This is a genomic window from Haloparvum alkalitolerans (genome assembly GCF_055381565.1).
This window is the reverse complement of sequence record NZ_AP043937.1, coordinates 167,659-280,181: the sequence shown is the minus strand read 5'-3', so window position 1 is coordinate 280,181 and position 112,523 is coordinate 167,659. Positions and strand designations below refer to the sequence as shown.

Here is a 112,523-nt window from a genome sequence, read left to right as displayed (position 1 = left end):
TATGGTCCGCCGCCCTCCTCCACACGACGGCCCTCGAACGCTTCCGGCTCGGACGACTGACGGTCGCGGGACCTCGACGACATAAGGATGCCCGGGACGCCCGATCCGGTGCTCGGGAGCGACGCGGCGACGCTCGTTGCGAGCGTGCTGCTCGCCGTCGCTACGACGGCCGCGGCCGCGTGGCGCGCGTCGGGCACGCAACGCGCGTCGCGACCGCTCCGCACGGCGACCCTGCTCGGCGTCGCCCACGGCGCGGTCCTCGTCGGCGGCTGGGCGCTCGTGCGGACCGTCGCCGGCCGGTTCTGGACCGCGCCGACCGCGGCTCCCGGCGAGTTCCTGCTGGTCGTCGTCGGTGGACTGCTCGTGGTGACGCTGCAGGCGGCGGTGTCGCTCGGCTGGCTCGCGGCTCGGGGCGTCGTGAGCCCCACGGTCGGCCTCGCGGCCGCGACGGCGCTGGTCTGGTTCCTCATCCTGCGCGTCGGCGGCGAGAGTGATCCGCTCGGCCTGTACGCGCTGGCGTTTGGTCCGGTCGTCGTCGCCGCGCTCCTCGGACTGGGAGCCGCGGAGTGGGCGGTTCGGCGAGCACTCGACAGCGTCGAGAACGCCGGCGAAACCTGACGTCTGCCGCTACCCGAACCGCTCGAACGGCTCCTCGCAGTTCTCACAGAAATGCATCGAGCGACAGAGCCCCGGCCCCTTCGGGTGCTCCCTGTGCGTCTCGTCGGACCCGCAGTAGGGACAGACCGCCGGCTCTTCGTCCGCGTCGCCCGCGTCGCCGGCCGTCACGCTGGGGTCGCGGTCGCGCACGGTCACACGCTCAGACCGAACTCGCGGAGGTCCTCGCGACCGTCCGGAGTCACCATGTTCACGTTCCACTCCGGCGTGTAGCGGATCCGGACCTCGGCCTCGTGGACGCCGGGCGCGGTCTCGGCGGCACAGCGCACGTCGTTCGTGAGCATGTCCTTGGCCGGACAGCCGGTGTAGGTCAGCGTCATCTCGACCGTACAGCGGTCGCCCTCGACCGTCACCTCGTAGATCAGGCCCAGGTCCACGACGCTGACGGGCATCTCGGGGTCCTCGACCTCGCGGAGCGCGTCCCACACGTCGGCCGCGACGCCCTCGGCGCCCTCGCCGGTCTTGGGGTAGGAGTCGGGCGCCTCGCCGTCCTCGTAGCTGGTGTAGGCGCACGCCTCGCCGTCGGCCTCGCGCGCGGCGCTCGCCGCGTCCTCGCCGGGGTCCGCGCCGCCGCCGAGCGGGGCGTTCGCGGGCATCAGCTCACTTCCTCCGCACGGAGCCGAGCGGGGCGGTCGAAGTCGATCTCGTCGTGGGTCGCGGTGAACGCCTCGTAGAGCTCCGTCCACGCGTCGGTGTGGCTGCCGTCGCGGCCGCGGGCCGCCGGCCGCGGGGCCGCGTCCGGTTCGGGAACGGTCAGCCCGAGGGACTCGAGGTACGGGACCACGGTGTCGAGCCACTCCGCGCGCATGTCAGCGAGCGTCTCTCGGCGCACGCCGGCGTCGAGGATCGCCTCCTCGTTGGGTCCGGGCGCGAACAGCGAGAGCGCGTGCGGGAACAGCTCGTCGACCGCGGCGTCGAGCCGCTCGCGGGCGGTCTCGTCCTCCGCCAGCCGGTCGAGCCAGTTGGCGGCGTGCTCGCGGTGGTACTCCTCCTCGGAGAGCGCCTTGCCGACGCGGTCCGCGAGCGGCGCGTAGCTCGTCTCCACTAGGGCCTCCAGCCGGATGCGCTCGGCCACGTCGTAGAGGTAGCCGCGGACGACCGCGTTCCCCCACCCGTCGTCGTCGAACGGCCGCTCGGCGAGCGTGCTGTGGGTCCACTCGTCGGCCGGCTTCTCCCAGATGCACTCCGCCTCGGTGTAGCCCAGTTCCTGCAACAGGTCGTACCAGAGGCGGGCGTGGCCGAACTCGTCCTGCGCGACGTTCGCGAGCGCCAGGTCCGACTCCAGCGTCGGCGCGAATATCTGCCACTCGGTGAGCCGCTCGGCGTGGACGAACTCGTCGTCCGCGAGCCGGAACAGCTGCTCCTCGACCGCGATCTGCTGTTCGGCGCTGAGCGTGTCGCGGTCGAGGCTGCCGGCGGCGGGCGTCTCCTCCGGGATCTCGTAGCCGCCGGCCGCGTCGTCCGTGGCACCGCGTGCGTTCTCAGTCATCGGCTTCCTCCATCGCCTCGCGGCGCTTGCGGGCGGCCTCGCGCTGTTCGGCCTCGCTGTCGGCGACCTCCTCCGCGAAGGAGGCGTCGATGTCGTTGTACGTCATCGCCCAGCGGTACGACTTGTCGGTGGTGCCGCCGAAGGCGGCGTCCTCGGCGTCCACTTCACCGATCTCCGGCTGCGGGACGACCCACAGGGAGTTCGTCTGCATCCGGCGAGCGTGCTGGATCTGCGCGAACTGCTTGGCCATCTCGCGGTCCGGCGCGTGGACGTTGCCGACGTGTCTGTGGTAGTCGCCGGGCTCCTCCTGTCTGAACACTTCCCAGATCATGGTCAGTCGGCCGCCTCCCCGGTCGCGACGCCGGTCGCCTCGGACTCCCAGGAGTCGAGCGCGTCACGCACCCACTCGACCGCCTCCTGTCGGCGGCGCCGGGAGCCGATCTGCTCTTTGCTGCCCGGGTACTCGTTCTTGGAGATGGTCCAGAACTCGTCCCAGTCGAGCTCGTCGTAGGCGAGTTCGTAGCGGCCGGACTCCTCGTCGTACTCGATCCGGGGCGTGTCCGGGATCTCCAGGCCGTACTTCTCGGCCTTCGGGATGTACATGTTGAGGAACGACTGGCGGAGCTCGTCGTTCGTCGCGGTCTTGAGCCCCACGTCCTGCGCGAAGTCGTTGTGGTGGCTCTCGTCGTTCGGCGGGCCGAAGAACTGGATGATGCGGGGCCACCACACCTCGAACGTCTCCTGGGTGCGCTCCTGGGTCGCTTTCGAGCCGGACATTAGCTCGCGGAGGATCGACTCGCCGTGTTTGACGTGGAACCCCTCCTCGAAGCAGACCTTGTCCATCGCGTGGGCGTAGGGGGTCCAGGAGGTGGACTTCAGCGTCGCCTGCCGGCGCATCGCGCCGCCGTCGACGAAGAAGTCGATCATCGGCGCCTCGTACCAGGTGTCGACCGGGTAGTGGAAGCAGTTGAGGAACTTCCCCTCCCCGTTCGCCAGTTCGTCGAGCATCTCGTCGCGCGTCTTCACGCCGAGCGTCTCCGCGGCGCGGTAGAGCAGCTGCGCGTGGCCGATCTCGTCTTGCACCTTCGCGGTGTTGGCGAGCTTCCGGTCCAGCGACGGCGCCTTCCGCGTGAACTCCTTGTCGAGGTAGCCGCCCATGACCTCGGAGTTGGCGTGGAACTGGATCATCCGGGTCGCCGCTTTCCGATACTCCTCGGGCATGTCGTCGCCCGGACCGAACTGCCGCGGTCCGGCGCGGTCCTTCACTGTCTCGAGGTCCATAATCATTCTTCGGTACGGAGCCACACCACTTTTCGATTCGGCAGTCCATGAGCGGCTTTTATATACTCGCGGCCGAACGTGTGCCCGTGATCGACGAGTGCCTGATCGCGGAGTTCCGCGTGGAGGGCGACGACTGTCCGCTCGCGCGCGCCTCCGCGACCGCGGACGCCGCGGTGTCCGCGGAGCCGCCACAGCTCCGCTCGGACGGGAACGTCCTCCTGCAGTTCACCGCGCCCGCGGACGCCGGTATCGCCCCCGTCCTCGACGCGGACGACGACATCAGGTACCTCCACGTCGCGAACGCGGGCGACCGCGACAACTTCCGATGTCTGTCGAAACACCCCTGCGTCGTCCACGACCTCGTCGACGAGGGGTTCCTCGTCGAGTCGATGCGCTACGACCGCGGCGCGGCGACGATGACCGGCGCGGTCGTCGGCCACGACGTGTTACAGGGCGTGATGGAGCGCGCCGCGGAGACGGTGGGCGTGACGCTCCGCAAGCTCCAGCCGCTCGCGACCGAGGAGGCCGACGCTATCGGCCGCGGCTACGGGTTGACGCCCGCACAGGAGGCGGCGATCCGGACCGCCCACGAAATGGGCTACTTCGCGATTCCGAAGGCCTGCTCGGCCGCGGACGTGGCCGACGAACTGGGGATCAGCAAGTCCGCGTTTCTGGAGCGTCTGCGGCGCGGACAGGACGCGCTGTTCGAGGCGTTGCTGGCGCGGTGAGGGAGTTCGAGCGCGCCAAGTGTGTCACCACACTAGGCTTATGTCGCTCCGACGCGAAGTGAGGATATGGGCAGCGACAGCGTGGACGCCGAAAGCAAGGTGTCCGGCAACCAGGCGAACATTCCCGCCGCGATCCGGCGGGAGCTGGACATCGACGACGGCGATCACCTCCGCTGGAGCCTCTCGGACGACGGCGCCGTCCGCGTGGAGATCGTCCGCCAGCGGTCGGGAACGTTCGCCGAGTTCGACGGGTACTCGGGCGAATCGGAGACCGACGTCGTCGCAGAGCACGACGCGTGGGGCGTCGAGTGAATGCCGCGAGCGCTCGTCGACACCTCCGTACTGTACGCTGCCGCGTATCGGCGTGACCGACATCACGAGCGTGCGCTGCCGATCCTCCGCGGCATCGACAGCGGAGACCTCCCGGAGGCCGTGATCCTCGACTACGTGCTCGCGGAAACGCTGAACGGATTGACGACGAACGCCGGACACGACGCCGCGGTCGACTTTCTGGACCGACTGGAGGAGAACCGGCGGTTCCACGTCGAGTCCCTCTCGACCGAGGGATTTGCACGGGCGAAGTCGCTGTTCCGCGAGCGTCGGAAGCTCTCGTTGGTGGACGCGAGCCTCGCGGCGTACGCGGACGAACGAAAGACGACGTACCTCTACGCGTTCGACGACGACTTCGACTCCGTCGATCGGTTGTCGCGTCTGGACACGCCGACGAACCCGTACTCGCCCGACTGACTCGCCCTCCTCGGGAGCGAAACGGCGTGCGCATTCCGACGCCGATCAGGTCGACAGCGGCGGCAGCGCCGCCTCGATCTCCTCGCGGCGGTCCTCCAGCCACTCGGGCAGGACGAGTTCCTCGCCGAGCGCGTCGAGGGGTTCGTCGACCGCGTAGCCCGGGGACTTCGTGGCGAACTCGAAGAGGACGCCGCCCTGGGTCCGCGCGTACACCGACCTGAACCACTTGCGGTCGATGATCTCCGTGGGCCGAAGGCCCTGCCCCTGCAGGACCTCGCGCCATTCCGCCTGCTCGTCGTCGTCGACCTGGAACGCGACGTGATGGACCGTCCCCGCGCCGGGGCGACCCTGCGGCGCGTTCGGGTCCGTTTCGAGGTCGACGACGTAGCCGCGGTCGCCGTCCGCCTCGAAGCGCGTGCGGTGCTGGTCGGGGTCCTCGGCGGCCCGCTCGAAGCCCATCTCCTCCAGCAGGGCCGCGGTCGGGTCGACGCTCCCCAGCGCCAGCGTCACGCCGAAGAAGCCGCGGATCGCGTGCTCCTCCGGCACCGGGCTCTCGGGCAGGTTCGGCTCGGGGGCGTCCGCGCGGCCGACGAGTTCCAGCGGGAGGCCGTCGGGGTCCTCAAACGCGACGACGGGGTCGCCGAACCGCTCGAAGGTGGAGACGGCGTCGACCTCGTCGGCCGCCTCGAGCCGGTCGACCCAGAAGTCGACCGCGTCAGCCGGGATCAGGAACGCGACGGTCCGGGCCTGGCCGCTCCCGACGCGGCCGGGACGGGCGTCCTCGTAGGGGAAGAACGTCATGCTCGTGCCGGGGCTCCCCTCGTGGTCGGCGTAGAAGAGGTGATAGACGCCGACGTCGTCCTGGTTGACGCTGCGCTTGACCATGCGGAGCCCGAGCGTCTCGGTGTAGAACGCGTGGTTCCGACCGGGATCGCTCCCGATGGCGGTGACGTGGTGGATGCCGGGTGTCGGGTCGACCATATCGGGGGGACGCCCGCGGGGCGGTTAATCGTGGCGGCGGCCACCGCTCATCCAGATCGATCCGCCGGCGGGGCGGGCGGGACGGCGCCGCCTCAACACTCCCGCTCGACCACCTCGACGGCCGTCGGTTCCCCGCGCGGTTCGCCGAGAGCGACGTCGACGTAGACGAACGAGACAGTGACGCGCTCGACCGGCTCGTCGCCGGCGGCGGCCGCGCGCTCACAGAGGTACGCGCCCAGGCGCGCGTCGCGGTCGTCCGCGGGATCGGCGGGCATCGCGGCGAGGTACTTCCGCCAGCGCGCGCTCGGATACGCGCGGGCGTCGCTCGGCGTCCGGTTCCTCGCCACGGGGTCGCCGTGCAGCGCGTCGCGGGCGCCGCCGTCGGCGGTCTCCGCCGTCGCGAGCACGAGCGAGGCGGTGTTCGGCGGGTTCGGCGCGAACATGTCCCAGCGGTTCTCCGTCGGGTCCGCGGCGTCGGCCACCGGGGCCGGTGCGGCGACGAGCCCGAGCGCCATCGCGTTCCACGCCAGCAGCGACACCAGCAGGACCGCGGCGATCCCCTCCGGAAGCCGGCGGCGCACGCGTCCGGGCCCCGACCGGTCGCGGAGCGGTCCCGGAACCGCCGGGAGGCCGGCCGCGACCGCGGCGCTCCCGGCGGCGGCCGCCCCGCGGAGTCGCTCCGCCGGGCCTTCGAGGGAATGCCCGATCGCATCCCAGACGCGCGGGGGGAAGAACGGCAGCAGGGCGGCGACCGACACCAGCGGGAACACGCCGATCGCGAGCGTGAGCGCCATCGACAGGTGCGCGGCGACGAACGCGCCCGCCAGCGCCGTGCGGGCCCGGCCCGCGAACAGGAGGAGCAGCGGCGACGTCAGCACCAGGCCGAGCCACGCGTAGGTCCCGACGGTCAGGAGTCCGTCGGCCCCGGCGAGTGCGCCGCCCAGCGGCCCGTACAGGTGCTCGAGCCGGAACACCTGCGGGACAGCGGTCCCGCCCGGCCAGGCGTCGCCGCGGAGTTTGACGAGCCCGTTCGAGAGGTACAGGACGACGACGAACGTCAACAGAAGCGCCGGCGCGAACCCCGTGACGCGGTCGACCTCGGATGCGCCCCCGTCTCGGTCCCCGCTCCGCCGTCCGTCTCGCCGGGTCCGGCGGACCGCGTCGACGGACCAGCGCCGGCCGAGGGGGAGCAGGCACGCGAGCGCGAGCAGTTGCCACAGCAGCGTGTCGCCGGCGTTGAGAACGAGGGGGTTCCGCGCCTGTAGCGACGCCACGAGCACGAGCGAGAGCAGGGCGGCGGCCCGCGTGCGGTACCCGACCGCGAGCGACGCGGCGACCGCGGCCGCGAGGAGGAACAGGAGCGCGACGGCCCATCCCTCCCCGGACACCGCGTGGAGCGAGTAACGGGAGAAGACGGGGTACAGCTCCGCGAGCGTCGACCGCGGGAGCACGCCCTCGTCGGTGTAGAAGGCCGTCAGTCCCCGACTTCGCAGCGCCAGGTCGACGATCAGGACCGTCCCCAACGCGATCCGAAACGCCGCGAGTCCGCGCGCGTCCGCTCCGAGGCGCGCGCCCAGGTGCTCGCGGACGGTCATTGCTGTTACAGGGTCTCCCGCTGGCGCGGATAGGTTTTGTGGAGCGGCGGCCGGCCTTTCCTATCGGGGGTCGACGCTCGGATCAGCGGGACGCTCCGACGCCTTCGACGGACCTTTGACCGCGAGTCTCCACCCGTGGCACATGCTCGACGCACTCGCTGGATCGCTTTTGCACGTCGGTACCGAACACCCGGACGCGCTGTGGATCGCCGCCGTTGGGGTCGCGACCTTCGCCGCCGGCCTCGGGGCGGGGCTGCTCGCGCGCGGACGCCGCGACGACGCGACCACGGACGCCAAGGCTGAGAGCTAACCGGGGACGCGATTTTCCGGACGGCCCCGACTCCGGACGAAGCCCCTCATCTTTTGACGGCGTCCGTCGAAGGCGGAAACGTCATGGCGCCCTCGAACGCGGCCGACCGCCGGATCGACAGCAACCTGTTCGTCACGGTGTCGGGGCCGCCGGGTTGCGGCGCGACGACGCTCTCGGAGGCGCTCGCGGACGCAATGGACTGCGGCTGCGTCTCCGGCGGCGACATCTTCCGTGAGATCGCCGCCGACCGCGACATGAGCCTCTCCCAACTCGTCGCGAAGGCGGGCGAGACCGACGAGATCGACCGCGCGCTCGACCGACGACTCCAGACCATCGCCGAGAAATGGGGGGCCGCGAACCGGGCGTTCGTGCTCGAGTCCCGGCTGGCGGGGTGGCTGGCGGGCAACCGCGCCGACCTCCGGATCCGACTGGACGCGCCCGAGGAGGTCCGACTCCAGCGAACCGAGGACCGCGAGGAGTGGGCCGCCGAGATGCAGGTGCGCGAGGTGATCGAGAAGCAGCGCTACGAGTCCTACTACGGCATCGACCTCGACGACCAGTCCTTCTACGACCTGACGATAAACACCGGGCGCTGGACGCCGGAGTCGACCGTGGAGGTCGTCCTGACGGCCATCGAGCAGTACGAACCGGAGCTCGACGAGGGCGCCTTTCCGACCCCGGACCTGGACGTCTGAGCCGGCCGCCGGGGATCTCTCGCGGCCCCGCTCTCAATCCCCCGACGCGCCGCGTATCTCTCGCAGTCGCTCGGTCGGGTCGACGCCGGCCCGGAGGACGACCGCGTAGACCGCCTCGGCATCGGGGTCCGGCGCGTCACCGCTCAGGATGGCGTCGGAGCCGGTCTCCTCCGCGAGCCAGCGGCGCCCCTCCGCGATGGCCTCGCGGTTGAGCCACGCGGGCGGCCCGCCGATCAGGAGCAGCGTCCGGTCGGCGCCGCCCTCGACGGTGCCGAGCGTCCCCTTTCCGCGAGCCGCCTTTCTGATCACGGTCTCGATCGCGCTGACCGCCTCGCTGGTGTCGACGTCCGCGGGTTCGGACGCGGAGAACAGTCCGAGCCCGAACCGCGAGCCGCCGTCCGGCGTCTCGACCTCCTGTTCGGCGTAGCCGATGTCCGCAACGTCGGAGCGGTCGCCGAGCGCCCGGTTTACGTCGCTGGCGTCGACCACCTGCTGCGGGACCGACCCGCCCTCACCGCCCGCCGCGTCGCCGGCGCCGAAGACGGCCGCGATCCGGTCGGCGGCCGCGGCGTTGAGCCGCCCGCGCGCCTCGGCGAGCGTCTCGTCGCGGCGGAGCCACGCGTCGTTGTCGAACCCGATGATCGCGTTCGCGAGGCCGTCAAGCCCGTCGAGCGTGCGGGCGGCGTTCGCGACCGCGAGCGGGCGGTCGGCGGTCCGCTCGCCGTCCGCGTCCGCCCGGCGGCCCCCGGCCTGCTCCGCGAACGACTCCGCCTCGGGGTCCGCCGGCAGAACTCCGAAGACGTAGACGGGGACGTCGTGAAGTCGTCGGAGGTTGCGGACCAGCTCCGGCGCGGCGCCGGCTCCGGTGCCGCCACCGAGCCCGACCACGACCAGAAACGCCTCCGCGCGGGAGGGCGTCGCGGCGTCGAGCGCGCGGCTCAGCTCGTCGACGTGCTCCGCGCCCAGGTCGAGCCCGCGCCGGAGGTCGCCGTCGAGCCCCTCGCCGCCGGTCCGGTCGCCGAACCGATGTCGGTGCTCGTCGGGCACCGCGTCGAGCGCGTCGAGCGCGCCGGCGTCGGTGTCGAACGCGACGGTCGCGTCCAGGAACGGCTCGTCGCCGTGGTCGGCCGCGAGCCGGTCGACGATCCGACCGCCGGCGCCGCCGAGGCCGAGTGCGTGCAGGCGCATGGTCGCCGTGTCGCGGACCGGAGGCATATCCCTTCCGCCGTCCGCGCGCGGTCCCCGTCGGGCTGAAACACTTATCAGTGTGACCACCCTCGGGACGGTATGAGCTACGATACCGTCGTGTTCGACAACGACGGTGTCCTTGTCGGCCGCACGAGCTTCGACGTCCTGCAGGAGGGCGTCCGGGAGACCTTCTCCCGGCTCGGCGTGGACGATCCGGACCCCGAACATGTCGAACGACTGACTGTTGGCGCCACGCCCGACGTGGTTGTGAGCCTCTGTAACCTGTACGACCTCGAACCGGACACCTTCTGGGAGACGCGCGACACGACGCTCGCGGAGGCCCAGCAGGAGGAGGCCCGCGCCGGTCGCAAGACCCCCTACTGGGACATCGACACGCTGGCGGATCTGGACGTGGAGATGGGCATCGTCAGCTCGAACCAGCAGGAGACCGTCGACTTCCTCGTCGACCACTTCTCCGTGTTCGAGCCGTTCGGCGCGGCCTACGGCCGCGAGGCGACCATCGAGAGCCTGAACCTGCGCAAGCCGAACCCCCACTACCTCAAGCGCGCGCTGGAGGACCTCAACGGGGAGAACGCGCTGTTCGTCGGCGACAACGAGTCGGACATCCGCGCCGCCGAGCGCGCGGGCGTCGACTCCGCGTTCATCCGGCGTCCCCACCGCACGGACTGGGAGCTGAACGTCTGGCCCACCTGGGAGATCGACACGCTGGAGGACCTCCACGACATCTGCAGGGCCTGATCGGTCCGGATTCGGGACGCCTGTTCGCTCCCCGCGACCTGCAAGCCGGCGCGCCACCGATCAGTCGAGGAACGACCGGAGCATCGTCGACACGGCGTTGGTGCTGAGCCGCCACGGCGTCGTCTCGGCGCGCACGCCGAACGTCGAGAGCCACGCGTCCACGGCCGGCTCCTCGCCGACCTGCCGCCGCAGCGCCCAGACGTACGTCGCGAGCTGGAGCTGGTAGCGCGGCTCGGCGGCGTCGTCCTCGGACAGCGCCACCTTCACGTCCTCGACGACCCAGCGCCCGTCGGGCATCTCCAACAGGAAATCCGCCGTCCCCGGTACCTCGACCTCGACGCCGTCGACGCGGATCACTCCTTCCAGCGGCTCCTCCGCGTAGACGGTCTCCGCGCGGCGGAGCCGGTCCGCGAGCGCGGACGCCGCGAACTGGGGGAGCACCGTCTCCGCCACGAACGACCGGATCGCCGCCCGCTCGTCGGGGTCGGCGGCCCCCGCACCGCGGCGCACGCGCTCGCGGACGATCGACGCGACGTCCTCGCTCGCGGGATCGACCGCACCGTCGGCGGCTCCCCCGCCGTCGGAACCACCTGCAGCACCCTCATCGCCCGCGAGCGCGTTCTCCGCGACGGCCGCGACCACCGAGTGTGCGATCCGGCCGACGGCGTCCGGACCGACGGCGTCGAACGGCAGGTCCAGCGCCGGCGACACCTCGTCGGTGTCCGTGTGCAGCGCACGACCCATGAGGTGGTCGACGACGTGCGCCGCCGGGTTCTCCTTCAGCGGGTAGAAGGTGCTCGGACGGACGAACCGCGGGATCCACGGGAGGTACTCCGGTGACGCTGGCGGTGCGGCGGGCGGCACGCGGTCCGGGCGAGTCGTCCGGATACGGTCGACCATTCGGACGTCGTTGACCGCCACCGAGAACTCGCCGACCCGTCCGTCCGGGTACGTGAACGACGCGCTGTGTGTCGTCCGTGGCGCCCCGCGGCCCATCTCCATCGCCTCGTGAAGCGCCGCGACCCAGGAGTTCGGGGACCCTTCGTAGTCGGCCTTCGGCAGCGGCAGGACCAGGTGCTCCTGCGCGCGAGTGAGCGCGACGAACAGCAGACGCCACGACTCCGCGCGGCGCTCGGCGGCCGCCGCACGCAGGGGTTCGTGGCCCACGAGCTCCGTGACGTCCCCGCCGATCGGTGCGTGGAGCTCGACCGTCCACCGCAGCCCGGCGTCGCGGTCCGTCCGTTCCGGGGCCGGATCGTAGAGCCCGCCGTCGAACCCCGGGACCGGCGGGAGCGAGGGGGACTCATCGCCGCCGTCTCCGCCGTCTCCGCTGTCTCCGCCGTCTTCGACCGCAGCCGACTCCTCGACCTCGAGCGCGTTCACCGGCGGTGCCAGTCCGACGCCCTCGCCGTCGGTGACGAACCGGTCGGCGTCGGACGGGCGCCCGCCGACCGAGCCGACGGGGTCCGCCAGCACGACCACCTCGTCCTGGTCGCCTTTCATCCCGTGGATGGTCTTCAACACCACGTCCACGTCGTCGTCGACGAGGGAGCGGTCCGGCCCCAGCGACGGGTCGGCGAGGAACGGGTCGAGCAGCTCCGCCAACTCCGCGAGACCGTACGCGTCCTCGCCCTCCCACTCCTTGACCGCGGCGACGAGGGCGTCGAGGTTGGCCAGCCGCTGCCGGCGCGAGGGGTCCGGGTCGATCCCCAGCGGGTCCGTCTCGAAGCCGACGGCCTCCACCGTCTCCCTGAGGACCGCCGTCGCGGGGCGCGAGCGGAGCCGCGCCTCGTCGGCGGCGAGGTCGGCGAGTGCCCGGACTACGCGCCGCCGCCCGGCCGCGAACCGGTCCGCCTCGGTCTCGGCGACCGCCGGGAGCGACCAGTCGTGGCTCCGGAACGTGGCCGCGACCGCGTCGAGGCCGTAGGTCCCGTCCGCGAGCGGCGACTCGGTCACCAGCCGGCGCGTGCGCTCCGGGTCGGTCGGGTCCGCGAGCCACCGCAGCACCGCCACGGTCGCCCGGACGGACTCGGTGGCGAACAGGGGGACCCGGGCGTTCCCGACCGTGAACCCGCGGGCCTCCAACGCCTCCCGGTACGGCTCCATGTTCGCCTTCGACCGGAACAGCGCCGTCACGCTCGGCAGGTCGTTCTCCCCTCGCTCGTCCCCGCCATCGCCTCCAGCAGCGCCGTCGACGAAACACCCGTCCGCGACGCCACCGGCGAGGAGGTTCGCCACCGCGTCGGCGGCACCCGGAGCGCGGCCGGTCCCGGCGACCCAGCCCGCGGACCCCGGCGTCCCGCCGTTCGGGACCGTGGCGACGTGAACGGGTGCGCGCTCGGTCGGCGGACGTGTCGCCTCCAGCGGCGGGTAGGACACCTCGAGCGTCCCGGCGTCGCCCCGCGTCGGGTCGGGGAGCGTCGACGTCGCGACGGCGTTGATCGCGTGGACCAGACCGGGGCGGGAGCGGTAGTTCCGCGTCGCCGTGCCGGTGACCGGGTCGGGCCAGTCGATCCCGAAGTACCGCCCCTCCCGGACGGCGCGCTCGAACAGGGCCGGCCGCGCGTCCCGCCAGACGTAGACGCACTGCTTGAGGTCGCCCACCAGCAGGACGCGCATCTCGTCGGTGACGAGCGCCGACAGCGCCGCGTGCTGGACCGTCGACACGTCCTGCGCCTCGTCCACGATGACGCTCCCGACCTCCTCGTGGAACCGGTCCCGGATCCGCTCACGGCGGGCTGCACGGGCGTCTCCCTCGTCGGACGTGGCCCCGTCGCTCCCCCCGCCGCCGACCTCCCCGGCGAAGTACGCCGCGACCAGGTGCGCGCAGTCGATGTGCGCGATCACGCCGCGCTCTCGCGTCAGCTCGTCGTACCGGTCGCGGTAGGCCGCCAACAGGGTACAGAAATCGTCCACGGCCGCGCGCCACGCGTCGTGGAGTCGCCGGTCGGCCGCCAGCAGGGCCGCCCGGTCGTCGGGATCGAGCCCGTCGACGCGCTCGGCCGTTTCGCGGCCGCGACACCGGGCGATTCCCTCGCGGAGGCAGTCGGCCGTTCCCGGGTCGCCGCCGTCGTACACGTCCGCGACGGTCGCGCGGAGCTCCCGGTGGAACGCTCCCACCGAGAGCCGGCGCTGGCGGCACGTTCGGAGCGCGTTCCGCAGCAGCGTCCGCAGTCCGTCAACGTGCGCGCCGCCCTCCGGATAGGCGGCCTCCAGCCGCGCGACGCGGTCGGCGTGGTCGGAGGTCGAAGCGAGCGTCGCGTAGCAGTCCTCGTGGAGCCGCGCGAGCAGCGCCTCGTTGCCGACGGCGGGCATCTCCGCGAATCCGATCTCGGTGGCGAACGCCTCGAGGACGGACCGGAGCACGCTGTCGACGGTCCCGACCGTCGCGACGCCCCGGAGCCGCCGCTCGAGTTCGCGGACGTCCGCGGCCGTCACGTCCCCGTCGCCCGGGACCTCGTCCCGGTCGTACAGCTCCCACAGCCAGTCGACGACGTCGGGGACGATGTCCGCCGCGTCCTCCCTCGAGAAGGAGGTGACGAGCAGCCGCCGCTCCGGGACCGGATCGCCCGCGAGCAGCCGCTCGTACAGACACAGCGCCGCCGCCTTCCCCGTGGCCGTCGACTTGCCCGCGCCGGGATGGCTGTCCATCGTGAACAGCCCGGCGTCGGCGTCGCGAAACGCCTCGACGACGGCGCGCTGCGTCTCGTCGAGTTCCGGGAGGGACCGATCAGGCATCCGAACCGCCCTCCTCGGGGGCTGCCGTCCGATCGACCATCGCCACGATGGGTTCGGGGAGCTCCCGGTCGGGACCGACCAGTCGGTCGAGGGCGTCACGGCCGACCGGCGTCCCGTCGACTGCCTGGACGTACGGCGACGGTCGGACGTCGATCCCGTCCGCGTCGGCGGCGAAGCGCGTGCAGACGAGACCCTCGCTCGCCGCCGCGACCGTGTCGGCGAACTGGTCGAGTTCGCCGGCCTCGGTCCAGCCCGCCCGCGGCCGAAGCGCGGCGCCGGGTCCGTCGGTCGTCCCCAGCAGCCGCCGAAGCGCGGCGGGGAACGCGCTCTCCGGGGGTCGCGGCCACTCCCCGTCGACGAGCCCCGCAGCGACGACGTACGGGAGGTCCAGCCCCCACACGTCGTTCGCCTCCATCACGTCCACCGACCGGGCGGTCGCGTACTCGCGCCGGCCGGGGACCGTCGTCGCGATGGCGTCGAGCAGGTCCGCGACCGTCGCCCACGACCGCGGGGCGTAGCCGTCCGCGATCCAGTCCCCGTACTTGTCCGCGAGTTCGCCGGTCAGCTCGCCCATCCGGTCGAGCGCTCGCGCGGTCCGCGCCGTACCGGTCAGCGTGGCGTCGTCGGCGTCGCGGCGCGCCGGCATGACCCGGGTCCGGTAGGCCTCGAAGACGGGCGAGAGGAGCGCGTCGAGGTCGTGCGGGCCGGGAGTCGCGGACGCCGGTTCGACCCACGCCGCGTAGCGCTCGAGCGCGTCCGCGAGCCCCGCGAGCTCCTGGGGGGACGACCCGGGGGCGTCAGCCTCCGGCGTCCCATCCGCGTCAGGCCCACTCGCGTCCGTCCCGTCGGCGATCCGTCGGACTTCGTCGGACCAGCCGGCGACCGGGTGCTTCGCCTCGCCGGTTCGCCGCGCGAGCGCGCCGAGCGCGGCGGAGTCGACGGGGAACGGGTCGGACAGCCCCGAGTTCGCCTCGTCGGCCGGCGGGACCCACTCGAACCGGAGCGGGGCCAGCAGCGCATCGGCCCCGACCGCGCCGCCGGTTCGCTCCCGCTCGGCCAGCAGCGAGACGACCGCCCGGGTCAGCCGGTAGGGGATCGTGCGCTTCAGTCGGAGCTGTGTCCAGACGGAGAGCGTCACCTCGTAGCGTCGCGCCGCCCGCCGGAGCGGCGCCTCGTAGGCGTCCACGTCCCGGACGACGACGGTCACGTCGGACGGCGAGACGCCGGCCGAGACCAGCCCGTCGACGCAGGCGACGACCGCGCGCGCCTCGGCCGCTCGCGTCCGCGCGACGAGCGTCGCGACCGGCGCGTCGGCGAGCGCGTCGAGGCCGTCCTCGCCTCCCGCCGGGGACGTACCGGGACCGGTCACTCTCGGACCCCCTCGGGATCGAACCGCTCCCCTGCGGCGGCCAGCTGGTCCCCGATCTGCGGGCCCGTCCCGTGTCTGAGATAGAGGTGCACGTCGATCGACGTCTCGCCGCCGAGGACGAACAGGAAGTCCTCCAGCGACGCCGTGAGCGTGCTGACGCCGGCGACCGAGAGCGTGTCGGCGTCGGGATACGCGGCCTCGATCGCCTCCGGGGCCGCGGCGGCCGTCGCGGTCGCGACGCGAAGCAGCGCCGCGTCAGAGACGGCCACCGGGCTCCTGTCGTCGAGCTCCCGCTGGAGCGCGAGGAGCCCGCCCACGAGGTCCCGCGCGTCGGCCCGCGCGGTGCCGTCGAGGGCGTCGATCGCCGCCTCCAGGGCGTCGAGTCGGCCGGGGTGGAACGCCGTCACCATCTCCAGGCCGACCCGGGCGCGCTCGATCCGCTCCGCGTGGTCCTCGACCGGCGTCCCCACCGTGCGACCGAGCGGCCCCGCCACGCCGGAGGAGCCGCCGCGCAGCACGCGCCGCGTCAGCGCGAGCCGGTCGAGCCGGTCGAGCGACTCCGTCTCCGGGCGCTCGTCCGGCCCCGCCTCGATCGCCGTCGCCGCCTCGTTCACGCGCCGGGCCACGTCGACCAGTCGCAGGAACTCGAACCCGCTTCGCGGCTCCCCGTCCTCGCGGAGCCGTCGCTGGACGTTGCGGCGGTGGAGCCGAACCGGCGTGACGACGAGGTGCCGGGGGCTCCGCGCGCGGTCGGCCTCGCGACGGATGGCGTCCGCCTCGCCCACGTGGACGGTGAACGGGAGGGCCGTGTCCGCCGCGTCGTCGCGAGCGGCCGGTGTTGTGTGTCTGTCTGTCACGGTGTCGGTCCATGACGGACGGCCGTCGTCCGTCGGTTCGTGACGCCGTTGGGCGGCATCAGGTAAAAGGGCTCGCGGAGCGCGGCGAAGGTGGTCGGCGCCCGGGGAGGCCGGCGATCCGCGCCTCGTCCGCGACCCGCCCTCACTCGCCGCTTCGGCGGTCCAGGGGATCCTCCAACTGGCCCATGACGGTCTCGAGCGCGTCGGTCGCGGTGAGGAGGCCGACGACCGCATCGTCCCGAGTCACGAGCGCCAGCTCCTGGTCAGCCGCCTGAAACCGGTCGAAGGCGTCGCTCACGTTCGTCTCCGCCGCGATCGTCATCGGCGGCGCCGCGATCTCGGAGAAGGAGAGCCGCCCGTCCCGCAGCGCCTCGAAGTGGTCGATGATCGACGGCGCGTAGACGATCCCGTGGAAATCGGTGAGCTCCGCCCCCACGAGCGGGAATCGGGTGTGTGGCGTGTCCCGGATCCGCTCGAGGTTCTGCGCCACCGAGGCGGTCGTCGTGAGGGCGACGATCTCGTCCGCCGGAACCATGACCTCCTCGACCGCGAGCGTGTCGACGTCGAGCGCGCTGAGTACCTCGTCGCGGCGCTCCTCGGGGATTTCGCCCTCCTCCAACAGCGAGTGGACCCGGTTCCGGAGCTGTGCACGCGACTCGAGGACGTCCTCCTCCGTCTCGAGCCACGCGCCCGTCATCTCGACGCCGAACAGGTTGAGCGTCCCCTTCGCGACCCAGTCGCCGAGCGTGATCAGCGGCGAGATCAGCCAGTTGAACCAGTAGAGCGGGCGGGCCCCGTACCGACACACCTGCCGCGATCGCTCGACCCCGAGGTAGGTCGGGGTCTGCTCGCCGTGCGTGAGGTGGAGGAGGTTGATGATGCCGAACGCGATCAGCGCCCCTGCACCGACGGACGCGAGCGGGGTATCCGCGAAGTAGGGCTCGAACAGCGCGGCCAGCGCCGGCTCGGCGACGATCCCCACCGCGATGCTGGAGGCCGTGATCCCGACCTGACACGTCGTCAGGTAGATCTCGAGATCGTTCGTCATCTCCCACGCCCGTTCGAGCGCCCGGCTGTCGTCCACGAACTCCGACTCCGTGAACTGCCGGGCGCGGGTCAGCGCGAACTCGATCGCGACGAAGAACCCGTTCGTCAGGATCAACAGGAGTCCCGCGACCAGTCGGACCGTCAACTCGATCGGGGTCATCACGCCACGCTATCGCGCCGCAGGTGAAGAAGCTGCGGGCCGGTTCCCGGCGGGCCACCGGCCGCGGGTCGTGGACCAACGTATTTACGCCCGCCCGCAGAAGCCGACCCCATGAGTTGGTCCGCGCTCGACGCCCTCTCCGATTCGGTCGACGCATCGAAGCGCCTGCTGTTGCCCTTCGACCTCCGCCGGTGGCTCACGCTCGCGGTCATCGTTTTCTTCGTCTCCGGCGTCTCGGGGCCGTCGGGACTCAACCTCAACGCCGGCGGCAGCACCTCCGATCCCGGCGGCGGAGGAACCGGAATCCCCGGAACGGGGCAGATCCCCACGGACGCCGCTCCGGGAGCGTTCGATCCCGGACTCGGGCTGGTCCTGCTCGTCGTCGGCCTCGTGCTGGCGGTCGGGATCGCGTTCGCGTTCGTCGGCGCCGTGATGCAGTTCGTCTTCGTCGAGGCGGCCCGGACCGAGGAGCCGCGCGTGCGGGGCGTCTTCGGTGACTACCTCCGGGAAGGCCTCCAGTTGTTCCTCCTCCGGCTGGCGGTGTGGCTCCTCGCGGTCGGTTCGCTGGTCGCCGCGGTCGCGCTGGTTGCGGTCTCGTTCGGCGCGTTCCTGTTGGTCCTGCTGCTGGCGTCCCCCGTGCTGTTGCTGCTGGCGCTTCTCACGTGGCTGTTCCTGCTGTTCACGACTGACTTCGTCGTCCCGATCATGGTCGCGGACGACGTCGGGATCCTCGCCGGCTGGCGGCGGTTCTGGGGCGAGCTCCGGGCCGAGTGGCGCGAGTACGCGGTGTACGCGCTCGCTCGCGTCGTGGTGTCGATCGGCGCGGGGATCGTCGCCGGGATGGGCGCCGCGCTCGTGGGCATCGTACTCGCGATCCCGTTCGTCATCGTCGGGATCGTCGGGTATCTGGCGTTCCAGGTCGTCGGACTGACCCTCGTCGGACTGGCGGTCGCCGCGGTCGTGGCCGCGGGCTTCGTCGCGGCGTTCCTCGTCGCGTCGACGACGCTCGTGCAGGTGCCCGTCGCGACCTACCTGCGGTACTACAGCCTGCTCGTGCTCGGCGACGTGTCGCCGCAGTTCGACCTGATCCCCGAGATCCGCGCGGACGTCGTCGATGCCGACGAGGGCGAGGCGGCCGCCGAAAACGGGAACGGCGGCAACGACGCCGAGAGCGAGAACGACCGCGCCGACGAGAACGAAAACGACCGCGCCGACGAGAACGAAAACGACCGCGCCGAGAAGAGTGAGAACGACCGCGCCGACGAGGGTGAGTTCGGTAGCAACGCCGGGAGTGAAACCGGTGGCGACGACGGGGAAGAGAACGACCGCGACGACGGCCGCCCCTGATCAGTCCTCGACGACGATCCGAACGCGGATCCCGTCGGGGTCCGTGACTGCGAGCGCCCCGTCCGCGGGACCGTCCTCGATGTCGATGCCCGCGGTGTCTGCGAGGCGCTCGGCGACCGCCTCCAGCGCCACCGCGTCCGGGACCGCTATCTCGTACGCCACGAGGCCGCGGCCGTCCTCGCGCTTGGGCTCGCGGCGCCCCTGCCACGTGTTGAGTCCGAGGTGGTGGTGGTAGTCGCCGGCCGCGAGAAACGCCGCCTCGTCGCCGTGCTCGTGCGTCACGCCGAACCCGATCCCGTCCCGGTAGAACCCGACGGCGGCGTCGAGGTCGGTCACCTCGAGGTGGACGTGACCGAGTTTCGTCTCCGGTGGGACGGACTCCTCGGAGGCCGCCGCGTTCCGGTCGGTGTGCGCCGCTCGGACCGCGTCGAGGTCCAGCGGGAGCGTGTCGATGCCGACCCGGCCGTCGGAGCGCGGCCACGTCTCCGGCGGCGTGTCGCGGTATATCTCGACGCCGTTCCCTTCCGGGTCGCGGAGGTACAGCGCCTCGCTCACCACGTGGTCGGACGCGCCCGAGAGCTCCCAGGTCCCCTCGATCCGCTCCAGCGCCGCGCCGAGTGCGGCCCGCGAGGGGAGGAGGAACGCGAGGTGGAACAGCCCCGCCTCCCCGCGGCCGCGTGCCGGCGCGTCGGGCGCCGCTCGGAGGTCGAGCAGGCGTCGCTCCGGGGTCCCGAGCGTCGCGTCCGTCTCCGTGCGGTCGCGGACGGTCAACCCCACGACGTCGCGGTAGAAGTCGACGGTCGCGCCGAGGTCGGAAACGCGGAGTTCGGCTCGAGCGACCCCGGTCTCGGACGGTAGCGACGACTCGGTCGGATCGGCGTTCATGGGTCATCTTCGCGGTCGGGCGTGAAAACCGCCGCGGCGCCGGCAGTCGTCGCGGGGTGGGCGGAACGCGGTCCGGGAGGCTTACCTCCGGGCGGCCCCTCGCTCGACCATGACCGAGTTCGCGGATCTGGACGTGCGCGACGTCGACGCGGTCGCGGCCGACCGCGACGCGCTCGTCGACCACGTGCGCGAGCACGCCGGCCGGGTCGCCTACGAGCTGGCGAAACTGGAGGGCGGCGACTACGGGCGGCGGACGTTCGACACCGACGCCGGCGCGTGGACGGTGAAGTACGAGGCCGGCGAGCTGGAGTTCCTGCTGTTCGAGCCGAAGCGCGGCAGCGACACCTACGTCGTCTCGACGAAACAGCCGCCCGAGCCCGACGACCTGGCGACCGCGCTCGCGGACTACCCGGCGTTCGTCGCGGCGTTCAACGACCACGTCGACTCGCTCGACGGCGTCCTCGACGACGTCTCCGCCGACTTTCCGGCGCCGGCGTCGACCGACGACGTGGTCGCCCAGCGCGACCGCGTGCTCGACGCCGTCGCGGACGCCTGCGACCGGATGGCCGGCGAGCTCCACCGCTACGAGGGGACCGACTGGGGCACCTTCACCGAACGCGTCGAGGGCGTGCGCTGGGAGCTGAAGTGGGAGCGCGACGGCGCCTCCTACCTCCGCGCCGGCGGCGAGAACGGTGTCTACCTCCTGTCGCAGTACGAACCACCCTCCGCCGCGGACGTCCGCGAGTACGCGCCCGCGTTCCGCGCGTTCGTCGAGGCGTACAACGACCACGTTCGCGATCTGGAACTGGATCTGCGCGAGATCGAACTATAGACGGCGCGCGATGGATGTGGTGAATCGGGGTTGATTGAGATCGATCCTGAGTAGAGTACGGTAGTTGTTCTGTTTTTCTGTCAGATTATGCTTCCGTAACTGCTGTTGAGCCTGCTGCTCTAGACAGCAACGTCTAGAAAGCCCCAGCCGGCTCGACCGGCCGCGTCTCGCTGCGCTCCTCGCTCTCAGCACCGCCCGCTGCGGTGCTTATCTGGCAAGACGGTCCGGGCTGCCTGCAGTAGCGGGCTGCCGGGCTGCGACTTGCTGACTCTCGCTCGGCAGGCTCGCGAGAGCGTCGTCGGGGCCGGATCGAGCCGACTGCCCCTTTCAGTCCCACCCACCGCAACCGCACCGCAGGCCTCGTACCTCCCCAGCCTCGGCGGCGGCGCGGCCGCGGAACCGCACCGCACAGCAGGCGGCCGCGCCGCCGCCTCCCTCGCGCGGTCGCGGCGACACAGGGTCGCCGCGGCGCGCGCCGACCGCACAGCACCGCACCGCCGCGAGTTTCAGAAATGTGGGAATTCTAGTTCGGCCTGTAACACGCAGTATCGATTCCTCTCAGCATTCAGAAAACGCCCGCTGTATTGCGAGTTTCAGAGCAGCCCGGTGATGAAGCCGACGCCCATCGCCACCAGCACGACCGCGGAGAAGACCGGGAGGTAGGGGGCGTAGCGCTCCACGTCCTCCTCGAAGCGCTCGTAGCCCGCGATCAGCAGGAGCGTGAGCGTCACGATGCCGACGATCACCGTCAGCGCGTAGGCGCTCATCAGTTCGAGGCAGTGGTTAGACCCGGCACACAGCGCGATGATCTCGAACTCCTCCTCGTGCGCGAACCCGAGGACGAACGCGAACCACGCGATGCCGAGCAGGCCGCGATCGGCCGCGCCGTCGAACGAGCCGCGGTCGTGAGAGTGACCGGCGTGGTCGTGGGGGTGATCCGCGTGATCGTGCGTCTGGTCTCCGTGCTCACCGTGCTGGTGGTCGTCGTCGCCCTCGTGCCGGTGGTCGTGACCGTCGCCCTCGTGCTCGTGGCTGTGCCCGTGTCGGTACTCCCGGACGCCGAGACCGATCAGGAGGACGCCCGCGACGAGGCTCACCGGCCCGCCGACCTCGACGCCCGGCGCGAGCGCGATCGGCTCGTTCACCTGCGTCAGGTCGAAGTACGCGGTCGCGTAGAAGAAGACCGCGACCATCGCGATGCTGCTGATCAGATGGCCGACGCCGATGATCAGGCTCGCTGCCAGTCCGTAGATCCACTTGTTCGAGCGGTCGAGCGCGTACGTCGCCGCGACCGGCCAGCCGTGTCCCGGTTCGATCCCGTGGACCGCGCCGAGCGCGACCGCGCCGACGAGGAGTCCGAGCGCTTCGCCGTGGAGCATCGTGTCGTCTACTCCACCCGCGGGCCGTATAGCGGTTGTTAGGACCGATCCGGCCGGTCCGTCATACGCGGTCGGCCGCGGTCGGCCGGGTCCTACTCGCGACCCGTTTTTGTGACCCGCCCTCCAACCGGTCTGCATGCGAACGAGTCTGCGCGTTCCGGACGAGGTCGTCGCGGAGTTCGACCGCGTCTGGCGCGACGAGGGGTTGGAGAGCCGGTCGCGGGCGGTCCGCGAGGCGATGCAGGAGTACGTCGAGGCGCACGCTCGACTGGAGGAGGAGGATGGCGAAGTCGTCGCGCTGGTGGGGTTCGACTATCGCCACCACGAGGTGATCGCGGACCTCCACGCCGTCCAGCACGACCACCAGGACGTGATCCAGAACACCAGCCACACCCACCAGGGCGAGTGGTGCCTGGAGGCGCTGTTCTGCCGCGGCCCGGCCGACCGCCTCCGGGAACTCGTCTACCGCCTCCGCGACTTCGACGGGGTCCGGCGCGTGAAGGTGCTGGGGATCCGGTCGCGGGACTGAGACAGAGGGCTTCCCCGCGGTCGAGGACACGCCACTCGGGGTCGTCTCAGGGGTTCCGTCGTTCGACGCCGGGCGTCGGTGGCGCCGCGCGTTTGTGGGCGGAGCCGCGCCACATGTCCGCGAACTCCCGGACCGTCGCCTCGTCGATGTCGGTTCGCTCCGCGGTCTCGGGGACTGACAGCCCGCGGTCGACGATCGCGCGGAGGATCCGGTCGATGGTCTCGTAGCTCTCGCCGAGCTCCCCCTCGTCGGTCTGGCCTTCCCACAGCTCCGCGGTCGGGGTCTTGCCAACGATCCGTTCGTCGACGCCGACCGCGCGGGCGAACGCGTACACCTCGGTCTTGTAGCAGTCGCCGAGCGCGGCCACGTCGACGCCGCCGTCGCCGTATTTCGTGAAGTAGCCGAGCAGGCGCTCGGAGCGGTTGTTCGCCCCGAGCACCAGCAGGTTCCGGCGGTTCGCCTCGCGGTACGACAGCAGCATCCGTTCGCGAGCGCGAACGTTCCCGACGGTGACTCGGTCGCGGTCCTCCGCGGGCACGTCCGCGAGCGTCGCTTCCACGATGGGTTCGATGTCGACCTCCACCCGGTCGATCCCGAGCGCGTCGCAGACCTCGCGCGCGTCCCGCATGTGCCGCTCCGCGGAAGGCGCGCCGGGCATCACCAGCCCGAGCACGCGGTCCGGCCCCAGCGCGCCCGCCGCGAGGTGGGCCGCGAGCGCCGAGTCGAGCCCGCCCGAGACGCCGAGGACGTAGCCGTCGGCGTCCGCCTCCGCCAGCGTCTCGCGCAGGAACGACCCGATGGTCCCCCGAGCGTCGTCGAAATCGATCGCGTGCGCCGTGTCGCGTGTCACGGTCGCCGTTCGACGCCCGGCCCCCTCAATCTGGCCCCGGACGGCGGATGGCGCCCGGTGTTCGCGCCGTCCGCACCGTCCGCACCGTTCACACCAGCTACAAATTGTAGAAATTGTGCACTGCCCGTCCCGTTCGCGGTTCCCCCGGTGACACGCGCGTCACCCGATTGCGGCGGCGTCGCTACCGGATTCATGGTCGTGGGAGGCGAAGTAGTGATCATGAGCAACGAGGACTCCGCGACCGACGCGTCCGAGGAAGCCGCAGCGCTGAGCGACCCGCCGATCACCGCCGAGAAACCGGACGCCGCGGTCGGGGTGACGGGCGTCGACCACGTGACCCTGATCGGGAGCAACGTCGAGGACACCGTCGAGTTCTACCGCGACGTGCTCGGACTGTCGCTGGTGCTCCGTCAGCCGAACCTCGACGCGCCCCACGTCACCCACCTGTTCTTCGACCCCGGCGACGGCCGCATCATCACGTTCTTCGTCGAGGAGGGCCGCGACTCCAACCCCGGCCCCCAGCGCACCCAGTTAGGCGGCGTCCACCACATCTCCTTCAGCTTCGACCCCGACCGCATCGCGGAGGTGAAGCAGGGACTGGAGGCGCACGGCTATCAGTACAGCGAGTTCAACCGCGGCATCTTCTACTCGCTGTACACCCGCGACCACAACGGGTTCACCGTGGAACTCTCGACCGACAAGTACGAGATCCCCGACGACCGCCGCGGCGAGGTACTCGCGCTCGCCCAGCAGAAGCGCGTCGCCGACGGCTCCGACTACGCGAAAGGCGAACACCTGAAGGCCGCACTGGAAGAACTCGACCTCCCGGTCGAACCCGTCGACATCCCCGACGCCGCCTCCGGCGCCGGTGGACTCTGATCGATAGCGATACTGAGTAGAGTACGGTAGTTGTGCTGTTTTTCTGTCAGATTATGCTTCCATAACTGCTGTTGAGCCTGCTGCTCTAGACAGCAACGTCTAGAAAGCCCCAGCCGGCTCGACCGCGCCGGGCCTCGCTGCGCTCCTCGCTCTCCGCACCGCCCGCTGCGGTGCTTGCGTCGTCCGGGCGGGTTCGAGCCGACTGCCCCTTTCAACCCCACCCCGCCCCACGACCGCACCGCAGGCCTCGCACCTCCCCAGCCTCGGCGGCGGCGCGGCCGCGGAACCGCACCGCAATGCGGCCGCGCCGCCGCCTCCCTCGCGCGGTCGCGGCGACGCAGGGTCGCCGCGGCGCGCGCCGACAACACAGCACCGCAACCGCACCGCTCCGCGACCGCACAGCACCGCCGCGAGTTTCAGAAAAACAAAACTTCTGAATCGGTCTGTAACACTCAGTATCGCAATCCGTCAACACCGAACCGACGGAGATCGCAAAAAGTCGGAACCACGCCGATCGAGCGCTACTCGAGGTCGAAGCGGTCGTTCTGCATGACCTTGTGCCAGACATCCACGAAGTCGTGGACGAACTCTTCCTCGGCGTCGTCGGCGCCGTAGGCCTCCGCGAGCGCGCGGAGGCGGGCGTTGGAGCCGAAGATGAGGTCGAAGCGGGTCGCCTCCCACTGCTGCTCGCCGGTGTCGCGGTCGTAGCCCTCGAACACGGTCTCGGTTTCGGAGACGGGCTCCCACTCCGTGCCCATGTCGAGCAGGTTGACGAAGAAGTCGTTCGTCAGCGTGCCCGGGCTATCGGTGAGGACGCCGCGGTCGGTGTCGCGGTAGGTCGCGCCGAGCGCGCGCATGCCGCCGACGAGCGCCGTCATCTCGGGCGGCGTCAGGTTCAGCAGTTCCGCCTTGTCGACGAGCACCTCCTCGGCGGCCTCGTCGTAGCCGTCGCCGAGGTAGTTGCGGAAGCCGTCGGCCTTCGGCTTGAGCGCCTCGAACGACTCCACGTCGGTCTGCTCCTGCGAGGCGTCCGTACGCCCCGGCTCGAACGGGACCGTCACGTCGTAGCCGGCGTCGGCCGCGGCCTGCTCGATCGCTGCGTTGCCGCCGAGCACGATGAGGTCGGCCAGCGAGACGCGCGTGTCGTCCGCCTGCGCCTCGTTGAACGACGCCTGCACGTCCTCGTAGGTCTCCAGCGCGTCCGCGAGCCGCTCCGGCTCGTTGACCTCCCAGCTGCGCTGGGGGTCGAGCCGGAGGCGGGCGCCGTTCGCGCCGCCGCGCTTGTCGCTGTCGCGGTAGGTGAACGCCGCCGCCCACGCGGTCTTGACCAGCTGTGAACGGGACAGCTCCGAGTCGAGGAGCTCCTCCTTCAGCGCGGCCGCGTCCGCGTCGTCGATGAGGTCGTAGTCCGCGTCCGGGAGCGGGTCCTGCCACAGCATCTCCTCGTCGGGAACCTCGGGACCGAGGAACCGCTCCGGCGGGCCCATGTCGCGGTGGATGAGCTTGTACCACGCCTTCGCGAACGCCTCCTGGAACTCGTCGGGGTTCTCCTGGAACCGCTCTAAGACCTCGCGGAAGTCGGGGTCACGCTTCAGCGCGACGTCCGTCGTCAGCATCATCACGTCCTCGCGGTCCGACGGATCGTCGACGCCGGGCGCGGCGTCGTCGAGTTCGCCGCTCTGGGTGGTCCACTGCCAGGCGCCGCCGGGACCCTTCTCGGGCCACCACTTGTGGTCCAGCAGGTTGTCGATGTAGGAGGTGTCCCACATCGTGGGCGTGGTGTTCCACGGGCCCTCGATGCCGCTGGTGATGGTGTCGGGACCCTTGCCCTCGCCGAAGTCGTTCTCCCAGCCGAGCCCCTGCAGGTCGATGGGGGCCGCCTCGGGCTCGGGGCCGATGTGCTCCTCGGGGTCGTCCGCGCCGTGGACCTTCCCGAAGGTGTGGCCGCCGGCGATGAGCGCGACCGTCTCCTCGTCGTTCATCGCCATGCGGCTGAACGCCTGGCGGATGTTCTTCGCGGAGGCCTCCGTGTCCGGCTCGCCGTCGGGGCCCTCCGGGTTCACGTAGATGAGGCCCATCACGGTGTTGCCGAGCGGCTCCTTGAGGTCGCCCTCCTCGTCGAAGCGCTCGGCGGACATCTCCTCCATCTGGTCTTCGGGACCCCAGTCGACGCTCTCGTCCGGCTCCCAGTCGTCCTCGCGACCGCCGGCGAAGCCGAACGTCTCGAAGCCCATCGACTCCAGCGCGACGTTGCCCGCGAGGACGATCAGGTCCGCCCACGAGAGCTTGCGGCCGTACTTCTGCTTGACGGGCCACAGCAGGCGGCGGGCCTTGTCGAGGTTGACGTTGTCGGGCCAGCTACTCAGCGGCGGGAAGCGCTGGTGGCCGCCGGCCGCGCCGCCGCGGCCGTCGACGGTGCGGTACGTGCCGGCGCTGTGCCACGCCATCCGGATGAACAGCGGACCGTAGGTGCCGTAGTCGGCCGGCCACCAGTCCTTGGAGTCGGTCAGGACCGCCTCGACGTCGGCTTTCACCTCGTCGAAGTCGAGCGTCTCGAACTCCTCGGCGTAGTCGAACTCCTCGTCGTAGGGGCCCGCGTCGCGGGCGTTCCGGTCGAGGCCGTCGAGATCCAGCAGCTCCGGCCACCAGTCCTCGTTCTTCTGCATTATCGATCCGCCTCCGCACGATAGCCGCCCTCGATCGCGGGACAGTTCGCCGCTCCAGTGGTGTCGAATTTATCCGGGGACATCGATGATCTTCTCGTGTCCGGAACGAAGAGTCGTACTTACAAAAAACTAGTTATCGGTTCCCGCGAACTCGTTCCCGTCCCGGCAATCCGGGCCGGATCCGACGGCGGCTTATCGCTCTTCGAAGCGCCCTCAGAGCGCCCTCGGAGTGCCCGCGAACGCACGTCACTCGTGTCAGAAAATTCCTGTTCGGGGTCGGCGCCGAGAGCCTACTCGTCGGCCACGTCGCCGAAGACGCGCTCGGCGTCGGCGGGCACGTCGAAGTCGTGGTAGTGCTCGCCCTTCTCCTTGGAGAGCACGTTCAGCGCGGCCGAGGCGCCGTCGCCCGCGGAGATGACCGCCTGCCACTCCTCCGCACGTACCATCGCGCCGGTCGCGTACGCGTCCGCGACGCTCGTCTCCATCGTCACGTCCACGTCGACGACGTCCTCGTCGGTGAACGCACAGCCCAGTTCCTCCGCGAGGTCGCGGTTCGCGCCGGTCGCGAGGATCAGGTAGTCGGCCTCGTACTCGCCCGCATCGGTCTCGACCGCGAACCCGCCGTCGGCCGTCGCGACGCCCGTGACCTCCTCGCCCTGCTTGCGGTCGACGCCGAAGTCGTCGGCCTGCTGGCGGGCGGTCGCGAGGAACTCCGAGCCGCCGACCGAGCCGATCCCGAGGTAGTTGAACAGGTGCGCCTTGTGCATCCACGTGCCGTCGGTGTCGAACAGCGTCACGTCGAGTCCGTTCTTGGCCGCGAACAGTCCCGCGCTCAGTCCGGCCGGGCCGCCGCCGACGACGAGTACGTTCGTCATGCCCGATCGTTCCGGCGGCCGACCCTTAGGCATGCCGGCCACGGATGGGGTGGCCGGTTCGCGGGCCGCGGTCGGACCGGAGGAAGGAGGGGAGGGGAGTCGGGGCCGGTCCGGTGGCCGAGGTCACTCGGAGCGACGCTTCGACCGCGCCTCGCGGACCTCCGCGCCGTCTCGTAGCCGGTCCGGACAGTTCGGGCAGACGCGCGGCTCGTCGACCTCGTCGGGCGTGAACACCCGCACGTACTGCGTCGTGACGAAGGATCCGCAATTCTGACACTCGGGCATATCTCACACACACGGATGCCAATATAAATCAGTACTGTTTGTTCCCACCTCGCACGACCCTGTTCGATCCCGCCCGGGTCCGGCCGGCGCTCGGCCCACGTCCAGGCCAGGCCGGAGCTCGGCCCAGCCCCGAATCCGACAGGCTTCAGGGCGTCGAGGGGGCCTCGGCCGCCGACAGCACCCGGCAGACGTCCGTTGACGCGAACGACTCGCGACACGTCGGACACAGCGTCACCGCCACGTCGGCGTCCGAGTCGACGAACGCGACGGTCGCCCGCTCACCATCCCCGCCGTTGCAGACGGTACACACCATGGGTGTGCGAGACACACATCACCCTATTAACAGGTTCGGTTCCGGGCGCGGGGCGAGGTCCGAATGCGGCCGACGCGGCCCGGCCGCCGCCCGGCCGCGGCCTCACCAGCCATCGGGCGCGAGGCCGAGCAGCCGGGCCACGGGGCGATACGTGAACACGACGGCGGTGATGATCGCCAGCTCGACCCACAGCGAGAGGTCGCCGGCGACGTACTCCGCGGCGCCGACCGCGAGGAACACGGCGAGCAGCATCACGGCGTAGTGCGGGATCACGTCGACGAGCGAAGGGCCCCGCACGGTCACTCCCCGTCGAGCAGGCCCAGGTCCGCGGCCGCCATGTCGGCGATGCGGTCGGCGAGCGCGGGGTCGACGGCCGCGACCTCCTCGCCGTCGTGGCGCGTCTCGTTGTGCCGCGCGACCGCGTCCGCCACGTCCGAGAGGGGGATCCGGGACCGCGTCCCGCAGTCGTCACAGACGATCGGCACCAGTGGGTCGTCCGAGTCGTCGGTCATTGCCCTATCGCGGCCGCGGTCGGGCAAAAACCCACCGGACCCGCGGACGCTGCCGGAATCTGTGGACGCTCACGGACCCCATGGGCGTCCGTCGGACAGTCGGAGGGCGGGAACGACCGGCAGGTCCCGGTTCACCCGCCGTAGCCCGCCTCGCTCTCCTCGACGGGCCCCGAGAAGACCGTGTACAGGACGACGAAGTAGCCGAGCACGACGAACAGGAACGGCCCCGCCACGAGCGTGAGCAGGTTGAGCGTGACCGGTGCCGCGACCGCGTCCCGAACGGTCAGCCCGGTCGCGGGGTACGCGTGCGGATACAGCAGGGTCCCGACCAGCAGAACCAGCGACCCGGCACCGAGCCCGACGCTCCACAGCCACGCCCGAACTCGGTTCCGCGCGGCCAGCGCCAGTCCGACGACCGGAAGCGCGACCGTCGCCGCGGCCGCGGCGAGCGGGGCGGGAGCGAACAGGCGTCCGCCCGCGCCGAGGGGGTCCAGCGCGACCAGCGTCGCGACGAGCGCGAGGAGCGTCCCGAGGTACGCCGCCGTCGCGGGCCGACCGAGCGCGAGCGCGTCCGCCCGAAGGTCGCCGCGCGTCTTCAGCGCCGCGTAGGCGGTGCCGGCGACGAACGAGAGGCCAACGAGCGCGAGCCCCGTCACCAGACTCGGGAGCCCGGCAATCCCTGAGCCGAAGACCCACCCGCCGGCGATCAGCCCGAGACAGAAGGGCGCGGCGACGCTGCCGACGACGAACAGGCGGTCGCAGATCCGACGCCACTCGGGGTCGTCGTTCAGCTCCCGGAACTCGCCGGCGACGCCCCGGGCCAGGAGCGCGAACAGGAGCCCGAAGACGGCGAGGTAGTGGCCGCTCAACAGCGCGGCGTACACCGCGGGGAACGCGGCGACGAGCAGCGTTCCGAACGCGACCAGCCACACCTCGTTGGCGTCCCAGACGGGACCGAACGCCGCCAGCAGCTGTTCGCGCTCCGCCTCGTCGTCCCGGGTCGCGTACACCATTCCCAGCCCGAAGTCGAAGCCGTCGAGGAAGACGTACATCGCGAACGCGAACAGCAGCGTCCCGAACCACACCTCCGGCAGCGCGGGGACGAGGTAGCCGTCGATCGGGATCACGGGCCGTCACCTCCCGAGTCGGGAACGGGCTCGGTCGGGTCCGGTGTCACGTCGGGCTCCGAGACGGCCCCGGCGGTCGCCTCGTCGATGCGCTCGAGCTCCTCGTCGACGAGCCACTTGCAGCCCGCGAGGAAGCCGGCGAGCAACAGCAGGTACAGCGTGATGAATCCGCCGAGCGACAGCGCGGCTTCGATCCCCGTCACGCTCGGCGAGACGGCCGCGTCGGTCTTGAGGAGGTCCTGAATCGTCCACGGCTGGCGTCCCACTTCGGTCACGTACCAGCCGACGACGATGGCGACGAACCCGAGCGGCGTCGACAGCCACAGGAGCTGGAGGTGACGGCTCCGGGTCGCGAGCCGCCCCTTCCGCAGGCGATAGACGCCCCACACCCCGAGCAGGATGAACCAGAAGCCGAGCGTCACCATCGTGCGGAACGACCAGAAGACGACCGCGACCGGCGGGCTCTCCACGTCGAACTCCTCCAGCCCGTAGACGACCGCGTTCGGGTCGCCCATCGACGCCAGCATCGACGCCATGTAGGGGATGGAGACGGAGACGAGGTTCTCGGCACGAGGGTCGAGGATGTCACCGAGGTTCCGCGGGAACGCGATCAGGTGCAGCGGCGCGCCCTGTTTGGTCTGGTAGGCGGCCTCCATCGCCGCGAACTTCATCGGCTGCGTCTGGACGACGTGGCGGGTGTAGGCGTCGCCGTGGATCACCTGAAAGACGCCCGCGACCGCGAGCACGGCGACCGAGACTCGGAGCGCGTGCGCCCACGGCTCGCTCTCCTCGTTGGCCCAGACGAAGTACGCCGCCACGCCCGCGATCAGAAGCGAGACGGAGACGACCGCGGCGTTGGTCATGTGGACGTACAGCCACGGGAGCCGGGGCGTCGTGAACGCCGCGACCGGGTCCGTCAGTCGGACGAGCGTCTCGCCGCCGCGCTCGACGAGTTCGTACCCGCGCGGGGTCTGCATCCACGCGTTGACGACGAGGATCCAGAAGGCGGAGGCCCACGCGCCGGCCATCACCAGCACCGAGGAGCCGACGTAGAGCCGGTCGCTCACGCGGTCGCGGCCGAACAGCAGGATGCCGAGGAACACCGCCTCCAGGAAGAACGCCATGAACGTCTCGAACGCCAGCGGGCCGCCGATCACCTCGCCTGCGAACGTCGAGAACGCCGCGAAGTTCGTCCCGAACTGGAAGCTCAGGGGGATCCCCGTCACCGTCCCGAGTACGAACCCGAGCGCGAACACCTTCGTCCAGAAGCCGCGGAGGCGCGCGAACCGCTCCTCGCCCGTGCGGACCTCCTTGTACGTGAAGTAGACGATGTAGGGCGCGAGCCCGACCGACAGCGCCGCGAACACGATGTGGACGGAGATCGACCACGCGAACTGCACCCGGCTGGCGAGGGCCGGGTCGACGACCGCCGCGACGCTTCCGAGGACCGGGGCGAGCGCGGAGGCGACGGCGCTCACGCCCGCCTCCGCACCCGATCCGGGCCGGGTCTCGGCCGTGCGGCGATTCGTGTGCGTACGCTCATGCTTATGAGGGGGTTACTCGTCGTGGACCGTAGTGATTGGGGCGGTTCTCGGCGCGTGGGATCGGGGGGAATGGTTGGCCGTGAGGCCGGAAGCATATCCTTGAAGCCCCGGGAGGAAGAACCCGCGACCATGAGCGATTCCTGTGCACACTGCGGTGACCCCCTCCCGGACGGCGCGACCGCGTGCCCGGCGTGTGGCAACGACCCACGGCGGCGTGCGCGGATCGTCGGAGTCGCCGCGCTGCTCGTGGGGATTCCGGTCTTCTTCGTGATGCCGCCGGTCGCGGTCATCCTCTGGGTCGTCGGTCCGTTCGCGCTCGTCGGGTCGTGGTTCCTCTCCGCGGCGACTCACGACTTCTGACCGCTGTCCGGCCGCGCCGGGACGGTGCTGGACGGTTCTGTATGGAGCGGGACGGTGCTGGACGGAGCGGGACGGTGCTGGAGTCGAGGGTGGAGAAAGTATATATATTTGACTGAAAAAGCGGAAGCCGAATGGGTGTGATCGCGTCGGCAGTCCCGGACGCAGGGAAGCGGCGGACGGGCGGCAACTGATGACCCGGAGCGACGCGGCGGTCGGTCCCGACCCGACGCCGGTCGGCGAGCCGACGGACGAGCGGTTCGGCGAACTCCCGGTGCTAGCCGACGTGGGCCACGACCGGGTTCCCGACGTGGGGCCGGACGAGTACTACCACCGCGACGCGGCCGGCGGTCGGACCGACGTGGAGGTGGTCACGCGGGCGCTGGCGCTGGGCATGAACGTCCTGTTGAAGGGGCCGCCGGGCGTCGGCAAGAGCTACCTCGCGAAGTACGTCTGCTCGCGGACAAACCGGCCGCTGTACCGGGTGACGCTCTCGGAGACGACGTTCCGCGAGGACCTCCTCGGCAACCTCCAGCTCGTGAGTGCCGACGGCGGCGAGACGGTGACCCGCTGGGTCGACGGGCCCCTGACGCGGGCGGCCCGCGAGGGGGGCGTGCTCCTCCTCGACGAGATAAACGCCGCGGACGCGAACACCGTCGCGGCGCTGAACGCGGTGATGGAGGCGCCCGAGACCCGCACGCTGACCGTCCCGCAGACCGGCGAGACCGTCGCGCCCCACGAGCAGTTCCGCGTGGTCGCGACCGCCAACCCGGGCTATCAGGGGACCTACGAGCTGAACCAGGCGTTCGAGGACCGGTTCAGACACGTCAAGCTCGAGTACCTGCCGACCGCGGTCGAGGTGGATCTGGTGTTCCAGCGCACCGACCTCGACCGGTCACGCGAGGACGCGGTCGAGCGCCTCGTCTCGTTCGCCGGCCGGCTCCGCGAGGCGTACGTCGACGGCGAGCTGTCGACGCCGATCACGACGCGGGAGGTCGTCCGGATCGCCCGCTTCATGGAGGACGACTTCATGTCCCTCCGGGACGCCGCCCGAAGCGAACTGGTCGCCCGCGTCGACGAGTACGACGAGACGCTCGTCCGCACGCTGGTCGACAAGCGGCTCTGATCCGGCGATGCGCCTCACGCCCGAGACGCCGTCGTCCGACCTGGCCGCGCTCGCGACGGCCGAGCGCACGTCCGACCGCCGGCGCCGCGAGCTCGAACGGCTCGCGGGGATCTGCTCGCCCCGACGCGTCGACGTGTCCGTCCGGCTCGACCCGCAGGTCGCCGCCGCTCGCCCGGGTGACGAGGCGGGGAGCTACGAGATCGACATCCCGACGACGCGGTACGAACAGGTCGGCGACGCGCTTCCGGCCCCCGTCTGGGACCGCCGGATGCAGATCGCGCTCCTGTTCCACGAGCTCGGCCACGTCCACTATTCGGACTTCGAGCGCTTCGGCGACCGACTGGACGAGGTCGACGAGCGCTGGCGGGAGCTGTTCCGGGCCGTCTACAACGCCGCGGAGGACGCCGTCGTCGAGACGCAGATGGCGGCCGAGTTCAACGTCCGCGCGGACCTGCTGGCGCTGAACGCGGCGCTCGCCGCTCGGGCCGACGATAGACACGCCCGGTTCGTGCGGCTGTTCGCGGACGGCGAGACGAGCGACTCGCACGATCCGGTCCGGTCGTACACCCTCTTCGAGGCGGTGACCGTCGGGCTGCTCGACCGCGGGTTCGGTGACAGTGGGCGATACGCCGCGCTCCGGGACCCGGACGACCCCTCGCGCGTCGTCCGTAACGGGCGCGACGACGTGTTGGCGACGCTCGCCCCGGTTCTCGACGATTACTGCGCGGACATGCTCTCGGAGCCGAACGCCACTCGCCGCGTCGACAGGGCCTCCGAGTGCTTCCGCGAGGTGCGTGACGCCCTCGCCCCGCTGCCGCCGCTCCAGCGGACCCGGATCCAGACCGCACCCGTGCGCCCGCGGGACGCACGGGCAGCGGCGCGGTGGCCCGCCCGCAACGCGGACCGCCTGCCGGACGGGGAGACCGCCGCGCGCCGCGTCGCGAGAACGAGCGAGACGGGGGCAGAACCCGGCGTGAGCGGTGCCGCTTCGGAGCCCGTCCCCGGCGAGGTGACGACCGGCGCGATAGAGCGGCTGGTGCGCCGGCGGTCCGCGACGTCCGGCCGGGGGGCCCGGCGGTCGGGATCCCCCCTGCGGCGGGAGGCGGAGCGGCTGCTGTCGGTGGTCCGCGACCCGGACGCGTCGGTCGACGAGGTGGTCGTCGTCGACCCGGCGGTGAACGGCGGCGACCGCGAGCGCTGGGCGGCCGCGACGGCCGGGGCACGCGGGCTCGCCGCGGACCTGCGCACGCAGCTCCGCCGCGAGCGTCGCCCGCGGACCGATGCGGGTCACCGGGTCGGTCGACTCGATACGGGGCGGCTCGTCGACGCCTACCGAGGGCAGTCGCGCGTGTTCTCGAAGCGGCTCCCCGGTCGGGAGAAGGACTACTCCTGTCTGTTGCTGCTCGACCGGTCGGGGTCGATGCGGGGGGAACCGGGCCGGGAGCGAGCGAGGCGGGAGGGGCCGATGCGGACCGCGGAGAACGCGGTCGCACAGCTCGCCGCGGCGCTGTACGACGTCGGCGTGGACGTCTCGGTGCTCTCCGTCTGGCGCGGGAAGCCGTGTCTGGAACTGCCGTTCGGGGGTGATCCCGGCGACCACGTCGACCGCCTGCTGACCGGTCGCGCCGACGGCGGCACGCCGCTCGCGGCGCTCCTGACGCTCGCCCGTCACCGCATCGCGCACGGCGCGGGGGCGGTCCCGTTCGTGGTCGTGGTCACCGACGGGCACCCGGACGACGAGGACGCGTACGCCGACGCCCTCGAGCGGTGTTCGTTCCCGGTGTACGGCGTCTATCTCTCCGGGGGGCGGGACGGCGACCCCGCGTTCTTCGACCGGCTGGTCCACGCGTCGCCCGACGACCTCGGCCGGACGCTCCGCCGGCTCGCCCGGTCGTTCTTCGCTCGCGGGGGCGGGTGAGCCGTGGCGTTCGCGGCCCTTCGGCGGCTTCACGACGACCTCGCGGCGGGGCGGGTCGACCCGAACGACGCCGTGGCCGCCGCCAGCGAGTACGTGTCCTCGCCGGTGCGGACCGTGCGTGAAGCGGCGATCGAGCTCCTCGCGGTGGCGGCCGAGCGCGACCCGGCGTGCGGGGACGCGGTCGCCGACGCTATCGCGGACCGGTTGCGAACGGGACGGGGCGTCTCGTCGGCGGAGCTCTGCGGGGTATGGGCGGCTGGCCGTGCGGCGCCGGCGTCGATGGAGCCGGTCGTCCTCGCGCTCGGGCGCCGGCTGGCGAACGTCGACCGACTCCGGGCCGAGACGCGACACGTCCGACCGAACGACGACGGGAGCGACGGGTTTCGAGACACGGGCGGCCGGGCCCTCGCGGCGTCCGTCGTCGGCGCCGTCGGCGGGCAGGCGCCCGGCGCCGCGAAAGCCGCGGTTCCGGCGCTCGTCGCCGGCTGTGACGCGGCTGCCGAGAACGCGGTCGCGATCGAGTCGATGTGGGCGCTCGTCGCGACGGCGACGGCGGAGCCGGCCGCGCTCAGACCGTTCGTCGCGGGGCGGACCTGGGCGCTCGACGAGGCGAACCCCCGACTCGTCGCGACGGCCCTCGACGACCTCGGCCACGTCGGCGCCGCTCTCCCCGACCACGTGCCTGCGGTCGACCGCATCCGGGCGCAGCTCGACCACGACGCCCCGCGCGTTCGGGAAGCGGCCGTGCGCGCCCTCGGCAGGCTCGGCGGCGTCCCTCGCTACCACGGGGAGCCGCTCGGCAGACCGCTCGCCGCCGGGACCGACGCGCTGGTCGACCCGGTCACCCGTCGGCTTCGCGACGGGCACTCCGAAGTGCGGTCCGCGGCCGCCGGTGCGACGGAGTGTCTCGCTCGCGCCACGCCGGAGGCGGTGGCTGACCATCACCGGCGACTCGACGCGGTCACGAACGCGGACGACTGGCTCACGCGGACCAACGCCGCACGGGCGACGGCGACGGTCGTCGAGCGGACCGGTCGGGTCGACGACGCCGCAGTCGACCGGTTGCGCGTGCTCCTCGCGGACGCCGATCCCGACGTGCGGCGCGCGGCGCGCCGAGGGGTCTGTGCCGCGCTCGGTGCCTCCCGAAATGCGGGGAACGCGGGCGCCGAGGACCGACGTCTCGCCGAGCTACTGGTCGTCGAGCGGTTCTACGACGCGGGATACGCGTCGGAGCGCTCGACCGACGACCCGCCGGACGCGACCGCGCACGCGGTCGACGTGCTCGGGACCGACTGGGTCGCGCCCCTCGCGGACGCCTGTCGCGCACACGACGACTGGTCCGTCCGACTGCGGGCGGTCGAGATCGCCGTTTCGGCCGCGGCGCGCGAATCCGACGACCCCGCGTCCCTCGCGAGGACGCTCGAATCGTTCCTCGCGGACGGGGACGGCGACGTGCGCGAGCGGGCTCTGGAGGGCCTTGCCGCGGTCGCGGACGGAGCACCTGACCTCGTCCCGCGGATCGCCCGGTCGATCGCCGCCCACGCGACCGAGGGACCGGGCGACCTCGACGCGAGTCTCCCGGCGCTCGCGGGGCTGGCTGACGGGGCGCCGACGGTCGTCGAAGCGGCCCTCTCGAGCGTCTGCCGTCGACGCCCGGACGCGGCGGAGACGGACGCGGAGAGCACGGCCGGCGACGAGAGCTCCTCGAGCGACGACGACGGCATGCAGGACATCGTTCGCGACGCCCTCGACGAGCACGAAAGCGACGGCGTCGACGGCGCGCTCGCGACGGTCGCGGACGAGTCCCCCGAAGCCCTGACAGCGATCACCGCCGATCTGGTCGAGAGAACGGGGCGGGAGAGATCCGCCGGGACCGCGAGAGCGCTGTTCGCCGCGGTCGCCGAGCGGACCGAGTCGCCGCCGGACTCCGCGAACGGCGACGTGCTCGACCGCGTCCACGTGGCATCCCTCCTGGACCTCCTGGAAGACCCGGCGACGCCGACAACCGTGCAGGCGTGGACGGCGGGGACCGTCGCGGTCGCCGGCGCGGTAGGGAGCGCGGACGAGCGCACGACGGCGTTCGCCCGCGAACGTCTCCACTCGCTGATCGAACGGGACGACTCGACCGCCGCGACCGCGGCCGTCGCGCGGATCGCCGCGAGTTCCCCCGCCGCGGTGGCCCCGTTCGTACCGGCGCTTCTCGCCGCTCCCGACCCCGCCGACGTCCCCGAGTACGCCCGGCTGATCGCGGCCAGCGACGAGTTCGTCCTCCCGGTGACGAGAGCGCTGACTCGGCTTCCGCGGGAACTCGACGAGGTGCCGTCCTCGGAGCTGTTCGAGCCGCTTTCGGCGACCGACTGGTGGCCGCGAGTCGCCCCCGTCCTGCGCGCCTCGTTCCCGCTCGCGACCGGCGTCGCCGCGTCCGTCGCCGAGCCGGCGCCTCACGACAGCCGCACCGGTCACGAGCCGGTGACGCCGTGGGACCTCCATCCGGTTCCGGGCGTGCGGGCGGTCGAAAGCGACCGAACCGACGGGGCGGCGGACGAGCCCGCCGCCGACGACAAGCCCGCGGCGGATGGCGAGCCGGACGTCGCGGCGCTCGTCGCGGTCGGGTTGGCCGCCGCCCGGACAGCGGCCGAACCGGACACGGGGAGCGTCCGCGGCAACCGCGGTGACCGCGCCACCGCGTGGCGCCGCGTCGTCCGATCCGGGCTCGCGTCGGACGACCCGGCGGTGCGACGGACCGCCGTTCGCGCCGCCGACCGCGTGTTCGCGGCGGCCGCGCCCGACGCGGAAACCGGCGCGTCGCTGGTCGAGGCAGTCGGCGACGCCGACCCGACCGTCCGATCGGCGGCGGTCCGGGTCGCCTGTCGGTGGTGCGGGTCCGGTCGCGTCGACGGTGACGCGCTGACGGGGCGCGTCTCGTCGCTGCTCGCGGGAGGCCGACTCGAGCGATGCGCCGCCTGCGACGGGGCGGCCGACCTCTTGGGACGCGGCAGCGCGTCCGCGGAGCAACTCCTCACCGACGTGTGCGGTCAGCTGACCGCGGCGGAACGCGGCGTTCGTCGAGGGGCGGCCGCGGCGGTCGGCCGCGCGGCCGCAGCGGGGAAGCTTCCCGAGTCGGCGAAGCCGGTGGTCCTCGACCGCCTCGGTGATGGCGCCGCCCGGCAGACGCTCGCGGTCGGGGTCGACGCCGGCGGCGGCCGGGACGACAGCAGACCGGCACACGCGGCGGGCGGACTCGCCGAGACGCTCGTCGAGACGGATCGGGACCGGCTCGCACACGCCGTCGGGAGGCGCCTCCACCGTCTCGCCGCGACCGCGCCGGCGACGGCTCGGACCGGCGCGGCTGAGGCGCTTCGGACGGCGATCGACAGGACGGAGCGCGGCGACGAGGGGACGCTGACGCTGGGATCGGAGGCGGCCGCGTTCTGGCTCTGCCGCACCGCCGAGCGGCTGGCCGCGTCGGACCGGTCGGCGATCGGGGCCTTCGCGACCGTCGTGGAGGGGACGCTGGACCGGACCGCCGAGACCGGACCGGACCCGCCCGGGGCGGGAGAACTCGGTCGGGCGCCGGCCGTCGACGGGACCGCGCTTCGCCGGGCGGCGCTTTCCGCCGCCGGCTACGGGGCGCTCGAGGCGTTCTCCGACGCGATGGCGTCCGCGCTGGCCGACCCGGGCGACGGGGAGTCCCCCCTCCCCGACTCCGCCGCGACCGCGGCGTTCCTCCGGCGCGCGGACTCGGAACCGCGGTCCGCGGTCGCCGACGCGCTCGCGGACGCGGACGACGACGCCCACCCGACGGCCGTGGTCCGGTCGCTCGCAGCGGACGCAGACGCCACCGACCGACGCGAAACGGGGCTGACCGCGCTCGCGGAGCTGGCGCCGTCCGTGACGGAGCCGGACGCGACCAGAGACGCCCTTGCGGCCGGGACGGACGCGCTCGCGGACGGTTCCCCGACGGTTCGGCGGCGCGGGGTCGCCCTCATCGCCGCGTTGGGAGAGCGCGACCGGATCCCGCCCGACGAGGCGGTCGCACACCTCCTCGCGGCCGTGCGCGATGCCGACGTGCGCGTCCGGCGCGACGCCGCGGACGCGGTCGCGGCGCTCGTCGGGGAGACGTACCTCGGGCGAGCGGCGGTCGGACGGATCGCCGACCGTCTCGCGGCCGACCTGACGACCGACGCCGTGAACGGCGGGACCCTTCTCGCGCACGCGCTCGCCGCGACCGGAGAGTGAAGCGACCCGACCGAGGACCCGCCCGACGGCGAACGCGAGGGGACACCGCTAAGGGTGTTTCTCGTTCCCACACGACGCGAGGGCTTTTGGTCCGAGAGACGAAGCGGGGACCATGCCGATCGGCCTGATCTCGGACGTGCACGCGAACCTGCCGGCGCTGGAAGCGGTCCTGGCGGACATGCCGCCGGTCGACGCCGTGGTCTGTGCCGGCGACGTGGTGGGGTACAACCCCTGGCCCGCCGAGTGCGTCGAGCGCGTCCGCGAGGTCTGCGACGCGGTGGTGCAGGGCAACCACGACAGGAACGTGGAGACGCCGCACCGCTACCGGGCCAACCGGATGGCCGAAGCGGGCCTGGAGCTGGCGAAGGCGGAGCTGTCCGCGGCACAGCGGGAGTGGCTCGCGGCCCTGCCGCGGACGGCGACGCTCGCCGAGGAGTACCTCCTCGTCCACGACCATCCCGAACACCAGGACAAGTACGTCCATCCGGGCGAGTTCCCGACCCTCAGGCGCTACCTCGACGACCGCGCGGGCGTCGTGATCGGACACACCCACGTCCAGCACGAGGCGACGGTCGACGACCGCCTGATCGTCAATCCGGGTAGCGTCGGGCAGCCCCGCGACGGCACCGCCGGCGCCGCCTACGCCGTCCTCCATCCCGAGGACCGGTCCGTGGACCTCCACCGCACCGGCTACGACGTGGACCGGGTCGTCGACCGCATCGAGGAGAGCGACCTCCCCGACGAGACCGGGTCCAGACTGCTCGACGGCCGGTGATCCGCTCATGACCAGATACGTCATCTCCGACCACCACTTCGGTCACGCGAACATCATTGAGTACTGCGACCGCCCGTTCACCAGCGTCGGCCAGATGGATGGGGAGCTGCTGAACCGGCACTACGAGACGGTCGAGGACGACGCCCTCCTCGTCCACCTCGGCGACGTGGCGATGGACATGCGGGACGGCGCCGAGACGGTCGACTACTTCGAACGACTGGGCGGCGACCTGCTCGTCCGCGGGAACCACGACATCGGCCTCGACGCCGAGGCGGCGCCGTTCCCGGTGTTAGAGTCGTGCACGCTGGAACAGGACGACTACCGGTTCCACTGCACGCACCGGCCCGCGGACGTACCGGACGACTGGGACGGCTGGGTGATCCACGGTCACATCCACAACAACGACACGGACGCCTACCCGTTCGTGTCCTATGACGACCGGCGCGTCAACGTCAGCAGCGACGTGCTCGAGTTCTGCCCGGTCTCGCTGGAGGCGCTCACGGACCTGCTCGACGCCTGCTCCCCCGGGACTCATCTGCGGACGATCGCCGACGCGCGCGAACTCCTCGAGGGGTGAGGCCGACCGCGTTCCGCCCGAGGCGCCGCTCGGCGCCGAACGCCGCGGCTATCCGCCGTCCGCGTCGAACGCCTCCGCGAGCGTCGCTCGCATGTGCTCGCGGCGCATCGCCAGCGCCTGCTCCTCGTCGATGTAGTTCTCCAGGACGACCTGTGCCGAGGAACTCCCCTGCTCGGCGCCGACGACGGACGCCTGTTCGAGCGCCGCCCGCGACGCCCGGAGGTAGGCGTTGTACCAGAACCGCCGGCAGGCGTGGGGCGTCGGACGCTCTCCATCGAGCGTCACGCCCGCGCGCTCCGCGAGCCGGTCGAAGCGGTTGTTCACGGTCCCGGGCGCGATGTGGCCGGACGCGGAACTCGTGGAGGGGAACAGGTAGCCGTTCCACTCCCGGTCGCCGCCCTCGCCCTCCTCGAGCGCCGCGACGCGGTCGGCGTACGCCTCGGTCCCGAACAGCACCTGCACGGTGCCCGGCCCGTTCTTGCGCTCCGCGAACGTCAGCCGGGGCGGGTCGGGCTCGGGATCCATCGCGGAGACGTGCAGCGACGCGACCTCGCTCCGCCGGAGCCCCCACGCGCCCAGTGCGACGACCATGAACCGCTCCGCGTCGGACTCCGCGGCGCGGTGGAGCCGCCGGACCTGCGCCGCCGAGAGGGCCGGCTTCGTCCCGGAGCGCTCCTCGCGCTCCGCGCGCCACCCCTTCGAGAACTCGTTGCGGACGTTGACCATTGGGTTGAACGCGGCGAGCGTCCGGTTCTGGAGCCAGAGGTACCAGTCGTTCACGTCGGTGAGGTGCGCGAACTTCGAGTCGGGGCTCTCCAGGTCGCGGGAGAGCGCGTCGAAGACCGCGATGGCACGGTCGATCTCCGCCGGCTGGTTCTCCATCGCCCCTGCGCGCTCGACCAACCGCGCGTCCCCGTGGAGGCGCTCGTACTCCCGGGCGTAGCGCGCGAGCCGCGACCGCCGCGACCGGATCGTCGCGTCCGCGAGGTTGTGCCGCCGCGACCGCGAGTCGAGGTACTGCTCGAGGCGGTCGACGGTCGCGTCGTCGCCGATCCCCCAGTCGTAGCCGTCCGACTCCGGGGGGTCGACGCCCACGCACTCCGTGAGGAACTCCGAGAGGGTGAGGTCGTGCTGCTCGCGGAGCGCGTACGCGATGCCCGAGTAGCCGCGGTCGGCGAGCCACTCGTAGGAGGGCCGGTCCGCGGTCGGGTCCAGCCCCTCGCTGACCATCGCGTCGCCGATCTCCCGCTCGTAGAACGCCACCAGCTCGTCGAGCGACTTCCGGCTCCACGCGTAGGCGTCAGCCACCGCGATCACCCCGGGGAAGCGCCCATGCGCCGCGGTCACCGCGATCTGAGTCGACCGAATTCACGGGTGCTGCGTCACGTACCAGATAAATAATCTTTCTGCTTGTTGCCTTGTCTTGCAGAGACAAACGAAATAAGTAGAATCGCGGACGGTCGGGAGCAAAAACGAATAAACTGCATATCGCGATACAGAATATCCGGCTCGGACCGTGCTCTCGCCCGGCGGCCGCACCGACCGCGGGAGCCGCCGGCAGCCATTTCCGTCGACCGCTCGAACCCACGGCATGGCCGACGACGGCGTCCGCGTCTGGTTAGTCGAGCGGACCTACTCCGACGACGAACAGAACCTCATCATCCTCACCTACGCCACGCCGGAGGGCGACCGCTACTACCGGAAGGAGCGCGCGCTCACCTCCTTCTCGGACGTGCGCGACACGACCGCAGCCGTGGAGGTGGGCGAGAGGGACCTCGGAGCGGTCGACGACCCCGACCTGCAGGAGCAGTACGCGGCCGAAGCGCGGCGAATGCGCGAGGTCCACGACCCGGACGACGTTATCTGAAGCGGCCACTGCGATCCGCCGTCGGGGGATGGATTTATCATCCTGTCGCCCGATAAGCGACATATGGGATCCAAGTTGGAACTCGCGCTCGGACGTGCTCGCCACGCAGCCATCGGCGCCGCGGTCGGCGCGTTCGTCGGCGGACTGATCAACAAAAACTTCGCGAGCAGCGGCGGCGCGGTCGGCGGCCTCATTGGCGCGGCCATCGGCGAGAAGCGCGTCTCGGCGGACTCGTTCATCAAGTCGGTGAAGGAGCGGAAGGCGGACGCGTCCGAGGAGTAGCGCCGCACCCCCGGGAGCGCGGCCGCCCGGACCACAGCCGCCGGGACCGCGACCACCCGAACCGCGACCGTACTTTTTTGATCGATGGGTCGCCAGATCTGACGTATGAAGCCCTCCACTCCCGTCGACCAGCGAAGCGTTCGCGCCAGCGTGCTCACCGCGTTCGTCGCCGCCCTGCTCGTGTGCGCGGCCGCGGCCGGGGCCGCGGCGGGCGCCGGCTCCGGAAACGGCGTCCTCTTCGACCAGGACGAGTACCGTCTCGCCGCCGGCGACGTGACCGAGGTCGCGGTCCAGACCCCCACCGACAGCGACCGCCGCAACGTGACGATCCACCCCGTTGTCGACGGCGACGCCGCCGAGGAACCGATCGCGACGCTTCACCTCCGCGCGGCGGCGGAGGGAGAGGACGCGCGGTTCCGGATCGACACCTACGAGAACGGCACGGACGCCTTCGCCGGCGTCGGCGCGACCGAGGCCGACGTGACTCTCCACGGGGACGCCTCGCTCGACGCCGGCGCCTACGAACTCCGGACTCCGGGGTCGTGGCCGGCGCGGCTGACGGTCGGCGAGCCGCGGGTCGAGGACGTCTCCGTCTACCGGGCGCCCGCCGAGTGGGCCGCGGGCCCGAGCGCCCTCGGTGACGGCGCGCTCGAGGAGTTCGCGACCGCACGGGAGAACGGAACCCTCGTGGCCCAGTCCGCGCCGGCCGAGGATCGCATCGCCGACGCCGAGGGGCCGTGGGTGGCCTACGACGAGGCGCTCGTGGTCGTCGTCGAGGCGGACGGGCTGGACGCGGCGGCCAGGTACGGCGACGGTGAGACGGTCCGCGAGCGTCTCGGCGCCCGCCTCGGCAGGGCCGGGAGCGGGGACGGCGACGGCGCCAACCGCTCCGCGGCGCTGCGGATCGACCAGGACCCCGTCTCGATCGGTCCCTCGCTCCCGGTGAACCACGTCACGCCGTTCGACGCGAACGCGACCGGCCGCGTGCTCGCGAGCCCGGCGAACGGGACCTACGTGATCGCCGTCGACCTCTCGGACCCGGCCGCGTTCGGCCAACACGAGGACGACCTCCTGCGCGACAGCGCGAGCCTCTACGACGTCCGACTCGGACTCGACTGCGAGGCGGCCGAACAGTGGGACGCCTGCGCGGGCGCGGGCAACGCCACGTTCCACGCCGGCCCGGGCACGGCGTCGAACGTGACCGTCGAGCGCGCCGCCGACGGCGAGGAGGTGTTCGTCCGCGGGGACACCACGCTCCCGCCGTGGGAGACGGTCACCGTCGCCGCGGGGGGCGCGACCGCCGAGGCCGACGTGGCGCTCCCGCCCTCGGGCGTCGCCGGCTTCTCAGTCTCGATCACGCCCGGCGCGGACGCGGAGGAGGTTGTCGTCAGCCACGACGGCGAGCGGCTGGCGAGCCAGCGCCTGGAGGCGGAAGGAGAGACGACGGCGGTGACGGACGGCGCTCCGAAGACGACCGCGTCGCCGACGGGGACGGAGCCGGGAACCTCCGGTGACGACGCCCCCGGGTTCGGTGTCGGCGTCGCGGTCGCGGCGCTCCTCGTCGCGGTCGGCGTCGCGGTCGCACGAAACAACTGAGGGAATCGGAACAGTCTGGGGGCTCGCTCGGCGACTCCCGTCACCTCACAGGTCGTACAGCGCCTCGAACTTCTCCTCCACGTAGTCGACGAAGTAGTCGGCCGTGAGCGGCTCGCCGGTCGCGCGCTCGATCAGCTCGTCGCTGGGGTAGCGGCGGCCGTGCCGGTGGACGTTCTCCGTCATCCACTCGCGCAGGGGCGCGAACTCGCCGCGGCGGATCTTCCCGTCGACGTCGTCGAGGTCCTCGCGCATCGCGGCGTCGAGTTGCGCGGCGAGCACGCTGCCGATCGTGTACCCCTGGAACGCCGCGAAGCGGCTCGACCAGTGGATGTCCTGCAGACAGCCGGCCGCGTCCGTCTCGGGGACGACGCCGAGGTACTCGTCCATCCGGTCGTTCCAGACCGCGGGGATCTCGTCGGCGTCGATCTCCCCGCGGACGAACTCGCGGCCGGTCTCGAACCGAAGGATGATGTGCATGTGATAGGTGAGTTCGTCCGCCTCGACGCGGATGGTGTTGTCCGGGTAGATGCGGTTGACGCCCTCGTAGGCCTCCTGCGGCGTGGCGTCGCCGAGGTGCGGGAAGACGTCCTGTACCTCCGGCAGGTAGCCCTCCCAGAACGCCTTCGTGCGGCCGACGTGGTTCTCCCAGAAGCGCGACTGCGACTCGTGGACGCCGGAGCCGAGCGCCATCCCGAGCGGCGAGCCGAACTCCTCCTGCGGGAGCCCGAGGTTGTACTGGCCGTGACCGTACTCGTGGAGCGTCGCCATGAACCCCTTGACGGGGTCGTCCTTGAACCGGGTCGTCACGCGGCAGTCGAACTGGTTCCCGGACGTGAACGGGTGCGGCGAGAGGTCGAGCCGGCCGCGGTCCTCGGGATAGCCCACCGCGTCGAGCACGCGCTCGGAGAGCTCCATCTGGTCGTCCTCGGGGTACTCCCCCTCGGCGAAGGGGTTCGCAAGCTCGCAGCCCTCGGCTTCGATACGCTCGATGAGGGGGACGAGCGCCTCGCGGAGATCAGCGAACACCGACTCGACGGTGTCGAGGTCGATGTACGGCAGCGCGTCCTCGTGCATCACCGTGTACGGCGCCGCGTCGGGGTCGACGTGCCCGGCCCGCTCGACGTGGAGTTCTCGAAGCTCCTCCAGCGTGGGCGCGAAGGCGTCGAAGTCGTCGTTCGCCTTCGCGTCCTGCCACGTCTCCTGTGCGTCGGACTGCGCGGTCGTCAGCCGCTCCACGAGGTCGCGGGGAACCTCGGCGGCGCGCTCGTACTCGCGGCGGATCTCGCGGACGACCGCGGCCTCCTCGTCCGAGAGGTCCTCCTCCGCGAGGTCGGCGAGGAGCGCCCCGACGCGCTCGTCCGTCAGTCGCTCGTGGTGCGCGGACGAGAGCGCGGAGAGCTGTTTCGATCGGGCGGGAGTCCCGCCGCTCGGCATCTTCGTCTGCTGGTCCCAGTAGAGCACGCCGCGGGCGCTCTCCAGTGCGGCCGCGCCGGCGTATCGATCCCGGAGTTCCTCGTAGGCGGTCGACGACATGCCCACATCCCGTTCCCCGGAGTGCTTCAATCCCCGGATGCCGGAAGATCGAACGGAAGCGGGCGTCTGACGGGCGTCAGACCCGTTGTAAGGTTTAACAAACTGGAAACGTCTGGGTACAGTGACGACCGATGTCCCGAGACAGTCAGACGCGGACCGACGCGCCGCCGACCCCCTCGAACGTGCTCCTCACCGCTCCCCGAGAGGGGGACCGAAAGTCCGCCGCCTGCAGCCGCCTGCTGGGGAACTCACGGGACCGGCCGCGGCACGTGCTCGGCGTGACGTACGGGACCGCACCCTCGCGCTGGCATGCGCAAGTCGTCGGCGAGACGGCCGGGAACGTGGCCGACAGCGCCGTCATAAGCGTCGGCGACCTCACGCGCGCCGCCGCGAGCGGCAGCGATCCCGACGCCGGCCCGCCCGGCGTCCCGTCCGTTCGAACGATCGGCGAACCGACCGACCTCGTCGGGCTCGGGCTGGAGCTGGAAGACCAGTTGACCGCCTGGGAGGGGTCCGACGCGGAGGCCGTCGTCTGTCTGGACTCCGTCACCGACCTGCTCGCGCACGTCGACGCGGAGTCGGCGCGCCGGTTCCTGAACCGGCTGACCGAGGTCGTGGCGGCGAGCGACGCGCGCGCGCACTACCACTTCGATCCCGCGAGTCACGACGACCGGACGGTTGCGGCCGTCCGGTCGGTGTTCGAGACGGAACTCGACCTGCGCGAGGACGGTGTGGGCGGTCCGGGCGGAGCCTGACCGTCGGCGCCGATCCGTCCGTTCTGACCGAGGCCGGCGGTGACGAGGCGTTTCCCGAGCCGTCCGCGTCAGAGCGCTCGAGGCCGGCGATCAGTCGGCCGACTGGTCCGTCGACACGAACTCGTCCAGCTGGCGCTGCGCCTCGTCGAGTCGCTCGATGGCCGGCTGCTCGCCGAGCAGTCGCAACAGCGCGGTCTGCGCGAACGTGATCGCGAGCACCAGCAGGATCGGCGCGAGGAACAGCCCGTAGAAGCCGAACACGACCGGACCGAGGATGTACGCCAACATCAGCAGGCCGACGTGTGTCGTCTCACCGCTGAGGTACGGGCGCAGGACCAGGTCGGGGATCGTGTCGACGACGACGACCGCGACAACGAGGAAGCCGACGACGTAGGCCAAAAGCTCCGTGTTGCCCTCGAGGAGAGCGGGCACGGCGGTCGCGGCTGCCAGCGGCACGTAGACAACCTTCATTCCGACGACGGGAATCAGGCTGGCGACGCCGGTCAACACGCCGGCGAGGACGGGATACGGAACCTGCACCGCCTCCGGCACCAGCGCGTTGTACCCCATGTAGGAGGCGACCGCGATGAGCGCGATGGCGATGACGTTGAGCAGGTTGCCGAACAGCACCGCCTCCAGTTCGTGGTCGGCAGCCTCGAGGTACTCCCGCACGACGGCGTCGTCGTCGAACTTCAGCAGCCACGACCGGATCCGCCCCCCGTCGACGAGCAGGTAGTAGGTGATGACGACGATCACGAGCAGGTTGAGGAAGAACCCCGTCACTAGCTCCGTCAACAGGGTCGCGTTCTCCGCGAGAAACTGGATCACCTGATCGAACCGCCCGGCCTGATACGCCTGCACGATCCCCTCGAACGTCGGTTCCGGCAGCTCACCCACGTTCTCGATCCACGCCACGCTCGCCCCGGAAGTCGCGATGAGCGAGTACTGGTCGATGAACCGCCGCAGCTCCAGGACCATCAGCACGACCGTATAGGTCAACACCAGAAGCAGCGGCACCGACACGAGCGACAGCGTCAACATCGCGCGCACTCGGATCGGCAGCCGAAGCCGGCGCAACCCGCGGTGGAACCGCCTCGTCGAGTAGTAAAGGAACGTGGCGACCGTCAGGGCGGCCACGAACCGGTAGGCCATGTAGCCGACGGCGAGGCCGACCGCCATGCCGAAGAGGGTGACCACGAATCGCTTCTCGTCCATAGTCGGTCGACCGCTCCGTGACTCATAAGTCTCGGGGTCGGGCGACCGGACGGACCCGGCTCAGTCCCCGAGCGCGTCGACGACGCTCGCGGTCGCGTCGGGCGTGGCCCGGGCGACCGCCTCGATCCGGACGTACTCGCCGAACGCCTCCGCGACGGCGCGCCGGTCCGGATCCGGACCGGACGCGAACGTCTCGTCGGGCGACGAGAACGCCGGCGTCAGGCGCCACGCCGTCCAGCGGTCGAGGGAAGCCTCGGACTCGACCAGCGCACGCACCGCGGACAGCGCCGCCTCGCGGGCGTCGGCGACCGCCGCGGCGTCCGCCGGGAACAGGTCGTCGCCGTCGTCGATCCGTGCGCGGATCGCGTCGAACGCGGACAGCGTCGCGAGCGACCGGTGGGTGGCCCGCAGCGTCCACGCCGGGTGCGGCGGGTCGAACGCCGGCCACGCGACCGGCGCGAACCGGGCGAAGTCGAAGAAGTCCCCGAAAGCGTCCACGAGCAGTCCGCGACCGGGATGGTCCCGAGGCACGTCCCGGGAGAGGTAGGCGTCGACGTCCGGGTACGACCTCGGGCGTTCGGTGTCCCCCTCGTGCATCGCCCGGAACCGGTCCTCGACGCGCGGCGCGAGCGCCGAGAGGGCCGCCCGCATCGGCTCCGCGACGGCCACGGGGTCCGACAGCGACGCGACGTAGCGCTCGCGGAGGTCGTCCCCGACGGCGGCCTGTGCTCGCGTCCGCTCCAGGTCGCAGGTCGCCCGTCCGGCACGTAGGGGATTCGCCGCCGCGGACGGAGCCCCAGGCGTCACGAGCCGACGCCGGCGCGTGACGCCGGCCCACCGCTCGGGCGGCGCGTAGGCGACGACGCCCGCCTGCGGGCCGCTCGCGGCGTCCGGGAGCGCGTTGCCGAGGTCGTCCATCCGCCCGAGCGCCGTCGACCGCGTCAGGGTCACCTCGTCGGGGTCCCTGTCCGCGTGGATCGCCGCCCAACAGCCCGCCGCCCGCGCCGCCTGCGCGCAGGCGTCGACGCCGGCCTCGACGACGGAGAGCGTCGGCGCGTCTCCCCGCAGATCCCCCATTCGGCGCCGCGCGTCGCGGGCCGCCTCCCGCGCGTCTACGATGGCCGCCCTGATCGTGCCGTTCGGGACGATCTCGGACGTGAGCGGGTCCGGGATCGGCGACAGCAGCGCCCCGACGCGGTCGGAGAGCGCCGCGACGCGCTCCTCGGGGAGCCGCATCGGCATCGGGTCCGGGCGGGTGGGGACGGCCGCGTCGGTGACGTCGGCGAGCCCCGCCGCGTCGAAGGAGGGCGGATCGTCCCAGTAGGACTGCCGGGTGCGACCACAGCCCGCCAGCGCGACCCCGAGCGTCGCTGCACCCCCGGTCCGCAGGGCCTCGCGTCTGGTGAGTCCGCGGTCGCTCACGGCACCTCCCCCTCCGGCGTCGTGGTAATGGTGTCATAGTCCGTGTCCACGGCCCGGCACGGCGTTCGCCCGCTGGCGCCGGAGCCGTTCAGCTCGTCCTCGAGCGCCGCGGGGATCCGGATCAGGACCAACAGCCGGTCGCGCTCCCCGTCCTCGCAGGCGGCCTCCGGCGGCCGGAGCTCGCGGCAGTAGGAGTACTCGGCGTGCCCTGGCTCCCACGAGACGGACCGGATCCGGAGCCGGTAACAGGAACGGATCCGGGAGGGAGCGGCGAACAGCGTCTCGGTCGAGAACTCCGTCGCGTCGACGAACGACCGCACGGCCGCGGCGTCCGCCTCCGGGACGCCGTCGGCGACGACGAGCGCCGCGGCGCGGTCGGGATCGGTGACGAGTTCGCGCCGGAGGGGTGACGGGGTTCCGGCCGCGTCGCCCGCGGCGTCGCCGCCCGTCGGGTCCAGAAGGACCGGCTCGTCCGGGGTCGGGTTGCGGGCCGTGACCACCTCTGGGTCCGAGACGGAACCGGAAGAGGCCCGGTCGGCGGGAGTCGTGTCGGCGCCGCCGCGACCGCCGCAGCCGGCGACCGCGGCCGCGAGCGAGGCGGCGCTACCGAGGAGGGCGCGTCTGGTCGGGGACATCGTCGCTCCCGGTCGTTTCTGGCACGCGGACAAATACCTTCTGTCGACTCCGGGGGTCGCCGTCGACCGTCGACGGCGGTGTGGAACCGGTGCGCGACCGCGACAGATACACCACCAATGCGTGTGAACGTCCACCATGGTCTCGGACCCGGCGGACCCGCGCGTCGCGGCGATCCGCGAGGCGACCTCGCTGGCCGAGTTGGCCGACGGACTCGGCGTCGCCACGCCCCACGAGGCGTACTTCGAGGCGAAGCCCGTATGGGCCGAGGCGGTGCGACGCCGGCAGGCGGCGCGGCCCGCGGACGACGGGCTGCCCGGCTGGCGCGTGACCGTCGACGGCCACGCCTTCCACGTCCACGGCGTCACGCACGCGGGAACCGACGCCGAGCGCGACGCTCTCCGCGGGCACGTGGAGCGCTTCCGCGACCGGGGCGCGACCGTCTACTGCGAGCAGGGGATCCGGCCGCTCTACTTCGAGGACTTCCCCGCGGTCTGCGAGATGGACGACTACCGGTGGGCGCTGCGGGAGTGTGCCGACCGCGACGTCGAGACGCACCTCGACGCGCTGTCGGAGACCGGCGTCGACGCGGTGCTGGAGGACCTCACCGCGGCCGCGGACCGGTTCCGGGAGGCGGTCTTCTCGCTGGTCGAGTCCGGGGGCGCGGTGTACGGCGACCGCTTCGAGCGCGCGCTCGGCGACGTGGCCGCCGGGTTCCTGACGGACCACGCCGCGGCCGCGACCGGCGAGAGCTACGAGGCCTTCCGACTGAGCAACGCGGCCGCCGAGGACCCCGAGCGACTCGGCGCGCTGATGCGCTACTACGAGCGTGCGTTTCTCCCCCAGCCGCTCGAGCGCGAGTGGCTCCGCGGCCACGACCCCGAGCTCGAACTCGTCTCGCACGCGCGCAACGAGCGCATGGCCGACTACGCCGTCTACCACAACGAGGCGGCGACCGAGGTGCACCTGATCGTCGGCGCCGCCCACGCGCCGGGGGTGCGCTACTACCTGCGGCGCCTCCGCGACGGCGCCGAGGTTCCGGACGACTTCGCGCCGCTTTGATCCGAGCGGTCACCGAGGTCCGACACAGAGGATTACGGCACCTCCGACGCCGGAATCGGCCGGGTCATTTTTTGGACTCGGCGGGCAATCGGCCGACGAGCCATGGCGGACGCACACGCCGTTCCGAAGGGTGTGGGCCTCGACGCGCTGCGGGAGATCCTCGCCGGGTGGTCCGAGGTGGGCGCGGCCGCGGAGCCTCGCTATACCGCCGACGTCGCGGACGCGACTGGCTACTCGGACGCCGCCGGGCGGCAGACGCGGTTCCTGGAGGACCTCGGAGTGCTCGACCCGACCGAATCGGGACAGAAACACCGCCTCACCGACGAGGGGGAGCAGTTGGCGGGCGCGCTGGCCATCGACGACGAGGGGTACGCGCGGGAGCACGCCGCCGACCTCCTCCGCGAGTGGCCCGTGACCGAGGAACTCCGGGCCATCGTTCGGGGCAACCCCACCGTCGAGGGGGACCTGGTGCCCCTGCTGGCGACGGTCGCGGGCGTCGACCCGGAGAAGCGCCGCGTCGAGACGGGGCTGTCCACCCTGCTGGACCTCTACGAGTGGGCCGGACTGCTCGACCGCGACGAGGAGGGGCGGTATCGGCTCCCGGGCGAGGCCGACGCGGAGGGATCCGAGACGAGCACGGAGGACGAAGAGCCCGAAACGGGCGGGGGATCTGTGGAACGGCCGGAACCGGCGGAACCGCCGACCTGCGAGCGGCGTTCGGCCGTGACGAGGCGGGATGAGGCGATGGGCGAGGCCGCCGCAGAGACCGCCCCGAGCGCCGCGGAGACGGCCTCGGTCATCGCGGAGGCGGAGGACGCCGTCCGCCGGGCGGAAGAAACAGTCGAGGAGGCGCGCGCGGCCCGCGACCTCGTCGAGCAGGCAGTCGAACGGGAGGGCGAGACCGACGAAGCCGGTGCCCCGACCGTCTCCGGTGCCGCGCGGGCCGAGGCCGGGCCGGAGACGGAGGTCGCGGATGAGCAGGAAGCGGAGGTCGCGGATGGGCCGGAGGAGGAGTCGGAGGCCGACGCCGACGCGGTCGCCGAAGCGGAGCGCGCGCTCGGGACGGCGCTGTTGTCGGCCGTCGAAGGCGCGGAGGAGTCGGAGTTGGAGGCAGCCGCCTCCGAGACGACCCGGTCGGTGATCGAGTCGGTCGCGGCGGAGACGGGAGCGGATCCGGAGGACCTCGCGGCAGCGGTCGAGGACTCCATCGCCGACGCGCTCGACGCCGCGGAGGCGCTCGCGGCCGCCGAGGGTGCGGGCGATGGAGCCGACAAGACTGGGAGCGAGGGATCCGACGAGGAGGGCGCGACCGGCGGGGGCGTCGCCGCGGAGGAGGCGACCGAGGACGAACCGGCCGAGGCGCTCGCAGAGACGGTCGAGGCGGCGACCGCGGCCGCAGAGGAGGCCGCGGAGGCCGCGCGGGAGGCGGCCGAGGCCGCTCGCGACGCCGCCGAGGCGGCGGAAGCCGGCGGCGGGGGCGGGAGCGACGCCACCACGCCCTCGGAGAACGAGGCCGAACCCGACGGCGAGAGCGGGGGCGGCGCGGAGACCGGGAGCGACGGCGAGGGCGGCGAGGCTGAGGGCGGCGAGGACGGCGAGGCTGAGGGCGGCGAGGACGGCGAGGATGGCGAGAGCGGCGAGGATGAGGGCGGCGAAGGCGGGACCGCCGACGTTGCGGCGACCGCCGCGGCCGAGGCGGGCGAGTCGAACGCCGCCGAGCCCGGCGTGGGCGAGCACGCGCTCTCGCTCGGGGTCGACCTCGACGCCGACCCGGAGGAGCTCGAGCCCATCGTGCGCGGCATCAGGAACGGGCTGCTGGTGGAGGACGCCGACGCGGTGGGAAGCGAGGAGGCGGCCGACGCGAACGGCGCGGACGACGAGTAAGGTCCCCGACCGTCGGAGCGCCGGCGACTGGGGCCGCGCTACACCCGTCCGCCGCCCGGGTCCGTGCCGGCCTCGGCGGCGTCCGCGGCGTCCGCGAGTTCCCCCGCGAGCGTGCGCGCCTCCGCGGGGGTGAGGCAAGCCTCGTCGACGTGCGCCGACAGGCCGTCGGTCGCGGCCAGGTCGGCGGCGTCGACCTCCAGTTGGAGCGCCACCTCGTCGGGCGATTCCCGGTGGCGGGTCACGTCGAGGACGGCGACCGCGTCGGTCTCCCGGGTCGCGGTCCGCAGCCGCGCGTCGAGGAAGTCGAACGTGGTCCGCGCCGTCACGTCCAGCAGGCGACGGTCCACGCTCAGCCGTCTCTCTCCGTCGGGGCCGAGTGCCCGCCGTTCCGCCCGGTGGCCGCACGAGGACCGCCCGCGAACAGTTCCGGCGCGGCGTCCATCGAGGCGTGCTCGACGGTCGGGTCCAGCCCGTCCCCGGTGGGGGGATTCGCCTCGCGTGCGGTCGGGTCAGTCATCGCTCACCGCCGTGGCGTCGGTCGCGGCGTCCGCGCCCTCCGCGTCGGAGAAGGGGTACCACGACTGCTTGGCGTCGTACAGACAGGGGTCCTCGTAGCTCGTCTCGTGCGGCTCCGCCAGCTCGATGATGGACTCGTGGCCGGTCGCCTCCACCCACTCGCGGAAGGTCTGGCCCTCCTCGCGCAGGGCCGCGAACGCGGCGACGAGGTCCGCGACGAGTCCCGGCACCTCGTCGGCCGGCACGCGCTGGTGGACCCACTCGATGAAGGCGGGCTCCGCGCCGACGCCGCCGCCGACGCCGACGTCCATCGCCTCGACCATCTCGCCGTCCTTCCGCGCGCGCATGCCCTGCATCCCGATGTCCGCGGTCATCGCCTGCCCGCAGTCCGCGGTACAGCCGGACATGTGGATCTTCAGTTGGTCCACGTCGTCCGGGAGGTCGACGTTCGCGTTGAGCCACCGGACCATCGCCGCCATCCGGGTCTTCGTCTCCGCGAGCGCGATGGAGCAGAACTCCGTGCCGGTACACGCCATCGCCCCCCGCGTGAACGTCTCCGGTTCGGGGCGGTGCGTCTCCAGCAGGGGCTCCTCGAGCAGGTCGTCGACCGCCTCGTCCGGCACGTCGACGATCAGGGGGTTCTGTCGGCGCGTGAGCCGGACCTCGCCGCTGCCGTACGCGTCCGCGAGGTCCGCCAGTTCGATGGCCTCCCCCGCGGTCAACCGACCGATGGGGACGGTCAGCCCGACGTAGCTGTGGTCGGGGTCCTGGTCGTGGACGCCGACGTGGTCGTGGTCGCCGCGCTCGCTCGGCCGACCGGCGTTGTACGTGTACTCGCCGCGGAGGTCCGTCCCGGCGTGGGCCGGAGAGAAGTCGAGGCGCTCGACGAGCATCTCCCGGACCGCCTCGGGCCCGTGCTCGTCCACGAAGAAGCGGGCCCGGTTCCTGTTGCGGTTCTCGCGGTTCCCCGCCTCCATGTACAGCTCGACGAACGCGCGGACCGTCTCGACCGCGCGGTCCGGCGTCACGAACACGTCCAGGGGGCGCGCGCGGCGCGGTTCGCGGCTGCCGAGCCCCCCGCCGGCGCGGACGTTGAACCCGCGGCGCTCCTCGCCGTCGACCAGCTTGCGGGCCGGCTCCAGCGCCACGTCGTTGATCGAGTCCTGCGCGCAGCCCTGCCGACAGCCCGTCATCGAGATGTTGAACTTCCGGGGGAGGTTCGCGAGCGCCTCGTCGTCGCGGATCTCCGCCTGGATCTCGTCGAGCAGCGGCCGGGTCTCGACGTATTCGTCGGCGTCCTTGCCGGCGACCGGACAGCCGGAGATGTTCCGCATCGTGTCGCCGCCCGCGGACCGCGAGGAGACGCCGACCGACTCCAGTTTCTCCCAGATCTCCGGCACGTCCTCCAGTTTCAGCCAGTGGATCTGGACCGACTGCCGCGTCGTGAGGTCGACGAAGCCGTTGCCGAAGACCGGGTTCGCGGCCGGCCCCTCCGCGTAGTCGCGCGCGACCTCGCCGATGGCCCGCAACTGCCCGGGCTCCAGCACGCCGCCGCAGTTCGTCAGCCGCATCATGAAGTATCCCTCCTGACCCGAGCGCTGATGGAACAGCCCCCAGAACTTGAACCGGGAGAACCACGCCTCGCGCTCGTCGTCCGGGATGGCGTCGTAGCCGGCCGCCGCGAACCGCTCGATGTGCTCGCGGACCTCGTCGCCGTAGCAGTCGGCCTTGACCGCCTCGGTGTCGCCCGCCACGGTCAGCCGTCCTCCGGATATTCCCGCCCGCTATCTGAACGATCATGTACTTCTATACTCGAAAGTTGTTCAATCTGCATCTGATTTCTGTCTAAAGGCTGCCGACGAGAACTGTTAAAGCTAAGCGTTGAGATATTCAAAATTCCTCGCGTCGAAGTGGGCGGCTGATCCGTTTATAATGACTTCCGCGGCGTATAAGGTCGTTATTCGGTCGATTTTCGACCGTGTTTTCTGATCGAACGGGCGAAGAAACTGTCGTCTTGGGGATCGTTTTCTCGGGCAGCGTCGCGGAGGAGCGTCGACACCGGTGTCGCCTGCGCGCGCGAGGAACGACGGAAGTCGAGGGCGGCGTATCGACAGAAGGCGGTGGATGACGTCCCGGCGGAAGGCGGGAGCTGACGTCTCAGCGGAAAGGGCGGATCGAGGTATCGGAGCGGGCCCGGAGTGAAACGCCGACCGCCGTTCGCGGCGCCGGCCGATGGGGATCCCGGGCCGCGGCTCCGACCGGTCGAGGGGTCAGCGACGGCCGCGAGCGGGCGCGTCGGCGGCGGACAGCGCCTCCAGGCGCCGGAGATCCGCGGGATCGTCGACGTCGGTGAAGGCCGTGGCCGGGGCCAGCGCGCGGACCTCGGTCTCCGGCACCTCGACCGGGTCGAGCTCCGCCAGCAGCGACGCGAGGCTCGCGCCGGCGTCGAGCATGCGCCGGGAGGTCGACCGGCCGACCCGAACGTGAACGACGAGCGGGAACGGCTGTCGCCGCCCGTCGAAGCGGGGGACCGCGCCCGACTCGCCGCGGACGGCCGACAGCAGGCGGGCCAGCAGAGCGGTCCCGACCGCGGGCCGGTCGCAGGGGAGCACCGCCGCGTACCGGGCCTCGGTGGCGGAAAGCGCCGCCGCGAGGCCGGCGACGGGGCCGGCGTCCTCGCGGTCGTCGACGGCGAACCTGGTCAGGAGGGGGTCGAGCGCGTCGGCGAGCGCCGCGCGCTGGTCCGCGCGGCAGTTGACGACGACCTCGTCGACCGCGGGCAGCAGCGCGTCGACGGCGTGGGCGACCAGCGGACGGCCGTCGAGCGTCGCCAGCGCCTTGTCGCCGGGCGGGAACCGCCTCGATCGCCCGCCAGCGAGCACGACACCGGCGATCCCGGTGTCGGGCTTTGGCGGCGAAGGGCGGGCCGCCACCCTCCTGTCGCCGTCCCGCTCAGTCATCGCTCGGGGTGCCCTCGGGCGTTCGGGTCGGGGACTCGGCGGCGTCCGAAGCGGGGGAGAGCCGGACCGCGCACTGCTTGAAGTTCGGCTCGGCGGAGACGGGATCGACCGCGGGCGTGGTCACCTCGTTCGTCGCCGGGTGGTGGATGGGGAGCCAGACCAGTCCGGCCGGCACCGCGGGGTCGGGCTCGACCGCGACCTCGACTCGGCCGCGCTCGGACGCGAGCACGGCGGTTCGGGGCGTTCCGGAAGCGTCCTCGTCCCGGTCCTCCTCAGCCTCGTCTGCGATCCCCACCTCCGCGAGCGTCTCGGGCGCGGTCCGAGCGGTCACGAGATCGTCGCCGTCGCCGCCCCGCGACCGCACGCCGGAGTTGTAGCCGTCCGCCTCGCGGCCGGTCGTGAGCGTGAGGGGGTACTCCTCGTCCGGCGGGTCGGGCAGGTCGGCCGCCGACCGCGTCGAGAAGGCTGCGCGCCCGGATGGTGTGGGGAACGACCACGTATCGGCATCCGTGCCGGGGTCGGCGTCGGTGTCGGGGACAGCCGCATCATCCTCCACGAGGTAGCGGTAGCCCCCCTCCGCGTCGGTGTCCGGAGCCGGCCAGCGCACGGCGCCCTCGGCGTCGAGCCGGGGATAGCCGATGCCGGAGCAGTCCGTCGTCGTCCCCGCGGTCAGCGCGGCGAACTCCTCGAAGAGCGCCTCGGGGTCGGCGCCGGTGTCGGCGAACAGGCCGGGCGCCAGCCGCTCCGCGAGCGCGACGATGATTTCGCAATCAGACCGGACGCCGGCGGGCGTCTCCGTCGCGGCGCGGACGCGGGAGATCCGACGCTCCATGTTCGTCGTCGTCCCCTCGCTTTCGCCCCACGTCGACGCCGGTAGCACCACGTCCGCGTGCTCGACGGTCTCCGTCCGGAAGGCGTCCTGTGCGACCACGAACGCGTCCTCGAGCGCGGCGCGGACCGCCGTCGCGTCGGGGAACCCGACCGCGGGGTTCGTCGCGACCGTCCACACCGCGTCCGGGCCGCCCTCGCGGCCGACCGCGTCGAGCATCTCGACCGGTCCGGGCCCGGTGTCGTCCGGGAACCGGGAGACGGGAACGTCCCAGTGTTCCGCGACGGTCCGGCGCTCGTCGGGGTCCGCGAACGGGCGGCGACCCGGCCACGACCCCTTCGAGGAGCAGATCCGCGTCCCCATCGAGTTCGCCTGGCCCGTGAGCGAGAAGGGGCCGCTCCCTCGGCCGAGGTTGCCGCTCGCCAGACAGAGGTCGATCAGCGCGCCTGCCGTGGCGGTGCCGCGGACGCTCTGGTTGATCCCCATCCCCCAGTAGATCAGGGTGTCGTGCGCCAGCGTCGCCGCGAGCGCGTCGACGGCCGCGAGGGGAACGCCGGCCTCCGCGGCGGCGGACGCCGCGTCGGGCAGGGCCGCGACGAGGTCGTCGAACCCCCTCGTGTGCGCCTCGACGAACGCGCGGTCGACGCCGTTGGCCTCGACGAGTCGCGCGAGCACCGCCCGCGCCAGCGCGTGGTCGCCGCCGGGGTCGGGCTGGACGTGCCTATCCGCGCGTCCCGCGGTCTTCGTCTCGACGGGGTCGACAACGACGAGTTCCCGTCCGTCCTCGTCGGCCGCGTCGGCGATCCACCGGAACATGACCGGGTGGGCGACCGCGGGGTTCGCGCCCCAGACGACGTGCCGGTCCGCCGCGGGGATGTCGTCGTAGGTCGGTGGCGGCGCGTCGCTCCCGAACGCGTCGACGTAGGCGGCGACCGCACTCGACATACACAGCGTCGTGTTGGCGTCGTAGTGGCGCGTGCCGACGCCGCCCCGGGCGAGTTTGCCGAGCGCGTAGGCGGCCTCGTTGGTCTGCTGTCCGCTCCCGAGCACGGCGAGGCCGTCGGGGTCGTCCGCGGTCGCCGCGCGGATCCCGGAGACGGCGGCGTCGAGCGCCACGTCCCACGTCGTCGGTACGAGCTCGCCGCCGCGGCGGACCAGCGGACGCGTGAGCCACTGTCCGTCCGGGTCGGCGGTCTCGCCGACGCCGCGGCCGCAGGCGAGGCCCTCGTTGACGGGATGGGTGGCGTCACCGCGGACCACGTCCAGCCCCATCCCCCGCTCGACCGCGCGCTGGACGTGTCCGCAGCCGACCGCACAGCGCATGCAGGTGGTCGGGACCAGATCGGTCACGTGCCGCTCCCGGTAGAACATGAACGTTCATCCACTTTTCTCCCGGCTTGACGGACGAAGCGAAGCATCGGTCTCGACTATGCCCATGGAACGACGGGCGATAAGTGTTTGTCCGACTGTTTGTCCAGAAATACGCTTGAGAGACGACGTTCGTCCGTTCCTAAATGGGCTATTAAGCCATTGATCGCGTTGAACGGAGGATTTTCCGGACGTTTGTGGACGCTCGTCAACCCCGATTTCGGATGGGATGTTCGCGGGGATGGGTTCGCGGGGCGCTGAGCGCGGCCGCGGAACTGCGGTCACTCGACGGTGCTCTCGGCCGCGAGGACCTCGAACGCGTCGCCGAAGACGTCGAGCGGGTCGGCGCCGTCGGCGACGCGCTGAACCGCTTCGTCCAGCGCGTCGCGGTCGCGAATCGTCTCCCGGAAGACGGAGCCGCCGACGGCGTCGTGGAGGTCGGCGGCGGCCGCCTCGCGGACCCGATCCCCGAGCGCCGGCCAGGTGGTCCAGTCGGCACCCAAGCCGACGGCGTGCTGGGCCCGCGGCTCCTCGACCGTGTCGCGGCGACGGGCGTATGCATCCGCGTAGTCGGCGAGCACGGTGAGGCGGTCGAGCGGAACCCCCGCGATGAACAGCGACAGCGACACCTCGTCCGGGCCGCCGATGTCGTGACGTTCCGCGCGGTAGTTGCGGGCTGAACAGCCCGTCCGGGCAGCGACCGCGTCCCGGACCTGGTCGTACTGTGTGCTGAATGAGCCGCTTCTTGGGTCGTACGCACGTGAGTGATACACGGCTCGGAACGACGGGTGATGCGGCGCCTGGGCCGGATCGATCGGGTCCACCGGCACGAGCCCGTCGTCGAACGCCCGGTCGAGTTCGGCCGCGAAGCTGTGGGCGAGGAGGTCCTCGTCCGACTCCACGAGGTCGGTCTCGGCGATGTCGGTGACGCCGACTATCTCGTCCGGCGAGGCGTCCAAGTGGGTGACGTACGGGTCGCCGTCGTCCGTCGGCGGGAAGGGGTCGCCGTCCGTGTCCACCGCGTACGGGTTCTCGGAGTCGAAGGGCGGCACGTCCGCCCAGCAGTCCCGGAGCGCGTCGAGACGGTCAGCGAGGCGCGACGCCCGGTCGCGACGTTCGGCGGCCGCCTCGCGAGCGTCCGCTATCGGGTCGAGGTAGGCGGCGACGAGCGCGGCCTCCGCGTCGCTCCGCGGCGGCTGGAAGTCGCCGGAGAGCCCCCAAACATCCCCTCGAGCGGGCGGTCGCCGGCGTCGCTCCGTCCGCGAGCGAGCGTGTCGAGGGCGGTGTCGAGGCGATCGAGAACGCCGTCGAGCGCCTCCTCGTCCGGGAGACGGACGTGTGCGTCGCCGAGTTCTCGGTCGAAGGCGAGCGGCTCGCGCCCGAGGAAGCGGTCGGCGAACGCCTCGACGACATCACCGACCGTCGCCGCCCGCAGGTCGTCGATCGCGTCGGCACGTTCCCTGAGGCGGGACGCCTCGAACGAACAGGAGAACGCCTCGGGATGGGGGGAAATCTCGAACCACTCGTCGGCCTGGCGGACGTGCGCCTCGTACCGCTCCGTCCAGTCGGGCCCAAGTATGCCACTGAGAAGCCCCCGTGACTCGAGAGCGTCCCGCTTCGCTCCCTTGACGTGGTCGAAGGCGTCGCGGATCGAGGCGATGTCGATCGGGTCGACCCCGATCTCGTTGAGCCCGGCGTTCACGGCATCGGCCTCCGGAAGCCGGAGGTCGATCTCCTCGACGGCTTCGACGGTCGTCGCCGCCTCGACCTCGCTGACGGCGCGCTCGACCGCGTCCACGAGGTCGTGGATGCCGTTCCGGACCGCCTCGGCGCGTTCACCGATCGCGGTCAGCCGCTCGACGGACCTGGACACGTCGTGCGCCCACGACTGGAGCTCCCCGCGGAGGTCCTCGCGAACCGCCTCGCGGAACGACTCGGCGTCCGCGAGGACGTCGTCGAGCTCATTCACAGTCTCGTGAGCCGCCATACTCCGCTTCTCGAGTTCGCTGATGTCGGTGGGGGGATAGCCGCGATCGAGATCGAGGAGGCGGCGGAGACTCCGACGCACGAGGGCGACGTCGTCGGCATCGAACCCCGTCTCCTCGACGTTGATCGCCTCGATCGCGGCAAGAAGGTCGCGACGCCGTTCGACGGTTCGGAACTCGGCCGCGATGGCATCGAAGAGGTCCTCCGCGAGCCCGCCGGCCTCCGCGACGTGGTCGGCGTAATGCTCGACGATCGACGCGAGCGTACCGGGAGCGGACGCAACGAAGTCGCGAACGGCGTCAGCGCCGTCGTCGCGGCCGCCGTCCTCGATGACTTCGGCGGCCTCGGTTCGGATCGCCTCGATCGAGGCGTCGAAGCCGAGTCGTTCGAAGACCGGGTCCTCGAGCGTCGTTCCGACCAGGTCGTCTACGAGACGGCTTCGGAGGGAGCGTGCGGCCGCCTCGTCGATCGGACCGCCGCGCGCGGCCGTGTCCGTGAGGACGCGTTCCGCTGTGTCCGGAAACCGCTCGCGGAGGGAAGACTCGACGACATCGTAGCGTTCGGCTTCCGCCTGGAGCGCGTCCCGCTTCCGGTCAACGAACTCGGCGACGGCCTCGCGCGTCTCCTCGTGCGCGGAGATCGGGTATTGAACGGTGCGCGTGGTCGCGACGGTGAACGGTGCATACGCCGTCGGGCCGCCCGAGAGGTCGAGAGAGAGCCCGGACCCGCCCCCGTTCCGCAGGGCGCCCTGATGGGCGAGGAACGCTCGGACGGCGTTCGCCTCGAACGCCGCCGGATCGGCGTCGGCCGGGAAGGGGAGCAGCGTCACCGTGTCGAAGGGGCTCTCCCCTGCGAGGAACGCGTGTTCGAGTTCCGAGAGCGCCGCGTGCGCGTTCGCGAGTGTCGCCGTAGACTCGGACGGATGCGGCAACACCGCGTAGAGGTCGGTCCGCCGGCCCTCGAGGTCCGCGGCGAGATCGAGGACGGTCCCGGATCCGGTGCCGCCGCCCAGCGACGCAACGAGCGCGACGTCGTCGTCGGCCGTCGTCGGCGGAGCGATCGAACCGCCGGAGAACGACGCCGCGTGATAGAGCGCCTTCGCGAGCGACCGGAACCGGTACGTTCCGCCGCCGATCCCCGCATCGTCGAGCGTCTGCAGCGGCTCGGTGCGGTCGTCGAGCCACCAGCTGTCGAGGCCCTCGGCCTCGCAGAGGTCGCGGACGAAGGGTTTGTTGGTCAACCGGGCCGGGACCTCGCCGCCGAGCGCTTCGGGGAGGAACACCGGACCGTGAAGGGAGAGACCGTCGGGCTGCCCGTCGACGCGCGAGCGGACGGCCTCGAAGCCCTCCCTGGTTCGCGCGGCCGCTTCGCGGTGCCAGTCACCGTCGGTTTCCGTGTCGATGATCGCGGCGGAGAGCCCGTCCGAGCCGTCGTCCGTGAGCACCTGCTCCAGAACGTCGTCCCGCCGCAGGAGCCGGTGGACGATCCGCGTACCGCCGCCGCCAACCCCGATCAACACGTCGGGCGTACAGATCCGCATGCCGACACGATGGGGGAGGCGGGTGTTAAACGTTCAGTGAGTGCCGGCGCCGCGCGGGCGCCTCCGCGGCCGCGTGTGCGTCACCTCACTCCCCGCCGCGGACGGCGACATCGGCGACCGTGGGGAGTCGCCAGCCGTACGCGACCGCGGCCAACCGGAGGCCGACCGTGACGGCCGCGCAGGCCGCAGCTGCGAGTCCGGCCGCGCCGACGGCGGCGGTCGCCCAGTAGGTGACGCCGCCGAGCACCGCGGGGGTCGCGTAGAAGTCCTCGAAGAGGATGAACGGCGGGCGATCCAGTAGCACGTCCGCGGTCGCGCCGCCCCCGACGGCGTTGATCGTCGCGATAGCGACCACGCCGAACGCGGAGACACCGGCGTCCGTGGCGACGATCGCCCCGGCAGTCGCGAACGCGGCGAGCCCGATCGCGTCCGCGAGCAGCGTCACCGGGTGCGAGTCGGGCGCGTCGAGCAGGAGCGGCAGCCCGATGGCGAGCGCGACGCCGACCAGCGCCAGTCCGATCTCGACCGGCGACTGGAGGACGAGCGGGACGCGGTTGACCAGCAGGTCGCGGGTCGTCCCGCCGGCGAACGCCATCGCCAGGCCGACGATCGCGATCCCGAGCAGGTCGTACTCCTCGCGGACGGCCTTCGAGGCGCCGACGAACGCGAACGCCACGAGCCCGACCGCGTTCATGACCGCGAAGGGGTCGCGAACGGCGGCGACGAACTGCTCCGTAAGCACGACGATAGCTACGAGGGGCGCGCTGTTGAGTCCATCGGCTTCGACAAGCGCGTCCCGAAGCCGCCACCGACCCGCGGAGCGGCGGACGCGACCGAATCGGGGCCGCGCGCCTCAGTCGGAGCGCGCCAGCGCCCGCTCGAGGTCACGTCTGGCCTCGTCGAGCCGGGAACCGAGCTCCCCGACGGCGGCGAGGACCGGGTATCGGTCGTCGAGCCCGGCGTAGAGGTACGCCGGAACGTTCGGGAACGAGGAGGGGAGGCGCATCCGCCGCCGCTGCTCCCGGAGGTCGGCCTGCCGCCGGGCGGCGAGCGCGTCGCACTTCCGACGCAGTACCGGCACCTGCGCGCGGCGAGCGTCGAGTGCGCCGAAGTCGCGGTCCGCGTGCCGGCCGTCGGTCAGGTCCGCGACCGCCTCGCGGAGGGCCGCGACCACGGACGCGCCGTGCTCGAGTGACTCCGCCTCCGCGTCGAGCGTGTCGAGGAACACCGATCGTTCCTCGATGGCCGTCTCCGTGCGGTCGATCAGAGTCCGCCTGGACCGGTCGTCGAAGGCGGACTGGCCGGTGAGGATCAGCGCGAGGTCGGCGCCGAACTCGGCCTCGACGCTCGCCTCGTACGTCTCGTCGTAGTCGGCGGCGAAGTGCGGGACGCTCATCACCGTCTCCTCGTAGGCGGCCTTCACGGCGCGGAGACCTCGTCCCGCGGGATCCACGCGGGAGCGGAGCGGCGGGCCGCGGGCGGGCACCGCCTCGGCGGCGATGCGTTCGAGCCGGTCCCGGAACGCCGCGAACGCCTCCCGTTCGTCGACGATCTTGCGGCGTTCGACGCGGAGCGCATCGCTCGCGGCCGCGATCCCGTCCCCGGTCCCGGACGCGTCGGTCGGCGCGTCGGCGGTCTCCGTCATGGGGCGCACAAGCACCGCGGCGGGCATAAGCCGTTATAAGAGGGGTCCGGACGGGTCGGGTGGGCTCCCGAGCGCTCAATAGTCCCGGACCGATCTCCGGGCCGGTCGAGAGAGCTCATAGCAGACCTCTTGTTCTGACGGCTCACAGAGGAGGCCATGACCACCGACGACGCGCCCGACGCGGTCCCGCTGCGAGCGGACCCGGCCCGCCCGGTCGTGCTCGCGTTCGTCTGCGTCCGCAACGCCGGTCGGAGCCAGATGGCGAGCGCCTTCGCGGAGCGCGAGCGCGCGGCGCGCGGCCTCGAGGAAAGCGTCGACGTCGTCACGGGCGGCACCGACCCCGCCGATCGCGTCCACCCGGTCGTGGTCGAGGCGATGCGGGAGGTCGGCGTCGACCTCTCCGACCGCGAGCCGCGCGCCGTCTCGGAGGCCGAACTCGCCGACGCGGACGTGGTCGTCACGATGGGCTGTTCGACGCTCGACCTCCCGGGCGTCGACGACCGGGACTGGGCGCTACCGGACCCCGGAGAGCGGCCCCTCGAGGAGGTCCGCGAGATCCGCGAGGAGGTCGCGGACCGGGTACACGCCCTGTTCGACGGGATCGAGGCCCCACCCGACCGCGCCGAGGACGGGGCCTCGGAGTAGTCGCCCTCACTCGACGTGGACGCGGGAGACGTGACCGCCGCAGCCGCACCGCTCCACGTACTCCCACTCCAGGTCCGCGACGTCGCCGTCCGCCGCCGCGAGCGCGTCGTAGAGGTACGTCTCGGGGTGGCCGTTGTCGCCGTGGGTGACGAGGTTGACGTGATTGCCGGGCGCCGTGTGCGCTATCGCGTCGAGCGCCTCCTCGACCACTCGGTCGGGGTCGCCGGCGTGTTCTGGCCCCTCGAGGTTCGCCGACCAGGAGTTGTCGTGCGTCTCGTCGGTCACCGCGGTCGCGTCGGCGGAGTGTTCCGTGGCAGTCATCTCACATATTCGTCGGTGCTCGCCCCCCGTGTCTCCGTTGCCGAATATGTTCGGCACCCGTTGGCGGTGCGTGAGAACTCGCGGGTGAACCCTAAGGGCGGGCGTTCGGAGATAGTCCCGTATGCGCCTGGAACGGAAGACGATCGCGAAGATCATCGCCGTGGTGTTCGTCCTCAATCTCGCGGTGATGGGCGGCGGCGCCTGGTTCGCGTACCAGGAAGCCCCCCCGATACCCGAGGAGGTCGTCGGACCCGACGGCGAGGTGATCGTGACGGGCGAGGAGATCAGGGACGGCAAGCGCACCTTCCAGCGGAATGGGCTGATGAACCACGGCTCCATCCTCGGCAACGGGGCCTACTACGGCGAGGACTACACCGCCGACGCGCTGGAGTTGAAGGTCCAGCATATGCGCGACTACTACGCGCAGGAGCGGCACGGGAGCGACTACGCCGCGCTGGACGACAGCGAGCAGGCGGCGATCGCCGAGGTGGTCAGAAACGACCTCGACGACCGGAGCGGGACGACCGCCGCGAGCGGCACCGCGGACGGCGGCGTCATCGCCTACTCCGCGGCCGAGCTGTACGCGCACCAGCAGGTCCGCGAGGAGTACGTCGAGCGCTACCACGAGGGCGCACACGACCGCGGCGTCCCCGCGGGGATGATCGACTCGGAGGCCGACGCCGAGCGGTTCGCTGACTTCGCGATGTGGACCGCGTGGTTCTCCCACGCCGACCGCCCGGGGAGCGACCACTCGTACACGAACGACTGGCCCTACGCCCCCGGCGCGGGCAACGACGCGACCGGCGCCGCGATGACGTGGAGCGTGATCGCGATGGTGTTGCTGGTCGCGGGCGCCGGCTTCGGGATCTGGCTCTACCGCTCCGTCCGCCTCCCCGAACCGGAGGTCGAGGGCATCTCCGTGCCCGCGCCGGGCGACGTGAGCGTGTTCCCCAGCCAGCGCGCCGCCCTGCGGTTCGTGCCGGTCGCCGCGGGGCTGTTCCTCGCGCAGGTGCTGTTGGGAGGGCTGCTGGCGCACTTCTACGTCGAGCGGGCCGGCTTCTTCGGGGTCGAGGAGGTGTTCGGCGTCCACATCCTCCAGATCCTCCCGTTCGCCATCGCGAAGACGTGGCACATCGACCTGGGGATCCTCTGGATCGCCGCGACGTGGCTCGGCGCGGGGCTGTTCCTCCCCGCGCTGTTGACCGGCCACGAGCCGAAGCGGCAGGCGACGTTCGTCAACGGGCTGCTCGCCGCGGTCGTCGTGGTGACGGTCGGCGGCCTCGGCGGCATCTGGCTCGGCGCGAACGGCTACTTCGGCGACCTCTGGTGGGTCCTCGGCAACGAGGGGCTGGAGTACCTCGAGGTCGGCAAGCTCTGGCAGGCCGGCCTGCTGGCCGGGTTCCTCACGTGGGCGGTGCTCGCGATCCGCGGCCTGAAGCCGCTGCTCGACCGCGAGCCGCCGTACGGGCTCGCGCACATGATCCTCTACGCCGGTAGCTCCATCGCGCTGCTGTTCACTGCCGGGTTCATGTTCACCCCCGAGACCAACATCGCCGTCACGGAGTTCTGGCGCTGGTGGGTGGTCCACATGTGGGTCGAGGGCGCCTTCGAGTTCTTCATCGTCGCCATCATCGGGCTGACGCTCGTCTCGATGAACCTGCTCTCCCGGCGCAGCGCCGAGAAGGCGGTGATGCTGCAGGCGCTCCTGGTGATGGGGACCGGCGTCATCGGCGTCTCCCACCACTACTGGTGGATCGGGATGCCCGACGCGTGGATCCCGATCGGGAGCGTCTTCTCGACGCTGGAGCTGATCCCGCTCGTCTTCATCCTCTACGAGGCGCTCGGGCAGTACGACGCGATGACGACGGACGGCGAGTTCCCCTACCGGCTCCCGTTCCTGTTCATCGTCGCCTCCGGCGTCTGGAACTTCGTCGGCGCCGGCGTGCTCGGGTTCTTCATCAACCTCCCCATCATCAACTACTACGAGCACGGCACCTACCTCACGGTCGGGCACGCCCACGCGGCGATGTTCGGCGCGTTCGGTTTCCTCGCGCTCGGGATGGTGACGTACATGCTGCAGATCGCCATCGATCCCGAGCGCTGGGACGGCACGTGGCTCCGCGCGGCCTTCTGGTGTTGGAACGCCGGGCTGGCGCTGATGGTGTTCGTCTCGGTGCTCCCGGTCGGCTTCATCCAGCTGGAGGCCGCCTTCACCGAGAGCTACGCGGTCGCCCGGAGCGTGGCGTTCTACTCGCGGCCGATGGTCCAGAACCTGTTCTGGGCGCGGCTCCCGGGCGACACGCTGCTCATCCTCGGGACCGCCATCTACGCCGCGGACCTGGTCCGCAAGCGGTTCGTCCTCCGGGAGTCCGCGGACGACCCCGACGTGGACGACATGGCGGTCGCGGAGGGGGTCCTGAGCGAGGACTGAGCGCCCGCCGGGGAACGGCCCCCCCGCTCCGTCCGCCGTCCCGTGGCTACCGTTAAGTACCCCGACCGCTTTGAGACGGGACGAATGTCCCACGACGTGCAGGCCAGACTGAGCGATCTCCGGCGCGCGTTCCACCGTCACCCCGAGCCCGGCTGGCGCGAGTTCCGGACGACCGCCCGCGTCGTCGAGGAGCTGGAGCGGATCGGCGTCGACGAGATCGCGGTCGGTCGCGAGGCGCTGGCGACCGACGATCGGATGGCCGTCCCCGACGAGGCCGACATCGAGCCGTGGCTCGACCGGGCGCGCCGGGCGGGCGTCCGCGAGGACATCCTCGACCGGACGGCCGGCGGCCACACCGGCGTCGTGGCGACGCTCTCGCGGGGCGAGGGCCCCTGCGTCGCGGTCCGCGTCGACCTCGACGGGATCTCGATGCACGAGTCGGACGCGGCGACCCACCGACCGACCGCGGAGGGGTTCCGCTCCGAGCACGAGGGGTACATGCACGCCTGCGGACACGATGCGCACATCGCGATGGCGCTCGGAGCGCTGGAGGCGATCGAGGCGAGCGCGTTCGAGGGAACGTTCAAGGTCCTCTTCCAGCCCGCCGAGGAGATCTCCGGTGGCGGGAAGGCGATGGCCGAGAGCGGGCACCTCGACGACGTGGACTACCTGCTGGCGCTCCACATCGGCCTGGACCACCCCACCGGCGAGGTGGTGGCGGGGATCGAGAAGCCGCTGGCGATGGCACACCTCACTGCGACGTTCGAGGGCGCGAGCGCCCACGCGGGCAAGGCGCCGAACGAGGGGGCGAACGCGATGCAGGCCGCCTCGGCGGCGATCCAGAACGCCTACGCGATCCCCCGCCACCGCGACGGGTCGACGCGCGTGAACGTCGGCCGCATCGAGGGGGGATCCGCGAGCAACGTCATCGCCGAGGAGGTGACGCTGGAGGCCGAGGTCCGCGGCGAGACGACGGCGCTGATGGAGTACACGCGGACCGAGTTGGAGCGGGTGCTCTACGCGGCCGCCGAGATGCACGACTGCGACGTGACGCCCCGGATGATCAGCGAGTCGCCGCGCGTCGACAGCCACCCCGCGCTCCGGGACCTCGTCGGGAACGTCGCGTGGGAGGTCGCGGGCGTCGACCGCGTGATCCCGACCGAGGAGTTCGGCGTCAGCGAGGACGGGACGTATCTGATGCAGCGCGTCCAGGACAACGGCGGCCTCGCCTCCTACATTCTCGTCGGGACCGACCACCCGACGAGCCATCACACGCCCACCTTCGACATCGACGAGGCGAGCCTGGACATCGGCGCGACGCTGCTGGCGGAGACCGCCGTCGAACTCTCGCGCAGACGCCCGTAGTCGGCCTCGCACGGACGCCCGCGGGCGCCGGAATCGGACGGCTGCGGCGCCCACCGACCCCGCGGACCAGTACTGTTAATCCGTTTGCACCCGGTAGTGCAGCCATGAGCAAGGACGACGTGCCGGAGTCGCTCGAGGCGGCGGCTGACGCGGACCGGCCGCGCGGGATCCTCACGCCCTCCGACCGCGACTTTCTGCTCGGACGGAAGACGGACTACACGGACCACTCGCGGAAACAGAAGCGCAACCGGATCCGGCGCCGAGTCCGGAACGCCATCCTCGATTTCAGCATCCTGTTCGAGTGCATGGAGGAGCGCGACCTGAACACCGTCTTCGACCCCGACGACGAGGACCGGGAGGCGTACACGCAGGGGATCACCGACATGCTCGCGTTCCTCCACCTCGGGACGATGGGCTACCACACGCCGTTCAAGGACATGCTCTCGGAGGGCGTCGGCAAGGCCGAACAGCGGCTCGCGGGGTCGAACTACCGGATGGTCAACGTGGAGTTCAACGTCGAGCCGGTCGGCCAGATCGACGTGGACGAGGTCGTCTCGAAACTGGAAGACGAGGAGTTCGCGGAGCTCACCGACGAGGAGCTCCGGGCGTTCGTCCGCCTGCTGACGATGTCCGACTCCTTCTCTCCGGAGGACGTCGGCGAGGAGATCAAAGAGCACGTCGACGAGTTCGCCGAACAGCTCACGGAGAGCGCCTCCTCCCACGAGGCAACGATCGAGGAACTCACGAACTGACGGCGAGTGCGGCGGGCGACGTCGATCATCGAAAATCGGTTACGCGTGCCGGCCGCAACGCCGGAGCCGCCGCCGCCAGTCCGCCAACGCGGCCGCGAGTAACCGATACTCGAACCGGGGCGTTCGGAAGCGAGTGGACGAGTCGTGTTCGTTTCCGCCATCTGATCAACGATCAGTCATTTTTACTCTCATAGAAGATCGAACGTGTTCCTATCAGCAGAAAATGACTATGTGCGTCGAATATACATAATCTGTATAGAAAAGCGCGGAGTGAGAAACACTTATTGTGTATAGTTTCGATCGAATCCCCATGCCATCTCGTAGCATGGTACGCGATAGGTGGAGACAGGGTGCTTCGACCGGCCGCGACCTCGCTCGCGGGGGTGAGACCGGATGAGCGACGCCGACTCCGGACTGTTCGACGAGTTCCGCGAGGAGATCGACCCCGTCGTGTTCGCGTTCGGCGCGCTGCTGACGCTCGGGGTTATCGGGGCGTTCTTCGTCAGCCCGAGCACGGTCGAGAACGGGATCACCTCGCTGAACAACCAGCTGCTCGGCGCGTTCAACTGGGCGATGCTGCTGATCGTCTTCCTGATCGTGCTGTTCCTGCTGTTCCTGATCGTGGGGCCGTGGGGCGGCATCAAGCTCGGCGACGAGTCGCCGGAGTACAGCTTCCTGTCGTTCTTCGCGATGCTGTACTCCGCGGGCTTCGCCGCGGGCGTCGTCTTCTGGGGGCCGACGGAGGCGCTGTTCTACTACAACAACCCCTCGCCGCTGTTCAGCGGCGTGGAGGGCGGATCGGCGGAGGCGATGACCGTCGCCGTCCAGCAGACGCTGTTCCACTGGGCGCTCCCGCAGCTGGCGGTGTTCACGATCATGGGCATCGCCATCGGCTACTTCGCGTACAACTACGAGAACGTCCCGCTTCGGGTCTCCTCCGCGCTCACGCCGCTGATCGGGGCGGAGAACCTCGACGGGCCGTTCGCGAAGGTCGTCGACATCCTCGCCGTCTTCGCGACCATCGGCGGCGTCGCCACCTCGCTCGGCTTCATCGGCAGCCAGTTCGTCACCGGCCTCGACTACCAGTGGGGGATCAGCATGGGGGACTGGGGGATCCTCCTCGTCGTCACCATGATGACGCTGCTGTTCACGACCTCGATGGTGCTGGGAGTCGACAAGGGGATCCGCCGGCTCTCGAACTTCAACATGGTCCTGTTCGTCGTGCTCATGTTCGCGACGTTCATCGTGGGACCGACGCTGTTCCTCGTGCTGCTGGGTACGCAGGCGTTCGGCGGCATGATCAGCGAGTTCGTCTCCATGAGCCTCTTCACCGGCGCCGGACCGATGGGCGGCGGTGACGCGAGCGCGACGGGGTGGATGAACGCCTGGACCGTCTTCTACTGGGCGTGGGCGCTCTCGTGGTCGCCGTTCGCGGGCCTGTTCATCGCCCGCATCTCGAAGGGCCGGACCGTCCGCGAGGTCGCGTTCACCGGGATCGTGGCGACCTCCGCCGCCACCATCCCGTGGTTCACGTTCGTCGGCGGCACCGCCGTGTGGGCGCAGCACAACGGCATCGCCGACTTCGGCGCGGTGCTGGCCGGCGAGGCCGGGCCCGAGGTCTCCGGCTTCATCCTCTTCGAGGCGCTGAACTTCACCCTGAGCCTCGGCGGCGCGTCGCTGACGGTCCCGATCGGGTCGGTGTTGATCTACCTGTTCATGATCCTCGTGACGACGTTCTTCGTCACGTCCGCCGACTCCTCGACGCTGGCCGTCTCGATGATGACGACCGGCGGGAAGGCCAAGCCGTCGAACGTCAACCGGATCTTCTGGGGCGTCGTGCTCGGCATGACCGCGGCCATCCTGATGATCCTCGGCGGCACCGGCAGCGCGAACACGCTCCAGCAAGCGGCGATCATCACCGGAACGCCGTTCGCGTTCGTCTGCTTCCTCGCCATGCTGGCGCTGATACGGGACTTCAGCAAGCACTACGACCAGGTGCTCCTGCAGGACGAGACCGTGCTGTTCGGGTCGGCCGAGAAGGTGGAGTCGCAGTCCGGCTCCGCCGGATCGCCCGAAGTCGACGACGACTGACACCGCACCACCGGTCGCGCGGCCGGCACCGGACGTGCTGGTCGCGGTCGGCACCGGGCGTCCCGGTCGCGGCCGCCACGGCAGTACGTCCCCGAGGAGGAGGTCACGGTCGCCAATCACACCACGCGTCCCGCCTCGCGGGCGTGCCATAACAAGTTTTAATGTAAGACATACACATAAACTGTGTATGGATAGGGACACGGCGGAGCCCGACGCGGACGCGCTTCCGGGGCCGAACGCGCAGCGCTGGGTCGACTTCCACCAGCAGCACGCCGCCCCCAGCGAGTACTCCCACGAGTTCGTCTGGGACGTGACCCGCGAGGCCGACGGCCCCTTCGTCACCGACGTCGACGGCAACGTCCTCCTCGATTTTACCTGCCACATCGGCGCCGCCCCGCTCGGCTACAACAACGAGAAGGTGCTCTCGAAGCTTCGGGCGTTCGACCTCGTCGAGCCGATGAAGATCGCGGGTCAGGACATGTACTTCGGCGCCGGAGCGACCCCCGAGGAGTCGGAGGTCCCCGGTTCCAGCCACCTCATGGAGCGGCTGGTCGAGGCGACGAGCCACTACGGGATGGACACGGTGTTCCTCTCGAACTCCGGCGCGGAGGCGATGGAGAACGCGATGAAGATCACCCACGACCACCGCGCGCCCGCGAAGTACGGCGTCGCGTTCGACGGGAGCTTCCACGGCCGCACGCTCGGGACCCTCTCGGTGACGAAGTCGAAGGACGTCTACACGCGCCACTACCCCGAGATCAGCGGCGTCGAGACCGTCCCCTTCTGTGCCGACCGCGGGTGCGACGCGGGGACCTGTGACTGCGGGTTCTTCGCCGGCGGCGGCTCCCGGCTCCGGAATATGCTCGCGCCCGAGGGCGGCCACGTCGACCCCGACGAGGTCGCGTTCCTCACGCTCGAACCGATCCAGGGCGTCGGCGGCTACCGGTTCCCGAGCGAGGCGTTCATGGACGAGGTCGCGGCCGTCACCGAGGAGTACGACATCCCGCTGGTCGTCGACGAGATCCAGTCCGGCGTCGGCCGGACCGGGGAGATCTGGGCCTCGGACCACTACGCCATCGAGCCGGACGTGATCGCGAGCGCGAAGGCGTTGCGCGTCGGCGCGACGATCTCGCGCTCGGACGTGTTCCCGAGCGAGAAGAACCGTCTCGGCTCGACCTTCGGGGGCGGCGACGTCCTCGGGTCGATGATGGGCGCGTTCACGCTGGAGGCGATCGAGGAGCACGACCTACTGGACAACGCCACCCGCCGCGGTCGGCAGGCGACGGAGCTCCTCCGCGACGACGCGCCCGACCACGTCGTGGACGTGCGCGGGAAGGGCCTGATGCTCGCGGTGGAGTTCGACACGCCCGAGCGGCGCTCGGCCGTCGTCGAGGCCGCGCTCGACCGCGGCCTGCTCACGCTCGGCTGCGGGAAGAAGACGGTCCGGCTGCTCCCCCCGCTGGACTCGACGGAGCGCGAGATCGAGTTGGGGATCGGGCTCTTCCTCGACGCGATCGACGCGGTGGGCGCGAGCACGGCCGTGGCCTGACCGCGTCCGTCGCGCCGACCGCGTCCGACCGAGTTGGACGGAGTCGTGCCGGGTCCGCTATCCGTTCTCCGCCGAGCGACGCACGACGCTGACCCCCTCGACCGCCTCGAGCGCCGCCAGTGCCTCGTCGAGGTGGGCCGGTCCGCTCCCGCCCAGCCCGACCCGCACGGGCGTCCGGTTCGGGTCGTCGACGGCGGTCGGGCTGGCGCGTTCGAGCGCGTCCACCTCGGCGCCGGCGTCCTCGGCGGCCGCGAGGACCGCGGAGAGCGCGGTCGGCCAGTCGTCGACCGCGAGCCGGACCGTCTCGTACCGGCCGAGTTCGTGGAGCCCCGTGCGCACGAGGTCAGCGTGGTCAGTGAGGTCCGCGTTCCCGCCCGAGACGACCACGGCGGCGTGGGCTCCGTCGAGACGGACCCGGTCCGCGAGCGCGGCCGCGAGCGGGGCGACCCCCGCCCCCTCGGCGACCACCTTCTCCCGCTCGGCCAGAAGCGTCACCGCGGCCGCGATCTCGCGATCCGAGACGGTCACCACCTCGTCGACGACCTCGCGGGCGACCCGGAACGTCGTCTCGAGCATGCGCGTGTCAGCGATCCCGTCCGCCACGGTGTCCACGTCGGCGCGCTCGCGGATCTCGCCCGCCTCCAGCGAGGGACCCGCGTGGGCGGCCCCCTCCGGCTGGACGCCGACCACGCGCACCTCGCGGTCGAGCGCCGCCATCGCCGTACCGATCCCGGAGATAAGCCCGCCGCCGCCGATCGCCACGAAGACGGTGTCCAACTCCGGGTACTGGTCGAGCAGTTCGAGCCCGATCGTTCCCTGTCCCGCGATGACGGCCGCGTCGTCGAAGGGGTGGACGAACGTCTCGCCGGTCTCGTCGGCGCGCTCCACGGCGAACTCGTAGGAGCGCTCGTAGATGTCCCCCTCCACGAGCACCGTCGCGCCGTACCCGCTCGTCGCCGCGACCTTCGCCGCCGGCGTCACCTCGGGGACGACGATCGTCGTGTCGACCCCGAGCAGGTCGCCCGCGAGCGCCACGCCCTGCGCGTGGTTGCCGGCGCTGGCGGCGACCACGCCGGCCTCGCGCTCGGCCGGGGAGAGCTGCGCCATCGCGTTGTAGGCGCCGCGGATCTTGAACGAGCCGGTGCGCTGGAACGGCTCCAGTTTGAGGCCGAGCGACGCCGCGCCGCTCATCTCGGCGAACGTCCGCGAGGTGTCGAGCGGCGTCCGGTGGACCACGTCGGAGAGGCGCCGCTCGGCGGCCCGCACGTCCGCGAGCGTGACCGGGAGACCGTCCCCGGGGTCGCTCTCGCCGCCCGCGTCGCCGCGGGCGTCGCCACCATCGCCCGCCTCGCCGCGGGCGTCCTCATCGTCGCCCGCGCGGTCGCGTCCCTCGGTCATGCGTGGTCGTCGGTCGCGTCGCCGACGTCGGCCGCGTCGTCGGTGTCGACCGGGTCGCGTGCGTGGATCCCGTCCTCGACGTGCGGGACCGGATGTCGCCGCTCGAGGTCCCTGATCGTCCCCACCAGCACGTCGACGCCGTGCCGGAGGCTCCGTTCGTCCACGTCGAACGTGGGCGTGTGGTGGCTCGTCGGGTGGTCCGTCCCCACGATCAGGTACGTCGCCAGCCCGCCCTCGTTCTGCACGCGCTCCATCAGGAACGTCGCGTCCTCGCTCGCGCCGAAGTCCGCCGCCGGGAGGACGGTGTCGATCCCGGCGACACGGTCGGCCACCTCGCTCACGAGCGCCTGGAGCTCGGGGTCGCTATCGGCGCGCGGCGACTCGCTCACCACGTCGACCGTGGCGCGGCAGCCGTGCATCGTCGCGGCGGAGCGCACGGTGCGCCGGAGGCGGCGCTTCACGTCCTCCATCACGGCGGTCGTCTCGCCGCGGGCCTCCATCTCCATGTGAGCGTGCTCGGCGATGACGTTGCTCGCGGTGCCGGACTCGGCTCGACCGACGTTCACGCGCGTCATCCCGTCGCTGTGGCGCGGGATACCGTAGGCGTTCACGATGGCGTTCCCCATCGCCTGCATCGCGTTGTCGCCCTCGTTGGGGGCCTTGCCGGCGTGCGCCGAGGTGCCCTCGATCGTCGCGTCGACGTGACACATCGCCAGCGGCTTCTCGATCCCCGCGACCACCTCGCCGGTCGGGTGGTCCAGGCCGACGTGGACCGCCAGCAGGTAGTCGAGGTCGTCCGCGAACCGGCTCTCCGCCATCGGGTGGCCCCCGCCGCCGGTCTCCTCGGCCGGCTGGAAGAAGACGACGAACCGGCCCGAGAAGTCGCTCTCGGCGATCGCCTCGAGGACGGCGAGACCCCACGTCATGTGCGCGTCGTGGCCGCAGGCGTGCATCGTCCCGTCGATCTCCGAGCGGAACCCCTCGTCGACGGGGTCGTGGTCGAGGTCGGTCGACTCCTCGATGAACAGGCCGTCGATGTCCACCCGGAGGCCGATCGCCGGCCCCTCGCCGCGGTCGAGTTCCGCGACGACGCCGGTGTTGCCGCCGGCCATCCGGTCGAGAAGGTCCTCGTCGACGCCGCGTTCGCGGGCGCGGTCGATCCACGGATCGAGGTCCCCGTCCGGGACGGCCATGCGGTCGGCGGGGTCGTACGCGTCCGGACCGACCGCCAGCTCGTCGACGCCGATCCCCCGGATCTCCTCCACGAGCCGCGCGGTGGTGAGGAACTCGCGCCACGCTGGCTCGGGGTGACGGTGGAAGCGCCGACGCAGGCTGACGAGCCGGTCCCGGATCGGTTCGGTCATGCGAGTCACTCTCTCACTCCACGGCCTTAACTATACACAATTGTCGTTGACAAGATATACACAAAAAGGATAAGAGACTCCCCGACGATCCACGTTCAACGCGTCACACCGGCGCGAGCACTCCACATGAGCACACAATCGGACGCCGACCCGGACGTCGTGGTGCTACGAGAGGGAACCGAGGGACTGTCGATGGCGTCGTACGCGGACGCGCTCCGCGAGCGACTGCCCGATCACGCCGTGGCGCACGCGCGCACGCCGGCCGAGGAGCGCGAGCTGGTCCCCCGGGCGCGAGTCGTGACCGGCATCGACATCGACCCAGACCTGCTCGACGGCGCCGACCGGCTCGACCTGTTCGCGTGCACGTTCGCGGGCACCGACCACGTGCCGACCGAGGCGCTGGCCGAGCACGGCGTCGCGGTGACGAACGCGGGCGGCATCCACGCGCCCGGCATCGCCGAGCAGACGGTCGCCAACATGCTCGTCTTCGCGCGGAACCTCCACGAGGGCTGGCGGCGGAAGACGAACGGCGAGTGGCGCCACTTCGGGTCGCGGGAGTTCACCGACAGCACGGTCACCGTCGTCGGACTGGGGTCGATCGGACAGGCCGTCGTCCAGCGACTCGACGGCTTCGAGGTCGAGACGATCGGGATCCGGTACACGCCCGAGAAGGGCGGCCCGACCGACGAGGTGCTCGGGTTCGACGACGCGGACGTTCACGAGGCGTTCGCGCGCAGCGACTACGTCGTGCTCGCGTGTCCGCTCAACGACCTGACCCGAGGAATCGTCGGCGAGGCGGAGCTGGCGACGCTCCCGCCGAACGCGGTCGTTGTCAACGCGGCCCGCGGCGGACTTATCGACACGGACGCGCTCGTGTCGGCGCTCCAGACGGAGGGGATCCGCGGCGCCGCCCTCGACGTCACCGACCCGGAGCCGCTCCCCGCGGACCACGTCCTCTGGGAGCTGGAGAACTGCCTGATCACGCCCCACACCGGCGGCCACACGCCGAAGCACTGGGACCGGCTCGCGGACATCGTGGCGAGCAACGTCGCCGCGCTCGACGACGGCGACGAACTGGAAAACGCCGTCGTGCGCCCCGACGCGGACGGGTGAGCCATGGCGGCACAGGACTCCGCGACCGAGACCGAGGGGGACGACGCGTTCGACGACCCCGCCGCTGATCCGCGAGCCGACTACGACTACGTCGGCGGCGGCGTGGACCGGCCGGCGCTCGTGTCGGCGCTCGCGGACCGGGTCGACGGCGAGGTGCGCTTCGACGAGCACAGCCGCCGGCTCTACGCCACGGACGCCTCGGCGTACGAGGTGACGCCGGTCGGGGTCGTCCTCCCGTCTTCCACCGCCGACGTGGCCGCGGTCGTCGACTACTGCGCCGACCGGGGGATCCCGGTACTCCCCCGCGGTGGCGGCACGAGCCTCGCCGGGCAGGCCGTCAACGAGGCGGTCGTCCTCGACCTGACGGCCCACATGGGCGACGTGCTGGAGATCGAGGCCGAGGACCGGCGGGCTCGGGTCGGGGCGGGGACCGTCCTTGCGGACCTCAACGACGCCCTCGCGCCCCACGGGCTGAAGTTCGCTCCGGATCCGGCGGCGGGAAACCGGAGCACCGTCGGGGGGGCGATCGGCAACAACTCGACGGGCGCGCACTCGCTGCAGTACGGCAAGACCGACGCCTACGTCGAGTCAGTCGAGGCCGTGCTCGCGGACGGGAGCGTGGAGCAGTTCGGCGAGGTGACGGTCGCCGACCTCCGCGCGGGTGCGGACCCGGACGGCGACCTGCGAGCGCGGATCTACGAGGTCGCGCGCCGCGTCGTGGACGAGGAGGCCGGGGCGGTCGCCGAGGCCTTCCCGCAACTGAAACGGAACGTCTCCGGCTACAACCTCGACAGGCTGGTCGCGGAGGCGTACGGCCAGCCGGAGGCGTTCGACGGTGCGGAACGGGACGCTGACGACGGGGCGAACGACGCCGCGCCCATCGACACGACCGAACGGCCCGCCCCCGACGCGACCGTCAACCTCGCGCGACTGTTCGCCGGCAGCGAGGGGACGCTCGGCGTCGTCACGGCCGCGACGGTGTCGCTCGAGCCGGTCCCCGAGACGACCGGCGTGGCGCTGCTGACGTACACCGACCTGATCGACGCGATGGGCGACGTGGACGCCATCGTCCGCCGACACGACCCCGCGGCGATCGAGGCCATCGACGACGTGCTGCTCGAGTTGGCCCGCGATACCGAGGAGTTCGCCGGCCTCGTGGAGACCCTACCGGCGGGGACCGAGACGGCGCTCCTCGTGGAGTGTTACGCCGAGAGCGAGGCCGACGCACGCAGCCGGATCGGCGACCTGCTGGCCGACGAGTCGCTCTGTGCCTTCGACGCGCTGGAGGCGTACGCTCCCGAGGACCGCGAGGAGCTCTGGAAGCTCCGCAAGAGCGCGGCGCCGATCCTGCTGTCGCGGACCTCCGACGCCAAGCACATCTCCTTCATCGAGGACACGGCCGTTCCGACCGAACACCTCGACGACTACGTCGCGGACTTCCGCGAGGTGCTCGCGGAGCACGACACGTTCGCGAGCTTCTACGCACACGCCGGCCCCGGCTGCATGCACATGCGGCCGCTCGTCGACACCAAGAGCCCGGCCGGACTGAACCAGTTCGAGGCGGTGGCGGACGCCGTCACCGACCTCGTCGTGGAGTACGGCGGCTCCGTCTCCGGCGAGCACGGCGACGGCCGCGCGCGCACGCAGTGGAACAGAAAACTGTACGGCGACGAGGTCTGGGAGCTGTTCCGCGACGTGAAGCGGGCGTTCGACCCCGACTGGCTGCTCAACCCGGGCACGGTCTGTGGCGACCACGACATGACCGAGCACCTCCGGTTCTCGCCGGGCTACGAGTTCGACGCCGGCTTCGAGCCCGCCCTCGAGTGGGACGTGGACAACGGCATGCAGGGGATGGTCGAACTCTGTCACGGCTGCGGCGGCTGCCGGGGGGATCAGGGGACGACCGGCGGCGTGATGTGTCCGACCTACCGCGCGGCCGAGGAGGAGGAGCTCAGCACCCGCGGCCGCGCGAACATGCTCCGCGGCGCGATGAACGGCGAGCTGGACGCCGACAGCACCGACCCCGAGTTCCTCGCGGAGGTGATGGACCTCTGTGTCGGCTGCAAGGGCTGTGCCCGCGACTGTCCGAGCGAGGTGGACATGGCGAAGCTCAAAGCGGAGGTCGAACACGCCGCCCACGAGGAACACGGCGCGTCCCTCCGGGACCGGCTGTTCGCGAACGTCGACCGGCTGAACGCCGTCGGCTCCGCGCTCGCGCCGGTGTCGAACTGGGCGACCTCGCTCCCGGGCGCCGGCTGGATCGCCGAGAAGACGGTCGGTATCGCCCGCGAGCGCGACCTGCCCGCCTTCGCCGCCGAGAGCTTCGAGGAGTGGTTCGCGGCGCGGGGCGGAGCGCGGGTCCCGGTCGAGGAGGCGACGCGCAAGGTCCTGCTGTTCCCGGACACCGCCACCAACTACAACCACCCCGAGGCGGGGCGGGCGGCCGTCGAGGTGCTGGAGGCCGCGGGCGTCCACGTGGCGGTCCCCGACGACGTGACCGCCACCGGCCGACCCGCGCACTCGAAGGGGTTCCTCGACGCGGCTCGCGAACGCGCGCGGACGAACGTCGCGGCGCTGGCGCCGCGGGTCGCGGACGGCTGGGACGTGGTCCTCGTCGAACCCTCCGACGCCGTCATGCTCCAGTCCGATTACCTCGACTTACTCGACGGCCGGGACGCCGAGCGCGTCGCGGCGAACAGCTACGGGGTGATGGAGTACCTCGACCGGTTCGACCTGACCGCGGCGCTCGCCACGGACGCGACCGACGAGACGCTGACGTATCACGGTCACTGTCACCAGAAGGCGACCAAGAAGGACGGCCACGCAGTCGCGGTGTTGCGGTCCGCCGGCTACGCGGTCGACGACCTCGACTCGGGCTGTTGCGGCATGGCGGGCTCGTTCGGCTACGAGGCCGAGCACTACTCGCTGAGCCGCGCGATCGGTCGGATCCTGTTCGATCAGGTCGACGACAGCGACGGCGACGCGGTCGTCGCGCCGGGCGCCTCCTGTCGCGCGCAACTGGCCGAGCGCGAGGGCGGCGCGGAGCCGCCGCACCCGGTCGAGAAGCTGGCCGCCGCGACCGTCGAGTGAAAAATCGGGGCTACGGCCAGAGCCCGCGCGTGTCCTTCGCCTCGGCGATACGCGAGAGCGCGACCACGTAAGCGGCGTCGCGCCAGGTCAGGTCCGCCGACTCGACCTCGGCGCGGACGGCGTCCCACGCCTCCAGCATCTGTTCTTCCAGTTCCTCGTTGACGCGTTCGAGCGACCACGTGCGTCGGTTGATGTCCTGGAGCCACTCGAAGTAGCTCACCGTGACGCCGCCGGCGTTCGCGAGGATGTCCGGGATCACGGTCACGCCGCGCTCCTCGAGGATCGCGTCGGCCGCGAACGTGGTGGGGCCGTTGGCTCCCTCCACGACGATGTCGGCCGCGATCGCGTCGGCGTTGGCCGCGGTGATGACGTTCCCGACCGCGGCGGGGATCACAACGTCAACGTCGAGTTCGAGGATCTCGCCGTTCGAGAGCGTCTCGGGCGCCTCGTGCGACAGCACCGCCTCCGGCTCCTCCTCGTGGGTCGGGACCGCGCGCGTGTCGAGCCCGTCAGGGTCGTAGACCGCCCCGTTCACGTCGCTGACGGCGACGACGGTCGCGCCCCAGTCGTCGAGCAGGCGCGCCGCGTTCGCGCCGACGGAGCCGAACCCCTGCACCGCGACGGTCGTCTCCGCGAGGTCGCGCCCCTCGTAGTCGACCGCCTCCCGCGCGGCGATGGCCGTCGAGCGGCCGGGGGCCTCCTCGCGGCCGTACGAGCCGCCGACGATCGGCGGCTTGCCGGTGACGACGCCGGGGGTCGTCTCGCCCTGCTGCATCGAGTAGGCGTCCATGAACCACGCCATCGTCTGGGCGTCGGTGCCCATGTCCGGCGCGGGCACGTCCTTCGTCGGGCCGACCACGTCGCGCAGCTCCTCCGCGAACCGGCGCGTGAGCCGCTCGGTCTCGTCGTCGGTCAGCGACTTGGGGTCGACCGCGACCCCACCCTTCCCGCCGCCGAAGGGGAGGTCCATCACGGCGCACTTCCAGGTCATCCACATCGAGAGGCCGACGCACTCCTCCGCGGTGACCTCGGGATGGTAGCGGAGCCCGCCCTTGTACGGGCCGCGCACGTCGTCGTGCTGGGCGCGGTAGCCGGTGAAGACCTCGACGGAGCCGTCCTCGCGTTCGAGCGGGACGGAGACCTGCTGGACCCGGGTCGGGTGTTTGAGGCGCTCGACGACGTCGGGGTCGACGTCGACGTGGGCGGCGGCGCGTTCGAGCTGTCGGCGCGCGGTGACGAGCGTCGAGTCGGGCTCCTCCTCGGTGCCGGGGTCGTCGACTGTGGGTGTCGTGCTCATGGGTTGTGTATGGGTGGCTCGGTCGGTGTGGCTTGGTCGGTCGGTGTGGCTCGGTCGCGTTTCTCAGGTCGTGAACAGCCGGCGGGGGAAGTCCGCCAGCGTCTCCGCGCCCGTGCTCGTGACGCGGAACGTCTCGCTGATCTCCATGCCGATCTCGTCGGTCCAGATGCCGGGGATCATGTGGAACGTCATGTCCTCCTCGAGGACGGTCTCGTCGCCCGGCCGGATGCTGGCGGTGTGCTCGCCCCAGTCCGGCGGGTAGCCGAGCCCCATCGAGTAGCCGATGCGGTCCTCCTTCTCGAGGCCGTACTGCGCGATGGTCTCGCGCCACGCCCGCTCGACCGCCTCGCAGGTGACGCCGGGTTCGGCCGCGTCGAGGGCGGCCTCCAGCCCCTCGACGACGATGTCGGCGGTCTCCTCCAGTTTCGCCGGCGGGTCACCCACGAACGTCGTCCGGGCCAGCGGCGAGTGGTAGCGGTGACGACAGCCGGAGAGTTCGATGATAACCGGGTCGCCGTCCTCGAACTCGCGGTCGGTCCACGTCAGGTGCGGGGTTCCGGTGTGGTCGCCGGAGGGCATCAGCGGGACGATGGAGGGGTAATCCCCGCCGTAGTCGTCGGTCCCCCTGATGAGTCGGTCGTAGATCGCGGCCGCGGCCTCGTACTCCGGGACGCCCTCCTCGATGACGTCCAGCCCGGCCTGCATCGCGTTCTCCGAGATGCGAGCGGCCTCGCGCATGTACGCGATCTCCTGGTCGGACTTCTTGATCCGCACCCAGCCGACGAGCAGCGTCGCGTCGACGAACTCGGCGTTCGGGAGGTTTTCCTGGAGGCGCGTGTACGACTTCGCGGTGAAGTAGGCGGCGTCCATCTCCAGGCCGACGCGACCCTCCGCGACGCCCAACTCGTCGAGGACGCCCGCCACGTAGTCCATCGGGTGGAGGTCGTACGGGGAGTGGACGTGGTCGTCGCTGTACGCGCGGATGCTGTCGTCGTCGAGGTGCGTGGTCGCGCGCGCCCCGCCGCCGTCCATGTCGCGCCCGATCCACACCGGCTCGTCGCGGTCGGGCGTGACGACGACCGCCTGATGGACGTAGAAGGACCAGCCGTCGTAGCCCGTCAGGTAGTTCATGTTCGCCGGGTCGGCGACGACGATCGCGTCGAGGTCCTCCTCGCGCAGTCGCTCCTTCGTCCGCGCGACCCGACGCTCGTACTCGGCCGCCTCGAAGATGGTCTCTCGTGGCATGGTAACAGGTCGTCTACGAGAGGCATTGCCCAGCGCCCGTATAACTTTTTCGTGTATATTGAAAACAGATATTGTGTATAATCTGCGGCGCCGAACCGCTCGAATCCCCGCGATAGCGGGGCTCTCCGGCACGGAGTGCCGGCCACCACCGGCCGCGAGAGCCCACGAAACCCCCAATCCGTGCCTCTTGGCCCTGGGTTTTTGTAGCAGGTCGACGGAGGTACGACCATGCTTCACAGTACCGGACCGCTGTTGACGGTCCACCTCGGCGACCGGGAGACGTCGGAGACGGACATCACGGAGGTCCAGGAGCGCTACATCGGCGGGCGCGGCGTGGGGACGCGGCTCGCGCACGAGCGCATCCCGTTCGACGCGGACCCGCTCGGTCCGGAGAACCGGGCGGTGTTCACCACCGGCCCGATGCAGGCCTCCCAGATGAGCTTCACCGGCCGGACGAACTGCACCGCCGTCTCGCCGCTGACGGACGGCCTGCTCTCCTCGAACGCGGGCGGGTTCATGTCGCGTCACCTCGCGGCGACCGGCTACGGCGCGGTCGAGTTGACGGGCGAGAGCGACGAGTTGGTCGTCGTTCACGTCCGGGACGACGGCGTCGAGTTCGAGACCGTGCCGGACCTCCGAGAGGCGACCGTCCCCGAGACGACGGCGTACCTGGAGACGGAACACGACATCTCCAGCGACCGGACCGCGGTTATCGGCCCGGCGGGCGAGAACGAGGTCCGGTTCGCGTCGATCATGACGACGGAGGAGCGCGCGTTCGGCCGCGGGGGGCTGGGCGCGGTCCTCGGCGCGAAGAACGTCAAGGCGGTCACGTTCGGCGGCGAGTCGGCGCCCGACCTGGAGATCCCGGCGACCGCCAACGAGATCCACCGCGAGGCCGCGACGACGGACCACATCATGAAAGAGCAGGGGACGGTCGCGGTGCTGGACCTGGCCAACGAGATGGACGGGCTCCCCTCCTACTACTTCTCCGAGCGCTCCTTCGAGGGTGCCGACGGGATCAACGGCGACCGCGTCGCCGAGAAGAAGTACAAGAAGGGCACCTGCTCGGCGTGTGCGTTCGCGTGCAAGCTCCCGACCCGCGACGAGGAGCGCGGCGTCGAGACCGAGGGCCCGGAGTTCGAGGTGGCGATGGCGTTCGGCTCCAACTCCGGCGTCGACGACATCGTCGACGTGATGGAGTCGAACCGCCTCTGTGACGAGTACGGCCTCGACGCCATCTCGATGGGCAACACGGTCGCCGCCTACCTCGACGCGGAGGAGGAGTTCGGCAACCGCGAGCTCATCTGGGACCTCGTCGAGAAGACCGCCTACCGCGAGGGGGTCGGCGACACGCTCGCGGAGGGGATCGGCCGGATCCACGACGAGCTCGGCGTCGGGAACTGGTCGGTGAAGAACATGGACTTCGCGGCCCACGAGGGGCGGCTGCTCCACGGGCAGGCGCTCTCGTACGCGGTCGCGAACCGGGGCGCCGACCACATGTACGCCACGTTCTACTCGGTGGAGTACCCGCTCGTCGACGAGGACGAGGCGATGCCTCCGTCCGGGTTCGAGGGGAAGGCCGAGCGGCTCGTCGAGCGGGAGAACCTGATGGCGCTCAACGACAGCGGCGTCGTCTGCAAGTTCTCGCGGGACTTCATGACTCCCGAGCGCTACGAACTGCTGTTCGACGCCGACTTCGAGGACCTGCTGGCGGTCGGGGCGCGAACGGTGACGCTCGAGCGGCACTTCAACAACCGGCGCGGGATCGACGGCGCCGACGACCGCCTCCCGTACGAGGACGAGCTGCCGGGGCTCGACGACGCCATCGAGACCTACTACGACCGCCGCGGGTGGAACGACGACGGGACCGTGCCGGAGTCGGCGCTCCCGGCTCCCCCGGCGTAACGGCGTCCCTGGAGTCGTCCGGGTTCGGAAACGTCCCGGTCCGAAGCGCGCTACTCCGCGGTCGCCGCGATGGCGTCCGCGATGACCTCCGTGCCGACCTCCGCCTGCCGCTGGGTCAACACGAGCGGCGGGAGCAGCCGGACGACGTTGTCGTACTGGCCCGCCGTCCAGACGAGCACGCCGTGCTCGTAGCAGTACTGCTGGATCGCCTCGACGCGGTCGGCGTCGGGGTCACCGTCCGCGTCCACGAACTCGGCGCCGACGAACAGTCCCTTGCCGCGGACTTCGCCCAGCCCCGGATCGCCCGCGCCGGCGTCGCGGAGGCGGTCGCGGATCCACGCGCCGACCTCCGTCGCGTGGTCGAGCAGGTCGTGTGACTCGATATACTCGATGGCCCGGAGCCCGCCGACCATCGCGGGGACGTGGCCGCGGTAGGTGCCCGCGTGGTCGCCCGGCCCCCACGTGTCCAGGTCCTCGTGGTAGATCGTTCCGGAGAGCGGCTGGCCGTTGCCGCCGAGCGCCTTCGCGGTCGTCATCGCGTCCGGGGTCACGTCGTAGTGCTCGGCGGCCCACCATTCGCCGGTGCGGCCGAGCCCGACCTGGATCTCGTCGAACACCAGCGGCAGGTCGTTCTCGTCGGCGATCTCGCGGAGGCCGGAGAGGAACCCCTCCGGCGGGACGACGACGCCGCCCTCGCCCTGAATCGGTTCGACGAAGATGCCCGCGGGGTCGGTGAGCCCGCCGTACGGCTCCTCGACGATGGCGCGGACCTCCTCGAGCGCCCGGTTCACGGACGCCTCGGGGTCGCGGCCCTCGCGGAAGGGGTACGGGAACGGAGCGTGAACCACGTCCGGCAGCAGCGGCGCGTACGGCTTCTTGAACTTCTTGTTCGAGGTGATGCTCATCGCGCCGGCCGTCGCCCCGTGGTAGGAGTTACGGAACGCGAGCAGGCCGTTGCCGCCGGTGTTGTACTTCGCGAGCTTGATCGACGCCTCGACGGCGTCGCTGCCGGTCGGACCGCCGAAGACGACGCGGCTGTTGCCGGCCAGCGAGCCGGGCGCGATCTCCTCCAGTTTGTCGATCAGGTCGATCCGCGGCTGCGTCGGGAAGTCGACGGCGTGCGTGAGCTTGTCGATCTGCTCGTGGACCCCCTCGTTGACGTAGGGGTTGGCGTGCCCGACGTTGTAGACGCCGATGCCCGCGAAGAAGTCGAGGAAGACGTTTCCGTCCGCGTCCTTCAGGGTCGCGCCGCGCCCCTCCTCGAACGCGAGGGGGATGTTGTTGGGGTACGCGACCGCGCTGCTGTCGATGTCGTCCTGTCTGTCGAGAAGCCGCCGGGACTCCGGGCCGGGGACGTCGTCGACGGTCGGTTCCTCCGCGAAGTGCAGGTCGTGGATCGGCGGTCCCGCCATATGCCCCTCGATACGACACGTCTACAAAGGGCTGGTGCAACCAGCAAGCTGTGACGGTGTAAACAAAATTTGTTTTCGGAGGGGGAGTCCATTCGGGAATCGGCCCTCACCTCGGAGGCGGCCGCGCCTCACGCGGGCGGCCGAATGCGTCAGCATTCACCGGTTCGGATGGCTATACGCGAATGCCGCTCCGAGAGGGAGCACCCGCTCGCCAGGAGTCACATGTTCCGATCGCTTCAGACACTCCGAAACTCGGGGAACGTCGCACTCCTGCTCACCGTGTCGGTGGGCTGGCTCCTGTCGCTCGGGATCCGGATCGTCTACCCGGTCCTGCTCCCGGACATCATGACCGAGTTCGGAATGCGATTCACCGGCGGCGGCGCCCTCCTCTCGGCGCTGTGGATATCGTACGCACTCATGCAGTTTCCGGCCGGAATACTCGCGGACCGGTTCGGCGAGCAAAGCGTCCTGCTCGCCAGTCTCGGCCTCGGAGGGGCGGCTGCGGTGCTCATCGTCGCGGCGCCAGCGTTCGCGCTCTTCGCCGTGGCGACCGTCCTGCTGGGGGTCGGCACCGGGCTGTTCGGGCCGAGCAGGGTGACGGTCCTCTCGGACGTGTTTCCGGACCAACGCAACACGGCGATCAGCTTCAGTCAGGCCGCCGGAAACGCTGGGAACGCGCTGCTGCCCATCGCGGCGGGGATGATCGCCGTCGCCTTCGGGTGGCGGTACGGGTTCGGATACCTGCTTCCGGGGTTCCTGCTCACGTTCGTCGGCGTCGCCCTGTTCGTGCCGTCTCGGACCTCCGCGGCACCGACGAGCGAGTCGGGCGGTGCATACCTCCGAACACTACGCCGCGTCGTCGGCGAGCCGCCCGTGCTGTACGCGACCGCGATCCTGTTCTGCCTATTGTTCTACTATCAGGGGATCACGGGGTTCCTCCCGACGTACCTCCTGGAGACCAAGGGGCTTTCGCAGTCGGCCGTTTCTGTGGTCTACGGCGGCTTCTTCGCGGCGGCGATCGGGCTCCAGTTCCTCGCCGGAGCCGCCGCGGACCGATACGGCGAGCGCCGGGCCGTCGCCGGGTTCGTCGCCGCCGGGTTCGTCGGCGCGGCCGCGCTCCCGTTCGCGGAGGGCGCGGTCCCGGTGGTCGGGGCGGTGCTGCTGTCGGCGTCGATCCTCGGCGCCATCCCGCCTGCGAACACGAACATCGTCCTCCAGCTCCCCGACTCGATGCAGGGCAGCGGCTACGGGCTCCTCCGCTCCGTGTACATCGGTCTCGGTGCGACCGCCCCGCCGATCATCGGCCGCCTCGGCGACGCCGGCGCCCTCGACGCCGGGGTGCTCCTCGCCGCGGTCGTCGCGCTCGGCGCCGTCGTCGGGTGCTACGGCCAGCCCGACCCGTAGCGGAGGTCGACACCGAACGGGAGCAGTATCCCCCGAAACGCGTCGTCACCGGGCGCCATTTATGACGCCGGCGGGACAGTTCCATCCATGTCTCAAGCACGCCTCATCGTCGACCTCCCGGAGGGGCCGTGGGTGGCCGACGTGTCCCGCGCACACCCGGAGGCGACGTTTCAGGTGCTGACCGCGCTCGCGGGGGACGGACCCGGATTCGCGCTCGTCTGGATCACCGGCGCCCCGATCGATCCGATCCTCGACGACATGGCAGCCCACCCGGCCGTGACCGAGTTGTCGGTGGCCCAGCGGACGGAGCGCGAAGCGACGGTCCAGTTCGAGACCTCCGCGCCCCTGCTCCTGATCGCCGCCAAGCGCGCCGGCGTCCCGATCGAGATGCCGCTGGAGATCCGGGACGGGGAGGCGACGATCGACGTGACGGGTCCCCACGACCGCCTCTCGGCGCTGGCCGCGCAGTTCGACGACCTCGGGGTCCCGTTCGAGGTGCGCTACGTCCGCGAGCGCGTGGAGCCGAGCGAACTGCTCACCGACGCGCAACGAGAGATCCTCCTCGCGGCGGTCGAATCCGGGTACTACGACACGCCCCGAACCTGTTCGCTCACCGACCTCGCCGATCGGGTCGGGGTGGCGAAGTCCACCGCGAGCGAGACGCTCCACCGCGCGGAGGCGGCCGTGATCCGGGAGTTCGTCGACGACCTCCCCGGCTACGTCCGGGAGGAACGGTCGGAGGAATCCTGACCGCGCCGCCCGCGGCCGACCCGCGCGGAAGCGGGACGCGATAGCCCGGGAGGTCGGTTTAGACGATCGTACCGGAGTTTAAGTCAAAACACCGGATATGTTCGGAGGTTGTCCCCACGGGCCGGGAACTTCCAACTCGTTTCATGGTAGTCCTACCGCTATGTCCACCTGGAGGGAAACCCAATGTCCCACACGACGCAGACCGGACGGCGACAGTTCCTGACCACCGTCGGCCTCGGCGGTGCGGCCCTGCTGTCGGGCTGCGTCTCGGCGCCGGCGGCGCAGACGAACGACGTGGACGAGCCGTCGGACGCGGGACCGTCGACGGAGGCCGCGGCCGCGAGCCTCGACCCCGCGAAGCCGGTCGACGTCGACCGGGTCGCCGCGGACCCGACCGCGGTCCCCGACCCGATCGACCGCGACGAGCCGCGGGAGCTGGAGTTCACGCTGACCGCGGAGGAGGTGACCGCCGAGATCGAACCCGGCGTCACCTTCGACTACATGACCTACGACGGGCAGATCCCCGGGCCGATGCTTCGCGTCAGGGAGGGCGACCGCGTGCGCCTGCGCTTCGAGGTGCCCGCGGACGAGAACGAGCTCCCGCACAACGTCGACTCGCACGCCATCTACGGCCCGGGCGGCGGCGCGGAGGCGACGACGCTCGCGCCCGGCGACGACGCGGCAGTCATCGAGTTCACCGCCAGCTACCCCGGCGTCCACATCTACCACTGCGCGGTGCCGAACATGGACGTGCACATCAGCTCGGGCATGTTCGGCGCGGTGATCGTCGAGCCGAAGGAGGGACTCCCCGAGGTGGACCGCGAGCTCTACTTCGGCCAGCACGAGCTGTACACGACCGGCGAGGTCGGCGAGGAGGGCCACCACGCTTTCGACCGCGAGGCGATGGAGAACGAGGAGCCGACCTACGTCGTCTTCAACGGCGAGCCGTACGCGTTCACCGCGGACGGCTACGGGCCCGTGACGGTCCAGCGGGACGAGACCGTCCGCGTCTACTTCGCGAACGGCGGTCCGAACAAGATCAGCTCGTGGCACCCGATCGGCAACGTCTGGGCGCGGCTCTACCGCGACGGCGACGTGCTGAGCGAGCCGGCCCGAAACGTCGAGACGACGCCGGTCGCGCCCGGTACCGTCACCGCCGCCGAGATGGAGACGCCGGTGCCCGGCCCGATCAAGATCGTCGACCACGCGCTCAGCCGGGCGGGCCGCCGCGGCGCCCTCGGCGTGGTGCAGGTCGAAGGCGAGGAGAACCCCGACGTGTACGACGAGGACGCCTGATCGACCTCCCGGCAGGGAGCGGTCCCGGCCGGCGAGGGTCGCCGCACCGCTTTTGCCCCCCGGCGCGAATGGTGTGACCGCATGACATCAGACCGCGTCATCGACCTGCTGCGCAAGGCCTACAGCGACGAGATCGAGACGGTGATGAACTACCAGACGAACGCCATCGTCCTCGACGGCGTCCGCGCCGAGGAGATCAAGGAGAGCCTCAAACAGGACATCCAGGAGGAGCTGGGACACGCCGAACAGATCGGCCAGCGCCTCAAACAGCTCGACGCCCGCCCGCCGGGGTCGGCGGAGTTCACCGCCCGGCAGGACTCCCTGCAGCCGCCCGAGGACTCGACGGACGTGCTCTCCGTGATCCGGGGCGTGCTCGACGCCGAGGAGGACGCCATCGAGACGTACCGCTCCCTCGTCGACGCGGCCGAGGAGGCCGGCGACCCCGTCACCGAGGACCTCGCGGTCACCGTCCTCGCGGACGAGGAGGCCCACCGCACGGAGTTCCGCGGCTTCGAGAAGGAGTACAGCAGCGACTGAAACCGGCTCCGCCGGACCCGCGTCAGCGGGAGGGTGACTCGACGCGAGTCGGCCGCGGACGCCCCGCCGGCTGACGGTGCCGCCATCGGGATCGAGACCCGACGGCCGGCACGCCGGTTCGACCATCGAACAGAGGTAATGACAAGAAAAATTGAATGACGGATCTCATATATTTTCAGACGGTCGGTTTCCTAACCAAGATATAAACACAAATAAAAATGTAAATATGGGAGAGATTCGGCTGATATTCTAATTTTCACCCTGTAAAGAGAGATTTTTTGTGATTAAGAGAAAAGTGTCCACAGCGCGTATTGTCTACTTATCGTTCTTTTTGTAGTTTCATAAATAACCAGACACAAAAAGGCCCGCGGGTAGACACGGAAGCAGGTGCGGACACTGAGTGCCGCGAAGGTCGAAGTGGACCCGCCGCGGCAGGTGGACGGGAGCGGGGTCAGCCGGGTCGCGGTCGCCTCACGCGCTGGCGACGACTTCGATTTCGACCCCGATGTCGATGGGGAGCCGGGAGACCTCCATGGCGGCCCGTGCCGGGTACGGTTCGCTCATGTACTCGGCGTACACCTCGTTGACGGCGTCGTAATCGTCCATGTCGGTGACGTAGACGTTCGCGTGGACGACGTTCTCCAGCGACGTACCCGCCGCCTCGAGGATCGCGGCGACGTTCTCCAGCGTCCGTGCGGTCTGTTCGCTCACGTCCTCGGAGACGACCTCGCCGGACTGCGGGTCGACTGGACCCTGTCCGGAGACGTAGACCCGGCCGTCGTCGATGATCCCCTGCGAGTACGGTCCGATCGCGTCCGGCGCGTCGTCAGTGCTGACTTCCTGCATACGTCGAGTGTCTCACAGCGACCGCTTGTATCTTTCGTCAGCGCGCCGCCGGGCCGGACGGCACCGGATCGACGGCCCGCCGTCACCGGAACCGGAGCTCCCCGAACTCCGCGGGACGGTGGAAGTCCGGTTCCGGCGCGTCGACCGGGTTCCACGCCGCGTAGAGCGGCTCCGGCCGCTTCCGGATCCGGTAGAAGTTCGCGCGCCACCGATCGCCCGACACCGGGGCGACCGCGTCGCCGGCGAGGGCGCCCAGGGTCTCGAACGGGAGCGCCGCCGCGACCCACCACCCCTCGTCGTCGGGTTCGGGATCCTTCGTGGGGCCGTCGATCGAACTCCGGATCCGGACGTCGCCCGCCGCTTCCGGGTCCACGAGCGCCCGGTCCGTGCGACCGGCCCCGTAGCCCAGCCGGAAGGTCCCGACGCAGTTCACCTCGAGGTTGACGTACGCGTCGCCGCTCGCCGGCCGCGGAGCGGCGAAGAACTCGACGCAGCTGTCCTCCCACACCGGCCCGTTCAGCCGCGTCGCCGTCGCGTAGCTGTGCCCGTCGACCACCTCGTAGTGCAGGTACAGCGTCTCGTCGTCGTACAGCACTCTCGCGGTCGTGGACGGCCGCCGCTCGGGAGCGGTCCAGCGGAACCGGTCGATCGGAACGGGATCCGCGCGCTCCCACGCCGTCCCCGCCACGTCCCCGCCGAGCGGCGGCGACTTGGAGACGCGGCGAACCGCGGTCGTCCTCATCGACCGGTCGGCGGCTCGTCGGCCTGATAGATCTCGTTCTCGAACGACTGCGGCAGCCCCGCGGTCAGACCCCCGTCGACGACGACGTTCTCGCCGGTGATGAAGCCGGAGCGGTCGCTGGCCAGGAACAGCGCGGTGTCCGCGACCTCGCGCGGTCGGCCGAACCGACCGAGCGGGTACTGGTCGAGCCACCGGTCGCGGGCGCTCGTCCCGCCCGACCGCTCCTCCGTGCTCTCCATCTCATCGCGGCGGTTCTGGGTCTCGATCGTCCCCGCCGAGAGCACGTTCGACCGGATCCCGTACTGCCCGTAGTGGGTGGCGATGTTCCGCGACAGCGCGAGGAGTCCGCTCTTCGCCTCCGAGTAGCCCGCGAGCCCGATCCCGAAGAGCCCGTTCACCGAGCCGACGTGGACCATCGACCCGCCGCCGGCGGCGATCATCGCCGGCAGCGCCTCCCGAGCGAGGAGGTAGGGGGCCTTCAGGTTCAGCTCCAGCATCCACTCGAACTCCTCCTCGCTACACCGGTGGAGCAGGTCCGCCGACTCGACGGAGCCGCCCGCGTTGTTGACGAGGACGCGGAGGTCCCCGAACTCCTCGACCGCCGTGTCGACGAGGTCGCGGACGGCGTCCGCGTCGGTCACGTCACACTCGACCGGAACGACGCGCCCGTCGTGCGCGTCCGTGAGCTCCTCCGCGACGGCCGCGACGTCCTCGTACGTCCGCGAGCAGATCGCCACGTCGCCGCCCGCCTCGGCGAACGCCGCCGCGATCTCCTTCCCGATGCCGCGTGATGCGCCGGTCACGATCGCCGGACGGTCCGCTAGTGACAGCTCGACCATGTCGGCTGAACCATCAGCGGGGGCGATAAAGAAGGTTCCGACGCGAGCGGCGGACGTCGAGGAACGCGGTCGATCCGCGGTGGGAAACGCGCGGCGCTAGACCTCGTACCGCTCGACCATTTCCCGGTCGATCTCGACCCCGAGCCCGGGCTCGTCGGGGACGCGCATGCAGCCGTCCGTGACCTCGAAGGGGTCGGCGATGACGTCGTCCTGCCAGGCGTAGTAGGTCGTGTCCGGCGGGAGCGAGAAGCCCGGAATTCCGTGGACCGCCTGGAGGATGGCCGCGGTTCGGATCCCCAGATCGAACGCGCAGTGGTGCGTGAACGGGACGCCCGCGTCCTCGACGATCGAGGCCTGCTGCCGGAGCCCGCTGATCCCGCCCGCGGGCGTGAGGTCCAGCACGGCGACGTCCATGGCGCCGGCGTCGACGAGCGACCGCAGGTTGTTCGGGATGTAGGTGTCCTCGTTCGGCGCGATCGGCTGCCGGAGCCGCTTCCGCAGGGTGGCCAGCGAGTCGTGAGCGTTGACCCGGATCGGCTGCTCCATGTACTGGAGGTAGATCCCCGAATCCTCCAGCGCCGCGCCGACGCGGACGGCCTGGTCGAGCGACCAGCCCTGGTTCGGGTCGAGCCGGAACTCCAGGGCGCCGTCGACCTCGTCGTGCATGGCCTCGATACGGGCCACGTCCTGTTGCCAGTCGCGGCCGGCCTTGGTCTTGAGCACCGAGAAGCCGGCGTCGACCGCCTCGCGGGCCTTCGCGCGCGACTCGGCGGGCGGAAGGATCCCGAGACAGAACGCGAACTCGACGTCCCGGTCGGTGCCGGACTCGCGGTCCGCCGCGTCCGCGTTCATCGCGGTCGTCTGCTCCGGCGCCGTCGACCCGCCCAGCAGCTCGTAGACGGGCTTCTCGAGCGCCTTGCCGGCGATGTCCCAGCAGGCGGTCTCGACGGCGGCGAAGAACAGCTCGACGTTCGTGTACTCGATGAAGACCTGCCGGCGGAGCCGCTCGACCTCGAACGGGGACTGGCCCTCGATGAGGGGGCCGATCCCGTCCTCGATGACGGACTCGGTCGCCGCGGCGGTGAGGAACGTCCGCATCTCGCCCCAGCCGGAGACCCCCTCGTCGGTCTCGACCTCGACGAGGACCCGCTCCATCGAGTCGACCTGCCCGTGATTCGTCACGTACGGGCCGATGCCGAGCGGTTCGTCGAGGTCGACCAGCGGTACGTCTACAGTCGTGGCTGTCACGCCCGTGATTTCCATGTGACTCAGTGCAGGGGCCCCGTAAAAGAAGCTACCGTCTCCTCACCGAATTGCCGCCTCGATCCAGTCCAGCGACCGGTCGGGGAGCAGCCCGTAGTTGTAGAAGGAGACGCGGGGGACGCCCTCCTCGCGGAGCCCGTCGACGATGCGTGAGAGCGTGTTCGGGTCGTCGATCGCGGGATGGCCGGGGAGCAGCCCGACGTGGATCGGAACGTCCGCATCCAGGTCGTCGACCAGCCGGTAGGCGCGGAGCACGTCCTCGCGGCTCGACTCGTAGGCCGGGAGACAGAAGTAGTCGACGTGCTCGGAGAGCGCGGTCGGATCGACGCCAGCCATCCACTCGCGGCCGGGTTCGGGCATCCCGACGTAGTAGCCCAGTTGCGCCCCCCCCGCGGCCGCCGCCAGGTCCGCGTAGAGGTCCGTGAGCGTCTCCTGGCGAACGGTCACGTAGTCGTCGACGGGGGGGTGCCGTCGCAGCCACTGCTCCGGAACGGTGTCGCTCGGGAGTCGCCCGGCGACGATGTCGTCGAGGGCCGTCACGGCCGCCTCGCGCGCCCGTTCGACGTCGACCCCGCTCGCCGCGGCGTGCTCCCGGCAGTGGTCACAGAAACAGAGGCCGAACAGGAACTCGCCGAGCGTCCCCAACTCGGCGTGGATCTTCTGGTGGTGCCAGCCGAAGCCGGTGCCGTAGAAGTAATCGAACGTCTCCAGCTCGATCCGGTCGAACCCCTCCCGCGACGCGAGGTCCGCGACGAGCGAGCGCAGATACCGGCGGACCGCCGGGTTCGAAGGGCAGAGTCCGAAGACCAGGTCGTCGCCGTACGGCGACGTGAGCGTCGCGTCGGGGTTCGCCATTCCGAGCCGCGAGTTGTGACAGCCGACCGTCCACGACGTCAGCCGGAGGTCCCCGGCGGCGGCCGCGATCGCGTCGACCCAGTCCTCGTCCATCCCCTCGTAGGGGTGCGGTCGGAGCATCCCGTACTCGCCGTCGGGCCGGAAGTACGAACTCGCGTGCGCGAAGTGCGTCTTCCGCTGCGGGTTGTGCGGGGAGAAGGCCTGCACCGAGTGATAATTCGTCGCCAGGTTCAGCTCCCCGATCCCGATCTCCCGGAGGCGCGACGCGACCGCGTCGACCCCCTCGTCGCGCACGTCCCACGGATACGCCCACGTGGCAAACTCCATGGCTCTACAGCGACGCCGAGGCAGTTAAAACTCCGGTCACGCGGAAACCGTCCGCGGAGAGCGGTCCGGAGGGCTCTCGATGCCCGCGAAGAGCGTCCCCGAGGGGGTCGCTACTCCTTCACCGCGCCGGCGGTCATGCCAGAGACGATGTACTCCTCGAGGAACGCGAAGAGGATCAGAAGCGGGATGATCCCGATGACCGAAGCGGTCAGCATCATCCGCCAGTCCGTCTGCAGCGCCCCGACCATCGAGAAGACGCCCCGTGGGACGTTGTACTTCCCGGCGTCCGTGAGGAACGTCAGGACGAACAGCAGCCGGTTCCACGCGTACAGGAACGTGTAGGTGACGCTCGCGACGAGCGCCGGCTTGGTCAGGGGCAAGACGATCTTCGTCAGGATCTGCCGCTGTTCGGCACCGTCGATCCGCGCCGACTCCTCGAGCGACACCGGGATCGTCTTGAAGTAGCCGTACAGCATCCACACGTTGAACGGCAGCGTGAACGCCGCCGCGGGGATGATGACGGCGAGGTAGCTGTCGAACAGCCCGACGGTCGTGATCACGTCGAAGAGCCCGACGATGAGCACGACCGGGGCGAACATCTGCACGACGAGCACGGACAGCAGGAACGTCCGCTTCCCGATGAAGTCGTTCCGCGCACACGAGTACGCGGCCGGGATGGCCAGCGCGAGCGTGAGGACGACGGTGCCGATGGAGATCAGGAAGCTGTTGGCGACCCACAGGAGCACGTCCGTCTGGCTCCACACCTGCAGGTACGCCTCGATCGTGGGGTCCGCGGGCACGAGCGTCGCCGGACTCGAGAATATCTCCGACTCGGTCTTGAGCGTGCTCGAGAACATCGCGTAGAACGGGAACATCATGACGCTCAACAGCGCGATGAGCATCCCGTACAGGCGGACCTTGCGGAGCCACGTCCGCTGTTGGCCGGCCATCGTCATAGCTCCTCACCTCCGTGCGTGTAGACGCGCAGGTAGACGATGGCGAACACCAGGAGGAAGAGGAACCCGATGACGCTGAACGCGGCGCCGCGGCCGAGGTTCCCGTTCTCCAGGCCGACCTGGTAGATCCAGATCACCAGCGTGGACGTGGTGTTGATCGGTCCCCCGCGAGTCATCGTCCAGATGGTGTCGAAGCTGACGAACGTCCAGATGGTCGACAGCAGGGTGGCGATCAGGATGACCGACTTCAGCTGGGGCAGCGTGATGTACCGGAACTGGTGCCAGCGTTCGGCACCGTCGATCGCGGCCGCCTCGTACAGTTCCTCCGGGATGGACTGGAGTCCCGCGAGGAAGATGATCGCCATGAACGGCGTTCCGATCCAGATGTCCGCCACGACGACACCGAGCCACGCGATGTCCGGGTTTCCGAGGATGCCGACGCCCTGGTCGACGACGCCGAGCTTGAGCAGCACGGCGTTGATGTAGCCGTACTGCGGGTGCTCGATCCAGCGGAACACGACCGCGGAGATGGCGTACGGGATCCCCCACGGGATCAGGAACGCCGTCCGGAAGAACTTCCGGCCCTTGATGTCGCCCTTCAGGTGGACGGCGATCAGCAGGCCCAACAGCGTCTTCCCCGCGACCCCGACGACGACCCAGCGGCCGGTCTGCCAGAGGAGCTGGTAGAAGATGTCGCTGCCGAGTATCTCGACGTAGTGTTGGAACCCGACGTACGTCTCGACCGACGAGTCGGCGGGCGATTCATACAGCGACAGCCGGAACGTCTCGATGATGGGATAGCCGACGACGCTCAGCAGGAAGATCGCCGCGGGGGCGATCAGCAGGTACGCGCGGCTGTTGTGGCGGAGGTAGTCGACCCCCCGCTCGAGGCGCGAACCGGCCGGCGTCTCGGCGTACTCCTCTGCGGTGCCCATTCGTGTGGATCACTCCATCGCGTCTTCGAGGTCGGACTGCGCGTCGTTGAGCGCCTTCTGCGGGGACTTCTGTCCGCCGAGGGCCTCCTGGATCGCCTGGACCATGCGGTTATTGAACTCGTTGAAGTTCGAGAGCTTCGGCCGCGCGCGGGCGTACTGCCCGGCCTCGATGTAGGGGGCCCAGTTCGACGACTCCTGGAAGTAGTCGCGTTCCCCGACCTCCTCGACGGTCGGCATGAACCCCTTGTTCGTCGCGTACTCGAAGTGACGGTCCGGCTCGAGGTAGAACCTGAGGAGGTCCTCCGCCAGGTCCTTGACCTCGGTCTGTGCGAAGATCGAGACGGCGTCGATCGTGTTCAGGCTGTACCGCCCCTCCGGGCCGGCCGGCACCTGGACGATCCCGTAGTCGAAGTCGACCTCGTCGTTCTCCTTCGCGGCGTCGATGTTGATCCCGGTGTAAACGTGAGCGATGACCATGCCGAGCTCGCCGGACTCGAACAGCTGACGGATGTCCTGTCGGGTCGACGAGAGCGGCGAGGGCTGGGTGATCCCGTACTCCTGATGCAGGTCGGAGTAGAGCCCGAGCGCCTCGACTCCCTCGTCGGAGTTCACGACCGGCCGCCCCTCGTCGTCGATCAGGTCGGCGCCGTGCGACCAGTGGTAGTGGTAGTACTGCGAGCCCGTCTCGATGGCGTCAGCTCCCGCGAGCCCGAGCGCGGGCGTGTCGGTCTCGTCGCGGATCTGCTCGCCGGCCGCGATCATGTCCTCCCAGGTGTCGAGCTGAGGGTCCTCGGGGTCGAGCCCGGCCGCCTCGAACACGTCCTTGTTGTAGTAGAGGCACTTGTTCGACGCGGCCCACGGCGCCCCGTAGTAGGACCCCTGATACATGCAGCCGTCCGCCATGCCCTGGTAGAAGCGGTCGCCGAAGTCGCCCTCCATGAGCTCGTCGATCGGTTCGAGCTCGCCCTTGCCGACGAGCTGGGGGATCCACCGGGCCGGCCAGCGAGCGACGTCGGGCGCCTCGCCCCCGTCGACGCGGTTGTTCACCGTCTGCTGGGCGTTGTCCCAGGTGACGCTGGTGAACTCGAGGGTGACGTCGTGTTCCTCCTCGAACTGCGCGTTGTTCTCCTCGAAGAACGACTCGATGTTGTCCCCGACGCCCATCGTCAGGAACTGGATCGTCCGTCCGTCGTCGCTGCCGCCGCCGCTCCCGCCTTCGGTGCCGTCTCCGCCCCCGGAGCCGCCGTCGTCACCGAGACAGCCCGCCAACGCGATGATTCCGCCGCCACCCATCGCCTCGAGGACTTTTCGCCGATCGATGCTCCCGTCAGTGTCGCTAATCTTGTCGGTCGACATCTGCGCTAGACATTCACTTGCGGTTATTAATATCTTTGGGTAGTCACAACGGTTCGCCCGCCGCGACGCCGATTCATCGGTTGTGCTCGTGGATGGCCGTGAACATGGCGCCGAGCTCGTCGGTCACGATGTCGTGGATGCGCTCGCCCTTCTCCGCGCTGGCGAGTTCCGGGGCGCCGATGTCCCCCGTGTCCGAGTACTCCTCGAACTCGCGGTAGACCGAGAGCTGGCCGCCCTCGAGGAGGTCCCCGCCGCCCCACTCGTAGTGTTCGTCCCAGCGCGTCCCCTCCTCGATCATCGCGTCCACGACCAGGTCGGGACGGAGGTAGAGCATGAGCGACGTCTCGTACTCGCCGCCGTGGGCCATGCCTCCCGGATCGCTGTCGCGGAGGGCCGCGATCTCCGACGCCGCGAGCTGGAAGTACGTCGTCCCGAGCACCTCCGCGTCCGTCGTCTTCCCGAGCGTGCTCACGAGCGCGTCGATGAGGGCGGCGTTCCCGCCGTGCCCGTTCACGAAGCAGACGGCGTCGAAGCCGTTCTCGAGCCCCGTCCGGCCGATGTCCTCCAGGGTCTGCCTGAGGTGCTCGAACTCGAGCGAGAGCGTGCCGCCGAACGAGAGGTGATGCGGCGAGAAGCCGCTCCAGACCGGCGGCGTGACGAGGATCGGCACGTCGTCCCGCAGCGACTCCGCCGCTCCGTGGACCATCGCCTCCACGAGGAGCGTGTCGGTGATCACGGGCAGGTGGTGTCCGTGCTGTTCCACGCTCCCGACGGGAACGACGAGGATGGAACCGTCCTGCCGACCGACATCCTTGATCGCCGCGTACGGTTTGCCAGCCCATTCCCACTCGTTCGTACCGATGGTCTCGTGGATCATTGGACCGTCCTCACGTCGCGTGCTCCGCGGCCGTCTCGGTCGGTACCCGGTCGCCCGTCTCGTCGAAGAAGTGGACGTCCGCGACGTCGAAATCGAGCATGACTCGCTCGCCGGGGTCGGGTCGGAACTCGTTGTCGACGCGGGCGATGATCTCCGTCTCCCCGCCGTCGTCGGTAGGCGGAGTGAGGTAGAGGTAGTTGTCCGCGCCCATGGGTTCGACGACGTCGACGTCCGCGGGGATCCGACCGGCCCCGTCGGCCGGATACAGGTCCTCGGGGCGAACGCCGAGCGTGTATCGGCCCGGCGGCAGCGACACGTCGAGGTCCGTCTCGAAGCTGTCCCCCGTGACGGAGATGCCCCCGGGGGTTGACTCCACGTCGACCTCGAAGAAGTTCATGCTGGGAGAGCCGATGAACCCGGCGACGAACCGGTTGTTCGGCTCGCCGTAGCAGACCTCCGGTTCCGCGATCTGCTGGAGCTCGCCCTCGTTGAGGATCGCGATCCGGTCGCCCATCGTCATCGCCTCGGTCTGGTCGTGCGTGACGTAGATCGTCGTGACCCCGAGCTCCTCGTGGAGCCGCTGGAGCTCCGTCCGCATCTGCGAGCGGAGCTTCGCGTCGAGGTTCGACAGCGGCTCGTCCATCAGGAAGACCTCCGGGTCCCGGACGATCGAGCGACCGAGCGCGACCCGCTGCTGTTGTCCGCCGGACAGTTGCTTCGGGTACTGGTCGAGGAGTTCGGGGATCTCGAGGAGGTCGGCGGCGTCCTCGACGCGCTCGTCGATCTCGGCGTCGTCGTACTCCCCGGAGAGCCGCAGTCCGAAGGACATGTTCTCCCGCACGGTCATGTGCGGGTAGAGCGCGTAGTTCTGGAACACCATCGCGATATCCCGGTCCTGCGGCCGAACGTCGTTGACGACCTCCGACCCGATCGTGATCTCGCCGCCGGAGATCGTCTCCAGCCCCGCGACCATCCGGAGCGTCGTCGACTTCCCGCACCCGGAGGGACCGACGACCACGAGGAACTCGCCGTCGCGGACGGTGAGGTCGATGTCCTCGACCGCGAGCACGTCGTCGTAGACTTTTGTGACGTCTGACAGCTGTACTTGGCTCATTGTAGCCTGTCGGCATCTCCATAGCGGCACACAAAAAATTATCGGCGGACAACGCGGGGACCGCCGACCGGATCCGCGTCCGAGTCGACAGCCAATTTTGACGATGACAAAGATTATGCCGATCGCGACGGCATGAGAAACCATGACCGATGATCGTTCGCCGAGGCGGATCAAGTCCGTGGGGATCGCGTTTGACATACTCAAAATACTCAGAAATGAGGAAGGAGCGACGGTGACCGAGATCGCCGAGGAGATCGATCGCTCCCCGGGCACGACGCACACGTACCTCGCGACGATGCAGGAAAAGGGGTACGTGAGAGTCGAGGACGGCGAGTATCAGGTCGGGCTCTTCGCGCTCCCGCTCGGGGAGTACGTCAGAGCCACGTCGCGACTGTACCAGGTCGGGAAGCCGGAAGTCGATAGACTGGCACAGGAGACGGGCGAGGCGGCACACCTCGTCGTGGAGAGTCACGGCCGGGAGATCCTGCTGTACGAACAGTTCGGCCCCGACGCGGTCGGCGAGGATCTCTACACGCGGATCAAGGGGTATCCTCGTCGGAACCTCCACTGCTCGGCCGCGAGCAAGGCGATCCTCGCTCACCTCGACGAGTCACGGCGAGACGAGATCCTGGCAGACTACCAGTTCGTCGCGCGGACGCCGAACACGATCACCGACGAGGAGACCCTCCGCGCGGAGCTGGAACGGGTCCGGCAGGTCGGCTACGCGATCAACGACGAAGAGCAGATCACGGGCGTCCGCGCGGTCGCCGCACCGATCGTCCACGAGGACACGATCTACGGTGCGATCAGCCTCTCGACACCGACGAGCCGGATGCCGGAAGACGAGTTCGTGAGCACGGCGCCGGAACGAATCCTCGACGTCGCAAACGTCATCGAAGTGAACATCCAGACGCCGTAGCGGAAGCCGCGATCCGATCCTCCCGGCCGGCCGCGATAGAAATTAAAGATCGTGATAATACGGCGGAGAAAGACGGAAACGAGGTTCCTCTCGAAGCAGTATCCCAAAATTTGGAAGAGCACCGGCGATAGAAACGAAGGGGAACGCGGAGAGCACTCCCGAATCCCGCCCACATCAATTTGACATTGGCAAAACATCGGAGCGACATCGAAGCGACGCGATCGGTCGAAGAGGGCATTACAGCGATACGCACGTAACGGCACAGTCGAGCGAGCGGATTCACAGTCACACGACCGACGTGAAACGACCGGACGCCGAGTGGACAGACGGTAGAATACTCAGAATGGAAAACAACAAATATATCAAATACATCTTCACGTAGACATATAGGGTAAGACGGTCTCCCAGGGAAACGAAACACGGGTCGAGCAGGTGAAAGGTGCCGTAACGGTACGGCTGAACTCAAGACGTACAGATACACGGAGATCAGCCACGTCAAACGGTGAGTCGTGAACACCGTGTGTGACAGGAGATCTTTAGACCTTGTAAAAATTTTGGAATTTCTACCCATTCCGCGATCTGACCCCTCGGTGAAAAAGTAGCACGTTGAGTATATTTTCTATATCCAACCAGATGAGATATGTTTTCGTGTCCGCCGACGAGCACGGGTGGGCGATGGCCGCACCCACAGAAGGTCGAACGAGGGGGGAAGAGCGTAGCCGATCAGCTGCCGCGACCGACGTCGGGGCGGAGCGTCGAGGTGGACTACCGAACGGCCGTCGAGGGGCACCGTCGCGATGCGGTTTCGGTCAGGACTCCCCACGGTCCGGACCGTCCGTCGCCTCGCCGGTCGGGTCGCCGCCCCCGATCGGGAGAATCCGCGCCGGGAGCCCCGCGGCGTCCGGCGCGTGAACCGCGACGACGCGGAGGAGATTCGCGAGGAACGCCAAGAGTCCGAGCGCGGCGAGCGCGAGGCCGGCGAGCGCGAGCATCGACGGCGCGCCGACGCCGACGAGGTCGGCGGTCGCGGCCGCGAGCACCAGCGCGCTCCCGCCGACGGTGGCGACGAGGTCCGCCCGCGCGAGCCGTTCGCCGGTGAGGTCGTCGATCGTCGGGACCGGTTCGAGTCCGACGCGGTCGCTGTACCGATGGACCCAGATCAGGAACGGGACGACGTGGTACAGCGTCCCCGCCACGACGAAGCCGATCGCCGCGAACAGCAGGACCGGGCCGACGGACGGGGTGCCGAACCTGAGCGCGGGCGCGAGGACCCCCGGACCGGAGGCGCCGAGGACGGCGGCGCGGACCCACGCCGCGCCGGCCGTCAGCCCCCACGCCAGCAGCGCGAGCGCGACGACGCCGTACCGCGGGAGCATCGGCGTCCGGGTCCCGGTCGCGCGCCGCACCCGGCGCAGCAGGAACCAGCCGAGGGCGGCCGCCGCGGCCGCGACCAAGGCCCCGCCGACCGTCGCCACCGGGGCCGACGCGACCAGCCGCCCGCCGGCCAACAGGACGACTCCGACCGGGAGCGCGGCGGACTCGACGCGGCGGAGCCGGTCGTCGAACGCGTCCGGCTCGCTCTGCGTGAACATCGGTCCGAGCTGATAGAGCGCGCCGGCGACCGTCGTCAGGACGCCGCCGAGGACGGCCAGCGTGGCGTGGGCCGCGACCGCCGACGCGCGCGTGACGCCGGCGACGGGGAACACCGTGGTCCGGAAGTCCAGCGCGAGCGCCGTCGCCAGCGTCATCGCAGTCGCGAAGAAGCCGAGCGCGAGCGCGAAGTGCGCCTCCGTCACGTCCCACGGTCGGGCCGCGAGCAGCGTCCGAGCGACGTTGTAGACGAAGACCGTGACCCCGAGCACCATCGCCAGCGCGAACGGCGCGCCCGCCCCCGGGCGCCCGAGCCAGAGCGCGCCCGCGAACCCGGGCACGCCGCCGGCCACGAGCAGGAGTTGCAGGCTCGCCAGCCGCCGGGAGTGGAGTCGGAGGCCGGACCACACGGGGACGAACTGCGTGACCGCGCCGAGGATCGTTACCGCCACCCAGCCGACCAGCAGCAGGTGCGCGGTCGCGACGCGGGCGAACGGCGGGGCGGCGCCGACTGCGACCCACAGCCCCGCAGCCGTCCCCGCGAACAGGAACCCCAGCCCCACGAGGAAGTGGCGGACCGGGATCGCGAGCGGTGGCTGCACGTCCGTCGAGAGGTCGCCGGGAACCGTGCTCATGTTCGGAGCCAAGGGCGCCACGCGCCTCGGTGTACGGGCGAACGTGTTCGGCTCAAGGCGGATGCTCGGGGGCCCACAACCCTCGAGTGCATGACGACGCTAGACGTCCGCGAGATTCCGCCGGTGAACAGACACGACCGGATCCACGAGGCGTTCCACGCGCTGGAGCCGGGCGAGTCGCTGACCATCGTGAACGACCACGACCCGCAGCCGCTCTACTACGAGATGGCGGCGGAGATCCCGGAGTTCGACGAGGAGGGCTACGAGGTGGAACAGGAGGGGCCGGAGCGGTTCGTCGCGGACCTGCCGAAGGAGGCGTGACCGTGCCGGACGCGACGCCGACCGAGGACGAGGAGACGGCCGCGGACGGACGGACGGCCGACTACGAGACGGCCTCGCTCGAAGAGCTGGAGGCGACGCCGCACGCGACCGTCTTCCCCGACGCCGAGCCGCGGACCGTCAGGCTGTCGCTGGCGGCCGACGAGCGCGTCCCGACGCACGACCACCCCGGACGGGACGTCCTCATTCACGTCCTCGACGGGGAGATCGCGCTCGAGTTGAACGACGAGACGGTCGCCCTCGCGGCGGGCGAGTTCGTCCGGTTCCCCGGCGAGACCGACGTCTCGCCGCTCGCGCGCACCGACGCGACCGCGCTGGTCGTGCTCGCGCCGCGAGCGGACGACTGAGGCGGGCGCCGCGAACGGGCCTCCACGTTTCGGGGCTTTTTGAACGTCCCACCAGTCGAGGACACTTCACAGCCGAAGCGTTCGACGTGGGGCACGCGCTATCGGCGATCACTAACTGAATGTCAGTTATAGGACAGGAAACCGGATCGGTCGCGGATCTGAGTGTTCTCTAACTGTGTTTCTTCAGCAGTTTTCTGGCACTCGTATCCAGATACTCATTGCAGATGGGGCACTTCTTCCCGATGTCCAATTCATCGATGTCCTCGAAGACAGTACCACAGTTCCCGCCAGCATCCTCACATGTTACTCGAACCATATCCAGATGTCCTGTCGAGGATACATAAAGTCACCTCTAGACTCGAGAGTAATACCCTGTGTTGAGATATACTCGGGCTTCGACGATTCTGTTGCGGACGGGGATACCGAACACTGTGAACCACCTCGGGGGCAAGCCCCGAGGCACTCGGCCTGCTTCGCCCGTAGAAGCGCAACGAATCTACCCCCGGTGTCTCTCTGAGACGGCAAGTGCTCCGAACACGTTCGGGGGAAGCTCCGGGGGATCGCGGTCCGTAGCGTCGCCCGATGCCCCGACTGGACGCCGACTTCGAAAACGCGCCGACGCACCGCCCCACGGAGACGCTCGACGTGCGGGAACTCGGCCCGCCGAAGCCGCTCTCGCAAACGCTCGAACGGCTGGCGGAGCTGGACGACGAGACGGTCCTGATCCAGCGCAACGACCGCGCGCCCCAGCACCTCTATCCGAAACTCTCGGACCGAGGCTACGTCTTCGAAACGGTCGAGCAGGCGGACGACGGCGGGAGCGACGGGCGCGGCAAAAGCGGCAAGGTGGTCGTCACCGCCATCTGGAGGGCCGAGCCGTGAACTGGCTCCGCGGCGGCGACGCGGACGACGACGTCTTCGACGAGGAGGGCGCGTACGTCCCCGAGCACCTTCCCGAACCGGGAGCGTTCCTGGACGGCCACGAGGTGTTGACCGGCGACGACCACCTCGCGGTCCACGCCGCCTCCCGGGAGCGGTTCGAGGAGTTCGGCGTCTACGACGCCACCTTCGGCTACAACCTCGCACAGCTCAACCGCGACACCCGGCATCCCGACGCCGGCCTGCGATACGCGGTCGACGACGTGGCCCCGGACGTGCTCCGCGTGGAGTTCACGCCGACGACCGCCTTCTGTCCCCAGAGCGGGACGCTGGTGACCGGGATCTTCCGCGCGTGGAACGCGAGCGAATCGGAGTACCGGCTCGTCTCGGTCCGCGTCGCCCCGATGCATCAGCACAGCGAGGCGACCAACGAGAAACTGGCCGGGCTGGAGGAGCGATACCTGGAGACGGGCGAGGTCGCGGTCGACGAGGAGTCGCCGACCGCGTCGGGCGCCGACGAGTCGGAGACGGGCACCCGCGAGGACGGCGGCTCCGGCGCCTCCTCCGCGCCCTTCTGAGTCCCGAACGTGTTCGTGGCAACCCGGAGGAGCCCGGGGCCCCTACGTCGGCGTGATGTCCACGACCGACGACTCCGACCCCGCGACGGAGGTGCTGGACGTGCGCAAACACGAGGGACCGCCGTTCCCGCTCATCGAGGAGGCGCTGGAGGAGCTCCCGCCCGGCGAGTCGCTGACGCTCGTCAACTCCTTCGAGCCGGAACCGCTGTACGACGTGCTGGACGACCGCGGGTTCAGCTACCGGACGGAACGGGTCGACGAGGGGGAGTGGCGCGTACACATCGAGCACGCGTAGCGCGCGGCGGTCCCTCGGTCCGCCGACTCACCCGATCCCAGCCCCAACCCCGACCCCGTCGGCGCCGGTAACACGCGGATCACTACCCGACACCGATGTCCGCGAGCGCTTATGCGTCCGCCTTTCCTAGCGATCGGTGCGCAACGCAGTCCCATCTATCCACATGTCTCAGAAAGCCGATTACGCAGACGACGCTCAGATCGACGAGTCGCTCGACGACCAGCCCGACGACGAGACCATCGCGGAGACCGTCGCGAATCTCGAGGCCAACGGCTTCGAGGTCGCCGTGGTCGACAGCGCCGCGGACGCGCTCGAAGCCGTCCAGTCGCGGGTTCCGGCGGGCGCCTCGGTGATGAACGGCCACTCGACGACCCTCGAAGAGATCGGGTTCGCGGAGTACCTGAGCGAGAGCGACCACGAGTGGGAGAGCCTCCCCGACCGGATCTGGAGCATCGACGACGACGCGGAGCGACAGGCCGCGCGCCGCGAGGCGCAGACCGCCGACTACTTCCTCGGGAGCGTCAACGCGATCGCCGAGACCGGCGAGCTGGTCGCGGCCGACCGCTCGGGGAGCCGGATCGGCGCCTACCCCTTCGCCGCCGACAACGTCGTCATCGTCAGCGGCGTGAACAAGATCGTCGACGACCTCGACGCCGCGCTCGACCGCCTCGAGTCGGTCGCCTATCCCCTGGAGAACGAGCGCGCGAAGGACGCCTACGGCGTCGAAAGCGCCGTCGCGAAGCAGCTGATCTTCCGGCAGGAACTCGAGGAAGGGCGGACCACCGTCGTCCTCGTTCGCGAACGGCTGGGGTACTGAGGGGGAAGCGGTCGGCTCAGTCCTCGAGCCGCGGGAACTGACCGATCGTCTCCTCGCGGAACGCCTCCTCGTCGAAGGCGTACTCCTCGTCGAGGAAGTCGATGACCTGGTGAGTGTCGCGCATCGCGTTCTTCAGACACGTCGAGGCGCCCGGCGAGGGCGTGATGTTGAAGATGACGTCGTCGCCGGTGAGCTTCGCCTCGCCCATGTCGAGCGACTTGCGCTCGGTGTCGACGATCTGCGGGCGGACGCCGCCGTAGCCCTTCGCGCGGTCGATGTCCTCGAGCTCCGCGGTCGGGACGACCTTCTGGACCTCGGGGAGGAACGCGCGCTTGCCGACCTCGGGCACGTCGTACACGAGGTTCCGGAGCACGTAGGGAAGCAGGATGCGGTCCGCGAGGATGTTGGCGTAGCTGAGCGCCGCCGCGGGGCGGAGCCCGAACACGTCGAAGAAGTCGCTCACGGTCGAGATCCGGCCGCGTTCGAGCGTCGGGACGACCTTCGCGGTTGGGCCGAAGCGCGTGATCGAGCCGTCGTGGACGTCCGCGTCGCCGTGGACCGCCGCGAACGGGAGCTTCTTCATCTGGAGGGTGTACACCTTCCCGTTCAGGAAGTCGTCCGCGAGGAAGAAACTGCCAGCGACGGGGAGCAGCGAGAGGTGCTCGCCGTACCCCATTTCCTGGGCGATCTGGAGGCTGTGGGAGCCGGCGGCGACGACCGTCGTGTCGGCGTACAGCAGGCCGGCGTCCGTCTCGATCCGGAAGTCGTCCGTCTGCTCGGTGATGTCCGTCACCTTCGTGCCCGTCAGCACGTCGACGCCGTCCTCCTCGCGGGCCTCGTCGACGAACGACTGGGAGGTCATCCCGTAGTCGACGACGTAGCCGTCCGGCGTCTGGAGCGCGAGCATGTCGGTGTTCGGGTCGCGTCCCTCCACCACCTTCGGCTCCAGGTCCTCGATCTCGTCGCGACCGATCGGGCGGAGCTTCGGATAGAGGTCGCCGAAGCCGTCGTCGTGGTACCGCTTTTCGAGACTGCGGACCTCCTCGTCGCCGACGCCCAGCACCATCTTGCTCCGCTTGCTGTGCATCTCGCGGTCGGGGTCGACGTTCTCCAGGTAGCCCGCGAGCAGCTCCGCCCCCTCCTTGACATCCTCCGCCTTCTCCAGCGTGTAGTTCGTCTCGATGTCGCCGAAGTGAAGCGTCTGGGAGTTGTTCGTGTGATGGGAGTTGATCGCCGCGATCTCCTCCTCCTTCTCGACCAGCGCGATCCGTTCGATGTCCGTAAACTTCGCCGCGGTGTACAGCAGCGACGCGCCGCTTATCCCACCGCCGACGATAACTAGGTCATATTCTTCTGACATGTGTTCCGACCTCCGAGCACGTGCCTCGGTCTACGTTATCCGTCGACACTCCCCCAACTTAACACCGTTTATCCGTTCCCGACGGATCGACGACCGTCGAGGGGGTATTTCGGCCGGTTCCGGCCACCGATTCACGTCGTTCGTCGAACCCCCGGTTCGGCGGTCGTGAAGGGGCCGAAGAGCGACGCCGTCAGACGGGGTGGTCGACGACCACGCCCCGGACCTCGATCCGGGCGCCGCCGTCCGCGGCCGCCGTCACCGACGGCTCCCAGCCGTGGGCGTCCGCGATCGCGGCGACGATCCCGGTTCCGAGCCGCAGTTCCCCTTCCCGTGAGACGGCCGACTCGAAGAACCCGTCCCGCTGGTCGGCCGGGATACCGGGGCCGTCGTCGGCGACGTAAAAGCCCGGCTCCTCGGCGAGCGGGCCGACGCGAACCCGCACGTCCGCGCCGGCGTGTTCGACGCAGTTGCGGAACAGGTTCTCGAACAGCTGGAGGAGCCGGCTCCGGTCGGCCCGAAGCTTCAGGTCCGCCTCGACCGACAGCGTGGCGTCGGCGGTGTCGACCGCTTCCCACGCCGCCCGCGCGGTCGCGCCCAGCGAGACGACCTGGGTGTCCTGGACCTCGTGGCCCTGCCGCGCCAGCGTGAGCAGGTCGGACACGAGCTCGTCGATCCGGTCGAGCGCACGCGCCGCGGTCGAGAGGTGCTCGGAGTCGTTCCCCTCCCGCTCGATGTCGACCCGTCCCAGCGCCACCGCGAGCGGGTTTCGGAGGTCGTGAGCGATCACGCCCGCGAACGACTCCAGCCGCTCGATCCGCGTCTCGGCCCGCTCCCATTCCATCTCGTGTCTGACGATCCGGGCGACGAGCTCCGCGAACGTCACCTCGGCGTCGGAGAAGGGACGGTCGCGCGGCGCCGACGAGACGAAACAGATCGTGCCGAGCTCGTCCTGGGTCGTCTCGAAGGGGACGCCGAGGTACGTCTCGAGGCCGTGCACCTCGTAGGCGCGCTCGCCCGCCCACCCCTGTTCGGCCGCGTGATGGAGCGCGACCGTCTCGCCGCGCTCGATCGTCCGCTTGCAGTAGGACTCCTCGTAGCTGCGGACGACGCCCGCGGGGTAGTCGCCGTCGGGCGGGTCCGTGCTCTCGGTCGCGACCCAGTAGTCGCTATCCGGATCGATCCGCGTGACGTGGGAGTTGTCGACGCCGAGGTGCTCGCGTGCCACCGCTATCACGCGCCGGACCGTCTCGTCGGCGTCGAGGTCCTCGTCGTCGGCCAGCCGGTAGATCTCCGCGCGCGCCGCAGCCGAATCCTCGATGTCCGTCATGAAACTGATCGCTCCGTCAGCCTCTCTCGCAGATGCTGATAAGGATTACTTAAGAAATAACGGGGGTTACGTGCGCGTTCGGGTTCAGTCAACGGTTCGAAGGCTGAACGCGAGTCCCCGGGTCGGAGAACGCTCGGAAATCGCATCGTGCGGATCCGGGAAAGCGGTCGACGGAGGCGGACCGCGTCGTCAGGCCTCGGCCGCCTCGCCGCCGAAGACCGGGGAGGTCGCCTCCTGCGCCTCGAGCAGTTCCTGGTACCGGTTACGGATGGTGACCTCGCTCATGTCGGTCACCTCGCTGACCTCCGCCTGCGTCACGTCGAGGTTGGTGAGCATGCCGGCGGCGTACAGCGCGGCCGCGGCGAGCCCCACCGGCGACTTGCCGGAGTGGACGTTCTGCTTCTTGGCGTCCTCGAGCAGTTCGCGGGCGAGCCGCTCGGTCTCGTCCGGCACGTCGAGGTCGGACGCGAACCGGGGGACGTACTGGACCGGGTCGGCCGGCTTGATCTCGAGTTTGAGCTCGCGGTTGATGTAGCGGTACGCGCGCTTGAACTCCTCGGCGTCGACGCGGCTGACGGCCGCGATCTCGTCGATCGAGCGCGGCACCTGCTCCATGCGGGCGGCGGCCTGCAGGCTCGCGGTCGCCATCCCCTCGATGGAGCGGCCCGGGAGCATGTCCTGCTCGAGTGCCTGTCGGTAGATGACGGAGGCGGTCTCGCGGACGTTGTCCGGGAGGCCGAGCGCGGAGGCCATCCGCTCGATCTCGCCGAGCGCCTGCTTCAGGTTGCGCTCCTTCGAATCTCGGGTGCGGAACCGCTCGTTCCACGTGCGCAGCCGCTGCATCTTCTGGCGCTGGCTCGACGAGAGGCTGTTGCCGTAGGCGTCCTTGTCCTGCCAGCCGATGTTCGTCGAGAGCCCCTTGTCGTGCATCATGTTCGTCGTCGGGGCGCCGACGCGCGACTTGCTGTCGCGCTCATTGGAGTCGAACGCGCGCCACTCCGGCCCGCGGTCGATCTCGTCGTCGTCGACGACGAGGCCGCAGTCGGCACAGACCGTCTCGCCGTGCTCGGTGTCGGATGCGAGCTGGCCGCCACACTCGGGACAGGTCAGCTGGCGCTGGCTTTCGGTCTCGTCCGCGTGCTCGTCCGTTCGCTCCGCGGCCGCGTTCTCGGTTCGGTCTCGCTCGTCCGTCTCGGTACCCTGGTGGGTGCGGAAGGTGGGTGTACTCATTGTGAATGGGCTGGAGGGCGCCGGGCCGAAAGACACAAAAATAAACGATGTGCCTTTCAGTGGTTTGCTTCACTCATAGTTAGGTGACAGGAGTATATAAATCCATCGTGTGACACGCACACATGGGACTCGGATGAACAACCCTGATCGTCTTCTCTCGGGGTTGAGACACAGACACAGAGGCGTTTCGGGAGTCCCGTTCCCCGACCCGCGGTCGCCGACAGAAACCGTGGTTTAAATACTGCTTCGGCGGGGACGATCCCCGAAGACCCTTCGGGCGTCGCCGCGGACGGGGATGTATGAGCGAGGACGGCCCCGACCTCTCGGTCGAGGAGTTCGTCGACTACTGTCGGACGCAAGCGGGCCTGTTGTCGGGGTCGGTCGACACCATGACCGCGGAGGCGGAGGAGCTGCTGGACGAGGTGGACGACTTGCTCGACTCGTTCCGCGAGCGCGTCGACGAGGCGGAGACGGGCAGCGCCGACCGCCCGGACGCCCCGACCGCGACGCCCCCCGAGCCGAGTCCGGACGCCGCGCCCGCGGAGGACCCGCTCGCGGACCTGGAGCGGGAGATCGAGCGGAAGCAGTCGCTCGTGGAGGCGAAGCAGGCGCGCATCGCCACGTTCCGCGACCTGGCGGCCGCGTACGAGGAACTCGCGGACGAACTGGCGGCGGAGGCCGCGGACGGCCGCGAGGCGCTGGAGCGCGTGGCCGCGTTCGAGGCCGACCGCGACGCTCCGGCGTACTTCCCCGAGCGGCAGACGGTGCTGGAGGCGGCGAGCGACGAGGAGCCGGACGACGAGCACGCGGGCTGATACGGGGTTCGCGACGGTCCCCTCCACGATTTCGAAGCGGAGCCGACGGCGTTTTGTCCGCCCGAATCGGACTGATCACTCATGACCGACCGCGGCGTCACCGTGACCTGCCCGGACTGCGACCTCCGTGAGCGGTTCGAAACCCTCCGACCCGCCCGCGAACACGTCGCGCGGCACCGCCGCGAGACCGGCCACGAGCCGGACTGGGAGATCGGCGGGCTCTCCCCTGGCGTCGAGCGCGCGGGAGCGGACGCCGGCGTCTGCGGCCGCGAGCGGTGCGGGAACCCGGACACGCCGCTGACGCCCGACCGCCTGCGGGACGAGTAACGCGAGAGGTCGGGCCGCCGCGGCCGCCGGTAGCCCCGGCGCGACCGAAAGACCCTCCCGCCCAGCGGTCGCAGTGATCGCAATCCCGGACCGACCGCGACCTCCGGATGGCCGAGAGACGCCGCCGGCGGTCGCGGCCGCGCCGTTTCCACCATGTCCACGACAACCATCAAGGACCCCGTCCACGGCTACATCGAGCTGTCGGACGCGGTCGTCGACCGCATCGTCGACACGCGCCCGTTCCAGCGACTGCGGTACGTCCGCCAGCTGTCGGCGACGCACCTCGTCTACCCCGGCGCGAACCATACGCGCTTCGAACACAGCCTCGGCGTCTACCACCTCGGACGCACCGTCTTCGAGAACCTTCGCACGCAGCCGTACTTCACCCGAAACGCGAGCGCCGAGGAGCTGGACGAGATCCAGCGCACGCTCGCGTGCGCGTGCCTGCTCCACGACATCGGCCATCCGCCCTTCTCGCACCTCGCCGAGGGGTTTCTGGACCGGTCCGAGCTGTACGACCGGCTCGATACCCGCGGGCTCGTGGCCGCGTTCGAGGAGGCCGGGCTGCGAGACGGCCCCCTGCGTGCGGCCAGCACCCACGAGCTGCTGGGCTGTCTGATCGTCTTGCGGGAGTACGGCGACGCCCTCCGCGCGCTGGAGGTGGACCCGATGGAGGTGTGCGGCTACGTGCTCGGCTACAGCCTCGTCTACGAGCGCGGCGGGCCGTGGCAGTACGGGCTCGGCGCGCAGCTGCTCCACTCGCCCATCGACGTGGACCGGCTCGACTACATCACCCGCGACAACCGGATGACGGGCGCGGACGTGTTGAGCTTCGACACCGACCGGATGGTGAGCGCCTACACCGCCCACCCCGAGGAGGGGCTGGCGCTCTCCGAGAAGGCGCTCTCGACCATCGGCAACTACCTCGAGGGGCGAATCGCGCTGTACATGTGGGTGACTCAGCACCACAAGTCGGTGTACGCGAACGTCCTCCTCCGGGCGATGCTGGAGGAACTGGCCGACCTCCGGGACGCTCCCCCGGTCACGATCGACGGAGTGCTGGACGACCACGTCGACGACAACACCCTGATGGAGCGGCTGCGCCACGCCGCCGACGAGGCCCCCGAGGGGCGGCTCGCGGACCTCTACGACCGCTTCCGGGCGCGCCGGTTCCCCAAGACCTGCTGGAAACACCGGATCGCGTACGCCGACCGCGTCGACGCCGACCTCGACGCCTTCGGCGAGTGGCTGGTGAGCAACGAC

At 70.6% G+C, this 112,523-nt stretch carries 104 protein-coding genes (1 of these 104 running past the window's edge); 46 read left to right on the top strand and 58 right to left on the bottom strand.

All coding sequences use genetic code 11. The features are described from left to right. The first annotated feature begins 87 nt into the window (after positions 1-87). Positions 88-618, top strand: coding sequence for a hypothetical protein (locus ACZ432_RS02340; protein WP_426963933.1), 531 nt, complete (start codon positions 88-90; stop codon positions 616-618). 9 nt (positions 619-627) lie between these two features. On the opposite strand, the gene ACZ432_RS02335 is transcribed toward ACZ432_RS02340, so the two are convergent. From ACZ432_RS02335 to paaA, 5 genes are read right to left on the bottom strand one after another with little or no spacing between them, the layout of a single operon-like run. Beyond that, complete coding sequence (locus tag ACZ432_RS02335; protein WP_426964104.1) at positions 628-807, bottom strand: PaaD-like zinc ribbon domain-containing protein; 180 nt, start codon at positions 805-807, stop codon at positions 628-630. A gap of 2 nt (positions 808-809) precedes the next feature. After that, positions 810-1,271 (bottom strand): 1,2-phenylacetyl-CoA epoxidase subunit PaaD, encoded by a 462-nt coding sequence (gene paaD / locus ACZ432_RS02330; RefSeq protein ID WP_426963934.1) that lies wholly within the window; start codon positions 1,269-1,271, stop codon positions 810-812. Further along, the gene (gene paaC, locus ACZ432_RS02325; protein ID WP_426963935.1) at positions 1,271-2,164 is read right to left on the bottom strand and encodes a 1,2-phenylacetyl-CoA epoxidase subunit PaaC; all 894 of its coding nucleotides are present in this window, start codon (positions 2,162-2,164) and stop codon (positions 1,271-1,273) included. Before paaC ends, paaD begins: the two co-directional genes overlap by 1 nt. After that, the gene (gene paaB / locus ACZ432_RS02320; protein WP_426963937.1) at positions 2,157-2,495 is read right to left on the bottom strand and encodes a 1,2-phenylacetyl-CoA epoxidase subunit PaaB; all 339 of its coding nucleotides are present in this window, start codon (positions 2,493-2,495) and stop codon (positions 2,157-2,159) included. Before paaB ends, paaC begins: the two co-directional genes overlap by 8 nt. Positions 2,496-2,497: 2 nt before the next feature. Continuing rightward, positions 2,498-3,445 (bottom strand): 1,2-phenylacetyl-CoA epoxidase subunit PaaA, encoded by a 948-nt coding sequence (gene paaA / locus ACZ432_RS02315; protein WP_426963939.1) that lies wholly within the window; start codon positions 3,443-3,445, stop codon positions 2,498-2,500. 86 nt (positions 3,446-3,531) lie between these two features. On the opposite strand from paaA, the gene ACZ432_RS02310 reads away from it, so the two are divergent. The 3 genes from ACZ432_RS02310 (at position 3,532) to ACZ432_RS02300 (ending at position 4,920) form a co-directional block, all read left to right on the top strand. Next, entirely contained in the window at positions 3,532-4,173 is a 642-nt protein-coding gene (locus ACZ432_RS02310) for a helix-turn-helix domain-containing protein (RefSeq protein ID WP_426963940.1), read from the top strand. Positions 4,174-4,239: 66 nt separating this feature from the next. Then, the gene (locus ACZ432_RS02305) at positions 4,240-4,485 is read left to right on the top strand and encodes an AbrB/MazE/SpoVT family DNA-binding domain-containing protein (RefSeq protein WP_426963941.1); all 246 of its coding nucleotides are present in this window, start codon (positions 4,240-4,242) and stop codon (positions 4,483-4,485) included. After that, the gene (locus ACZ432_RS02300) at positions 4,486-4,920 is read left to right on the top strand and encodes a type II toxin-antitoxin system VapC family toxin (protein WP_426963942.1); all 435 of its coding nucleotides are present in this window, start codon (positions 4,486-4,488) and stop codon (positions 4,918-4,920) included. Between the two features lie 45 nt (positions 4,921-4,965). On the opposite strand, the gene ACZ432_RS02295 is transcribed toward ACZ432_RS02300, so the two are convergent. Further along, the gene (locus ACZ432_RS02295; RefSeq protein WP_426963943.1) at positions 4,966-5,901 is read right to left on the bottom strand and encodes a ring-cleaving dioxygenase; all 936 of its coding nucleotides are present in this window, start codon (positions 5,899-5,901) and stop codon (positions 4,966-4,968) included. A gap of 92 nt (positions 5,902-5,993) precedes the next feature. Beyond that, on the bottom strand, positions 5,994-7,496 hold the full coding sequence (locus tag ACZ432_RS02290) for an HTTM domain-containing protein (protein WP_426963944.1): 1,503 nt from the start codon (positions 7,494-7,496) through the stop codon (positions 5,994-5,996). A 142-nt stretch (positions 7,497-7,638) separates the two neighbouring features. Here ACZ432_RS02290 and ACZ432_RS02285 point away from each other — a divergent pair, with 142 nt between their 5' ends. Together ACZ432_RS02285 and cmk are read left to right on the top strand one after the other, a co-directional pair. Beyond that, positions 7,639-7,806: a hypothetical protein gene (locus ACZ432_RS02285; RefSeq protein ID WP_426963945.1), complete on the top strand. Its 168-nt coding sequence runs from the start codon at positions 7,639-7,641 to the stop codon at positions 7,804-7,806. 83 nt (positions 7,807-7,889) lie between these two features. Next, positions 7,890-8,501, top strand: a complete 612-nt coding sequence (gene cmk, locus ACZ432_RS02280) for a (d)CMP kinase (RefSeq protein ID WP_426963946.1) — start codon at positions 7,890-7,892, stop codon at positions 8,499-8,501. A 33-nt stretch (positions 8,502-8,534) separates the two neighbouring features. Here the strand turns inward: cmk and ACZ432_RS02275 are convergent, their stop codons facing one another. Then, a complete protein-coding gene (locus ACZ432_RS02275; protein ID WP_426963948.1) occupies positions 8,535-9,689 on the bottom strand; it encodes an FtsZ/tubulin family protein in 1,155 nt (384 codons plus the stop codon). Positions 9,690-9,788: 99 nt separating this feature from the next. Between ACZ432_RS02275 and ACZ432_RS02270 the strand changes: the two genes are divergently transcribed. Continuing rightward, positions 9,789-10,448 (top strand): HAD family hydrolase, encoded by a 660-nt coding sequence (locus ACZ432_RS02270; RefSeq protein WP_058366872.1) that lies wholly within the window; start codon positions 9,789-9,791, stop codon positions 10,446-10,448. Between the two features lie 60 nt (positions 10,449-10,508). Here the strand turns inward: ACZ432_RS02270 and ACZ432_RS02265 are convergent, their stop codons facing one another. The 4 genes from ACZ432_RS02265 to ACZ432_RS02250 all read right to left on the bottom strand — a co-directional run bounded on the left by ACZ432_RS02265 (position 10,509) and on the right by ACZ432_RS02250 (position 17,619). Continuing rightward, positions 10,509-14,186, bottom strand: coding sequence for a UvrD-helicase domain-containing protein (locus ACZ432_RS02265; protein ID WP_426963949.1), 3,678 nt, complete (start codon positions 14,184-14,186; stop codon positions 10,509-10,511). After that, the gene (locus ACZ432_RS02260) at positions 14,179-15,555 is read right to left on the bottom strand and encodes a hypothetical protein (protein WP_426963951.1); all 1,377 of its coding nucleotides are present in this window, start codon (positions 15,553-15,555) and stop codon (positions 14,179-14,181) included. The genes ACZ432_RS02265 and ACZ432_RS02260 overlap by 8 nt, the downstream gene beginning before the upstream one ends. After that, positions 15,552-16,412, bottom strand: coding sequence for a hypothetical protein (locus tag ACZ432_RS02255; RefSeq protein WP_426963952.1), 861 nt, complete (start codon positions 16,410-16,412; stop codon positions 15,552-15,554). Before ACZ432_RS02255 ends, ACZ432_RS02260 begins: the two co-directional genes overlap by 4 nt. Before the next feature lie 142 nt (positions 16,413-16,554). Then, positions 16,555-17,619, bottom strand: a complete 1,065-nt coding sequence (locus ACZ432_RS02250) for a CNNM domain-containing protein (RefSeq protein ID WP_426963953.1) — start codon at positions 17,617-17,619, stop codon at positions 16,555-16,557. Positions 17,620-17,730: 111 nt separating this feature from the next. Here ACZ432_RS02250 and ACZ432_RS02245 point away from each other — a divergent pair, with 111 nt between their 5' ends. Next, positions 17,731-18,966 carry a DUF7544 domain-containing protein gene (locus ACZ432_RS02245; protein ID WP_426963955.1) on the top strand — a complete coding sequence of 412 codons (1,236 nt, stop codon included), beginning with the start codon at positions 17,731-17,733 and terminating at the stop codon, positions 18,964-18,966. Here ACZ432_RS02245 and ACZ432_RS02240 read toward each other — a convergent pair whose 3' ends face one another. After that, positions 18,967-19,851 (bottom strand): VOC family protein, encoded by an 885-nt coding sequence (locus ACZ432_RS02240; protein WP_426963956.1) that lies wholly within the window; start codon positions 19,849-19,851, stop codon positions 18,967-18,969. Positions 19,852-19,960: 109 nt separating this feature from the next. Here ACZ432_RS02240 and ACZ432_RS02235 point away from each other — a divergent pair, with 109 nt between their 5' ends. Further along, a complete protein-coding gene (locus ACZ432_RS02235; protein WP_426963958.1) occupies positions 19,961-20,683 on the top strand; it encodes a hypothetical protein in 723 nt (240 codons plus the stop codon). A gap of 593 nt (positions 20,684-21,276) precedes the next feature. Here the strand turns inward: ACZ432_RS02235 and ACZ432_RS02230 are convergent. Next, complete coding sequence (locus tag ACZ432_RS02230; RefSeq protein ID WP_426964741.1) at positions 21,277-22,062, bottom strand: hypothetical protein; 786 nt, start codon at positions 22,060-22,062, stop codon at positions 21,277-21,279. Positions 22,063-22,198: 136 nt separating this feature from the next. On the opposite strand from ACZ432_RS02230, the gene ACZ432_RS02225 reads away from it, so the two are divergent. Then, entirely contained in the window at positions 22,199-22,591 is a 393-nt protein-coding gene (locus tag ACZ432_RS02225; protein ID WP_426964742.1) for a CopG family ribbon-helix-helix protein, read from the top strand. 46 nt (positions 22,592-22,637) lie between these two features. On the opposite strand, the gene ACZ432_RS02220 is transcribed toward ACZ432_RS02225, so the two are convergent. Then, positions 22,638-23,441 carry an NAD+ synthase gene (locus ACZ432_RS02220; RefSeq protein ID WP_426964743.1) on the bottom strand — a complete coding sequence of 268 codons (804 nt, stop codon included), beginning with the start codon at positions 23,439-23,441 and terminating at the stop codon, positions 22,638-22,640. Positions 23,442-23,660: 219 nt separating this feature from the next. On the opposite strand from ACZ432_RS02220, the gene ACZ432_RS02215 reads away from it, so the two are divergent. After that, positions 23,661-24,320 carry a VOC family protein gene (locus ACZ432_RS02215; RefSeq protein WP_426964744.1) on the top strand — a complete coding sequence of 220 codons (660 nt, stop codon included), beginning with the start codon at positions 23,661-23,663 and terminating at the stop codon, positions 24,318-24,320. A gap of 521 nt (positions 24,321-24,841) precedes the next feature. Here the strand turns inward: ACZ432_RS02215 and katG are convergent. From katG to ACZ432_RS02175, 8 genes are all read right to left on the bottom strand, one after another. Continuing rightward, positions 24,842-26,986, bottom strand: coding sequence for a catalase/peroxidase HPI (gene katG / locus ACZ432_RS02210; protein ID WP_426963110.1), 2,145 nt, complete (start codon positions 26,984-26,986; stop codon positions 24,842-24,844). Between the two features lie 290 nt (positions 26,987-27,276). Then, complete coding sequence (locus ACZ432_RS02205) at positions 27,277-27,861, bottom strand: NAD(P)/FAD-dependent oxidoreductase (protein ID WP_426963111.1); 585 nt, start codon at positions 27,859-27,861, stop codon at positions 27,277-27,279. Between the two features lie 123 nt (positions 27,862-27,984). Further along, positions 27,985-28,146 carry a DUF7563 family protein gene (locus tag ACZ432_RS02200; RefSeq protein WP_176696656.1) on the bottom strand — a complete coding sequence of 54 codons (162 nt, stop codon included), beginning with the start codon at positions 28,144-28,146 and terminating at the stop codon, positions 27,985-27,987. 145 nt (positions 28,147-28,291) lie between these two features. Continuing rightward, the gene (locus tag ACZ432_RS02195) at positions 28,292-28,459 is read right to left on the bottom strand and encodes a hypothetical protein (protein WP_426963112.1); all 168 of its coding nucleotides are present in this window, start codon (positions 28,457-28,459) and stop codon (positions 28,292-28,294) included. Between the two features lie 102 nt (positions 28,460-28,561). Beyond that, positions 28,562-28,756: a hypothetical protein gene (locus ACZ432_RS02190; RefSeq protein WP_426963113.1), complete on the bottom strand. Its 195-nt coding sequence runs from the start codon at positions 28,754-28,756 to the stop codon at positions 28,562-28,564. Positions 28,757-28,758: 2 nt separating this feature from the next. Next, on the bottom strand, positions 28,759-28,971 hold the full coding sequence (locus tag ACZ432_RS02185; RefSeq protein WP_426963114.1) for a hypothetical protein: 213 nt from the start codon (positions 28,969-28,971) through the stop codon (positions 28,759-28,761). 131 nt (positions 28,972-29,102) lie between these two features. Further along, positions 29,103-30,098, bottom strand: coding sequence for a cytochrome d ubiquinol oxidase subunit II (locus ACZ432_RS02180; protein WP_426963115.1), 996 nt, complete (start codon positions 30,096-30,098; stop codon positions 29,103-29,105). Beyond that, on the bottom strand, positions 30,095-31,576 hold the full coding sequence (locus ACZ432_RS02175; protein ID WP_426963116.1) for a cytochrome ubiquinol oxidase subunit I: 1,482 nt from the start codon (positions 31,574-31,576) through the stop codon (positions 30,095-30,097). The genes ACZ432_RS02180 and ACZ432_RS02175 overlap by 4 nt, the downstream gene beginning before the upstream one ends. A gap of 195 nt (positions 31,577-31,771) precedes the next feature. On the opposite strand from ACZ432_RS02175, the gene ACZ432_RS02170 reads away from it, so the two are divergent. The 6 genes from ACZ432_RS02170 to ACZ432_RS02145 all read left to right on the top strand — a co-directional run bounded on the left by ACZ432_RS02170 (position 31,772) and on the right by ACZ432_RS02145 (position 40,634). Next, on the top strand, positions 31,772-32,002 hold the full coding sequence (locus tag ACZ432_RS02170; protein ID WP_058366954.1) for a zinc ribbon domain-containing protein: 231 nt from the start codon (positions 31,772-31,774) through the stop codon (positions 32,000-32,002). Between the two features lie 190 nt (positions 32,003-32,192). Beyond that, entirely contained in the window at positions 32,193-33,125 is a 933-nt protein-coding gene (locus tag ACZ432_RS02165; protein ID WP_426963117.1) for an AAA family ATPase, read from the top strand. A gap of 7 nt (positions 33,126-33,132) precedes the next feature. Next, positions 33,133-35,043: a VWA domain-containing protein gene (locus ACZ432_RS02160; RefSeq protein ID WP_426963118.1), complete on the top strand. Its 1,911-nt coding sequence runs from the start codon at positions 33,133-33,135 to the stop codon at positions 35,041-35,043. 3 nt (positions 35,044-35,046) lie between these two features. Further along, the gene (locus ACZ432_RS02155) at positions 35,047-39,282 is read left to right on the top strand and encodes a hypothetical protein (RefSeq protein ID WP_426963119.1); all 4,236 of its coding nucleotides are present in this window, start codon (positions 35,047-35,049) and stop codon (positions 39,280-39,282) included. Positions 39,283-39,394: 112 nt separating this feature from the next. After that, positions 39,395-40,057, top strand: a complete 663-nt coding sequence (locus tag ACZ432_RS02150) for a metallophosphoesterase family protein (RefSeq protein ID WP_426963120.1) — start codon at positions 39,395-39,397, stop codon at positions 40,055-40,057. A gap of 7 nt (positions 40,058-40,064) precedes the next feature. Beyond that, complete coding sequence (locus ACZ432_RS02145; RefSeq protein ID WP_426963121.1) at positions 40,065-40,634, top strand: metallophosphoesterase family protein; 570 nt, start codon at positions 40,065-40,067, stop codon at positions 40,632-40,634. Positions 40,635-40,682: 48 nt separating this feature from the next. On the opposite strand, the gene ACZ432_RS02140 is transcribed toward ACZ432_RS02145, so the two are convergent. Next, positions 40,683-41,942, bottom strand: a complete 1,260-nt coding sequence (locus ACZ432_RS02140; protein ID WP_426963122.1) for a tyrosine-type recombinase/integrase — start codon at positions 41,940-41,942, stop codon at positions 40,683-40,685. Between the two features lie 283 nt (positions 41,943-42,225). On the opposite strand from ACZ432_RS02140, the gene ACZ432_RS02135 reads away from it, so the two are divergent. The 3 genes from ACZ432_RS02135 (at position 42,226) to ACZ432_RS02125 (ending at position 44,379) form a co-directional block, all read left to right on the top strand. Next, the gene (locus ACZ432_RS02135) at positions 42,226-42,501 is read left to right on the top strand and encodes a hypothetical protein (RefSeq protein WP_426963123.1); all 276 of its coding nucleotides are present in this window, start codon (positions 42,226-42,228) and stop codon (positions 42,499-42,501) included. A 63-nt stretch (positions 42,502-42,564) separates the two neighbouring features. After that, positions 42,565-42,783, top strand: a complete 219-nt coding sequence (locus ACZ432_RS02130) for a glycine zipper domain-containing protein (protein ID WP_426963124.1) — start codon at positions 42,565-42,567, stop codon at positions 42,781-42,783. 105 nt (positions 42,784-42,888) lie between these two features. Beyond that, a complete protein-coding gene (locus ACZ432_RS02125; RefSeq protein ID WP_426963125.1) occupies positions 42,889-44,379 on the top strand; it encodes a PGF-CTERM sorting domain-containing protein in 1,491 nt (496 codons plus the stop codon). Positions 44,380-44,424: 45 nt separating this feature from the next. On the opposite strand, the gene ACZ432_RS02120 is transcribed toward ACZ432_RS02125, so the two are convergent. Then, complete coding sequence (locus ACZ432_RS02120; RefSeq protein ID WP_426963126.1) at positions 44,425-45,912, bottom strand: carboxypeptidase M32; 1,488 nt, start codon at positions 45,910-45,912, stop codon at positions 44,425-44,427. A gap of 131 nt (positions 45,913-46,043) precedes the next feature. On the opposite strand from ACZ432_RS02120, the gene ACZ432_RS02115 reads away from it, so the two are divergent. Further along, positions 46,044-46,667, top strand: coding sequence for a DUF7504 family protein (locus ACZ432_RS02115; RefSeq protein WP_426963127.1), 624 nt, complete (start codon positions 46,044-46,046; stop codon positions 46,665-46,667). 90 nt (positions 46,668-46,757) lie between these two features. On the opposite strand, the gene ACZ432_RS02110 is transcribed toward ACZ432_RS02115, so the two are convergent. The 3 genes from ACZ432_RS02110 to ACZ432_RS02100 are packed head-to-tail and all read right to left on the bottom strand — an operon-like array spanning position 46,758 to position 49,939. Next, on the bottom strand, positions 46,758-47,882 hold the full coding sequence (locus tag ACZ432_RS02110) for an AI-2E family transporter (protein ID WP_426963128.1): 1,125 nt from the start codon (positions 47,880-47,882) through the stop codon (positions 46,758-46,760). Positions 47,883-47,942: 60 nt separating this feature from the next. After that, positions 47,943-49,304: a hypothetical protein gene (locus ACZ432_RS02105; protein WP_426963129.1), complete on the bottom strand. Its 1,362-nt coding sequence runs from the start codon at positions 49,302-49,304 to the stop codon at positions 47,943-47,945. Continuing rightward, the gene (locus tag ACZ432_RS02100) at positions 49,301-49,939 is read right to left on the bottom strand and encodes a hypothetical protein (protein ID WP_426963130.1); all 639 of its coding nucleotides are present in this window, start codon (positions 49,937-49,939) and stop codon (positions 49,301-49,303) included. Before ACZ432_RS02100 ends, ACZ432_RS02105 begins: the two co-directional genes overlap by 4 nt. 136 nt (positions 49,940-50,075) lie before the next feature. Here ACZ432_RS02100 and ACZ432_RS02095 point away from each other — a divergent pair, with 136 nt between their 5' ends. Both ACZ432_RS02095 and ACZ432_RS02090 read left to right on the top strand, forming a co-directional pair. Beyond that, positions 50,076-50,999, top strand: a complete 924-nt coding sequence (locus tag ACZ432_RS02095) for a hypothetical protein (RefSeq protein ID WP_426963131.1) — start codon at positions 50,076-50,078, stop codon at positions 50,997-50,999. Between the two features lie 102 nt (positions 51,000-51,101). Further along, the gene (locus tag ACZ432_RS02090; RefSeq protein WP_426963132.1) at positions 51,102-52,883 is read left to right on the top strand and encodes a hypothetical protein; all 1,782 of its coding nucleotides are present in this window, start codon (positions 51,102-51,104) and stop codon (positions 52,881-52,883) included. A 38-nt stretch (positions 52,884-52,921) separates the two neighbouring features. Here ACZ432_RS02090 and ACZ432_RS02085 read toward each other — a convergent pair whose 3' ends face one another. The 9 genes from ACZ432_RS02085 to ACZ432_RS02045 all read right to left on the bottom strand — a co-directional run bounded on the left by ACZ432_RS02085 (position 52,922) and on the right by ACZ432_RS02045 (position 63,727). Next, entirely contained in the window at positions 52,922-53,230 is a 309-nt protein-coding gene (locus ACZ432_RS02085) for a DUF6360 family protein (protein WP_426963133.1), read from the bottom strand. A gap of 2 nt (positions 53,231-53,232) precedes the next feature. Then, a complete protein-coding gene (locus tag ACZ432_RS02080; protein WP_426963134.1) occupies positions 53,233-53,400 on the bottom strand; it encodes a hypothetical protein in 168 nt (55 codons plus the stop codon). Continuing rightward, positions 53,393-55,153, bottom strand: coding sequence for a nitrite/sulfite reductase (locus ACZ432_RS02075; protein ID WP_426963135.1), 1,761 nt, complete (start codon positions 55,151-55,153; stop codon positions 53,393-53,395). Before ACZ432_RS02075 ends, ACZ432_RS02080 begins: the two co-directional genes overlap by 8 nt. A gap of 516 nt (positions 55,154-55,669) precedes the next feature. Beyond that, on the bottom strand, positions 55,670-56,359 hold the full coding sequence (gene mobA / locus ACZ432_RS02070) for a molybdenum cofactor guanylyltransferase (RefSeq protein WP_426963136.1): 690 nt from the start codon (positions 56,357-56,359) through the stop codon (positions 55,670-55,672). Continuing rightward, the gene (gene nasA / locus ACZ432_RS02065) at positions 56,352-58,559 is read right to left on the bottom strand and encodes an assimilatory nitrate reductase NasA (protein WP_426963137.1); all 2,208 of its coding nucleotides are present in this window, start codon (positions 58,557-58,559) and stop codon (positions 56,352-56,354) included. Before nasA ends, mobA begins: the two co-directional genes overlap by 8 nt. 278 nt (positions 58,560-58,837) lie before the next feature. Then, positions 58,838-59,608 (bottom strand): hypothetical protein, encoded by a 771-nt coding sequence (locus tag ACZ432_RS02060; RefSeq protein ID WP_426963138.1) that lies wholly within the window; start codon positions 59,606-59,608, stop codon positions 58,838-58,840. A gap of 89 nt (positions 59,609-59,697) precedes the next feature. Beyond that, positions 59,698-62,082 carry a hypothetical protein gene (locus ACZ432_RS02055; RefSeq protein WP_426963139.1) on the bottom strand — a complete coding sequence of 795 codons (2,385 nt, stop codon included), beginning with the start codon at positions 62,080-62,082 and terminating at the stop codon, positions 59,698-59,700. Between the two features lie 85 nt (positions 62,083-62,167). Continuing rightward, a complete protein-coding gene (locus tag ACZ432_RS02050) occupies positions 62,168-62,776 on the bottom strand; it encodes a trimeric intracellular cation channel family protein (RefSeq protein WP_426963348.1) in 609 nt (202 codons plus the stop codon). Between the two features lie 159 nt (positions 62,777-62,935). After that, entirely contained in the window at positions 62,936-63,727 is a 792-nt protein-coding gene (locus tag ACZ432_RS02045; RefSeq protein ID WP_426963140.1) for a DUF7260 family protein, read from the bottom strand. Positions 63,728-63,883: 156 nt separating this feature from the next. On the opposite strand from ACZ432_RS02045, the gene ACZ432_RS02040 reads away from it, so the two are divergent. Beyond that, positions 63,884-64,372 (top strand): arsenate-mycothiol transferase ArsC, encoded by a 489-nt coding sequence (locus ACZ432_RS02040; protein WP_426963142.1) that lies wholly within the window; start codon positions 63,884-63,886, stop codon positions 64,370-64,372. Between the two features lie 6 nt (positions 64,373-64,378). Here ACZ432_RS02040 and ACZ432_RS02035 read toward each other — a convergent pair whose 3' ends face one another. Then, on the bottom strand, positions 64,379-64,693 hold the full coding sequence (locus ACZ432_RS02035) for a CGCGG family putative rSAM-modified RiPP protein (protein WP_426963143.1): 315 nt from the start codon (positions 64,691-64,693) through the stop codon (positions 64,379-64,381). A gap of 121 nt (positions 64,694-64,814) precedes the next feature. Here ACZ432_RS02035 and ACZ432_RS02030 point away from each other — a divergent pair, with 121 nt between their 5' ends. The 5 genes from ACZ432_RS02030 to ACZ432_RS02010 all read left to right on the top strand — a co-directional run bounded on the left by ACZ432_RS02030 (position 64,815) and on the right by ACZ432_RS02010 (position 72,881). Further along, a complete protein-coding gene (locus ACZ432_RS02030) occupies positions 64,815-67,124 on the top strand; it encodes a nitric-oxide reductase large subunit (RefSeq protein WP_426963144.1) in 2,310 nt (769 codons plus the stop codon). A gap of 84 nt (positions 67,125-67,208) precedes the next feature. Beyond that, a complete protein-coding gene (locus ACZ432_RS02025) occupies positions 67,209-68,489 on the top strand; it encodes an amidohydrolase (RefSeq protein ID WP_426963145.1) in 1,281 nt (426 codons plus the stop codon). Positions 68,490-68,593: 104 nt separating this feature from the next. Next, positions 68,594-69,241 (top strand): hypothetical protein, encoded by a 648-nt coding sequence (locus tag ACZ432_RS02020; RefSeq protein WP_426963146.1) that lies wholly within the window; start codon positions 68,594-68,596, stop codon positions 69,239-69,241. 393 nt (positions 69,242-69,634) lie between these two features. Further along, positions 69,635-71,332, top strand: a complete 1,698-nt coding sequence (locus tag ACZ432_RS02015; protein WP_426963147.1) for a BCCT family transporter — start codon at positions 69,635-69,637, stop codon at positions 71,330-71,332. A 187-nt stretch (positions 71,333-71,519) separates the two neighbouring features. Beyond that, positions 71,520-72,881, top strand: coding sequence for an aminotransferase class III-fold pyridoxal phosphate-dependent enzyme (locus tag ACZ432_RS02010; RefSeq protein WP_426963148.1), 1,362 nt, complete (start codon positions 71,520-71,522; stop codon positions 72,879-72,881). Between the two features lie 57 nt (positions 72,882-72,938). Here ACZ432_RS02010 and ilvA read toward each other — a convergent pair whose 3' ends face one another. Beyond that, positions 72,939-74,279 carry a threonine ammonia-lyase gene (gene ilvA / locus ACZ432_RS02005; RefSeq protein WP_426963149.1) on the bottom strand — a complete coding sequence of 447 codons (1,341 nt, stop codon included), beginning with the start codon at positions 74,277-74,279 and terminating at the stop codon, positions 72,939-72,941. Continuing rightward, complete coding sequence (locus tag ACZ432_RS02000; RefSeq protein WP_426963150.1) at positions 74,276-75,643, bottom strand: amidohydrolase; 1,368 nt, start codon at positions 75,641-75,643, stop codon at positions 74,276-74,278. The genes ilvA and ACZ432_RS02000 overlap by 4 nt, the downstream gene beginning before the upstream one ends. Positions 75,644-75,769: 126 nt before the next feature. Between ACZ432_RS02000 and ACZ432_RS01995 the strand changes: the two genes are divergently transcribed. Both ACZ432_RS01995 and ACZ432_RS01990 read left to right on the top strand, forming a co-directional pair. Beyond that, positions 75,770-76,756 (top strand): D-2-hydroxyacid dehydrogenase, encoded by a 987-nt coding sequence (locus ACZ432_RS01995; RefSeq protein ID WP_426963151.1) that lies wholly within the window; start codon positions 75,770-75,772, stop codon positions 76,754-76,756. A 3-nt stretch (positions 76,757-76,759) separates the two neighbouring features. After that, positions 76,760-79,846, top strand: coding sequence for an FAD-binding and (Fe-S)-binding domain-containing protein (locus tag ACZ432_RS01990; protein ID WP_426963152.1), 3,087 nt, complete (start codon positions 76,760-76,762; stop codon positions 79,844-79,846). Positions 79,847-79,856: 10 nt separating this feature from the next. On the opposite strand, the gene gdhB is transcribed toward ACZ432_RS01990, so the two are convergent. Both gdhB and ACZ432_RS01980 read right to left on the bottom strand, forming a co-directional pair. Beyond that, on the bottom strand, positions 79,857-81,143 hold the full coding sequence (gdhB, locus tag ACZ432_RS01985) for a glutamate dehydrogenase GdhB (protein WP_426963153.1): 1,287 nt from the start codon (positions 81,141-81,143) through the stop codon (positions 79,857-79,859). Positions 81,144-81,206: 63 nt separating this feature from the next. Continuing rightward, positions 81,207-82,388, bottom strand: a complete 1,182-nt coding sequence (locus tag ACZ432_RS01980) for a M24 family metallopeptidase (protein ID WP_426963154.1) — start codon at positions 82,386-82,388, stop codon at positions 81,207-81,209. Between the two features lie 228 nt (positions 82,389-82,616). Between ACZ432_RS01980 and ACZ432_RS01975 the strand changes: the two genes are divergently transcribed. Next, positions 82,617-84,293 carry an aldehyde ferredoxin oxidoreductase family protein gene (locus ACZ432_RS01975; RefSeq protein WP_426963155.1) on the top strand — a complete coding sequence of 559 codons (1,677 nt, stop codon included), beginning with the start codon at positions 82,617-82,619 and terminating at the stop codon, positions 84,291-84,293. Between the two features lie 50 nt (positions 84,294-84,343). Here ACZ432_RS01975 and ACZ432_RS01970 read toward each other — a convergent pair whose 3' ends face one another. Next, positions 84,344-85,705 carry an aspartate aminotransferase family protein gene (locus ACZ432_RS01970; RefSeq protein ID WP_426963156.1) on the bottom strand — a complete coding sequence of 454 codons (1,362 nt, stop codon included), beginning with the start codon at positions 85,703-85,705 and terminating at the stop codon, positions 84,344-84,346. A 222-nt stretch (positions 85,706-85,927) separates the two neighbouring features. Between ACZ432_RS01970 and ACZ432_RS01965 the strand changes: the two genes are divergently transcribed. The 4 genes from ACZ432_RS01965 (at position 85,928) to ACZ432_RS01950 (ending at position 89,692) form a co-directional block, all read left to right on the top strand. Further along, positions 85,928-87,109, top strand: coding sequence for an MFS transporter (locus ACZ432_RS01965; protein ID WP_426963157.1), 1,182 nt, complete (start codon positions 85,928-85,930; stop codon positions 87,107-87,109). Positions 87,110-87,196: 87 nt separating this feature from the next. Continuing rightward, positions 87,197-87,859, top strand: a complete 663-nt coding sequence (locus ACZ432_RS01960; RefSeq protein ID WP_426963158.1) for a helix-turn-helix domain-containing protein — start codon at positions 87,197-87,199, stop codon at positions 87,857-87,859. Between the two features lie 183 nt (positions 87,860-88,042). Then, positions 88,043-89,155 (top strand): copper-containing nitrite reductase, encoded by a 1,113-nt coding sequence (nirK, locus tag ACZ432_RS01955; RefSeq protein WP_426963159.1) that lies wholly within the window; start codon positions 88,043-88,045, stop codon positions 89,153-89,155. 81 nt (positions 89,156-89,236) lie between these two features. Continuing rightward, complete coding sequence (locus ACZ432_RS01950; protein ID WP_426963160.1) at positions 89,237-89,692, top strand: DUF892 family protein; 456 nt, start codon at positions 89,237-89,239, stop codon at positions 89,690-89,692. Positions 89,693-90,163: 471 nt separating this feature from the next. Here ACZ432_RS01950 and ACZ432_RS01945 read toward each other — a convergent pair whose 3' ends face one another. The 10 genes from ACZ432_RS01945 to ACZ432_RS01900 all read right to left on the bottom strand — a co-directional run bounded on the left by ACZ432_RS01945 (position 90,164) and on the right by ACZ432_RS01900 (position 99,802). Then, positions 90,164-90,538 carry a Rid family detoxifying hydrolase gene (locus ACZ432_RS01945; protein WP_426963161.1) on the bottom strand — a complete coding sequence of 125 codons (375 nt, stop codon included), beginning with the start codon at positions 90,536-90,538 and terminating at the stop codon, positions 90,164-90,166. 82 nt (positions 90,539-90,620) lie between these two features. Then, positions 90,621-91,280, bottom strand: coding sequence for a carbohydrate-binding family 9-like protein (locus tag ACZ432_RS01940; protein WP_426963162.1), 660 nt, complete (start codon positions 91,278-91,280; stop codon positions 90,621-90,623). Further along, positions 91,277-92,119: an SDR family NAD(P)-dependent oxidoreductase gene (locus tag ACZ432_RS01935; protein ID WP_426963163.1), complete on the bottom strand. Its 843-nt coding sequence runs from the start codon at positions 92,117-92,119 to the stop codon at positions 91,277-91,279. The genes ACZ432_RS01940 and ACZ432_RS01935 overlap by 4 nt, the downstream gene beginning before the upstream one ends. A 96-nt stretch (positions 92,120-92,215) precedes the next feature. After that, entirely contained in the window at positions 92,216-93,382 is a 1,167-nt protein-coding gene (locus ACZ432_RS01930) for a mandelate racemase/muconate lactonizing enzyme family protein (protein ID WP_426963164.1), read from the bottom strand. Positions 93,383-93,424: 42 nt separating this feature from the next. After that, the gene (locus ACZ432_RS01925; RefSeq protein WP_426963165.1) at positions 93,425-94,564 is read right to left on the bottom strand and encodes a hypothetical protein; all 1,140 of its coding nucleotides are present in this window, start codon (positions 94,562-94,564) and stop codon (positions 93,425-93,427) included. A gap of 110 nt (positions 94,565-94,674) precedes the next feature. Further along, positions 94,675-95,520, bottom strand: coding sequence for a carbohydrate ABC transporter permease (locus ACZ432_RS01920; protein ID WP_426963166.1), 846 nt, complete (start codon positions 95,518-95,520; stop codon positions 94,675-94,677). Beyond that, positions 95,517-96,455 (bottom strand): carbohydrate ABC transporter permease, encoded by a 939-nt coding sequence (locus ACZ432_RS01915; RefSeq protein WP_426963167.1) that lies wholly within the window; start codon positions 96,453-96,455, stop codon positions 95,517-95,519. The genes ACZ432_RS01920 and ACZ432_RS01915 overlap by 4 nt, the downstream gene beginning before the upstream one ends. Positions 96,456-96,464: 9 nt before the next feature. Then, positions 96,465-97,811, bottom strand: coding sequence for an ABC transporter substrate-binding protein (locus ACZ432_RS01910; RefSeq protein ID WP_426963168.1), 1,347 nt, complete (start codon positions 97,809-97,811; stop codon positions 96,465-96,467). Positions 97,812-97,884: 73 nt separating this feature from the next. Then, positions 97,885-98,688 carry a creatininase family protein gene (locus tag ACZ432_RS01905; RefSeq protein ID WP_426963169.1) on the bottom strand — a complete coding sequence of 268 codons (804 nt, stop codon included), beginning with the start codon at positions 98,686-98,688 and terminating at the stop codon, positions 97,885-97,887. A gap of 10 nt (positions 98,689-98,698) precedes the next feature. Further along, positions 98,699-99,802: an ABC transporter ATP-binding protein gene (locus ACZ432_RS01900; protein WP_426963170.1), complete on the bottom strand. Its 1,104-nt coding sequence runs from the start codon at positions 99,800-99,802 to the stop codon at positions 98,699-98,701. A gap of 142 nt (positions 99,803-99,944) precedes the next feature. Between ACZ432_RS01900 and ACZ432_RS01895 the strand changes: the two genes are divergently transcribed. Then, positions 99,945-100,721, top strand: coding sequence for an IclR family transcriptional regulator (locus ACZ432_RS01895; protein ID WP_426963171.1), 777 nt, complete (start codon positions 99,945-99,947; stop codon positions 100,719-100,721). Between the two features lie 809 nt (positions 100,722-101,530). On the opposite strand, the gene ACZ432_RS01890 is transcribed toward ACZ432_RS01895, so the two are convergent. Beyond that, positions 101,531-102,946 carry a hypothetical protein gene (locus ACZ432_RS01890; protein ID WP_426963172.1) on the bottom strand — a complete coding sequence of 472 codons (1,416 nt, stop codon included), beginning with the start codon at positions 102,944-102,946 and terminating at the stop codon, positions 101,531-101,533. Between the two features lie 90 nt (positions 102,947-103,036). On the opposite strand from ACZ432_RS01890, the gene ACZ432_RS01885 reads away from it, so the two are divergent. Next, positions 103,037-103,267, top strand: coding sequence for a DUF2249 domain-containing protein (locus tag ACZ432_RS01885; protein ID WP_426963173.1), 231 nt, complete (start codon positions 103,037-103,039; stop codon positions 103,265-103,267). Beyond that, on the top strand, positions 103,264-103,632 hold the full coding sequence (locus ACZ432_RS01880) for a cupin domain-containing protein (RefSeq protein WP_464378851.1): 369 nt from the start codon (positions 103,264-103,266) through the stop codon (positions 103,630-103,632). The genes ACZ432_RS01885 and ACZ432_RS01880 overlap by 4 nt, the downstream gene beginning before the upstream one ends. 169 nt (positions 103,633-103,801) lie before the next feature. On the opposite strand, the gene ACZ432_RS01875 is transcribed toward ACZ432_RS01880, so the two are convergent. Next, on the bottom strand, positions 103,802-103,948 hold the full coding sequence (locus tag ACZ432_RS01875) for a hypothetical protein (RefSeq protein ID WP_426963175.1): 147 nt from the start codon (positions 103,946-103,948) through the stop codon (positions 103,802-103,804). Positions 103,949-104,214: 266 nt separating this feature from the next. On the opposite strand from ACZ432_RS01875, the gene ACZ432_RS01870 reads away from it, so the two are divergent. From ACZ432_RS01870 to ACZ432_RS01855, 4 genes are all read left to right on the top strand, one after another. Continuing rightward, positions 104,215-104,514 carry a DUF2249 domain-containing protein gene (locus ACZ432_RS01870; protein WP_426963176.1) on the top strand — a complete coding sequence of 100 codons (300 nt, stop codon included), beginning with the start codon at positions 104,215-104,217 and terminating at the stop codon, positions 104,512-104,514. Beyond that, positions 104,511-105,089: a hypothetical protein gene (locus ACZ432_RS01865; protein ID WP_426963177.1), complete on the top strand. Its 579-nt coding sequence runs from the start codon at positions 104,511-104,513 to the stop codon at positions 105,087-105,089. The genes ACZ432_RS01870 and ACZ432_RS01865 overlap by 4 nt, the downstream gene beginning before the upstream one ends. Positions 105,090-105,144: 55 nt before the next feature. Next, positions 105,145-105,384 carry a DUF2249 domain-containing protein gene (locus ACZ432_RS01860; RefSeq protein WP_426963179.1) on the top strand — a complete coding sequence of 80 codons (240 nt, stop codon included), beginning with the start codon at positions 105,145-105,147 and terminating at the stop codon, positions 105,382-105,384. Positions 105,385-105,547: 163 nt separating this feature from the next. Beyond that, positions 105,548-106,201, top strand: coding sequence for a lactate utilization protein (locus ACZ432_RS01855; RefSeq protein WP_426963180.1), 654 nt, complete (start codon positions 105,548-105,550; stop codon positions 106,199-106,201). 16 nt (positions 106,202-106,217) lie between these two features. Here ACZ432_RS01855 and ACZ432_RS01850 read toward each other — a convergent pair whose 3' ends face one another. From ACZ432_RS01850 to ACZ432_RS01840, 3 genes are all read right to left on the bottom strand, one after another. Then, positions 106,218-107,561, bottom strand: coding sequence for an FAD-dependent oxidoreductase (locus tag ACZ432_RS01850; RefSeq protein ID WP_426963181.1), 1,344 nt, complete (start codon positions 107,559-107,561; stop codon positions 106,218-106,220). 190 nt (positions 107,562-107,751) lie between these two features. Beyond that, positions 107,752-108,888: a sensor histidine kinase gene (locus ACZ432_RS01845; RefSeq protein WP_426963182.1), complete on the bottom strand. Its 1,137-nt coding sequence runs from the start codon at positions 108,886-108,888 to the stop codon at positions 107,752-107,754. A 189-nt stretch (positions 108,889-109,077) separates the two neighbouring features. Further along, the gene (locus tag ACZ432_RS01840; RefSeq protein ID WP_426963183.1) at positions 109,078-110,118 is read right to left on the bottom strand and encodes a transcription initiation factor IIB; all 1,041 of its coding nucleotides are present in this window, start codon (positions 110,116-110,118) and stop codon (positions 109,078-109,080) included. A 299-nt stretch (positions 110,119-110,417) separates the two neighbouring features. Between ACZ432_RS01840 and ACZ432_RS01835 the strand changes: the two genes are divergently transcribed. The 3 genes from ACZ432_RS01835 to ACZ432_RS01825 all read left to right on the top strand — a co-directional run. Further along, a complete protein-coding gene (locus ACZ432_RS01835; protein ID WP_426963184.1) occupies positions 110,418-110,933 on the top strand; it encodes a hypothetical protein in 516 nt (171 codons plus the stop codon). A gap of 81 nt (positions 110,934-111,014) precedes the next feature. Then, positions 111,015-111,260, top strand: coding sequence for a DUF7542 family protein (locus ACZ432_RS01830; RefSeq protein ID WP_426963185.1), 246 nt, complete (start codon positions 111,015-111,017; stop codon positions 111,258-111,260). Between the two features lie 153 nt (positions 111,261-111,413). Beyond that, a protein-coding gene (locus ACZ432_RS01825; RefSeq protein ID WP_426963187.1) for an HD domain-containing protein crosses the window boundary here: on the top strand, positions 111,414-112,523 show its 5' portion. It continues 339 nt past the right edge of the window; the window shows 1,110 of its 1,449 coding nt (coding positions 1-1,110); its start codon is at positions 111,414-111,416; its stop codon lies beyond the right edge, outside the window.

Coding starts and splice junctions, on each gene's coding strand:
- ACZ432_RS02340 (WP_426963933.1), top strand. CDS start 88: ATGCCCGGGACGCCCGATCCGGTGCTCGGGAGCGACGCGGCGACGCTC.
- paaD (WP_426963934.1), bottom strand. CDS start 1,271: ATGCCCGCGAACGCCCCGCTCGGCGGCGGCGCGGACCCCGGCGAGGAC.
- paaC (WP_426963935.1), bottom strand. CDS start 2,164: ATGACTGAGAACGCACGCGGTGCCACGGACGACGCGGCCGGCGGCTAC.
- paaB (WP_426963937.1), bottom strand. CDS start 2,495: ATGATCTGGGAAGTGTTCAGACAGGAGGAGCCCGGCGACTACCACAGA.
- paaA (WP_426963939.1), bottom strand. CDS start 3,445: ATGGACCTCGAGACAGTGAAGGACCGCGCCGGACCGCGGCAGTTCGGT.
- ACZ432_RS02305 (WP_426963941.1), top strand. CDS start 4,240: ATGGGCAGCGACAGCGTGGACGCCGAAAGCAAGGTGTCCGGCAACCAG.
- ACZ432_RS02300 (WP_426963942.1), top strand. CDS start 4,486: ATGCCGCGAGCGCTCGTCGACACCTCCGTACTGTACGCTGCCGCGTAT.
- ACZ432_RS02295 (WP_426963943.1), bottom strand. CDS start 5,901: ATGGTCGACCCGACACCCGGCATCCACCACGTCACCGCCATCGGGAGC.
- ACZ432_RS02290 (WP_426963944.1), bottom strand. CDS start 7,496: ATGACCGTCCGCGAGCACCTGGGCGCGCGCCTCGGAGCGGACGCGCGC.
- ACZ432_RS02285 (WP_426963945.1), top strand. CDS start 7,639: ATGCTCGACGCACTCGCTGGATCGCTTTTGCACGTCGGTACCGAACAC.
- cmk (WP_426963946.1), top strand. CDS start 7,890: ATGGCGCCCTCGAACGCGGCCGACCGCCGGATCGACAGCAACCTGTTC.
- ACZ432_RS02275 (WP_426963948.1), bottom strand. CDS start 9,689: ATGCGCCTGCACGCACTCGGCCTCGGCGGCGCCGGCGGTCGGATCGTC.
- ACZ432_RS02270 (WP_058366872.1), top strand. CDS start 9,789: ATGAGCTACGATACCGTCGTGTTCGACAACGACGGTGTCCTTGTCGGC.
- ACZ432_RS02265 (WP_426963949.1), bottom strand. CDS start 14,186: ATGCCTGATCGGTCCCTCCCGGAACTCGACGAGACGCAGCGCGCCGTC.
- ACZ432_RS02250 (WP_426963953.1), bottom strand. CDS start 17,619: ATGACCCCGATCGAGTTGACGGTCCGACTGGTCGCGGGACTCCTGTTG.
- ACZ432_RS02245 (WP_426963955.1), top strand. CDS start 17,731: ATGAGTTGGTCCGCGCTCGACGCCCTCTCCGATTCGGTCGACGCATCG.
- ACZ432_RS02240 (WP_426963956.1), bottom strand. CDS start 19,851: ATGAACGCCGATCCGACCGAGTCGTCGCTACCGTCCGAGACCGGGGTC.
- ACZ432_RS02235 (WP_426963958.1), top strand. CDS start 19,961: ATGACCGAGTTCGCGGATCTGGACGTGCGCGACGTCGACGCGGTCGCG.
- ACZ432_RS02230 (WP_426964741.1), bottom strand. CDS start 22,062: ATGCTCCACGGCGAAGCGCTCGGACTCCTCGTCGGCGCGGTCGCGCTC.
- ACZ432_RS02225 (WP_426964742.1), top strand. CDS start 22,199: ATGCGAACGAGTCTGCGCGTTCCGGACGAGGTCGTCGCGGAGTTCGAC.
- ACZ432_RS02215 (WP_426964744.1), top strand. CDS start 23,661: ATGAGCAACGAGGACTCCGCGACCGACGCGTCCGAGGAAGCCGCAGCG.
- katG (WP_426963110.1), bottom strand. CDS start 26,986: ATGCAGAAGAACGAGGACTGGTGGCCGGAGCTGCTGGATCTCGACGGC.
- ACZ432_RS02205 (WP_426963111.1), bottom strand. CDS start 27,861: ATGACGAACGTACTCGTCGTCGGCGGCGGCCCGGCCGGACTGAGCGCG.
- ACZ432_RS02200 (WP_176696656.1), bottom strand. CDS start 28,146: ATGCCCGAGTGTCAGAATTGCGGATCCTTCGTCACGACGCAGTACGTG.
- ACZ432_RS02195 (WP_426963112.1), bottom strand. CDS start 28,459: ATGGTGTGTACCGTCTGCAACGGCGGGGATGGTGAGCGGGCGACCGTC.
- ACZ432_RS02185 (WP_426963114.1), bottom strand. CDS start 28,971: ATGACCGACGACTCGGACGACCCACTGGTGCCGATCGTCTGTGACGAC.
- ACZ432_RS02170 (WP_058366954.1), top strand. CDS start 31,772: ATGAGCGATTCCTGTGCACACTGCGGTGACCCCCTCCCGGACGGCGCG.
- ACZ432_RS02165 (WP_426963117.1), top strand. CDS start 32,193: ATGACCCGGAGCGACGCGGCGGTCGGTCCCGACCCGACGCCGGTCGGC.
- ACZ432_RS02160 (WP_426963118.1), top strand. CDS start 33,133: ATGCGCCTCACGCCCGAGACGCCGTCGTCCGACCTGGCCGCGCTCGCG.
- ACZ432_RS02150 (WP_426963120.1), top strand. CDS start 39,395: ATGCCGATCGGCCTGATCTCGGACGTGCACGCGAACCTGCCGGCGCTG.
- ACZ432_RS02145 (WP_426963121.1), top strand. CDS start 40,065: ATGACCAGATACGTCATCTCCGACCACCACTTCGGTCACGCGAACATC.
- ACZ432_RS02135 (WP_426963123.1), top strand. CDS start 42,226: ATGGCCGACGACGGCGTCCGCGTCTGGTTAGTCGAGCGGACCTACTCC.
- ACZ432_RS02130 (WP_426963124.1), top strand. CDS start 42,565: ATGGGATCCAAGTTGGAACTCGCGCTCGGACGTGCTCGCCACGCAGCC.
- ACZ432_RS02125 (WP_426963125.1), top strand. CDS start 42,889: ATGAAGCCCTCCACTCCCGTCGACCAGCGAAGCGTTCGCGCCAGCGTG.
- ACZ432_RS02120 (WP_426963126.1), bottom strand. CDS start 45,912: ATGTCGTCGACCGCCTACGAGGAACTCCGGGATCGATACGCCGGCGCG.
- ACZ432_RS02115 (WP_426963127.1), top strand. CDS start 46,044: ATGTCCCGAGACAGTCAGACGCGGACCGACGCGCCGCCGACCCCCTCG.
- ACZ432_RS02110 (WP_426963128.1), bottom strand. CDS start 47,882: ATGGACGAGAAGCGATTCGTGGTCACCCTCTTCGGCATGGCGGTCGGC.
- ACZ432_RS02100 (WP_426963130.1), bottom strand. CDS start 49,939: ATGTCCCCGACCAGACGCGCCCTCCTCGGTAGCGCCGCCTCGCTCGCG.
- ACZ432_RS02095 (WP_426963131.1), top strand. CDS start 50,076: ATGGTCTCGGACCCGGCGGACCCGCGCGTCGCGGCGATCCGCGAGGCG.
- ACZ432_RS02090 (WP_426963132.1), top strand. CDS start 51,102: ATGGCGGACGCACACGCCGTTCCGAAGGGTGTGGGCCTCGACGCGCTG.
- ACZ432_RS02080 (WP_426963134.1), bottom strand. CDS start 53,400: ATGACTGACCCGACCGCACGCGAGGCGAATCCCCCCACCGGGGACGGG.
- mobA (WP_426963136.1), bottom strand. CDS start 56,359: ATGACTGAGCGGGACGGCGACAGGAGGGTGGCGGCCCGCCCTTCGCCG.
- nasA (WP_426963137.1), bottom strand. CDS start 58,559: ATGTTCTACCGGGAGCGGCACGTGACCGATCTGGTCCCGACCACCTGC.
- ACZ432_RS02055 (WP_426963139.1), bottom strand. CDS start 62,082: ATGCGGATCTGTACGCCCGACGTGTTGATCGGGGTTGGCGGCGGCGGT.
- ACZ432_RS02050 (WP_426963348.1), bottom strand. CDS start 62,776: ATGAACGCGGTCGGGCTCGTGGCGTTCGCGTTCGTCGGCGCCTCGAAG.
- ACZ432_RS02045 (WP_426963140.1), bottom strand. CDS start 63,727: ATGACGGAGACCGCCGACGCGCCGACCGACGCGTCCGGGACCGGGGAC.
- ACZ432_RS02040 (WP_426963142.1), top strand. CDS start 63,884: ATGACCACCGACGACGCGCCCGACGCGGTCCCGCTGCGAGCGGACCCG.
- ACZ432_RS02035 (WP_426963143.1), bottom strand. CDS start 64,693: ATGACTGCCACGGAACACTCCGCCGACGCGACCGCGGTGACCGACGAG.
- ACZ432_RS02030 (WP_426963144.1), top strand. CDS start 64,815: ATGCGCCTGGAACGGAAGACGATCGCGAAGATCATCGCCGTGGTGTTC.
- ACZ432_RS02025 (WP_426963145.1), top strand. CDS start 67,209: ATGTCCCACGACGTGCAGGCCAGACTGAGCGATCTCCGGCGCGCGTTC.
- ACZ432_RS02020 (WP_426963146.1), top strand. CDS start 68,594: ATGAGCAAGGACGACGTGCCGGAGTCGCTCGAGGCGGCGGCTGACGCG.
- ACZ432_RS02015 (WP_426963147.1), top strand. CDS start 69,635: ATGAGCGACGCCGACTCCGGACTGTTCGACGAGTTCCGCGAGGAGATC.
- ACZ432_RS02010 (WP_426963148.1), top strand. CDS start 71,520: ATGGATAGGGACACGGCGGAGCCCGACGCGGACGCGCTTCCGGGGCCG.
- ilvA (WP_426963149.1), bottom strand. CDS start 74,279: ATGACCGAGGGACGCGACCGCGCGGGCGACGATGAGGACGCCCGCGGC.
- ACZ432_RS02000 (WP_426963150.1), bottom strand. CDS start 75,643: ATGACCGAACCGATCCGGGACCGGCTCGTCAGCCTGCGTCGGCGCTTC.
- ACZ432_RS01995 (WP_426963151.1), top strand. CDS start 75,770: ATGAGCACACAATCGGACGCCGACCCGGACGTCGTGGTGCTACGAGAG.
- ACZ432_RS01990 (WP_426963152.1), top strand. CDS start 76,760: ATGGCGGCACAGGACTCCGCGACCGAGACCGAGGGGGACGACGCGTTC.
- gdhB (WP_426963153.1), bottom strand. CDS start 81,143: ATGAGCACGACACCCACAGTCGACGACCCCGGCACCGAGGAGGAGCCC.
- ACZ432_RS01980 (WP_426963154.1), bottom strand. CDS start 82,388: ATGCCACGAGAGACCATCTTCGAGGCGGCCGAGTACGAGCGTCGGGTC.
- ACZ432_RS01975 (WP_426963155.1), top strand. CDS start 82,617: ATGCTTCACAGTACCGGACCGCTGTTGACGGTCCACCTCGGCGACCGG.
- ACZ432_RS01970 (WP_426963156.1), bottom strand. CDS start 85,705: ATGGCGGGACCGCCGATCCACGACCTGCACTTCGCGGAGGAACCGACC.
- ACZ432_RS01965 (WP_426963157.1), top strand. CDS start 85,928: ATGTTCCGATCGCTTCAGACACTCCGAAACTCGGGGAACGTCGCACTC.
- ACZ432_RS01960 (WP_426963158.1), top strand. CDS start 87,197: ATGTCTCAAGCACGCCTCATCGTCGACCTCCCGGAGGGGCCGTGGGTG.
- nirK (WP_426963159.1), top strand. CDS start 88,043: ATGTCCCACACGACGCAGACCGGACGGCGACAGTTCCTGACCACCGTC.
- ACZ432_RS01950 (WP_426963160.1), top strand. CDS start 89,237: ATGACATCAGACCGCGTCATCGACCTGCTGCGCAAGGCCTACAGCGAC.
- ACZ432_RS01945 (WP_426963161.1), bottom strand. CDS start 90,538: ATGCAGGAAGTCAGCACTGACGACGCGCCGGACGCGATCGGACCGTAC.
- ACZ432_RS01940 (WP_426963162.1), bottom strand. CDS start 91,280: ATGAGGACGACCGCGGTTCGCCGCGTCTCCAAGTCGCCGCCGCTCGGC.
- ACZ432_RS01935 (WP_426963163.1), bottom strand. CDS start 92,119: ATGGTCGAGCTGTCACTAGCGGACCGTCCGGCGATCGTGACCGGCGCA.
- ACZ432_RS01930 (WP_426963164.1), bottom strand. CDS start 93,382: ATGGAAATCACGGGCGTGACAGCCACGACTGTAGACGTACCGCTGGTC.
- ACZ432_RS01925 (WP_426963165.1), bottom strand. CDS start 94,564: ATGGAGTTTGCCACGTGGGCGTATCCGTGGGACGTGCGCGACGAGGGG.
- ACZ432_RS01920 (WP_426963166.1), bottom strand. CDS start 95,520: ATGACGATGGCCGGCCAACAGCGGACGTGGCTCCGCAAGGTCCGCCTG.
- ACZ432_RS01915 (WP_426963167.1), bottom strand. CDS start 96,455: ATGGGCACCGCAGAGGAGTACGCCGAGACGCCGGCCGGTTCGCGCCTC.
- ACZ432_RS01910 (WP_426963168.1), bottom strand. CDS start 97,811: ATGTCGACCGACAAGATTAGCGACACTGACGGGAGCATCGATCGGCGA.
- ACZ432_RS01905 (WP_426963169.1), bottom strand. CDS start 98,688: ATGATCCACGAGACCATCGGTACGAACGAGTGGGAATGGGCTGGCAAA.
- ACZ432_RS01900 (WP_426963170.1), bottom strand. CDS start 99,802: ATGAGCCAAGTACAGCTGTCAGACGTCACAAAAGTCTACGACGACGTG.
- ACZ432_RS01895 (WP_426963171.1), top strand. CDS start 99,945: ATGACCGATGATCGTTCGCCGAGGCGGATCAAGTCCGTGGGGATCGCG.
- ACZ432_RS01890 (WP_426963172.1), bottom strand. CDS start 102,946: ATGAGCACGGTTCCCGGCGACCTCTCGACGGACGTGCAGCCACCGCTC.
- ACZ432_RS01885 (WP_426963173.1), top strand. CDS start 103,037: ATGACGACGCTAGACGTCCGCGAGATTCCGCCGGTGAACAGACACGAC.
- ACZ432_RS01875 (WP_426963175.1), bottom strand. CDS start 103,948: ATGGTTCGAGTAACATGTGAGGATGCTGGCGGGAACTGTGGTACTGTC.
- ACZ432_RS01870 (WP_426963176.1), top strand. CDS start 104,215: ATGCCCCGACTGGACGCCGACTTCGAAAACGCGCCGACGCACCGCCCC.
- ACZ432_RS01860 (WP_426963179.1), top strand. CDS start 105,145: ATGTCCACGACCGACGACTCCGACCCCGCGACGGAGGTGCTGGACGTG.
- ACZ432_RS01855 (WP_426963180.1), top strand. CDS start 105,548: ATGTCTCAGAAAGCCGATTACGCAGACGACGCTCAGATCGACGAGTCG.
- ACZ432_RS01850 (WP_426963181.1), bottom strand. CDS start 107,561: ATGTCAGAAGAATATGACCTAGTTATCGTCGGCGGTGGGATAAGCGGC.
- ACZ432_RS01845 (WP_426963182.1), bottom strand. CDS start 108,888: ATGACGGACATCGAGGATTCGGCTGCGGCGCGCGCGGAGATCTACCGG.
- ACZ432_RS01840 (WP_426963183.1), bottom strand. CDS start 110,118: ATGAGTACACCCACCTTCCGCACCCACCAGGGTACCGAGACGGACGAG.
- ACZ432_RS01835 (WP_426963184.1), top strand. CDS start 110,418: ATGAGCGAGGACGGCCCCGACCTCTCGGTCGAGGAGTTCGTCGACTAC.
- ACZ432_RS01830 (WP_426963185.1), top strand. CDS start 111,015: ATGACCGACCGCGGCGTCACCGTGACCTGCCCGGACTGCGACCTCCGT.